The organism is Chitinophagales bacterium, from assembly GCA_019694975.1.
Lineage (GTDB): Bacteria > Bacteroidota > Bacteroidia > Chitinophagales > UBA10324 > JACCZZ01.
Genome location: JAIBAY010000006.1, coordinates 57,672 through 173,014, shown reverse-complemented (window position 1 = coordinate 173,014; position 115,343 = coordinate 57,672). Strand labels below are relative to the sequence as shown.

91 protein-coding genes (1 of these 91 only partly in view) are annotated in these 115,343 nt (G+C 46.4%); 39 read left to right on the top strand and 52 right to left on the bottom strand.

Translation table 11 applies throughout. The annotated features are described in order from the left end of the window. The 3 genes from K1X61_12315 to K1X61_12305 form a co-directional block, all read left to right on the top strand. Window positions 1-1,067 carry the 3' portion of a T9SS type A sorting domain-containing protein gene (locus K1X61_12315; GenBank protein ID MBX7109425.1) on the top strand. 2,053 nt of this gene lie to the left of the window's left edge, so only the last 1,067 of its 3,120 coding nucleotides appear in the window; its start codon lies beyond the left edge, outside the window; it ends in the stop codon at window positions 1,065-1,067. Between the two features lie 284 nt (window positions 1,068-1,351). After that, window positions 1,352-2,413, top strand: coding sequence for a glycosyltransferase (locus tag K1X61_12310; protein ID MBX7109424.1), 1,062 nt, complete (start codon window positions 1,352-1,354; stop codon window positions 2,411-2,413). 141 nt (window positions 2,414-2,554) lie between these two features. After that, window positions 2,555-3,739: a hypothetical protein gene (locus K1X61_12305; protein MBX7109423.1), complete on the top strand. Its 1,185-nt coding sequence runs from the start codon at window positions 2,555-2,557 to the stop codon at window positions 3,737-3,739. Window positions 3,740-3,752: 13 nt separating this feature from the next. On the opposite strand, the gene K1X61_12300 is transcribed toward K1X61_12305, so the two are convergent. Both K1X61_12300 and K1X61_12295 read right to left on the bottom strand, forming a co-directional pair. Next, window positions 3,753-4,487, bottom strand: coding sequence for a class I SAM-dependent methyltransferase (locus K1X61_12300; GenBank protein MBX7109422.1), 735 nt, complete (start codon window positions 4,485-4,487; stop codon window positions 3,753-3,755). 6 nt (window positions 4,488-4,493) lie between these two features. Further along, window positions 4,494-5,411, bottom strand: a complete 918-nt coding sequence (locus K1X61_12295; GenBank protein ID MBX7109421.1) for a flavin reductase family protein — start codon at window positions 5,409-5,411, stop codon at window positions 4,494-4,496. A 126-nt stretch (window positions 5,412-5,537) separates the two neighbouring features. Here K1X61_12295 and K1X61_12290 point away from each other — a divergent pair, with 126 nt between their 5' ends. After that, complete coding sequence (locus K1X61_12290) at window positions 5,538-7,049, top strand: B12-binding domain-containing radical SAM protein (protein MBX7109420.1); 1,512 nt, start codon at window positions 5,538-5,540, stop codon at window positions 7,047-7,049. A gap of 225 nt (window positions 7,050-7,274) precedes the next feature. On the opposite strand, the gene K1X61_12285 is transcribed toward K1X61_12290, so the two are convergent. Next, window positions 7,275-9,350 (bottom strand): hypothetical protein, encoded by a 2,076-nt coding sequence (locus K1X61_12285; protein ID MBX7109419.1) that lies wholly within the window; start codon window positions 9,348-9,350, stop codon window positions 7,275-7,277. A gap of 189 nt (window positions 9,351-9,539) precedes the next feature. Here K1X61_12285 and K1X61_12280 point away from each other — a divergent pair, with 189 nt between their 5' ends. The 5 genes from K1X61_12280 (at window position 9,540) to K1X61_12260 (ending at window position 17,840) form a co-directional block, all read left to right on the top strand. After that, a complete protein-coding gene (locus K1X61_12280; GenBank protein ID MBX7109418.1) occupies window positions 9,540-10,217 on the top strand; it encodes a methyltransferase in 678 nt (225 codons plus the stop codon). A 224-nt stretch (window positions 10,218-10,441) separates the two neighbouring features. After that, window positions 10,442-11,392 (top strand): hypothetical protein, encoded by a 951-nt coding sequence (locus K1X61_12275; GenBank protein MBX7109417.1) that lies wholly within the window; start codon window positions 10,442-10,444, stop codon window positions 11,390-11,392. Continuing rightward, the gene (locus K1X61_12270) at window positions 11,392-12,849 is read left to right on the top strand and encodes a B12-binding domain-containing radical SAM protein (protein ID MBX7109416.1); all 1,458 of its coding nucleotides are present in this window, start codon (window positions 11,392-11,394) and stop codon (window positions 12,847-12,849) included. Before K1X61_12275 ends, K1X61_12270 begins: the two co-directional genes overlap by 1 nt. Window positions 12,850-13,083: 234 nt before the next feature. Next, window positions 13,084-15,642, top strand: coding sequence for a T9SS type A sorting domain-containing protein (locus tag K1X61_12265; GenBank protein ID MBX7109415.1), 2,559 nt, complete (start codon window positions 13,084-13,086; stop codon window positions 15,640-15,642). 206 nt (window positions 15,643-15,848) lie between these two features. Beyond that, complete coding sequence (locus K1X61_12260; GenBank protein MBX7109414.1) at window positions 15,849-17,840, top strand: dehydrogenase E1 component subunit alpha/beta; 1,992 nt, start codon at window positions 15,849-15,851, stop codon at window positions 17,838-17,840. A gap of 175 nt (window positions 17,841-18,015) precedes the next feature. Here the strand turns inward: K1X61_12260 and K1X61_12255 are convergent, their stop codons facing one another. From K1X61_12255 to K1X61_12245, 3 genes are read right to left on the bottom strand one after another with little or no spacing between them, the layout of a single operon-like run. Then, a complete protein-coding gene (locus tag K1X61_12255; protein ID MBX7109413.1) occupies window positions 18,016-19,587 on the bottom strand; it encodes a hypothetical protein in 1,572 nt (523 codons plus the stop codon). After that, window positions 19,584-20,150 carry a sigma-70 family RNA polymerase sigma factor gene (locus tag K1X61_12250; protein ID MBX7109412.1) on the bottom strand — a complete coding sequence of 189 codons (567 nt, stop codon included), beginning with the start codon at window positions 20,148-20,150 and terminating at the stop codon, window positions 19,584-19,586. The genes K1X61_12255 and K1X61_12250 overlap by 4 nt, the downstream gene beginning before the upstream one ends. A 56-nt stretch (window positions 20,151-20,206) precedes the next feature. Continuing rightward, complete coding sequence (locus tag K1X61_12245) at window positions 20,207-21,817, bottom strand: PKD domain-containing protein (GenBank protein MBX7109411.1); 1,611 nt, start codon at window positions 21,815-21,817, stop codon at window positions 20,207-20,209. Between the two features lie 238 nt (window positions 21,818-22,055). On the opposite strand from K1X61_12245, the gene K1X61_12240 reads away from it, so the two are divergent. The 4 genes from K1X61_12240 (at window position 22,056) to K1X61_12225 (ending at window position 27,079) form a co-directional block, all read left to right on the top strand. Further along, window positions 22,056-23,699, top strand: coding sequence for an aryl-sulfate sulfotransferase (locus K1X61_12240; GenBank protein ID MBX7109410.1), 1,644 nt, complete (start codon window positions 22,056-22,058; stop codon window positions 23,697-23,699). 62 nt (window positions 23,700-23,761) lie between these two features. Then, window positions 23,762-25,411, top strand: coding sequence for an aryl-sulfate sulfotransferase (locus K1X61_12235; protein ID MBX7109409.1), 1,650 nt, complete (start codon window positions 23,762-23,764; stop codon window positions 25,409-25,411). Window positions 25,412-25,524: 113 nt separating this feature from the next. Then, window positions 25,525-26,868, top strand: a complete 1,344-nt coding sequence (locus K1X61_12230; protein MBX7109408.1) for a tetratricopeptide repeat protein — start codon at window positions 25,525-25,527, stop codon at window positions 26,866-26,868. Between the two features lie 13 nt (window positions 26,869-26,881). Beyond that, complete coding sequence (locus K1X61_12225; GenBank protein MBX7109407.1) at window positions 26,882-27,079, top strand: hypothetical protein; 198 nt, start codon at window positions 26,882-26,884, stop codon at window positions 27,077-27,079. Window positions 27,080-27,107: 28 nt separating this feature from the next. Here K1X61_12225 and K1X61_12220 read toward each other — a convergent pair whose 3' ends face one another. Next, window positions 27,108-27,977: a WG repeat-containing protein gene (locus K1X61_12220; protein ID MBX7109406.1), complete on the bottom strand. Its 870-nt coding sequence runs from the start codon at window positions 27,975-27,977 to the stop codon at window positions 27,108-27,110. Window positions 27,978-28,128: 151 nt separating this feature from the next. On the opposite strand from K1X61_12220, the gene guaB reads away from it, so the two are divergent. Then, window positions 28,129-29,598 (top strand): IMP dehydrogenase, encoded by a 1,470-nt coding sequence (gene guaB / locus K1X61_12215; protein MBX7109405.1) that lies wholly within the window; start codon window positions 28,129-28,131, stop codon window positions 29,596-29,598. A gap of 64 nt (window positions 29,599-29,662) precedes the next feature. On the opposite strand, the gene K1X61_12210 is transcribed toward guaB, so the two are convergent. After that, window positions 29,663-31,141 carry a hypothetical protein gene (locus K1X61_12210; GenBank protein MBX7109404.1) on the bottom strand — a complete coding sequence of 493 codons (1,479 nt, stop codon included), beginning with the start codon at window positions 31,139-31,141 and terminating at the stop codon, window positions 29,663-29,665. A 677-nt stretch (window positions 31,142-31,818) separates the two neighbouring features. On the opposite strand from K1X61_12210, the gene K1X61_12205 reads away from it, so the two are divergent. The 4 genes from K1X61_12205 to K1X61_12190 all read left to right on the top strand — a co-directional run bounded on the left by K1X61_12205 (window position 31,819) and on the right by K1X61_12190 (window position 37,993). After that, on the top strand, window positions 31,819-32,817 hold the full coding sequence (locus K1X61_12205) for an NAD-dependent epimerase/dehydratase family protein (GenBank protein ID MBX7109403.1): 999 nt from the start codon (window positions 31,819-31,821) through the stop codon (window positions 32,815-32,817). A gap of 246 nt (window positions 32,818-33,063) precedes the next feature. Next, window positions 33,064-34,506, top strand: a complete 1,443-nt coding sequence (locus K1X61_12200; GenBank protein MBX7109402.1) for an aminotransferase class V-fold PLP-dependent enzyme — start codon at window positions 33,064-33,066, stop codon at window positions 34,504-34,506. A 160-nt stretch (window positions 34,507-34,666) separates the two neighbouring features. Next, complete coding sequence (locus K1X61_12195; protein ID MBX7109401.1) at window positions 34,667-35,578, top strand: PCMD domain-containing protein; 912 nt, start codon at window positions 34,667-34,669, stop codon at window positions 35,576-35,578. Between the two features lie 6 nt (window positions 35,579-35,584). Then, the gene (locus tag K1X61_12190; protein MBX7109400.1) at window positions 35,585-37,993 is read left to right on the top strand and encodes a TonB-dependent receptor; all 2,409 of its coding nucleotides are present in this window, start codon (window positions 35,585-35,587) and stop codon (window positions 37,991-37,993) included. A 3-nt stretch (window positions 37,994-37,996) separates the two neighbouring features. On the opposite strand, the gene K1X61_12185 is transcribed toward K1X61_12190, so the two are convergent. Further along, window positions 37,997-38,710 carry a TetR/AcrR family transcriptional regulator gene (locus tag K1X61_12185; protein ID MBX7109399.1) on the bottom strand — a complete coding sequence of 238 codons (714 nt, stop codon included), beginning with the start codon at window positions 38,708-38,710 and terminating at the stop codon, window positions 37,997-37,999. Between the two features lie 200 nt (window positions 38,711-38,910). On the opposite strand from K1X61_12185, the gene K1X61_12180 reads away from it, so the two are divergent. The 5 genes from K1X61_12180 to K1X61_12160 all read left to right on the top strand — a co-directional run bounded on the left by K1X61_12180 (window position 38,911) and on the right by K1X61_12160 (window position 44,740). Next, on the top strand, window positions 38,911-39,171 hold the full coding sequence (locus K1X61_12180) for a zf-TFIIB domain-containing protein (protein MBX7109398.1): 261 nt from the start codon (window positions 38,911-38,913) through the stop codon (window positions 39,169-39,171). Window positions 39,172-39,187: 16 nt separating this feature from the next. After that, a complete protein-coding gene (locus K1X61_12175; GenBank protein MBX7109397.1) occupies window positions 39,188-39,841 on the top strand; it encodes a VTT domain-containing protein in 654 nt (217 codons plus the stop codon). A 1-nt stretch (window position 39,842) separates the two neighbouring features. After that, window positions 39,843-40,796 carry a TerC family protein gene (locus K1X61_12170; GenBank protein ID MBX7109396.1) on the top strand — a complete coding sequence of 318 codons (954 nt, stop codon included), beginning with the start codon at window positions 39,843-39,845 and terminating at the stop codon, window positions 40,794-40,796. A 6-nt stretch (window positions 40,797-40,802) separates the two neighbouring features. Beyond that, window positions 40,803-41,924, top strand: a complete 1,122-nt coding sequence (locus tag K1X61_12165) for a site-2 protease family protein (GenBank protein MBX7109395.1) — start codon at window positions 40,803-40,805, stop codon at window positions 41,922-41,924. Window positions 41,925-42,181: 257 nt separating this feature from the next. Continuing rightward, complete coding sequence (locus K1X61_12160; GenBank protein MBX7109394.1) at window positions 42,182-44,740, top strand: carbohydrate binding family 9 domain-containing protein; 2,559 nt, start codon at window positions 42,182-42,184, stop codon at window positions 44,738-44,740. Window positions 44,741-44,760: 20 nt separating this feature from the next. Here the strand turns inward: K1X61_12160 and K1X61_12155 are convergent, their stop codons facing one another. Next, on the bottom strand, window positions 44,761-46,104 hold the full coding sequence (locus K1X61_12155) for a phenylacetate--CoA ligase (protein MBX7109393.1): 1,344 nt from the start codon (window positions 46,102-46,104) through the stop codon (window positions 44,761-44,763). Between the two features lie 295 nt (window positions 46,105-46,399). On the opposite strand from K1X61_12155, the gene K1X61_12150 reads away from it, so the two are divergent. Beyond that, a complete protein-coding gene (locus K1X61_12150) occupies window positions 46,400-48,079 on the top strand; it encodes a S8 family serine peptidase (protein ID MBX7109392.1) in 1,680 nt (559 codons plus the stop codon). Between the two features lie 21 nt (window positions 48,080-48,100). On the opposite strand, the gene K1X61_12145 is transcribed toward K1X61_12150, so the two are convergent. Further along, window positions 48,101-49,486, bottom strand: coding sequence for a 3'-5' exoribonuclease (locus K1X61_12145; protein MBX7109391.1), 1,386 nt, complete (start codon window positions 49,484-49,486; stop codon window positions 48,101-48,103). Window positions 49,487-49,665: 179 nt separating this feature from the next. Between K1X61_12145 and K1X61_12140 the strand changes: the two genes are divergently transcribed. Beyond that, window positions 49,666-50,298: a LysE family translocator gene (locus K1X61_12140; protein ID MBX7109390.1), complete on the top strand. Its 633-nt coding sequence runs from the start codon at window positions 49,666-49,668 to the stop codon at window positions 50,296-50,298. Window positions 50,299-50,358: 60 nt separating this feature from the next. On the opposite strand, the gene K1X61_12135 is transcribed toward K1X61_12140, so the two are convergent. Both K1X61_12135 and K1X61_12130 read right to left on the bottom strand, forming a co-directional pair. Further along, a complete protein-coding gene (locus K1X61_12135; protein ID MBX7109389.1) occupies window positions 50,359-51,819 on the bottom strand; it encodes a hypothetical protein in 1,461 nt (486 codons plus the stop codon). A 303-nt stretch (window positions 51,820-52,122) separates the two neighbouring features. Next, complete coding sequence (locus tag K1X61_12130; protein ID MBX7109388.1) at window positions 52,123-52,968, bottom strand: OmpA family protein; 846 nt, start codon at window positions 52,966-52,968, stop codon at window positions 52,123-52,125. Between the two features lie 497 nt (window positions 52,969-53,465). Here K1X61_12130 and ygiD point away from each other — a divergent pair, with 497 nt between their 5' ends. Both ygiD and K1X61_12120 read left to right on the top strand, forming a co-directional pair. Further along, window positions 53,466-54,299: a 4,5-DOPA dioxygenase extradiol gene (gene ygiD / locus K1X61_12125; protein ID MBX7109387.1), complete on the top strand. Its 834-nt coding sequence runs from the start codon at window positions 53,466-53,468 to the stop codon at window positions 54,297-54,299. 87 nt (window positions 54,300-54,386) lie between these two features. Next, entirely contained in the window at window positions 54,387-55,337 is a 951-nt protein-coding gene (locus tag K1X61_12120; GenBank protein ID MBX7109386.1) for a carbohydrate kinase, read from the top strand. 229 nt (window positions 55,338-55,566) lie between these two features. Here K1X61_12120 and K1X61_12115 read toward each other — a convergent pair whose 3' ends face one another. The 9 genes from K1X61_12115 to K1X61_12075 form a co-directional block, all read right to left on the bottom strand. Then, window positions 55,567-56,007 (bottom strand): hypothetical protein, encoded by a 441-nt coding sequence (locus tag K1X61_12115; protein ID MBX7109385.1) that lies wholly within the window; start codon window positions 56,005-56,007, stop codon window positions 55,567-55,569. A gap of 760 nt (window positions 56,008-56,767) precedes the next feature. Then, the gene (locus tag K1X61_12110; protein ID MBX7109384.1) at window positions 56,768-56,866 is read right to left on the bottom strand and encodes a DUF3024 domain-containing protein; all 99 of its coding nucleotides are present in this window, start codon (window positions 56,864-56,866) and stop codon (window positions 56,768-56,770) included. A gap of 6 nt (window positions 56,867-56,872) precedes the next feature. After that, window positions 56,873-57,115 (bottom strand): DUF3024 domain-containing protein, encoded by a 243-nt coding sequence (locus K1X61_12105; GenBank protein MBX7109383.1) that lies wholly within the window; start codon window positions 57,113-57,115, stop codon window positions 56,873-56,875. Further along, the gene (locus K1X61_12100) at window positions 57,115-58,365 is read right to left on the bottom strand and encodes a hypothetical protein (protein ID MBX7109382.1); all 1,251 of its coding nucleotides are present in this window, start codon (window positions 58,363-58,365) and stop codon (window positions 57,115-57,117) included. Before K1X61_12100 ends, K1X61_12105 begins: the two co-directional genes overlap by 1 nt. Next, window positions 58,362-58,811 carry a hypothetical protein gene (locus K1X61_12095; protein MBX7109381.1) on the bottom strand — a complete coding sequence of 150 codons (450 nt, stop codon included), beginning with the start codon at window positions 58,809-58,811 and terminating at the stop codon, window positions 58,362-58,364. Before K1X61_12095 ends, K1X61_12100 begins: the two co-directional genes overlap by 4 nt. After that, a complete protein-coding gene (locus tag K1X61_12090) occupies window positions 58,808-62,341 on the bottom strand; it encodes a hypothetical protein (GenBank protein ID MBX7109380.1) in 3,534 nt (1,177 codons plus the stop codon). Before K1X61_12090 ends, K1X61_12095 begins: the two co-directional genes overlap by 4 nt. A 299-nt stretch (window positions 62,342-62,640) precedes the next feature. Then, window positions 62,641-63,294: a TMEM175 family protein gene (locus K1X61_12085; protein ID MBX7109379.1), complete on the bottom strand. Its 654-nt coding sequence runs from the start codon at window positions 63,292-63,294 to the stop codon at window positions 62,641-62,643. A gap of 52 nt (window positions 63,295-63,346) precedes the next feature. Then, window positions 63,347-63,769 (bottom strand): DUF1801 domain-containing protein, encoded by a 423-nt coding sequence (locus K1X61_12080; GenBank protein MBX7109378.1) that lies wholly within the window; start codon window positions 63,767-63,769, stop codon window positions 63,347-63,349. Between the two features lie 141 nt (window positions 63,770-63,910). Next, entirely contained in the window at window positions 63,911-64,402 is a 492-nt protein-coding gene (locus K1X61_12075; GenBank protein ID MBX7109377.1) for an isoprenylcysteine carboxylmethyltransferase family protein, read from the bottom strand. A gap of 232 nt (window positions 64,403-64,634) precedes the next feature. Here K1X61_12075 and K1X61_12070 point away from each other — a divergent pair, with 232 nt between their 5' ends. Together K1X61_12070 and K1X61_12065 are read left to right on the top strand one after the other, a co-directional pair. Next, window positions 64,635-65,177 (top strand): DUF421 domain-containing protein, encoded by a 543-nt coding sequence (locus tag K1X61_12070; GenBank protein MBX7109376.1) that lies wholly within the window; start codon window positions 64,635-64,637, stop codon window positions 65,175-65,177. 116 nt (window positions 65,178-65,293) lie between these two features. Beyond that, a complete protein-coding gene (locus K1X61_12065) occupies window positions 65,294-66,982 on the top strand; it encodes a L,D-transpeptidase family protein (protein MBX7109375.1) in 1,689 nt (562 codons plus the stop codon). Between the two features lie 15 nt (window positions 66,983-66,997). On the opposite strand, the gene mqnC is transcribed toward K1X61_12065, so the two are convergent. Next, window positions 66,998-68,122, bottom strand: a complete 1,125-nt coding sequence (mqnC, locus tag K1X61_12060) for a dehypoxanthine futalosine cyclase (protein ID MBX7109374.1) — start codon at window positions 68,120-68,122, stop codon at window positions 66,998-67,000. A gap of 193 nt (window positions 68,123-68,315) precedes the next feature. On the opposite strand from mqnC, the gene K1X61_12055 reads away from it, so the two are divergent. Continuing rightward, window positions 68,316-69,554, top strand: a complete 1,239-nt coding sequence (locus tag K1X61_12055) for an insulinase family protein (GenBank protein ID MBX7109373.1) — start codon at window positions 68,316-68,318, stop codon at window positions 69,552-69,554. Between the two features lie 109 nt (window positions 69,555-69,663). After that, on the top strand, window positions 69,664-71,475 hold the full coding sequence (locus tag K1X61_12050; GenBank protein MBX7109372.1) for an agmatine deiminase family protein: 1,812 nt from the start codon (window positions 69,664-69,666) through the stop codon (window positions 71,473-71,475). Between the two features lie 27 nt (window positions 71,476-71,502). Here the strand turns inward: K1X61_12050 and K1X61_12045 are convergent, their stop codons facing one another. After that, on the bottom strand, window positions 71,503-72,168 hold the full coding sequence (locus tag K1X61_12045; protein ID MBX7109371.1) for a hypothetical protein: 666 nt from the start codon (window positions 72,166-72,168) through the stop codon (window positions 71,503-71,505). Between the two features lie 264 nt (window positions 72,169-72,432). Here K1X61_12045 and K1X61_12040 point away from each other — a divergent pair, with 264 nt between their 5' ends. Both K1X61_12040 and K1X61_12035 read left to right on the top strand, forming a co-directional pair. Beyond that, the gene (locus K1X61_12040; GenBank protein ID MBX7109370.1) at window positions 72,433-73,755 is read left to right on the top strand and encodes an insulinase family protein; all 1,323 of its coding nucleotides are present in this window, start codon (window positions 72,433-72,435) and stop codon (window positions 73,753-73,755) included. A gap of 45 nt (window positions 73,756-73,800) precedes the next feature. Continuing rightward, on the top strand, window positions 73,801-75,570 hold the full coding sequence (locus K1X61_12035; protein ID MBX7109369.1) for a gliding motility-associated C-terminal domain-containing protein: 1,770 nt from the start codon (window positions 73,801-73,803) through the stop codon (window positions 75,568-75,570). Window positions 75,571-75,660: 90 nt separating this feature from the next. On the opposite strand, the gene obgE is transcribed toward K1X61_12035, so the two are convergent. From obgE to rbfA, 5 genes are all read right to left on the bottom strand, one after another. Then, the gene (gene obgE, locus K1X61_12030) at window positions 75,661-76,653 is read right to left on the bottom strand and encodes a GTPase ObgE (GenBank protein MBX7109368.1); all 993 of its coding nucleotides are present in this window, start codon (window positions 76,651-76,653) and stop codon (window positions 75,661-75,663) included. 72 nt (window positions 76,654-76,725) lie between these two features. Then, on the bottom strand, window positions 76,726-77,319 hold the full coding sequence (locus K1X61_12025; GenBank protein MBX7109367.1) for an adenylate kinase: 594 nt from the start codon (window positions 77,317-77,319) through the stop codon (window positions 76,726-76,728). A 175-nt stretch (window positions 77,320-77,494) separates the two neighbouring features. Beyond that, window positions 77,495-78,028, bottom strand: a complete 534-nt coding sequence (hpt, locus tag K1X61_12020) for a hypoxanthine phosphoribosyltransferase (GenBank protein ID MBX7109366.1) — start codon at window positions 78,026-78,028, stop codon at window positions 77,495-77,497. A gap of 308 nt (window positions 78,029-78,336) precedes the next feature. Next, on the bottom strand, window positions 78,337-79,563 hold the full coding sequence (locus tag K1X61_12015) for an FtsX-like permease family protein (protein ID MBX7109365.1): 1,227 nt from the start codon (window positions 79,561-79,563) through the stop codon (window positions 78,337-78,339). Window positions 79,564-79,641: 78 nt separating this feature from the next. Next, window positions 79,642-80,013, bottom strand: coding sequence for a 30S ribosome-binding factor RbfA (gene rbfA / locus K1X61_12010; protein MBX7109364.1), 372 nt, complete (start codon window positions 80,011-80,013; stop codon window positions 79,642-79,644). Between the two features lie 373 nt (window positions 80,014-80,386). Here rbfA and K1X61_12005 point away from each other — a divergent pair, with 373 nt between their 5' ends. Further along, entirely contained in the window at window positions 80,387-82,213 is a 1,827-nt protein-coding gene (locus K1X61_12005; GenBank protein ID MBX7109363.1) for an ABC transporter ATP-binding protein/permease, read from the top strand. A 223-nt stretch (window positions 82,214-82,436) separates the two neighbouring features. Here K1X61_12005 and K1X61_12000 read toward each other — a convergent pair whose 3' ends face one another. The 4 genes from K1X61_12000 to K1X61_11985 all read right to left on the bottom strand — a co-directional run bounded on the left by K1X61_12000 (window position 82,437) and on the right by K1X61_11985 (window position 85,203). After that, window positions 82,437-82,889 carry a GNAT family N-acetyltransferase gene (locus K1X61_12000; GenBank protein MBX7109362.1) on the bottom strand — a complete coding sequence of 151 codons (453 nt, stop codon included), beginning with the start codon at window positions 82,887-82,889 and terminating at the stop codon, window positions 82,437-82,439. Next, window positions 82,886-83,395, bottom strand: coding sequence for a DUF4199 domain-containing protein (locus tag K1X61_11995; protein MBX7109361.1), 510 nt, complete (start codon window positions 83,393-83,395; stop codon window positions 82,886-82,888). Before K1X61_11995 ends, K1X61_12000 begins: the two co-directional genes overlap by 4 nt. Before the next feature lie 62 nt (window positions 83,396-83,457). Further along, window positions 83,458-84,198, bottom strand: coding sequence for an SDR family oxidoreductase (locus K1X61_11990; protein MBX7109360.1), 741 nt, complete (start codon window positions 84,196-84,198; stop codon window positions 83,458-83,460). Between the two features lie 114 nt (window positions 84,199-84,312). Further along, a complete protein-coding gene (locus tag K1X61_11985) occupies window positions 84,313-85,203 on the bottom strand; it encodes a DNA-3-methyladenine glycosylase (protein ID MBX7109359.1) in 891 nt (296 codons plus the stop codon). Window positions 85,204-85,496: 293 nt separating this feature from the next. On the opposite strand from K1X61_11985, the gene K1X61_11980 reads away from it, so the two are divergent. Next, complete coding sequence (locus K1X61_11980; GenBank protein ID MBX7109358.1) at window positions 85,497-86,417, top strand: rhodanese-related sulfurtransferase; 921 nt, start codon at window positions 85,497-85,499, stop codon at window positions 86,415-86,417. Between the two features lie 131 nt (window positions 86,418-86,548). Beyond that, window positions 86,549-89,374: a 2-oxoglutarate dehydrogenase E1 component gene (locus K1X61_11975; GenBank protein ID MBX7109357.1), complete on the top strand. Its 2,826-nt coding sequence runs from the start codon at window positions 86,549-86,551 to the stop codon at window positions 89,372-89,374. A gap of 8 nt (window positions 89,375-89,382) precedes the next feature. Here K1X61_11975 and K1X61_11970 read toward each other — a convergent pair whose 3' ends face one another. From K1X61_11970 to recR, 4 genes are all read right to left on the bottom strand, one after another. Continuing rightward, window positions 89,383-90,330: an FAD-binding oxidoreductase gene (locus K1X61_11970; protein ID MBX7109356.1), complete on the bottom strand. Its 948-nt coding sequence runs from the start codon at window positions 90,328-90,330 to the stop codon at window positions 89,383-89,385. Window positions 90,331-90,389: 59 nt separating this feature from the next. Then, window positions 90,390-91,877, bottom strand: a complete 1,488-nt coding sequence (locus K1X61_11965) for an amino acid decarboxylase (GenBank protein ID MBX7109355.1) — start codon at window positions 91,875-91,877, stop codon at window positions 90,390-90,392. 105 nt (window positions 91,878-91,982) lie between these two features. Then, window positions 91,983-93,983: a glycosyltransferase gene (locus K1X61_11960; GenBank protein ID MBX7109354.1), complete on the bottom strand. Its 2,001-nt coding sequence runs from the start codon at window positions 93,981-93,983 to the stop codon at window positions 91,983-91,985. A gap of 311 nt (window positions 93,984-94,294) precedes the next feature. Further along, window positions 94,295-94,921, bottom strand: coding sequence for a recombination mediator RecR (gene recR / locus K1X61_11955; GenBank protein MBX7109353.1), 627 nt, complete (start codon window positions 94,919-94,921; stop codon window positions 94,295-94,297). A gap of 128 nt (window positions 94,922-95,049) precedes the next feature. Here recR and K1X61_11950 point away from each other — a divergent pair, with 128 nt between their 5' ends. Continuing rightward, window positions 95,050-96,405, top strand: a complete 1,356-nt coding sequence (locus tag K1X61_11950; protein MBX7109352.1) for a T9SS type A sorting domain-containing protein — start codon at window positions 95,050-95,052, stop codon at window positions 96,403-96,405. Between the two features lie 88 nt (window positions 96,406-96,493). On the opposite strand, the gene nuoL is transcribed toward K1X61_11950, so the two are convergent. The 13 genes from nuoL to K1X61_11885 form a co-directional block, all read right to left on the bottom strand. Continuing rightward, window positions 96,494-98,452, bottom strand: coding sequence for an NADH-quinone oxidoreductase subunit L (nuoL, locus tag K1X61_11945; GenBank protein MBX7109351.1), 1,959 nt, complete (start codon window positions 98,450-98,452; stop codon window positions 96,494-96,496). Window positions 98,453-98,525: 73 nt separating this feature from the next. Continuing rightward, complete coding sequence (gene nuoK, locus K1X61_11940; GenBank protein ID MBX7109350.1) at window positions 98,526-98,840, bottom strand: NADH-quinone oxidoreductase subunit NuoK; 315 nt, start codon at window positions 98,838-98,840, stop codon at window positions 98,526-98,528. Window positions 98,841-98,897: 57 nt separating this feature from the next. Beyond that, window positions 98,898-99,431, bottom strand: a complete 534-nt coding sequence (locus K1X61_11935; protein MBX7109349.1) for an NADH-quinone oxidoreductase subunit J — start codon at window positions 99,429-99,431, stop codon at window positions 98,898-98,900. 5 nt (window positions 99,432-99,436) lie between these two features. Then, window positions 99,437-99,850, bottom strand: coding sequence for a 4Fe-4S binding protein (locus tag K1X61_11930; GenBank protein MBX7109348.1), 414 nt, complete (start codon window positions 99,848-99,850; stop codon window positions 99,437-99,439). A 201-nt stretch (window positions 99,851-100,051) separates the two neighbouring features. Beyond that, the gene (gene nuoH, locus K1X61_11925; GenBank protein ID MBX7109347.1) at window positions 100,052-101,128 is read right to left on the bottom strand and encodes an NADH-quinone oxidoreductase subunit NuoH; all 1,077 of its coding nucleotides are present in this window, start codon (window positions 101,126-101,128) and stop codon (window positions 100,052-100,054) included. 85 nt (window positions 101,129-101,213) lie between these two features. Next, entirely contained in the window at window positions 101,214-102,329 is a 1,116-nt protein-coding gene (locus K1X61_11920) for an NADH-quinone oxidoreductase subunit D (protein ID MBX7109346.1), read from the bottom strand. A 66-nt stretch (window positions 102,330-102,395) separates the two neighbouring features. Then, the gene (locus K1X61_11915) at window positions 102,396-102,851 is read right to left on the bottom strand and encodes an NADH-quinone oxidoreductase subunit C (GenBank protein MBX7109345.1); all 456 of its coding nucleotides are present in this window, start codon (window positions 102,849-102,851) and stop codon (window positions 102,396-102,398) included. Between the two features lie 53 nt (window positions 102,852-102,904). Continuing rightward, the gene (locus K1X61_11910; protein ID MBX7109344.1) at window positions 102,905-103,471 is read right to left on the bottom strand and encodes an NADH-quinone oxidoreductase subunit B; all 567 of its coding nucleotides are present in this window, start codon (window positions 103,469-103,471) and stop codon (window positions 102,905-102,907) included. Between the two features lie 62 nt (window positions 103,472-103,533). After that, window positions 103,534-103,884 (bottom strand): NADH-quinone oxidoreductase subunit A, encoded by a 351-nt coding sequence (locus K1X61_11905; GenBank protein ID MBX7109343.1) that lies wholly within the window; start codon window positions 103,882-103,884, stop codon window positions 103,534-103,536. A 115-nt stretch (window positions 103,885-103,999) separates the two neighbouring features. Next, the gene (crcB, locus tag K1X61_11900) at window positions 104,000-104,380 is read right to left on the bottom strand and encodes a fluoride efflux transporter CrcB (protein MBX7109342.1); all 381 of its coding nucleotides are present in this window, start codon (window positions 104,378-104,380) and stop codon (window positions 104,000-104,002) included. 130 nt (window positions 104,381-104,510) lie between these two features. After that, window positions 104,511-105,278, bottom strand: coding sequence for a 2-phosphosulfolactate phosphatase (locus K1X61_11895; protein MBX7109341.1), 768 nt, complete (start codon window positions 105,276-105,278; stop codon window positions 104,511-104,513). A gap of 360 nt (window positions 105,279-105,638) precedes the next feature. Then, a complete protein-coding gene (gene gcvT, locus K1X61_11890) occupies window positions 105,639-106,721 on the bottom strand; it encodes a glycine cleavage system aminomethyltransferase GcvT (GenBank protein MBX7109340.1) in 1,083 nt (360 codons plus the stop codon). A gap of 198 nt (window positions 106,722-106,919) precedes the next feature. Beyond that, the gene (locus K1X61_11885; GenBank protein MBX7109339.1) at window positions 106,920-107,780 is read right to left on the bottom strand and encodes a 3-hydroxybutyryl-CoA dehydrogenase; all 861 of its coding nucleotides are present in this window, start codon (window positions 107,778-107,780) and stop codon (window positions 106,920-106,922) included. Between the two features lie 344 nt (window positions 107,781-108,124). Between K1X61_11885 and K1X61_11880 the strand changes: the two genes are divergently transcribed. Then, complete coding sequence (locus K1X61_11880; GenBank protein MBX7109338.1) at window positions 108,125-109,537, top strand: hypothetical protein; 1,413 nt, start codon at window positions 108,125-108,127, stop codon at window positions 109,535-109,537. Window positions 109,538-109,563: 26 nt separating this feature from the next. On the opposite strand, the gene pheS is transcribed toward K1X61_11880, so the two are convergent. Together pheS and K1X61_11870 are read right to left on the bottom strand one after the other, a co-directional pair. After that, complete coding sequence (gene pheS, locus K1X61_11875) at window positions 109,564-110,568, bottom strand: phenylalanine--tRNA ligase subunit alpha (protein MBX7109337.1); 1,005 nt, start codon at window positions 110,566-110,568, stop codon at window positions 109,564-109,566. A gap of 279 nt (window positions 110,569-110,847) precedes the next feature. Beyond that, window positions 110,848-114,192, bottom strand: coding sequence for a T9SS type A sorting domain-containing protein (locus K1X61_11870; protein MBX7109336.1), 3,345 nt, complete (start codon window positions 114,190-114,192; stop codon window positions 110,848-110,850). 442 nt (window positions 114,193-114,634) lie between these two features. On the opposite strand from K1X61_11870, the gene K1X61_11865 reads away from it, so the two are divergent. After that, window positions 114,635-115,129, top strand: a complete 495-nt coding sequence (locus tag K1X61_11865) for a hypothetical protein (protein ID MBX7109335.1) — start codon at window positions 114,635-114,637, stop codon at window positions 115,127-115,129. Window positions 115,130-115,343 lie beyond the last annotated feature (214 nt).

Genomic DNA, 115,343 nt, shown 5'->3' with positions numbered 1-115,343 from the left:
CAGAATCCGTGCCTCCCGCCTGCGGCACTTACGATTATGGTGAAACAGAAGATTATGCCATCAACATCGTCAATGAACCGCCCTGTATTAATCCACCAACTCCCGGCACCGCAACGGCTTCTGTCTTGTCGTTCTGCACCGTGGATGTGCCGGCTGACGTTACCCTGAGTCTTACGGGTAATTCAATCGGACTTGGACAAACTTATCAATGGCAATCTTCACCTGACAATAGCCTGTATACTGACATTCCGGGTGCTACCAATACTTCAGCCGATGTAACCGTTACCACCACTACTTATTACCGTTGTAAGGTGACCTGTTCAGGCAACAGCGCCTATTCTGCCGAAGCAACAGTGACGGTAAAACCCGTCCCTTTAGGCAATACACAAAGCAATCCGATTATCATCAGCAGTTTTCCTTATACACATACCGGTGATAATTTTTCTGACAATTGCTGGACGAGCGACTACACCAATAGCCTGCCGCAGGTATCACCTGATATTTTTTATGCTATCTCGCTGATCGACACTTCCGGAACACTGCAAATTTCCACCTGCGAGACCACCGGATTTAATACTTACCTCCACCTGGTAGATGATCAGGGTAATCACCTGAGCAGCAATAACAACAATGGCCCTTATTGCTCAGGGCAGGCAGCTTCCATTGAGTTTTATGAGGGAACAGTACCGGTCAACCTATTCATCATTGTGGAAGGACAAGGCAATGATGAAGGCAACTACCAACTGGATGTGAATTTCATTCCTGATTCCGCCACGGCTGTTGCACAAGCGCCATCGATGGCAACGGGCAGCGTTAGCGTTTACCCCAATCCAGGAAATGGCAACGTGACTGTACAAATCCAGCTGAACGATTATTCTGCAAAAGCCGCTGACCTGAATATCTTTAATACCATCGGACAGTTGGTGCAGACGGAAAAGATCACACTTGAAATGGGCAGCTATTCCGGAGATCTTCACCTCAATGCTGCCTTGCCGGCAGGCATTTACAATCTGCAGCTGAATGATGGCAATTCGGTATTGTCGAAGCCAATTGTTATTCAACGCTGATCATCGACAGTATCACCTGCCATCAAAAGCATGCAGGGGAATACCGCCATAGCAGCGATGGAACTGCGGGCAATTACCGGTGAAGAATAAACAGGTTCTGTTTTAAAGGCAGGAAAATCCGGTACAATCACGCACCCGTTAAATGCCTGCAACAAAAATTCTTAACCCCCTCCTTCGGGCTCAATATTGCACCCAACTATTTTCCTTCACTTCGTAATACCAACCGGAAAACTTTTGGGCACCAACCATAGTTTCCCTTACATTTTTATTGCTCCGGTTATAGCATGACGGTCCCGTTTCAAATCATATTGCTGACGCCGGGTTTCGCAGCAGACGAAAACGATACAAGCTGCCTGCCGGCTTTGCAGGATTTTGTTTTGGGCTGGAAACGATGCTGTCCCGGCATCTCTCTATCAGTCATTTCGTTTCAATACCCTCATCGGCCGAAATCATATACATGGCATTCGATTCCTGTTTATGCAGCCGGCGGCCACGATAAAAACGGCCTGATGCGGCTGTATACCTGGCTGAAGGTTTTTTTTCACCTCGTACTGATGAAGAAAAAAAAGCGCACCGTGCTGCTTTCTTATTTTCTGACAGAAGCCACTTTTATCGCACAACAATTCACCAAAATTTTTGCGACAGATCATATTGCCATTGCCGCAGGACAAGATGTAAGAACAACTAATGCCTACCTGCAAAAACTGCATCCTGATAAGCTGACTGTAGTGGTATTCAATCAGCAGATGAATGCTGAGTTGCTTCAGGCAACAGGCAGAAAGGCAGCTGCGGTTATTCCCATGGGTTTACTGCAGCAGGTAACAGCCGATGGCACGGCAGACAACAGAATCATAGACATGCTGATCGTCAGTTCACTCATTCCTCTTAAACAGGTTGATAAAGCCATCCGGATTATTTCCCTGCTCAAGCATGAATTACCAGACATCAGGGCGCAGATTATCGGCAAAGGCTCCGGTTATGATACATTGATTGAGCTGGTAACAACACTTGGGCTAAATGAACAGGTCACCTTCACAGGCGCTGTAAGCCGTGAAGCGGTGAGAGAAAAAATGCAAGCGGCAAAAATATTACTCCACACTTCCGCATCGGAAGGGCAGTCGACAGTAATTTCTGAAGCACTGTCAGCAGGCATGTACGTGGTTTGCCATGATGTGGGAAGAATCATGGATCATCCCAAAATAGCCATCTGCACCGATGAAGCTGCGATGTTGTTGGCAATGAAAAGCATCCTGCATTTGCCGCAGCCTGATTTTTCACCGGTGGAAATATTGCCGGTAGAAGAAACCATTAAAGCATACACACGGCTCATCGAATCACTGCACTGATGAAACTACTGATGCTGCGTTAAAAGCGTGTTACCATCATGCATGCTGATAAAAGTAGCTTCATGCACTGCATTCAGCCATCTGTTTAAGGGGAAAAAATCTTATGTTTATTGCTGCTGCAAACCGGTTTTTTCTGTATTCATGATTGCCCTCCCATTTAAAAAATTCCGGCAACGCCTGATGCTCTTCGGGATGAGTGCGGCATACAACCTGGTACCAATGCTGTTCAATGTAGCGATTGCAGCTATCGTAATCCGATTGCTTGCTGATTCGCTGTGGGGCGAAATGGTGCAGTTACTTTTGTGGACAGGCCTTGCAGGTAACATCATGGCCTGGGGAAACAAAGATTATCTCGTGCGCAGCTTCAGCATTGATCCTTCTTCCATCGGCGCTTCCTGGCAGCATAGCTTTGGCAGCCGCAGCCTGTTGCTGCCCGCGATGCTGGTATTGCTGTTGTTTATACCAATGCCATTGCCGGTGATGGCATGGACCGGCCTGTTGCTGACAGCAAAGTTTATTTACATGTCGTATGATGCGCTGATTGTATTCAGAAGAAAATTCGCTGTCACGCTGTTGCTGGAATCAGCAGGATTCATTTTCATTGGTGCCGGCATCTTTTATCTGCAGCCGGCAGACCTTTCTGTATTGCTCAGCTGTTTTGCCATTGCTGAGATGTTAAAGAGTATTGCTGTCGTTTTGCTTTTCAGGAATGCAGTACTGCCGTTGCCCTTCCGCGACTACGACAGCAATTATTTCAAATCGGCTTTTTCCTTTTTCCTGCTCTATTTCACCGGCATGCTGGCGAGCAGGGTGGATCTCATCTGTATCACCACATTTTTCGATAAAGCAGCTGTTGCACGTTACCAGGTACTGATGAGTTTTTTGCAGGCCATCCAGCTCTTTATTCCTATCCTGCTCATTCCTTACCTCTCTTTCATCTACCGTTTGCCCGTTGCTTCCATCCGTAAGATGGCACTCCGGTTGTTTATTGTAGGCATGTTAATTGCCGCCATTGCGGTTTTTTCATCCTCGGTGTTGCTGCCGGTGATCTACCGGTTTCAATATGATCCGGTCGTTTTTCTGTTGGGATGGCTGATGGTGATTCCCGGATTTTACTATGCGCCGCTGATCTACCGTTTGTTTAAAAATAACCGTCAGCACATTGTAGTGTTGATCTCCCTCCTCTTCATTGTCCTCACTGTCGCTTTGATTTTCATATTGATAAAAATACTGCCGCAACCGTTTACGGCCATCTTCATCGCCCTGGCTATGGCACAATGGATAATCGGTGTTATCTACTATTTTGCCGGCAAGCAACTTACCTGAACCGCGTACAGCATCACCGTATTCGCCGGTAGAGATAGTTCGGATTTTTCAGCACGACCTCATAGTCTTTCCGTTGTTTCATCTCTTTCATGAAATCGTGCATGCCGGATCTGATATGCGCGGCAGAATCATCAAAGAAGATAAAACCACCCTGCACGAGGCAGCGGTGAACATTTTCAAAATCACGCTTCACAAATGCATACTGATGATTGCCATCGAGGTAAGCGAAGCTGACAGCACCGCCGGTATCTTCCGATGTTCCCCAAATATTTTTCACCTTCCGGCGATGATGCCAGCATTCAAAAAATTCATCGGAAAACATTTCAAAGGTATGCGGCAACCACTCACCGCTGAAGTGCCGCACATTACGGATAAAAGATTCACGGATGTACTGTTTCATTTCCGCGGGCGGCACTTTCAAAACACGCGCGTAATAATTTTTCTCCTTCTCCTCAAACTCCCATTTATCCACCGTGATCAGTTTATTTTCACGGTTGTGCAGCGAAAGAAAGTGACTCAGCATGCATGTTGACATGCCGGTGAATGAACCTATCTCCAGCACAGGATCATCCGTTGGCAGGTGCGCTATGGCATAGTGGATACAATAAATATTCTCGGGCACGAAGAGCGGTGCTCCATTGATAGTTACATACAAGGCATCATAATATTCATCGGCCATCAAACGGTAAGGAAACAACATGGTGCGTATACGATGAAAGGTGTTGCCTTTTATTATTTTTTTGATCATGACTGATTATTTAAAAACCGCAGAGCTTTCCCTGAAATAATGACGGTTAAACCAGGGCGTATGTCCCAGCACCGGAGCTTTGCTCCATGCATAATGATGTGCGACACGAAAAACAAATTGCGTATGCACACCTTTGCTAAAACTATGTTCCAGCAGCAACTCCTGCACCTGAACGGCAAATGCCGGCACCGGAATTCTATACACTTGCGACAAGACCGTTGGCACCGCATCGGCTTCCGGAACGATACTGGCCTGATGATAATGACCAAGCCGGTAAGCAGCCTGTCGCTGATCAAACGGCACCGTTGCAGCGCAGATTCTTTTTACTGATTTGATCATCGGTATCACCGCACTGCTCGAACGAATGCTATAGATACAATGTGTTTCATCGATAGAGCCGGCAATGTCAACCGGGAAGATGTCATAACCATGGTCGTGCTGCACCGAAACAAGGTAAACCGGACGTGGCTTGAGACTGAATACAAAAAGTTTCAGCAATTCATCGGGCGGCACCATGAAATTTTGTGATTTTTTATTCGTGCTGTTCTTCAAAGACAGCAGCAAGATATTCCAGGTGTACTCCGGCCAGTGAAATGGTTGATGCGTCAGCGTTGCTTCGAAGAGGAGCAACTGCAATCCGCCTGTTGCTTCTTTACCGGTTGCTGTCAGCCGTAGCGCTCCCAATACTTTTTCATTCTTTATTATCTGCAACGTAACTTCTTCCGCATGTATGTCAGGCACAGCAGCAGCATTCACCGCGATGGCAAATGGCTTAAGCGATAGGAGGGCATGCGCATTTTGTACGTCATATTGCTGCCTGCCACTGCTGATGACTACCCTCGCCGTATCGTCTTCACTGATTGCCACGGCATGAAGCTTCCGTGTATTCAGGTAGCGTGATATTTTTCTTTTGATGTTGTTCATGAAAAGCCGGCTGCGGTTCAAGTTAATGACTATTCGTGATCATACCGATGCTGAAATAAATTCGGCATGACCTCATTGTTTTGAGATGGCTTGTATTAATTTCAAACCATGATGGCTGCCTCTTCCATGCAAAAGATATTATTGTTTAACCCGCGGGCAACCGACTATAAAGCACGCATTCCCAATTCAATTTTACAGGTGGCCGCCGGCATTGAAGGCATCTTTGACTACACCATCGTTGACGGCAACCTCGAAAAAGATCCATGGCAAAGGATAGAAGCTTGCCTGCAAAGCGGCACTTATCAATGTTTCGCGCTGACGGTAATGCCCGGGCCTCAACTGAAACAAGCCATCCCTTTCTCTAAGCGAGTGAAAGCATCTTTCCCCGGCATTGTCATTATCTGGGGAGGTTATTTTGCTTCCAATCAATCCACTGTTGTGCTGCAATCCGGATATGTTGACTATGTAGTGTATGGCCCCGGCGATAAAACCTTTCCGCAATTGCTGCAACTGCTGCGCCGGCAACACTCGAAAGAAGAAACAAAACAAGTGAATAACTTAATCTTCAGAGAAGGCGAAGCCATTGTTAAAACCGCAAAAGATGAACTCTATGATCAGGATGAACTTCCGCCGCTTCCTTATGAACAGCTCAACCGTTTCTATCCTCTTCAAAAATATCTTGGCAAAACATTTCTGGGTCAGCGCACCATCGCATATCACTCCAGCATAGGTTGTCCCTTCAAATGCGCCTTCTGTGGTATCGTTCCTATCTACAATGCACGCTGGAAAGGAAAATCCGCCATCAACATTTACAACGACATCAAATTCCTGAAAGACCGTTTCGGCGGTGATGCCATCGAGTTCCACGACAATAATTTTTTTGTGTCTGAAAAGCGCACCGTGGAATTTTCTCAGCTTATCAGGAAAGAAAATATGGTATGGTGGGGTGAAGGCCGGATTGATACCGTTGATAAATATGACGATGCTTCTATAGCTGCGATGCGGGAAGCCGGCTGCCGGATGATATTTTTTGGTGCTGAAACCGGTAATGATGCCATCCTGAAAAAGATGGACAAGGGTGGCACCCAAACCGGAGAACAGATCAGGACATTTGCCGCGCGCATGGCAAAGTTTGACATCATTCCTGAATATTCCTTTGTGCTGGGCACACCGGGCGATAGTGAAGACGAAGTGAACCGGCAGATAGAAGAAGACATCGCCTTTATCCGGCAAATAAAAGCCGTTAACCCAAAAACAGAAATTATTATTTACGTCTATTCACCGGTGCCAACGGAAGGTTCCGCATTGTTTCAGCGTGTTAAGGAACAGGGATTTCATTTTCCCGTAACGCTGGAAGACTGGATTTCACCACACTGGGAAAACTTCGATCTGCGTAAAAATCCGCTCACGCCCTGGCTCAAACCGTATATGATCGACAGGATAAAAAATTTTGAGACAGTACTGAACGGATACTATCCAACGGTGAGTGACAGGAAACTTACCACCTTCCACAAGCAAGTCATCAGCGGTCTTTCCGCATTGCGCTATCATCTCCAATGGTATCATTTTCCATACGAGATAAAAGCGCTGCAGAAATTCTGGCTGAAGTACCGGCAACCCGAAGTGGAAGGATTCTGAGATGCTGATGCCATGCTGAAACTTTTCTCCGGTCGCCGGTCGAAAGCAAAAAACGAAACATATTCACCTTTCTGAAGCGAACGTATCCTAGAAAATGCAAAAAAATTCGCGCTGCACTCTGGTGCTCATGGCATTGCCTGATAAATCATGGCAGACTCGCTTTGAGATACAGCAGTGTATTGATCCGCTAACGTTGAGAAATTAATTCATTCTACACAGTAGCACTCACTGTCTTACCTTGTTATAATAATATTTTGCCTGATCAAAATGACCAAGCGCGGTGAGGCAATCGCCTATCAGCCTGTTATACATAGTACCGGATGGGTTCTTCTTATAAACCACTTGCAGGAATTTCAGCGCTTCTGCGTAGTTGCCCATGGCATAATAGTTATACGCCGTGAGTTCATAAATATAATCCTGCTCCGGAAAAAGCTGATTGTAATCCTTCAGCAGCCGCAGTGATGTTGCATAATCGTCCTGCAGGTACAGGAGACATGCCTTCCAGTACCAAGCTGTCGTATTCGTGGTGTTAGACCGGTAAATCTTTTCAATGAGGCCGGCAGCATACGCGAGGCTGTCGGCGCGCATCATCCGGAAAACGGTGAGGTCATCCCGGCTTTCGCGCTTCACCACAAATGACAACGGCACACCGAATCGTTCAACCGTATGCAGCGTGCCATAGGGTGGAAACATGGCATCAATCGCTTTCTGATTCAGAAACACGGTGGACACCACGGCATAATCCCAGTCAACGGCCCACATGTCTTTGATCGCCACATACTCAAATTTCACCTTCGTTGAGTCATATGCGTACTGGAGTGCATTGGCATTGTTGCTTAAGACGGTAACCTTTTTATCAGCCACAGGTTCATGCTGCAGAAGCCATTGCATGCCCTCATACGTGGTCAGCTGCTGATAGTCGGTATCATAATGTTTGTATATGCCGGGCAATCCGCCGCTGAGGTGATTGTAGTAAACATAGTTGAAGGGAAAAGCGCGTAACTGCCACACCAGCAGATCCAGCATTGCTGCTAAAAGCAAAGCGGCAAGTGCATAGCGGAATGCTGATTTTGCGGTCAGCGAAAATAATTCGGTGATACCCACCGATGTGATCACGATCACGAAAGGATAAGCGAACATGATATGACGCCAGCCATTGTAAACCGGTGAATGCATCAGCATTACCCAGGCAACGGGAAAGATGGCAGCATAGAACAGCATCCATGAATATGACTTTTGAAACCGGTTGGCAAAACGAATTAATATACCGGCAGAAAGTACAAAACCCAGCATCACTGCTTCAGGCACTGTCATATAGAGGTATCGCCACAGGTATCCGACCGTATCAATCTTTTGCGAAGTGATGATTTTATCGGCATAGAGCATAGAGATGCTATGCTGAAACTTTTTAGTGGCTGCCAGTCCTCCGGTAATATGTGCAAGGCCTTCGCGCCAGAAGTTTGGATAGGTGAGTAAGGCCAGTGCTGAACTCAGCGCAATGACAGCCATAAATGGCACCAGCCATTTGCGGAACATCACATGCTTGTCATTCTTGCTGACGGAGAAAAGATACCAGCCTGTTGCAAAAAATGCGAGATAGGCTGGCAGCAGAATACCGCTGATACGAATAGCCACTGCGGCCACAACAGCGAAAGCTACGCCGGCAAAAGCGAAACGGCGGATGGCCGGTGCTGTTTGGAGGAGCTGCACGAGAAAATAAAAACCTGCTGCAAAGGCTACCGCGAATGGAATATCTTTTGAGTTGAAAAAAGCATTGCCGGTGACCGTTGGTGTAAGAAAAAGAAGCCATAGGGCAAGCAACCCTGCAGTCCATCCTTTCAGTTGTTTCGCTATCAGGCTGGTGAACAGCAGCAACAAAATGCCGGCCAGTGCGCATAAGATATGATGCGTGATAAATGGATTGGCGGGCTTCAAAACAGCATTGATGGCAGGCGCTATCATCTCAAAAGCAGCCCCATAATATTTCTGATCCGGAAAGCTGATCTTATTTACCTGCAGGGCAGCGAATGACGTGTCTGTACCAAATGAGCTGAAATAGCGGAGGCACGCTTCACCATAACTATAATCAATGGGAGCATCAGCCGGCACACCCATGCGTGCAGCACCCAGCAATAAAAACAAAGCCATTGCCGCAACACTGCACCAGCATACAGGCTTTGCACGGAAACGAAATTTACCGAAAGCAAGATCATCCTGCACCATTGCTGCAGGCAATACCTTAGCTGCAGGCTGTGGCTCCTGTAACCGCTGTTGCTTAAGTTTTCTTTTTCCCGATGCCACCACTGAATACGTTGATCAGCTAAGATTCCTTTTATTAAACCGTACCAAAGATTTTTGGAAGCGTGAATCTATAAAGAATCAATTGCGGATGCTAAACAAATTTTGCAAATACAACATGCATTAGCAATACATGCCGTTTTCAAAACGCATGCTTCCTTTGCATCCATTACCTTGCAGATCAAAGCAGGCATGAAACCGATACCCGGATACTTTGCGCATTACCTTTACCGGCCATGGCTGACACGATACCTGTCAAAGGAGCGATCGTACCGGTATGAGCATATTACGGTCAGGGTTTTGCCCGGTGTTTTTCACCCGGGATTTTTTTTCAGCACCCATTATTTACTGCAATACCTGCTCAAGGCTGATCTGCTCGGTCATTCGCTATTGGAACCCGGGGCCGGAAGCGGACTTATTTCCTTCGTCGCCGAACAACATGGCGCCGCCGTCACCGCATCAGATCTCAGCATGACTGCTGTGCAAAACCTGCTGCTGAATAAAGCCTTGCTGCATTCGCAGGCGGAAGTGATACACAGCGATTTGTTCGATCAATTGCCTGCGCGCCGCTTCGACTTCATCGTTATCAATCCGCCATATTATCCGAAAGCAGCAACTACGGATGCCGCGTTGCCCTGGTACTGCGGTGCGGACTTCGAATACTATCACAAATTATTTTCCGCACTTCCTTCCTTCATGCATGCCGGCACTAAAACATGGATGGTGCTTTCCGAAGAATGCAACATTGGCCGGATTCAGCAAATTGCCGCTGAAAATAAATGCAGGTGCAGCGAAGTGAGCAGGAAAAAATGCTGGTGGGAATGGAATTACATTTTCGAAGTAACAGTCGCCGGGGACGGTGATGTATGATGCTGCATCATGCCAAAGTTTTTTCTGCATGTGTTAACATGTTCACTTTTACCATACATCTCTATCGCCAATTGATTAATTTTCCATCGTGCATATCTGTTGTAAGTGCCACATTGATGATCAGCAACATTTTTAAAATCCACGCCGTCATCCTGAACTTGTTTCAGGATCTTCATTTTCACTGTAACCACATGCCACAATAATCCCTGTAAATCACAACCTGCTTGCCTGCTGCTGTCAATATCGCCGGAAGTCCTGCTGTAAACGATAAGTTTACTATATCGGCACTGAAGGTATTGTTGTACTACGACCTGTTCCGTTACCCTTTAACTGCGGCGGAGATACTTTATCACTGCCGGGAACAAGGTTGCAGCGAGCAACAGCTAAGCAGTAGCCTTCAATTCTTACAGTCACATCAATACATCTGTCACATCGATGGCTTCTACCTGCTGAAAAATGATCCGCAGCTTGTGCAGCGAAGAAAGCTGGGTAATGAGCTGGCTCAGCGCATGCTGCGTAAAGCCGCTGACAGATCATCGCTGATTGCCCGCTTTCCTTATGTGCGTGGCGTATGTGTGTCGGGTTCCTTATCGAAAGATTATTTTGATGAAACCACCGACATCGATTTTTTTATCATCACCGCACCCGGTCGCCTGTGGGTATGCCGTTCGCTTCTGATCCTTTTCAAAAAGCTGCTATTGCTGAATTCAAAAAAATATTTTTGCGTGAACTACTTCATCGGCAGCGACAGCCTTGAGATTCCTGACAAGAATATTTTCACAGCCACAGAACTGATCACGCTGCTGCCTTTCTATAATCACACGCTGTACAGGAATTTTTTTTCGGCCAATGAGTGGGTGAAAGACTATTACCCTAATGCCGCACCGCGTGAAGGTTTTGTTTTGAAAGAAAAAGAAAGCAGGGTGAAGCATGCAATGGAGCAATTGCTGAACGGCTCATTGGGCGAGTGGCTCGACCGCTATTTTTACAAAGCAACCGTCAATCACTGGAAGAAAAAATTCCCGGACCTTGCTGCCGCTGAATTTGAGGTGAACATGCGTTCCCGCAAAGATGTATCAAAGCATCACCCGCAGGGCTTTCAGTTCAGGGTACTCAAACACTACCGTGAAAACTGTGAAGCCTTTGAAGCAAAGCATGGTATATCTTTACGGTAATGGCTACCGTACTGCTTGCCAATACTTACTTTCTTTCTTTCGACCAAAAACAGCAACGGCTCATGCAGCCCTATCCGCCGCTGGCGACACTCTATGCAGCAGCCGTGCTGAGACAGGAAGGATATGAGGTGGCATTGCATGACGCCATCCTGTCACAGTCAGTGAATGAAATCATTCCCGTCTTTGAAAAAGAAATGCCGGCATTCTTTGTTATCTATGATGACGGCTTCAATTATCTCACAAAGATGTGCCTCAGCAACATGCGCGAGGCGGCTTTTCAGATGATTGCAATCGCCAGGCAATATGGCTGCACGATTATCATATCCAGTTCCGATGCAACCGATCATGCTGAGGCCTACCTGCGAAAGGGAGCAGACTATGTGATCAAAGGCGAAGCAGAAATTACCCTGCGCGAATTGCTCCATTCGCTGACCACCGGCAACAATGTATTGCCGGTTGCCGGCCTGGCCTTCTTATCAGGAAATGAAGTCATCAGCACACCAAAACGCAGCGTGCTGCAACAGCTGGATGACATTCCTTTTCCCGCATGGGACCTTGTTGATATGCTTAACTATCAAAAGAAATGGCGGCAGAAGAATGGATACTTCTCGCTGAATCTCACCACCACGCGCGGCTGTCCGTTTAAATGCAACTGGTGTGCGAAGCCGATCTATGGCAACCGCTACAATTCGCGTTCACCACAAAATGTAGTGGAAGAAATCAAGCTGCTGCTGCGAAATTATCAGCCCGATCACTTCTGGTTTTGCGACGACATCTTCGGGCTCAAACCCGGATGGATCAAAACATTCAGCGAGCTGGTTCAGCAGGAACAACTGCATTTCAGGTTTAAGATACAGTGCCGGGTTGACCTGCTGCTGGAAGAGAATAACATTGAATCGCTGGCGAGAGCTGGCTGCGAAACGATATGGGTAGGCGCGGAAAGCGGCTCTCAGAAAATACTTGATGCCATGGATAAAGGCACTACGGTGGAACAGATCTATGCCGCCACAAAACTTTTAAATAAGCACCATATCAGGCCGGCTTTCTTTTTACAGTTTGGCTATCCCGGCGAAACGAAAGAAGACATTGCCGCCACAAAAAAAATGCTGCTCGAGCTTATGCCCGATGATCTTGGCATTTCTGTCTCTTATCCGCTGCCCGGCACTAAGTTTTATGAAACAGTGAAAGATCAGCTTAAGGAAAAAGCCAACTGGACAGACTCTGATGACCTGGACATGATGTATCGTGGAACATATTCCCCGCAATACTATCGCCAACTGCACCGGTACATCCATAAGTTATACAGAAGACAGCAGGGTTGGGAGCGTATCAAACAAATGGTGAAAACAGGATGGCCGGCAGCTGGTCAGTCATGGCGCAGCATCGTGTTACTTCCTTATTTCACGATCATGAGCTGGTGGAATTATTGCAGGCTGAACTATTTAATCCGGAACTGAAAAAGGTCAACATTGAAGCCATCTAAAACAGGCAATCAATGCCGTCATGCCGGATTTATTTCGGCATCTGTCAATGAATGGAAGAGATCCAGATCGCGATCAATCGGGACAGGATGACTTCAAATATTTTGAGATAGCTTCTGCATGAATCCTGTACCTTTAAGCATCTTCCTTTAATAATCGTTACGCAACACCTGATTGTAGATTCATTTTCTTCCCTATAAAAACCACCGGATGAAAGCCATTCATTTCAGCATAGTTTCATTTGCGTTGATCGTCCTTGCCTGCTGGCAATGGAAAGCAATGGTGCTGCCTGCCGCCAAAGATGCATCAACCGAAATTGCAGAATCGGAAAACAGCGATTACTTTTTCATACAACACAGCTTTCCTTACGGGAAAATTGATTACACGGCGCACCGTGCGGCAGCACTGCAGTTTAAACAGTTGCAACAGGCAGCGGCAGCACTTAAAACAAATGACCTGGCGCAATGGCAGTTTGCGGGCCCTGTTAATTCCGGTGGAAGAATCGTGGACATAGCTTTTGATCCTTCCAATACTGAAATTGCCTACCTCGCCGCCGCTTCCGGAGGTGTCTTTAAAACAAAAGACGGTGGCAGCACCTGGCAACCGGTGTTTGATAATGAAACCACGCTTTCCATTGGTGACATCGCTGTTGCTCCTTCCAATCCTTCAGTCATTTATGTCGGCACAGGTGAAGCAAATGGCGGCAGCGGCTCACTCACGTACGATGCGAATGGCATCTACAAATCCATCAACGGCGGATTGACCTGGACCAATGTCGGCCTGGAAAATACACGCATGACCGGCCGCGTGGCCATTCATCCTACCGACCCTGACATCGCCTTTGCCGCTACCATGGGTGATCTTTACGGACCAACACCTGACCGCGGATTATATAAAACAACCGACGGAGGACTGACCTGGACGAACGTATTATTTGTGAATGACTCTACCGGAGTTATTGATGTGGTGATCAACCCTCAGAATCCTGATATTGTTTTTGCAGCCACCTGGATGCGGACCAGGCATGCAAACACAAAAGATTATGCAGGCACGGAAAGCGGCATCTGGAAATCAACGGATGGCGGAGATACATTCACCCAACTCGGCAGCGCCAACGGATTGCCACCGCAGGGAGTGGAGTACAGCCGCATCGGTATTGACCTGTGCGACGCTTCACCCAATGTGGTGTATTGCGTTTATCTTGACGAACAATATTCATTTGGCGGTTTGTACAAGTCGGTGAACAATGGTATCAGCTGGTCGGAAACCAATGATCAGTCGCTGCAGAACAGTATGGCAAACGGGCAAGGCTACTGGTACGGCAGGGTGAAATGTGATCCGGTTGATCCCAACATCGTATTCCTGATCGGTTTCGATATGTATAAAACCGTGAATGGCGGAAGTTCCTGGAGCAACACTTTCAATGGTGTGCATGTGGATCAGCATGCAGTGGCGATTCACCCGCTGAACCACAATTTTGTGATGCTCGGCAATGATGGTGGTTTGCATATCTCCAATAATGGTGGCACCAACTGGACCTATAATGCCACCTTGCCAATCTCGCAGGTTTACCGTGCCGAAATTGATCACTCGCTGCCGGCAAGCATTTATGTCGGACTACAGGACAATGGCACCAACCGCACCCTTTCCGGTCTGCCTGATGACTACCAGTTTATTTTTGGTGGCGACGGTTTTCAATCATTGGTGAATCAGAACGACAGCTATACCATTTTAGCCGGTTATCAATATGGCAATATCTGGAAGTCAGCTGACGGAGGCTACAACTGGTATCCGTCTTATTCCTATGGCATCTTTGGCACCGGCAACTGGAATTATCCACTGACCATCGACCCGCTTAATCCCGATGTGATCTATACAGGCACGCAAAATGTTTTCCGGTCAATAGATTTCGGCGACACGTGGTCAGCCATCAGTCCGGCGCTCACACAACTCGATTACACCGGCACACTCATTTTCGGCACCATCAGTTACATTGATGCTTCACCCATTGATGAAGACATAATTTATGCAGGCACCGATGACGGAAAAGTGTGGAATACGCTGAACGGTGGGAACACCTGGCAGGAGGTTGACAATGGATTACCGGAACGCTGGGTAACCTGCGTGAAAGCCGACCCGTTTGACAAGCATACGGCGTACGTCACACTTTCCGGTTACCGTTTTCATGATAATGCAAGCCATGTTTATAAAACCACTGATGATGCACAGAGCTGGACAGACATCGGCACCGGTCTTCCCGATGTGCCGGTGAATGGCATCATTCCGGATCCATTGTATGAGTCATATCTTTATCTCGCCACCGATGTCGGCGTCTATTATACTGTCAACGGCGGAGCAAGCTGGCAACCGGCAGGCAGCGGAATGCCTGTTGTCGCCTGCGTCGATTTAAAATTGCATCAGCCCACACGCACCCTCGTGGTTGGCACTTATGGACGAAGCGTTTACAAGCTCAGCCTCGATGATCTGGTAGGAGATGTCAACGTGCAAACTGCCGCAACTTCATTCGCTGTTTTTCCAAACCCGGTAACAGCCGGCAATGCATTGATCAGCTATTCCGTTCCAACGGCATCACGGGTTCGGTTTACGTTGCAGGGCTACGATGGAAAAATCATCCTGGAGCAAAATGTATCTGCAACAGCAGGAAAAAACACGTTTGCCATGGATTGTAAGCACACAGCCGCAGGAGTTTATTTGCTGTCGATGCAATACGGAGGACGTGTTGTTGTGCAGAAAGTGATTGTGCAGTGAAAGAACGGAAGACAGTAACTGTGAAGGGAAGGAGAATGGTTAGGAGACTATTTTCATTTCGTTTGCCTCTTTGTGTATCATGCTGAAGAAATGACAAAATTTTGTTCATGATGCACCGCAAATAACAAGTATAGCAGAAAACATTTCGTCCTATATTTTATCGTTCCCGCATGGATTACGATCTTTGCAGCTTATTACCATATCCGATGATCACGTACAACCGCCGCGATTACGACAACGATACATTGATTGCGCTTTACAAAGCACTGGTGAAACCCAGGGTGATCGAAGAGAAGATGCTTAACCTGCTGCGGCAGGGAAAGATCTCCAAATGGTTTTCCGGCATCGGGCAGGAAGCAATTGCCGTGGGAGCTACCATGGCACTGGATGCTGATGAATATATCATGCCCTTACATCGTAACCTCGGCGTTTTCACGGCACGCAACATGCCATTTGTCAAACTGTTCAGTCAGTGGCAGGGCCATGCAAACGGTTTCTCCAAAGGCCGTGAACGTTCTTTTCACTTCGGCTCCAATGAGCATCATATAGTGGGCATGATCTCCCACCTTGGTCCACAGCTTACCATTGCCAATGGTATCGCCCTCGCCAATCAGCTGCGCAAAGAAAATAAAGTGTCGCTCGCCTTCACCGGCGAAGGCGGCACCAGTGAAGGAGATTTTCATGAAGCACTGAATGTGGCCAGCGTCTGGAATCTTCCCGTCATTTTTCTGATTGAAAACAACGGCTACGGATTGTCCACGCCATCGAAAGATCAGTTCCGCTGTGAGAAACTGGCGGATCGCGCCATCGGTTACGGCATGGAAGGCATCACCATTGACGGAAACAATATACTGGAAGTGTACGATACCATCAAAGGCGTGCGTGAATATTGTATCACCAATCAACGGCCTTATCTGGTGGAATGCATGACCTTTCGCATGCGTGGCCATGAAGAAGCAAGCGGTGTTAAATATGTTCCGAAAGAACTGATTGAGTCATGGAGTAAAAAAGATCCGGTGATCAATTACGAAAATTACCTGCTCGCGAATGGCATTATCAGTGAAGGGCTGAAAGAAGAAGTGCGGAGCGCAGTGAAGTTTGAAATAGAAGACGGCCTGCAGATCGCCTTTGCGGAAGGCGAAATAACGCCGGATACAGAAAAAGAATTACAGGATGTGTATGCGCCGCATGTGCCGGTCATTACTGCACCGGGCACTGCCGCTTCCGAAAAACGTTTAATTGATGCCATCGCACAGGGAATGAAACAGGCGATGGAGAAACATCCGGACCTCGTGCTGATGGGACAAGACATCGCCGATTATGGCGGTGTTTTCAAAATTACGGAAGGCCTGCTCTCCATCTTCGGCAGCGACCGCGTACGTAACACTCCATTGTGCGAATCGGCGATAGTAGGCGCGGCGCTTGGCCTTTCCGTGAAAGGTTTTAAGTCAATGGTTGAAATGCAATTCGGCGATTTTGTGACCTGCGGATTCAACCAGATCATCAATAACCTCGCGAAGATCCATTACCGCTGGGGACAAAATGCCGATGTGGTGGTGCGCATGCCGACAGGTGCCGGCGTGGGTGCAGGGCCTTTTCATTCACAGAGCAATGAAGCATGGTTCACGCATACACCCGGGCTGAAAGTGGTTTATCCTGCCACGCCATACGATGCAAAAGGTTTATTGCTTGCAGCATTTGAAGATCCGAATCCGGTATTGTACTTCGAACACAAGGCATTATATCGCAGCATTGCCGGCATGGTGCCCGATGATTACTATACCATCGAAATCGGCAAAGCCAATCTTGTGCAGCAAGGTGAGGATGTATCCATCATCACCTACGGTGCCGGCGTACATTGGGCTGCAGAAGCAGTGGCCACACTGCAATCAACGGATGCAGCATTCTCCGCCGACATTCTTGACCTGCGCACCCTGCTGCCTTTCGACAAGGAAGCAATAGCAGCCACAGTAAAGAAAACAGGCAAAGCGATCATCCTGCATGAAGACTGCCTGACCGGCGGGATTGGCGGCGAAATAGCTGCTTATGTCTCGGAAAATCATTTTGAAGATCTTGATGCACCCGTGATGCGCTGCGGATCATTGGATACACCTGTTCCGTTTGCCATTCCGCTGGAAAATAATTTTCTGCCGAAGGAACGGTTTAAAGTGGCGCTCGATAAATTGATCCGGTACTGATAATCGCAACGGTCTTTATTGCTTTCACCGCATTTTTTTCAATCTGAATTTACCGTGTGCAATCACATGGTATGATGAAAGGGCTCCCTCTTCCGCTGAAAGAAATGATCCAGTAGCACCTTGCAGTACTGTGCCATAATTCAGCTAAAAATTATTTCGCAATGCAATCGTGCAGTTAAAACCGATACAGCACTCCTGCCCCGAATGAATAAAGCAGGTAATTTTCTTCCGGCACATCTTTCTTCAGGCCAATCACATACCGTGCACCGGTATATGCCTGCAGCAATATTTTTGGGTGAACAGGATATTGCACCGTCAGCCTTCCGGTAAGGCTCAGCACGGCACCGGGCTTATAGCTGATCAATTGACCTTCGCTGTTGATACCATAACGTAAACCGCCGCTATACCAGCCGTATGCTGCGCCGCCACTTACCTGAAGCCTGCAGTTGCCAAGCGGAAAGCGATACCCGATGATAAAAGGAATTTCAAGATACCGCCCGCTTGAACTCAGTGTCTTCGTTTGCGTGATGGTATCATACATGGTAACCTGCTGATAGGATGTATCTGTATGCAATTGAAACGTCGTATCATACATCAGCACCAGCATGGAGTCAATGATTACGAAGAAAGAGTCAACGAGCATAGTGGAATCAACGGTGATGACCGGTTGCAGGTAGGAGTCTTCTTCAACAGAATCTTCCGTTAACGAAAAATGATCCTTCACCGAAAACTGTCCCACACCCGCACCAGCCAGCCAATTGTTGACACGATAATGCAATAATGCATTCCATTCAAATCCTGTAGCGCTGCTCTTTGTAGACGGCACTGTAATAATCGTTAAACCACCGGTTGCCGAAAGTTCAAATGAACTCACCTTGCTCCAGTGGTTGCGTTTCATAAATGCTGTGCCATCATACGCTGTTCCCGCAATTGTTGACGGCGGCTGACGGTCAGCAGATAAATTATAAGGAGGAACAGCAAGCAATGACAGGAACGGATGAATGGTGCCTTCACCGAACTTTCCATATTGATGTTTGCTGATGGTAATATGCTGATCGGGAACATCTGCCTGATGCGTATTACCTTCATTACCTGTATTCTTTTGTGACTCCCATTCAGCAGTGCTCATCGCATCCTTTGCTGATGCTTCACCACTTGCATTAGCAAGGCCGGATGCTGATGCATTCACATTTGATGATTCATCCTTCAAATCTTCACCTTCCGGTTTATTATTGATCAGCGTTTGCTGTTGCTGCTGCTTTGTACCGGATTCGTCCGTTGCTGCTTCCTGCTGCTTCGGGGAGTTCGCTGCAGATGATGGCTGATAAGCGGATACTGCTTTACTTTCTGAATGCGTTCCTTCCTCTTCAGCATGCTGTTCCGTTGTTACCATGTATTCTTTCACCACTTGTTCAGTTGCTGCTGATGCATCCGTATTCATCGCAGCGGATGTTGTGCTGATGTTGCCGGTTGTCGTTTGCACACCTTGTTCAACAACAACAGGCGCTGCATCTTCTGTTTCCTTCACGCGCAAATTGTTTGTTCCGATATAAAAACCGATAGCAGCGCCCGCAATCACCACGGCACCGACAAGTGACCATAGCTTCCACTGCGAGCCCTTCAAAGCCGTTCCCTTATGCCTGTTCAGCAGTTGCGTAGCTTCCTGCCAGTAAGCCTCATCAAATTCAGGTTTGCGTTCCTCCAGCTGTTTCCTGAACAGCTCATCAATGGGATGCTGTTCGCTCATTGGGTTTTTGATTTTACGGTGAACCGGTTTTCTTCTTTCAACATGATGCTGAGCTTTTTCCTAGCTTCCGCCACATGCCATTTGGATGTGCCTTCAGCAATTCCCAGCAGCTTCGCCACCTCAAAATGTGAATAGCCATCAATGGCAAACATGTTGAACACTCTTCCTGTAACAGGTGGCAGCCTCCGCACCATCGCCAGCAGCGCTTCCGCATCATAGCTGTCACGCAGCGACACATCCTGACCGCTCACGACCTGAAGATGTGAATGTTCCGCATGCACCACATTTTCATTGTATTGCTTTTCCTTTCTGAAATGATCGATTATGGTATTGATCATTATCCTGCGAATCCAGAAATTGAATGGCACTTCGGGTGAATACTTCCCGAGATTCAGCACGATTTTCAGGAATCCTTCATTCAGTATTGCACGGCTGTCCAGCTCGTTTTGATGATACCTGCTGCATATACTCATCAGCATCGGGTAACAGGCGCGGTACAATTCGTACTGCGCTTTCCGGTCATTCTCCCGGCATCCTTTTAATATTGCTTCCGTGACCTCCATGAAAGGCAAAGGCAAAGGAGTTGCCGCTGCGGTTTAACTCCTTTGCCTCTATTCGCTTACTGCCTGATAAAACTGCCCGTAAAAATTTTGTTTCCGTTCTGCATCTGCATTAGGTACATGCCGGTTTTCAGGGAGCTGACATCTATTGACTGCATGCTTTCATGCGCAGCTGCTGATTGCTGACCCACCTGTTGTCCCATGGCATTAAAAATCCGGATTGCAACAGCACCTGCCGCTGATGCAGGCAGGCTGAAGTGTATAACATCCGTTGCGGGATTGGGATAGATGCTGACAACCTGATCAACAGCAGGTTCCTCCACGGCAGATACCGTTTGCGCCTTCACGTTCAGCACAAATCCGGAGCGTGTATCATCAAATCCGCCGTTGGTAAGCGAATCCATAATACCAATCCATTCGCAGTGAAAAGAAGTGTTGTTGCTGTCGCAGATGATCGTAAGGCAAACTTCATACATGCCGTTGTCGCTGTAGGTATGCGATGGATATTGCACCGATGAGGTGGAACCATCGCCGAAATCCCAGAGGTAGGTGTTGGCGCCGGTAGACAAATCGGTGAGCCATATCGTTTCACTGGCCGTGTCTATCAGGGATACTTCAAAGTCTGCCTGACAGGTATTGCCATTATTGAAGATAGAATCCGGTGCATAGTAGATCGACTGGCAAGTGGTAGCCGTACAAAAACTATCCGCTACAGTCAGGCAAATGACATAGATGCCTTCAGCAGCATAGTTGTGCGACACATAAGGACCATAGGCAGCAGTACCATCTCCGAAACTCCAGGTATACTGCTTGGAAAAATCATAGTTAAAAGAAGAAAAATACACGGTTGAATAGGATTGCCAGGCCACAAAGTCAGCATAACAGCTGTCGCCGGCTGCTACATCAAAGGAATCACAATGCGAAGCTGTACAATTGTTATCCGTGTATTGAAGGCACACATTGTAAAACCCTGCAGCGTCATAGCTGTGTGCAGGATTGATTTCATTGGATGTCTGCCCGTCGCCAAAGTCCCAGGTATATGTTCCGTTTCCGCTGCTGCCGGTGCTGCTGAAAAACTGCACAGTGCTGCCGTTGGCTATATGGGTAAAGTTTACCCAGCAGGCGGAGTCAGCGACAGTAACATAGACGCAATAGCTGTCGTAACAGCCTAAAAAGGAACTGATCTGCAGGCAGACAAGATAGACTCCGTTTTCCGCATATGCGTGCACCGGTGATGATTCTACTGAAGTGCTGCCGTCTCCGAAGTCCCAGTTATAGCTTAAACCGCCGGAACCGGAAGAAGTGTTGGTGAATGAAATTACCGATCCGGTTTGCTGAACCGTGAAAGAAGCAACACAGGTGCCGGTATTGGTAGAGTCAATAAACAGGCTGTCGCAATAAGAGTCCGTACAGCCGGCTGCATTCTGCATGTACAGGCAAACCAGCTGCATCCCCATGTTATTGTAATAATGCGACGGACTAAATTCAGTAGAGGAAGTGCCGTCACCAAAACTCCACACAAACAGCGTGGTGCTGTCATATGGTGTTGACTGATTGTTGAAATGAACGCTGCTGCCATTCTGCTCAATGGAAAAGTATGCCGTGCAGTTCTGGGATTTTGCACTGCCTAACAGCAGTAATAGCAATGGAAGTAAGATGAGTTTTTTCATGATTGGATGTAATTTGAGAGCTAACACGTCAAAAAAGGCGGTAAGGTTGGGTGATGGTGAAAATAAATCACGTGCAAGTTCAATAAATCTTATGTTATCAGTGAAACAAAATGACCTGCGTAAATATTTGCTGATGCTGCAAGGGTTTCAGAAATTGCAGTGACAAAGTACTGACGCCTGGCCCCCGCTATGCAGTTTGCCCGCTAATTGTACATTTGATCTACTAAAAAAATAATTCATGACCAGATTGCTACTGCTCTCCCTCTGCCTGTTTGCAATAACTGCCGAAGCACAAACCGTTGGCTGGTTTTACAGTAATCCCGGCGCGGCAGACGGGTACATCCTGTTTGCGCCACAGAGCAGCACAAAAAGTTTTTTGCTGGATAAGTGCGGTAAAAAGGTACATGAATGGCAAAGCTACTATCAGCCGGGACTGGCAGTTTACCTGCAGGAAGACGGCACCTTGCTGCGTTGCGGCAATACCAATAATAATCAGTTTATGGGTGGCGGGCAAGGAGGCATTGTTGAACGGTTTGACTGGAACAGCAACCTGCTGTGGTCGTACAAGATTTCCAACGATACACAATGCCAGCATCATGATGCTATGCTGTTGCCTAACGGAAATGTACTGGCCATTGCATGGGAGTATCACACCAAAACAGATGCACAGGCAAACGGACGCATATCGCTCGGCAATAAAATGTGGTCGGATAAAATTGTTGAGATACAACCGGTCGGTACCGACTCCGGAATAATTGTATGGCAATGGCGGGCATGGGATCACCTGGTGCAGGATGCTGACATGAATAAACCAAACTATGGCACCGTAGCCGACCACCCTGAACTGATCGACATCAACCTGGGAACATTAAATTCGCAGCAGGCCGACTGGCTGCACTTCAATGGCTTGTCCTACAATGAAGAGCTTGATCAGCTGATCGTGAGCTGCCATAACCTCAATGAGATTTATATTATTGATCACAGCACCACAAAGGAAGAAGCCGCCGGCCACGAAGGAGGCGTATCAGGCCGTGGCGGAGATATCTTATACCGCTGGGGCAATCCGGAAAACTACGACCGTGGCACTTCCAGCGATAGAAAACTCTTTCAGCAACATAATGCCGTGTGGTTGTCTAATAACAGGATATTGCTCTTCAACAATGGTGTTGGCCGTCCCGGCACCGACTACTCCACCGCTGAATCCTTTACGCTGCCGGCGATGGTCAGCAACAATTATCCGCTGGCAGCTGATTCTGCCTACCTGCCTGTTGCACAAGACTGGATTTACGCGGCCAACCCTGTTTCTTCCCTCTTTTCTTTGGTGATGGGCAGCGCGCAACGATTACCCAACGGCAACACCATCATTTGCAATGCGACGGCAGGTACCTTTCTCGAGATTGACAGCGATGGCAATAACCTTTGGAAATATGTAAATCCTATTGATCAGAATGGTAACACGCCACAAGGCGATCAGCCATTCATGAATTCCTGTTTCCGGGTCACCTACCTCGCGGAAGATTATCCCGGTTTTGTCGGACAGGTGCTTACACCCGGAGAACCGCTGGAACTGAACCCTGATAACTATATCTGTCCTTCCATTGCCACACCCGTTTTGGCCGTTGCTTCACCAAATGAAAACCCGTCGGTGTTTCCTAACCCCTTCAGCAATGGTTTTATGGTACAATTGCCTGCCGCTTTGAAAGAGGCAACATTGCAGGTGCATGATGTTACCGGCCGGTTGTTATATGAAGAAGATAATATTTCCGCAGCAGGACTTTCGGCTTATCACGTGTCACTTTCCTCGCCACCGGGAATGGTGATCATTTCCATAAATGACCCTGCACAAAATTACAGCTGGAATACAAGAGCTATTGCAGAATAAGTGGCCGCTGAAACATTGTGAACTGCATCGGCAGTTAAAACGGAATCTGAAAAGAATTACCCATGAATAAGTTGTTGTCATTGCTTTTTTGCATGGCTTGCCTGCAGGCGCAGGCGCAAACCGTCGGCTTGTTTTACAATCTCCCCGGCGCCGAGAGTGGATATGTATTGTTTGCACCCGGGCAAAGCGACACCACTTACCTGATTGATAAATGCGGAAAAAAAATTCATCAGTGGGCAAGCTCGCTCCATCCCGGGCTCACAGTAAACCTCGAGGAAGATGGCACCTTGCTGCGATGCAATAATGTGAACAACGGTCAGTTTCCTGCAGGCGGTTCAGGCGGCAACATCGAAAAGCTCGGCTGGGACAGTGAAGTGCTTTGGTCGTATGATATTGCCGACATCAATCAATGCCAGCATCATGATGCTATTCAACTGCCGAATGGAAATATCATGGCTATTGTATGGGAAAGCCACACCAAAACAGATGCGCAGGCTAATGGCCGTGTGACGATGGGCAGCAAAATGTGGTCAGAAAAAATCATCGAGATTCAGCCTGTCGGAACCGATTCGGGTGTCATCGTTTGGCAATGGCGCGCATGGGATCACCTCGTGCAGGATGCAGACTCCCTGAAGCCAAACTATGGTGTCGTGGCTGACCATCCTGAATTGCTGAATATCAATATGGGTGAACTGAATGTGAGCACGGCCGACTGGCTGCATTTTAACAGCCTCGACTACAATGCAGCGCTTGACCAGGTGATGGTAAGCAGTCATGAAGTGTGTGAAGTCTATATCATCGATCACAGCACCACTATGGAAGAAGCCGCCTCCCACTCCGGTGGTAATTCCGGCAGAGGCGGCGATCTCCTGTACCGATGGGGCAATCCGCAGAACTACGGAAGAGGAACAGCAGCTGATCAGAAATTTTTCGAACAACACAACCTCCGCTGGATCTCTGCAGACGGACAGGTAATGGTATTTAACAACGGTGTCGGCAGGCCGGGCAATGATTATTCAACCGTCGAAACATTCACCTTGCCGGCGATGATAGATAATAATTATCCCATTGAACCGGATTCCGCCTTCAAGCCAACGGCGCAGGACTGGATATACACTGCAAATCCGCCGTTGTCATTATTCTCCATTGTGCAGGGCGGAGCGCAACGTTTGCCCAATGGCAATACGCTCATCTGCAGTGGCACCGAAGGAGAGTTTACAGAGATCGATGCAGCCGGCACGCTCCTATGGAAATATGTAAACCCCGTTGATAAAACACATATACTTTCACAGGGCGAAACACCTTTTCTCAACGATTGCTTCCGCGCCATGTATTATCCATCCTATTATCCCGGACTGGCCGGAAAAATTCTGACTCCCGGCGCTCCAATAGAAGTAAATCCTGATACTTATGACTGTGATAATTTTCCGACTGCAGTGGTAACCGCTGAAGTGATGCAGGATGAAATAAGCGTTTATCCGGATCCTTTCATCAATACTTTCAGCATTCACCTGCCTGCAACGCTGCAGGATGGTTCACTGCAGGTGCATGATATCATGGGCAGGCCTTTATACGAAGCAAAGAATATCAGCTTTACGGCGCATACAGATCCTGTGATCACTTTAACGGGTCAGCATAAAGGCATGCTGATCGTTACCGTCCGTGATAAGGAAGGCAGTTGCTTTTTTCAAACGACAGTTATTGCACAGTAGCTTTTAACAGCCTGTTGCCGGGAACCGTATGGCCGCAGCACCTGGCCTGCTCCTTGGTAATGACCATGAGAAATCATTATCTTTCCTATATCAACTGATTCTTGCCATTTTTTATGGAGCGTACCCGGAATACTGTACCCAATATTTTTCTCTCCTACAGCTGGCAAAACCGCACCACTGCCGACATCATAGATCAGGACTTCAGCAATATCGGCATCATCTTCCTGCGCGATCAGCGTGATGCTGCCTACCGCAGCAGCCTGAAAGAATACATGCAACGTATCGGTAAGAGTGACTTCGTAGTCATACTTATCAGCGATGAGTTTCTTAAGAGCGAATACTGCATGTATGAAATGACGGAATTGCTCAACACCCATGAATTCGAAAAAAGAATCCTGCCGGTTGCATTGGAAAATGCGGGTGCCGTTTTCCATCCTAAAACAAGAACGGTTTATTATGACTACTGGAAAGAAGAGCTGGCCACAGCTGAAAAACTGCTCCACGATTATCTGAATACGGATTATATGCTGCAGAAGAAAAAGATCGAAACGATCTGCCTCCAACTCGATGATTTTTTTTCAAAGCTGACAGACTTACGCATTCTCCGTTTTGAAGAACTGCGGCAGCAGCATTACAAACCCTTACTGGATATTATCGGTTTTGATAAAGAGCTGCTGATTGACGAACTCATCGCAATCAATCTTATCAATGAGGAAGAAGAACAGGATATAGCACTCGATAATTTCCTTGAAAAACATCCGAAAAATGAAAATGCCTTGTTCATCAAAGCTGTGCTGGCAACAAAAATGAAGTGGTATCACAAAGCGAAGTCGCTTTATGAAAAAGTGATAGCGGTTAATCCTGAAATGCCTAACGTGTACAATAACTTGGCTTTGCTGTATCATCATTACCTGCCGGAGGAAGGTAACAGCCAATCGTTTGCTACGGCCCGCAGGCTTTACGAAACGGAAATTGCTCATCGTCCGTTGTACGATGCGGCGCATTATAACCTCGCTGTGCTGCTTGAAAAAAAAACGGGCGATGCGGAAGGAGCAAAAAGAGAATACCTGCAGGCGATTGCCATAAATCCGCAGTATGTGAAGGCGCACTTTAATCTCGCCAACCTGCTGTCATTACCGCCGTTCAGTGATTATGATGGAGCAAAGGCACACTATGAAAAAGCGATCGCGGCAGATCCGCTGCATGCAGGTGCCCATCATAACCTTGCGCTATTATTGAAAACGCATTTTAAACAATACGGGCAGGCGCGCATTCATTTCGAAAAAGCAATTGAAGCCAACCCTGCTCTTGCTGTGGCACATTATCAACTGGCCGGGTTATACCTGTTTAACAATTTGCAGTTAACGGAAGCCAAAGCGCATTACCTGCGTGCAACACAACTTGATGCTTCGCTGATCAGGAAGGAAATGGATACCCTTTTTGAAATAAGCAGATGAATAAAACGGATGCTTGCCGGTCTCCGTTCGATCAGTCACCCCTGTTGTCTGGATTGGATTACTGTCAAGGATGCTCCGCATGATCTTCACGGAAGTCATCTGTGTATACAAAGTACTGACTGCCACGATCAACCTAAGCGAGGAACATTGCCTGACTGACATGCAGGCTGCCACGATCATTCATACATTCTTCCATGCCATACCGGCATGATTCATAACTGCAACGGAAAGGACACAACTCATTTGGCACAGGGCACACCATCATGCTCTACACATCTGCCTCTCGTATCAATATAAAATTGCCTGCCATCCATTTCCACCATGGAATATCCTCCCATGAAACTTCCCAACTTATCATAGATGAGCGGGATGACGATATTACCCTGCAGATCAATATAACCGCCTTTGCCTGCAATCATCACGCCTGCCAGGCCTTCTGAATAAGCAAATGCGTAATCATACTCAGGTTTGATAACTTCGGTTCCCTGCCGGTTAATAAATCCCCACTTGTTATCCTTGTTTACCGCTGCCAGGCCCTGTGTAAAATCGTCGATCTCCATGTATTTCAGGGGCACCACAAAATTGCCATGCAGGTCGATAAGGCCGGTATAGCCTTCTTTCTCCACCACGGCCAGTCCCTGTGAAAATGAAATGCCGGAGTCATAGATCAGGGGAATCACCACTTTGCCTGTTTTATCTATAGCACCATAGTTTCCCTGTTTGGCAACAAAAGCAACGCCTTCCACAAACTGATTCGCTTCATCATATTCAAAAGGCAATACGGTTTTGCCGGTCTTATCAATGTAACCCCAGGCTGTTCCGTTGGAAACACTTGCCAGTCCTTCTGAAAACGAAGTGGCTTCCGTGTACTGCAGCGGAATTACCTCTTTGCCTGTTTTATCTATAAAACCATACAATTCTTCGAGGCTGACGATAGCAAGGCCTTCGGAGAAAACATAGATCTCATCATATTTTGGTGCCATGATTACCCTGCCGGTGCCCGATTCTTTCATGCCGTACTTGCCGTTTTCTTCGAATGTTTCCAATTGCTGGGCAAAACCAAGGCCGCTGAGACAAAGCAACAGGGAAACAATTATTATTTTCTTCATACGATTCAATTTTTCAGGGCGCTAATATCTTTATAGTTTCGTTAATTCCCATCATCACCTGCATATTAAGCTCAAAACACGTAGCGCCTGTTGCAACATCATGTTGTATCCGAAGTAGTATCTTTGCCCAACTTTATTAAAACGTAATGATATGGCGGCAAACGCTTCCAAAATTCTGTTAGAAGGGTTAACCTATGATGATGTGCTGCTGCTGCCGGCTTTTTCATCGGTCCTGCCGCGCGAAGTTGATACGGCCACACAACTTACCAGGAACATCCGGATCAATGTGCCGGTATTATCCGCAGCCATGGATACGGTAACCGATTGGGAAATGGCTATCGCCATGGCCAGCCAGGGCGGCATCGGCATACTGCATAAGAACATGAGTATTGAACGGCAGGCCGAAGCAGTGCGCCGCGTGAAAAGAAGTGAGAGCGGGCTGATTATTGATCCCATTACACTCGAAGCGGATCAGACCATCGGCCAGGCGATGCATATCATGAAGGAGCATAAGATCGGTGGTATTCCTATCGTGAACAAAGAAGGATTCCTGGTAGGCATCCTTACCAACCGTGATTTACGTTTCGAGAAAAACACGAAACGGAAAATTTCGGAAGTGATGACAAAAGACAGGCTGGTAACCGCGCCGGAAGGGATGGATCTGAAGAAAGCCGAAGGCATCCTGCAGGATTATAAAGTGGAGAAACTGCCCGTCGTTGACCGGAAAGGAAAACTCAAAGGCCTCATTACTTATCGCGACATACTGAAACTGAAGAGCCATCCCAATGCCTGCAAAGATAAATATGGCCGGTTGCTGGCAGGAGCAGCAGTGGGTGTTACGGCAGATATGCTCGACCGTATCGCCGCACTGATTCATACCGGCGTGGATGTGGTTTGTATCGATACCGCTCACGGCCATTCAAGGGGAGTGCTCGAATCGGTTAAAAAAGTGAAGAAGCAGTTTAAAAATTTGGAGGTGATTGCAGGTAATGTGGCTACCAAAGAAGGAGCTCAGGCATTGGCGGAAGCCGGCGCAGATGCAGTAAAGGTTGGCGTTGGTCCCGGCTCTATCTGCACCACACGTATTGTAACCGGAGCCGGTGTGCCGCAATTATCCGCCATCATGGAAGCCGCCAAAGGGCTGAAAAAATATGGCGTACCGATAATTGCAGACGGAGGCATCCGTTATACCGGCGATATCGTGAAGGCAATTGCTGCGGGCGCCGACAGTGTAATGGCCGGTTCTTTGTTTGCAGGCGTTGAAGAATCGCCGGGCGAAACAATCATTTTTGAAGGCCGCAAATTCAAATCCTATCGCGGAATGGGTTCTGTGGAAGCGATGCAGGAAGGTTCAAAAGACCGCTATTTCCAGGATGCGGAAGATGATATTAAAAAGCTTGTTCCGGAAGGCATCGTCGGACGGGTACCGTTTAAAGGCACGCTCGCAGAAGTAATGGTTCAATGTGTCGGAGGATTGCGGGCCGGCATGGGCTATACCGGAGCGCCTGATATCCGCGCCTTGCAGCAGGCAGCGTTTGTACGTATTTCCACGGCTGGCATCCGTGAAAGCCATGTGCACGACGTGGTGATTACGAATGAAGCACCCAACTATAGCCGGTAATTGCAACGCAACAATAGCGGGCAAATGGAATAACAAGGAACCATTCGATTAAAGCGCGGCAGGTTCAATTAACCGATACACTCTTTTTCCTGCCCCTGATTCTATATACGCGCGATTGCGTTGACTGCCTCTTTAAAAGCAATGATAAAGGCTTCCCGGATATTTTACTCTCTATCCATGCTGAAACATAAAAGTATTTCGCCGGCAACGATTCTGCCGGTGTTGCAAATTGTGCCTGCATAGCAGCACGCGCCTTTTTCCATTGCGCTGCCTGTTCCTCAACATTATGGATTTTCAGCATTTTCTTTAACAGTGAAAGCAGGAACATTTCAAATGCATAGGATTTTCTTTTTGACCGAAGGAATTTCTCCGCCGCGGCAATTTTTGACTGTACCACACGGTGATTGCCTGATTCAAAATGTATCAGGATATCATCAATCTTGATTCCACTCATCAAATCATCATTGAAAGCGGAAGGTGTGGTATTGATGGCCTTATTGATCCACACCATGGCATCTTCAAACCGGCATTCCATAAAATATCCCTGTGCAATACGCTGCAGTGTCTGCACTTCAAACGTCTTCAGCATATTTCTTCCATACTGCCTGTATTCTTCCTCAAAGGCAGGTACCCTGCTCAGCAAGGTCTGAAACTGACCGGTAAGCAGGTAAATCAGGAACTCCTGGTGATAGCCATATTGAAAGATCAATGCGCGGTATTTTTCATGCACCGCTTTCATGTTCCGCATCTGTTCCAGTGCCGACATGGAAAGATCGAACCGGCCAAGTTTTCCCGCCACCACGGATTTGCGCTGCAGTGTTTTAATCCGGGCGGAGACGCTTTCTTCAAACAATACCGGGTATTCCGCAAAGAGAGCATCTATCTGCTGCAATGCTTCGTAGGCAACGTCATAGCGGTGTGCATATTTGTGCACGATGGCATGCAATGTGTAAAAATGAAATTTTGCCGATCCGGATAATGGCATGTCAGCGGTTGCAAGCAACGGATGTTTTAAAAACTGCTCATACCTTTTAACCTGCTCAGGGCTTCTTGCATAACCTGTCTCGGCACGAAGAACATTGAGGTCAATCCGTAAACGATGATAGGCATACAGGTTGTCAATCTTTTTCCTGAGCTCGTCAAAATCGCTGTTCAGCATCGTGCGTTCTGCCAGTAATTTTTCCGGGTTCTCCTCATCCGCCAGGAATTCATATCGCAGGCTGGTTAAATGAAGCAGGTAAGAAAACTTTTCCTTCTTGCCCGCAAATTCCATGGCCTTGTCAAGCAATTTGCGCCCCTGTTCTTTTAGCCCTTTTTTATGCAGGATCTCCACTTTACAGATCATTTTATTGATCTCCACATTGCTGCTTTGATAATACTGATCAAGCGCTTCCAGCAACTGGTGATAGAGGTAATGCTTTAAAAAAGGTAATTGCGAAGCTATTTTTCCGGGTAACTTTTTTTTCAGTATCCGCTCATTATACTCAGGCATCCTGTCTATGGCATCAAACAGCAACGCATAGCTGTTTTGATTTCCCTTCATATGAAAGGAACTCACCTTTTTAAAATATCCTTTCTCGGATTTGGAAAGGGACCTGATTAACTCATATAACTGATCGCGCGTCTCCATCAAAATCAAATAAAATCACATCACAAAACATTGATTTTCAAATCTTTAATTCTCATCTGCATTTGCTGCAATGCAAAGAATGCTCCCTTAAAGTTATGCATAAAAGTAACCACTGTTTCAGTTTAAGCCAATAAATTGCGCTGACAATCAACGGGATTTTTGTGATTGAGACCAATTTCAGCATGCAGTACTTTTAGTTCAGCTTACCAAACCCAAACCAACAATGAATCATCATTACACTTTTGATTACATTGCATGTTCCAAACCAAAAATGAAGTAAAGATGGCCACTAACTGTTTCTGATCATCACAGGAATCAAAGCCTGTCAATAAACACCAGATCATTGAAAGATGATAAGAAACACAGATGAATTAAATGGTGCTTTATTTCAAAGCCGCTTCTTGCAAGGAGGCGGCTTTTTAATTTTATGCTGACGTGACGGCCTGCATTGAAGTTATATTTTCCGTTGCATCCATCTATTTTCATTGCCGCAAAAATAAAAGGCATTCAGCTACTGCCGGCTGTGGGCGACTTAGTTTTAATGATTGAACAACCAGCATTGAATAATATTTTCCTATTTTTCAAAGTATATGCAGACTAAAAAATACTTCGTAACAGGTGCTACCGGTTTTGTAGGCGGGAAAATGGTTCGTTTGCTGCGTGCCAAAAATCATGATGTTGTCGCTCTTGTCCGCAACCCCGCCAAAGCAACTGATTTAAGCGATATCGGTATTACTGTGGCGGAAGGTGATGTGACCGAAAAGGAAAGCATGCGTGAACCCATGAAGGATTGCGATGGTGTATTTCATATTGCAGGCTGGTACAAGGTAGGTGTACGCGATAAAACGCCGGGGCAGCAGATTAATGTTAAAGGCACGCGCAACGTGCTGGAACTGATGCAGGAACTGCAAATTCCAAAAGGTGTTTATACCAGTACGCTCGCTGTCAATTCCGATTCGCACGGAGAACTGCGCGATGAATCATTTCATTTTACCGGCAGGCATCTCAGTGAATACGACCGCACAAAAGCCATGGCACATGCTATTGCAGATGAATTTATCCGGAACGGTTTACCATTAGTTATTGTCATGCCGGGGCTGATATACGGGCCCGGTGATACCAGCATGAGTGGAAATTCAATGCGCAGCTACCTGCGTAAAAAATTACCGATGCTTCCGAAACAAACTGCTTATTCCTGGGCGCATGTGGATGATATCGTGAACGCACACTGGCTGGCAATGGACAGAGGAAGGACAGGCGAAACCTATATCATCTGCGGGCCACCACACACGCTGGAAGCGGCATACCATCTTGCAGAAAAAATTACCGGCATCAAGACACCGTTGTTTGTTTCTCCCAAACTGTTATCGGTATCATCGGCTATGGCTGCCGTAGCTGAAAAATTAATAGCATTGCCTGAATTATATTCCGCTGAAACATTGCGGGTGGCCGCAGGACATACATACCTCGGTAATAATTCAAAAGCCATACAGGAGTTAGGTTATGCACCTCGTCCGCTGGAAACCGGGTTGAAAGAAACCCTGCTGTATGAAATGAAAGAGATGGGATTAAAACCAAAAGATGCATGATGCGCGCAGGTGCACATTTGATGATATAAGAAGCTATCTCAAAATACCCGGAGTCATCCTCAACTTGTTGCAGGATCTCTTCAATTCATTGACAGATGTCGAAATAAATTCGGCATGACCGCATTGATTGCCTATTTTGAGATAGCTTCTCAATTCAATGATGGAATGATTTTTTTGCGAATGACCGGTGAAACATAAAATCACCATAAAGTTTAAAACCAATACAAGCAGCCCTATCCTTTCAGCATGATCCGTAATCAACTTGAGGCACTTGAAAAAATTTCGCGTCAGCTGGAGCCTGTTGCAGGCAAACGTGAAGCAGTGCGGAAAAAAGTGATAGACTATACGGAGGGTTTTATCAATCATATTGAATCCATCAAAGCATTTGAGCTGCAGGATGATACCGTAACAAACTTATTCTCCTTTCCTGTTGCCGAAGATCCGGTTGATATCGAAGCCGTCATTTCATTGCTGAAAAATCATGTGGATCACACCGGCCTCAATCCTGCTTCCGGTGGTCACCTCGGATATATTCCGGGTGGCGGCATTTACTACGCCGCACTCGGCGACTACCTCGCTGATGTTTTTAACCGGTATGCCGGTGTTTACTTCGCAGGCCCGGGTGCTGTGCAGATGGAAAACATGCTCATTCAATGGATGGCAGACCTCGTTGGCTATCCGAGGGAAGCCGCCGGTAACCTCACCTCCGGTGGCAGCATCGCCAACCTGATGGGCATTGTTTGTGCCCGTGATGCATCACAAATCAAGGCACGTGATTTTGAGAAGGCGGTGATTTACCTCACAGCGCAGGTGCACCATTCAGTGGAGAAAGCCATTCGAATCGCAGGGCTCCGAGAATGTATCATCCGCATTGTGCCGGTAGATGAAAATTACCGGATGAAAGCGGATGATCTCGAACGGATGATTGTGCTGGATAAAACAAGCAGGTTGCTCCCTTTCCTGGTGGTCGCTTCCGCAGGCACTACAGATACCGGTGCCATCGACCCGCTCGATGCCACAGGCTACATCGCTAAAAAACATGAGCTGTGGTTTCATGTTGATGCTGCCTATGGCGGATTCTTCAAACTCACCGCAGAGGGAAATGAAAAACTGAAAGGCATTGAACAAGCCGATACCCTGGTGATCGATCCGCATAAATCATTATTTCTTCCTTACGGCACCGGCGTTATGCTGGCAAAAAACCGCAGTCAGCTGCAGGCTTCCCATCATTATTTTGCCAACTACATGCAGGATGCTTTGCAGGCAACGGCAGAAATTTCGCCGGCTGATATTTCGCCTGAACTCACCAAACATTTCAGGGGCCTTCGCATGTGGCTGCCGCTGAAATTGCTGGGCGTGAAACCATTTCGTGCATGCCTGGAAGAAAAATTATTGCTGGCGAAATATTTCTACGAAGCAGTGCAGCAGCTTGGATTTGAAGTGGGTCCGCCGCCACAGCTGTCTGTTGTCACTTATCGTTACATACCCAAAAACGGCGATGCGAATACGTATAACAAAGAATTGCTCGAAGCAGTGCAGCAAGACGGACGCGTCTTTATCTCATCCACCATTTTAGATGGCAGGTTTACGCTGCGCGCTGCCATTGTTTCTTTCAGAACACATCTGTCAACCATTGATCTCCTGTTGTCAGTGCTGCAGGAAAATGTAAAACGGCTCAATGCCAGGTGAAGTGCATTGCATGACAGTACAGCTGCCGGTGGTAACAGCGGCGGTAACTGTAATCTGATTACAAATTTTTCAGCAGCCGGTATCTTAATCATCGCGGTTTGCACTGCGCTCATGATCCTATATACTTTTTCTTAGATTTGCTATGACCAATCACTATCCAATGATCAAACAATTACTTTGCCTGCTTTGCAGCACGGCTGTATTTTTTATGATACTGAGTACACCAGTTGCTGTCAACGCACAAAATCCAACGCCCAATGCCGGCTTCGAAGACTGGACGCTCACCAATTTATTCAACACCAGTTTTTATGTACCCAACAGCTGGGATAATCTTGATTCCGCCTCCGCCTTCATCGGCTTTCTCACCTGCCTGCAGACAACTGACAAGCACAGCGGAAATTTTGCTGTTAAATTGGTGACCACTGCTGTAACAAGCATCAATGATACGGTAAATGGCATCGTAACAACCGGCCAGCTTATCATCACACCGCCGTATGGCATACAGGGCGGCATTCCCTACCATGAACGCCCCGACAGTATTGCCGGCTGGATGAAATACACTCCTGTTGGCGGAGATTCAACGCAGATTCAGTTCGACCTGCTGGCCAATAATGGCGATACCATTGGCACTGCACTGGCAAAAATCGGTGCAACAATAACGAGCTACACACGGTTTACCGCGCCGGTGAAATATAAATCCGCTGCAACGCCCGATGTATCACGGTGGATGATCTCTTCCAGCAACGGTTACAAAGCGATGCCCGGAAGCACTTTGCTCATTGATGATCTTTCCCTGCTTTTCACTACGGGCATTCACACGATAGAAAGCAGCTCTGGCATGCAGCTCATCAATTCGCTGGTAACCAATGAAATCATCCTTTCCAATCCTAAACATCTCGAAGGCCAGCTGTTGCTTTATAATGCCATGGGTGCATTGGTTGCAACATTTCCTGTTAAGCAGTCATCCGAACAAATCCGGCTCCTGCATTTAGAAAATGGAATCTACTTCTGCCAGGTCAAGAGCCACGAATGCGCCAGCCTGCTCCGCAGGAAAATCATCGTGCAACAATAATTCCGCATGAAACAAATAAGTGTATTGCAATACTTATCTATTGTGAAAATTGCGGCTGCCTGCTGTCTCTTCATCCCTGCTGTGGCTTTCAGCCAGGCAACAGCAACGTTAAAAGGCCTGGTGCTCGACGGGCAATCGCATGAAGCGGTGATTGGCGCCAACCTCTTCCTGCTTTCCTCCAAAGCAATCGGTACATCAACTGACCAGGAAGGAAAATTCACATTGTTGCTGCCACCCGGAAATCAGACACTGGTCTGTTCTTACCTTGGCTACGTCAGTGATACGTTCACCGTTGTGCTGGAAGAAGGAAAGACCAGTAGCTACAACGTGCTGCTAACGCTGGAATCGAAACTGCTCGACAATATTGTTGTTTCCGCCGGTAAGTATGAACAACGGCTGGAAGATATCACCGTATCCATGGAATTGCTGAAGCCGAAGATCATCGAAGCGCGCAATACCACCAATGTGACGCAGGTGCTGGAACAGGTGCCCGGACTTAACATACTGGATGATGAACCGCAAATCCGCGGTGGCAGCGGCTTCGCATTTGGTGTTGGCACACGCGTGTTATCCATGATCGACGGCATTCCCATCATTACCGGCGATGCCGGCAAGACCAACTGGAGTTTCATTCCCATAGAAAATCTTAACCAGGTGGAAGTGATTAAAGGCGCTGCTTCCGTGCTGTATGGCTCCTCTGCACTCAGCGGCACCATCAATTTTCTCACTGCTTATCCAACAGCGCCGCATGAAACAAAGATCCGTTTGTACTCAGGATTTTACAGTGCTCCTTCCAATGCTGCTGCCAAATGGTGGAATGGTGCCGCGAATTATTCAGGCCTTAACATGAGTCATGCCATCAAGACAAAGCTCTTTGATGTAATGCTTGGCGGCCAGCTTTTATATGATCATAATTATATCGGCCCGCCGGTGGTTGATCCTTCACTTCCCTTTTCACAGGACAGCCTCAGCAACAGTGATATCGGCGACCGTTCCGGCAGGTTCAATTTTAATTTCCGTTACCGGCCCGCCAACGTGGATGGATTATCAATGGGGCTGAACGGCAATGTGATGCTCGAACATTCCAACTTCTCGCTCGTGTGGGGCGACGACAGCGCAAAAATTTACCGTGCTTTTCCTTCCACACTCACTATCTCCGATTCATGGCAGTTCTATCTCGATCCCTTTATCACTTACTACAAGCCATCCGGCCTGCGGCACCAGGCGAAGGCACGTATCTATTTTACCAACAGTGATAATTCCAATTCGCAATCCACGAGTTCTGAAAATTATTATGCCGAATACAATGTCTCCAAAGCACTCGCTGATATTGGTGCGATGCATTTTACGGCCGGATTTGTTACCAATCAGTCTTATGTGCATGCCGAATTGTATTCCAGCAGCGGTCTGCCCGACAATCACCTGCAGAACTACGCACTGTTTGTGCAGCTTGATAAAAAATTCTGGGACGTGCTGAATATCTCGGCCGGTTTCCGTGGTGAATATTTCCAGATAAATGCCACGGAAAATACGGTGAAGCCCATCGTGCGTGCCGGGCTCAACCTGCAGCTGGCCAAGAAATCATTTCTCCGCTTTTCCTATGGACAAGGTTACCGTTATCCCACCATCACCGAAAAATATATTAGTACGTCAGTGGGTGGCATTACCATCTTTCCCAATCCTGACCTGCAACCCGAGACAAGCTGGAATGCCGAATTGGGTATCAAGCAGGGATTCCGCATCGCACAGTTCATGGGCTTCGTAGACCTGGCTACCTTTTGGCAGGAATATTTTAACACCATTGAATACAACTATGCTTTATGGGAACCACAGCTGGCAGGTTTTAAATTCGTAAATACCGGTCATACGAGAGTGCGTGGCATTGAGTTATCGCTGAGCGGCGATGGACAACTTTCACAGGCCGTAGGACTCACGGTGATGGCCGGTTATACTTACACGCTGCCACAGGCTGTGGAACCACATTTTGAGTATGCCTATGATAATCCGTCGGAAGGCTTCATACCAAAGCCACTGAGCTATGTTTCCACCAGTTCCGACACCACCAATTATATTCTGAAGTACCGCTTCCAGCACATCTTTAAAGTAGATGCGGAAGTATCCTGGAAATCATTTGCACTGGGCGCCAGCGAACGTTACTACAGCTTCATGCAAAATATTGATCAGACTTTCTTCGACCTTGATCGTCCAGGATTGTTGCCAACCGGTATCACTAACTACCGTGAAGTGCATAACGGCGGAACCTGGGTGATGGATATGCGCCTCGGCTATATCATTAAGAAAAACTACCGCATAGCGATTGTAGCCAGTAATATTTTCAACAAAGAATATTCATTGCGCCCGGTGAAAATTGAATCCATGCGGACTATCGCATTGCAACTGAGAGCAGATATCTGAAAATTACAGCCTGGGCTTTTTCGCCTTTAGCTGAATCGCCGGCTCCTTTTTCAGGCAACTCATCACCATGCTTTCCAGGAAACCAACTACCTGTTTCGCATCCGGTTTTTCCCCGAAATCGGTGAGGGCAGGAAGATGCAGCATAAAAAATTTCTGAAAATGTGCCATCTCCAGCAAAGTACTGGATAATGACCTTGGATAACGGTATTTGGGATTGATTTCTTTGAAGATATCCGCTATCCGGGCGCATAAATCCTTGTAGGGTTGAAAAAGCTTTGCCTTGTTGTCATCGTACACCTTTTTCGTCAGGTAGGATTTCACACCTTCCACATTCACGATCTCATATAACTTTTTCCTGTCGATGAAATCGTTGCTGAAGTCCTTTGCTTCTTCGCTCACGAGTAACTGAATAATGCGTTTCAGTTTCAGTTCCGGATCCGGGATATTATTCGTGGAAACCATTAACTGGTATTCCAGCCAGCTCCAGTACCAGCTCACCAGGTACATCAGCAGCCGGTGTTTATTATTAAAGTAGCGGTAGATGCCGGCTTCCGTGGTGCCAATTTCATCAGCGAGCTTTCGAAAAGTGAATGCTTCAAAACCCACGTTATGAATAAGGTCTACGCTGTAACGGAGAATTTTCTTTCCCAGCTCCGACTCGTTGGGATCTCTCAGGAAAAGCTTATCGTTTACCCGGATGACAACCTGTAATTCCATACAAATTTTATTTAACAGCGCAAATTAGTGAAACTTTTTTAAAAGATAGTTGTATAACTATAAATAATAGCTTTACTATCATTCTAAATAGTTTTATTACCTTTGACAAAAATGAACCACCTCATGATCCATTGCCTGATAGGCCATTGCGTTTCCGTACGCCGCGAAAAACAGCATCATTCACCTCAAAATCCATTCATATGAACTGTCCGTCCTGCAACACCACCCTTGTAATGTCACAGCGCCAGCAAGTTGAAATAGATTATTGCCCCAAGTGCCGCGGAGTCTGGCTCGATCGCGGCGAACTCGATAAAATCATCAGCAGAAGCTTTCACCAGGATGATCAGGAATCTGATGGTGGCAGCCGTTATGATAGAAGAGCTGATGAAGACAGGCGCAGCGTACCGAAGCACTACGGGAAGAAAAGAGAATCCTTCCTGAGCGATCTTTTTGATTTTTAAAAAAAGACAGCATCGAATGGAAAGCCTTCATGATTTTTTTGAATTGATACTGAATTCTAAAAAGCTCATTCACTATGGCGGACTCAGCCTGATAGTATTGATTGTGTTTATCGAAACAGGCCTGTTCTTCGGGTTCTTTCTGCCCGGCGATTATCTGCTTTTTACCGCAGGATTGCTTTGCGGCACACAGGATCTGGAGGTGGGGATTTTTACCCTGCTCACTTCGGTTACGGTTGCAGCCATTGCCGGCGATTATGCAGGTTATGCTTCCGGAAAACTGGCGGGTGACAAACTATTCCAGCGCGATGACTCTTTACTTTTTAAGCGGTCGCACCTCGAGAAGACAAAAATCTTCCTGAAAAAGTACGGTCCGCAATCGTTGATAGCCGGCAGGTTCTTGCCGGTTATCAGAACCTTTGCGCCGATTCTCGCAGGGGCCGCACAGGTTGATCTGAAAAAATTCACACTTTATAATATTTCCGGGGCCATTCTTTGGGTCTGGTCGTTGATTCCATTAGGTTATTTTCTCGGCTCCAGGTATCCCGGCATAATCGATTATATCGAATACATCATTATTGCTTTAATCCTGCTCACGACTTCAGCTTTGGTTCGTGAAGTATACAAGTCAAAGCGAATGAAATTAACTCCTGCAAACAACACGGTCCGATAACATGAGTACTGAAACCTGGTCATTTATAATTTTTAATGTCTTTGTGCTGCTGTTGCTGGCGCTTGATCTTGGTGTTTTTCACCGCAAGGCACATGTGGTAACAATGAAAGAAGCCCTGATCTGGAGTGGTGTGTGGATTATGCTGGCGTTTATCTTCAATGCGGGAATATATTTCTGGAAGGGTACAGAGCCGGCCTTGCAGTTTCTCACTGGTTATGTGATTGAAAAGTCGTTGAGTATTGATAATATTTTTGTGTTTGTACTCATTTTCACCTACCTCGCCGTGCCTGCTTTGTATCAGCACCGGGTATTGTTCTGGGGTATTATCGGTGCATTGATCATGCGTGCCATTTTTATCGCGGCAGGTATTACCCTGATTGAAAAGTTTCACTGGATCATTTACCTGTTCGGTGCATTCCTGATTTATACCGGATGGAAGATTGCCCTCAACAAAGGGACTAAAATTGATATCGAAAATAATCTGCTGATCCGTCTCCTGAGAAAATTTTTCCCTGTATCAAATGAATATCATGGGAGCAAATTCTGGATCCGTGTATCCGGAAGATGGACAGCTACCCCGCTGCTGATTGCCTTGCTCTTGGTTGAATTCACCGATCTGATATTTGCCGTAGACTCTATTCCGGCCATTCTCGCTATTACCAACGATCCGTTTATCGTTTACACTTCCAATGTATTTGCCATCCTGGGTTTGCGTTCCTTATACTTTGCGCTGGCCGGACTCATTCATCGTTTCACGTACCTGCATTATGGCCTTGCTGCCATTCTTGTTTTTGTGGGATTGAAAATGCTTGCAGCCGATTTCTACAAGGTTCCGGTGTTACTTTCCTTACTGATCATTATAGGTATCCTGGCTGTTTCCATCATTGCTTCACTTATCCGTACAAAAAACAATGCCCCAACGGCAGCATCCTCCATCCATCATTCCTCACCATAATTTACCATGAAAAAATCACCGTTTGCGATTGCAGGTATTCCTGTTCAGATTCACTGGACTTTCTGGCTGCTGGCCATATGGATTGTTTACAGCAACCTGCAGGATGGATTTGATGTCTTCCGCACAGCGTGGTCGCTGCTCTTCACAGCGCTGGTGTTTGTTTGTGTGCTGTTACATGAACTGGGGCATTCCCTCACTGCGCGTCAATTCGGCATTCAAACAAAAAGCATCCTGCTGCTGCCCATCGGTGGCCTTGCTCATCTTCAAACGATGCCAAAATCGCCCAAACAGGAATTTTGGATTACCATCATGGGGCCTGCTGTAAACCTGGTTATTGCATTGATGCTGCTTCCGACCGTACATTTCGATTTCAACAATCCTGCGCGCGTTGACCAGGTAACATCAGTAAACGGTACCAATATATTCTACAATTTATTTGTTGCAAACGTGATCATGTTTCTGTTTAACCTTCTCCCGGCATTCCCAATGGATGGCGGAAGAATATTACGGGCTGCTATTGCCTGGTTTAGCGGCCAGGAAAAAGCCACTAAGATTGCAACGTGGGTCGGAAATCTGTTTGCATTTCTTTTCATCGTTGCAGGAATCTATTTAATGAGTTTTATGCTGGTCATCATCGGCATTTTTGTTTTACTGGCGGCACGCAGCGAACTTAGTTTTGTAAAAAACAATTCAATCCTCAGCAGGTTCAGGGTGAAGGACATTATCATCACCGATTATCATACTTTATCGCCTTCCGACCCTGTTCAGAAAGCCGCCGATTTGCTGCTGCGTACGCAGAACAAGTCATTTGTGGTGATGAAGTACGGTGAAGTGGAAGGTGTACTCAGGCAAATGGAAATCATCAAAGCGCTTTCGGCAGAAGGCCCCAATGCGCCTGTTGCAAAGTATATGAATCCGCACGTAATTAAAGTTGATGAAGATGAGTTGCTTGCCGATGTTCAGGAGAACTTTGCAGCGGGAGGGCACGACGTATTGCTGGTCACCAGCAATGGCTCTTTTCTCGGATTAATAGACAGCGATAACATTGAAGAACTGATTGCACTGTATCAGCGAGGCGACAACAGCTACTTTCCATCACGCGGCTTTGAATGGTCTAAAAGCTACTAAGAGAATAAGTTGTTTGACTGTCATGCAATGAAAACACTGCTGTCTTTTGGTTTAATCCATCACTATACTTTTACCCCTGATGTCGCGTTATACGGGCCGGCCACCCTTCCTGAAACGAACAAGACCGGCAACCTTTCTATCCATCCCTGATTTTTGGTCGAAAGAAAATAAGCTTTGATCAACAACCATCATCAGTATGTAGAAGAGTGGAAATCCGTGGCTTTGATTTGTTGTATTTTAACCATTCCTTTTAACTGATGGCTGTACGCTTCCTGCTGATACTCCTGTTCTTTTTTTGCTTTGCCACCGTTTCGGCACAGGACACTCCTGCAAAAATTTCCAAATCGGTGCAGGCTTTGCGGATCGATCAGCCTGTTCAGATTGACGGCGAATTGAATGATGCACCCTGGGCGAATGCGCCGGTGGCTGATGAATTTATTCAACTTGAACCCGTACCCGGAAAACCGGCGCAACAAAAAACGGAAGTAAAAATTCTCTACGATGATGTGGCGATTTATATCGGGGCTGTAATGTATGACAGCTCAGGTGCAGCCATCAATACAGAACTTTCTGCACGCGACAACATTAACGTGGCCGACTGGTTTGGTGTATTTTTAGATTGCTACCGTGATGGCCTGAACGGCGTGGGCATGATCATTACCGCATCAGGCGTGGAGAATGACGCCAAATATTCTGTGTTCGGGGAAGATTTCAGCTGGGATGCCGTATGGAACTGCAAAGTAAAAGTTACCAATCAGCAATGGACAGCGGAATTCCGCATTCCCTATTCCGCGTTGCGTTTTCCGGGTGATGCCGAACAATCCTGGCGCATCAACTTCGGACGGTTCATCAACCACAACAGGGAAAAATCATTCTGGAGCGAGATTGATCCGGAGGTGAATGGTTTCCTGAACCAGGCGGGCTTGCTGAACGGCATAAAAAACATCAAGCCGCCGGTCAGGCTGGCTTTGTATCCTTATGTGGCGGCATACTTTGAAAATTACAACGACAGGAGCAACCCATCCGAAAACAGCTATGGCTTCAATGGTGGTCTTGACCTGAAGTACGGCATCAATGATGCATTCACCCTGGATATGACACTGGTTCCCTATTTCGGCCAGGTACAATCCGATGCGCAGGTGCTCAACCTTTCCCCGTTTGAAGTTCGCTTTGATGAGAAACGGCAGTTCTTTACGGAAGGAACCGAACTCTTCAACAAGGGCGGATTGTTTTATTCACGCCGTGTTGGCGGCACGCCGATAGGATACTATGATGCCTACGATTCCACCGGCGATCATGAGGTGGTAAAAGAAAATCCGGCGGAATCGCAGTTGATCAATGCTACTAAAATTTCAGGGCGCACCGGTAAGAACCTGGGCATTGGCTATTTCAATGCCATTTCAACTGCTACGCATGCAGTGATCAGCAATACAGAAAGTGGAGCAGAAAGGAAACTGCTCACCAATCCGCTGACCAATTATAACGTGCTGGTCTTTGACCAGGGCTTAAAAAATAATTCATACGTCACGCTCATCAATACCAATGTGATGCGGGAAGGATCATACTACGATGCCAATGTAACGGGAGGCGAATTTCAGTTGAACAATAAAAAGCAATCGTATGGCATCTATGCCAACGGCGCAGTCAGCCAGAAATATTTTGACGGGTTGAAAAATCCCGAAACAGGTTTCAATACCGGCCTGAATCTCCGGAAGATCAGCGGAAAATTCACAGGAACCATCTGGCAGTACATTCAAAGTGATACCTATGATCCGAATGATCTTGGCTATTTAAGCAACAATAATACGTGGGGAGAAGGAGTGGAAACTGCCTATAACATCTACGACCCTTTCGGACCTTTCCTGAGCATGTCCTTTAACCTGAACACTTCTTATGTCCGCATCTATGATCCCAATGAGTTTCACAACTTTTCCGTAGGCGGAGAATGGTGGACGAAGCTGCGGAACTACCTTGCCGGCGGAATCTTTTTCTATACAGAGCCGGTGATCACATACGACTGGTGGGAACCAAGAACACCGGGAAGATTCTATACGTACCCTGTCAATCATAACATTGGAGGATGGTTTGAAACAGACTACACCAAAAAATTCGCCTTTAGCTTTAATACCAATTACAGGAAATTTATCGAAGACGGACGCTACCGGTTCAACTTCTATCTCTCGCCAAGGGCAAGGTTGAACGATCACCTCTCCTTCTCGGTGAATTATGCCTATAACCGATGGATCAATGATGTAGGATATGTGGATGAGGAAGAGGATAAAATATTATTCGGCATCAGGAACAACATCACGAATGAAGTGTCGATGAACGGAAGTTACGTCTTCAACAATGAGATGGGCATCAGCATGAATGTGCGGCACTACTGGTCCTTTGCCGACTACAGCACCGTAAAAGAACTGGATGCGGAAGGCATGCTGGTCAATACGGCATGGTCGCAGCAGTTTCAGCCGGCCGATTATAATATCAACTACAATGCTTTCACCATTGATATGGTTTACCGCTGGCGATTTGCGCCGGGCAGTGAAATAGATATCGTCTGGAAGAATGCCATAAATCAGTTTGCACAGGGTAAGAGCGCGCTGGTAGAGAATTATGCAGAGAATTTCCAGGCAACCTTTGATGCGCCGGCCACCAACAACTTGTCCGTGAAGCTGATTTATTATATTGATTATCTGATGGTGAAGAGCTGGTTCCGGAAAGGTTCAACCAGTGCTTTCCTGCAGGACCTGCAGCATGATTCCGGCTGGCCTGATCATTCCATGCGTGCCAACAACTCCATGCGCAGCAGGATGTAAATGCAGTGCGATTTGACCAACTATGGATGATGCATTTTTCGAAGGTCATTGATATGATTCAATTTGCCCCCTTCGCTTCTTGGCACGGTATGATAGGGCTGAATACGCACCTTCATGGTCAGCCCGGTGTTGTCCTTGATTTTTTTGGAAAGAAAATTTTCCAGTGAATTGATCCTTTCCTGCCCGGCTGATGCACTGCCCGGCTGAAAGTTCCACGCATGATATAATGGCTCCTGCAATTCTACCAGTACTTCTACCATATCCAATGCTCCTGCCCGGGTAACGAGCAATTGATAGTGCGGCGCGAATTCCGGAATGTCCCGGATAATGGCTTCAATCTGTGTGTGAAACAAATTCACCCCGCGTATAATCAACATATCATCGGCGCGGCCGCGGACCGGTCCCATTTTCACATGTGTCCGCTTCCCTCCCCTGTGATAATACAGGCAGGTTATGTCATTGGTCCAGTAACGGATGAGTGGCATCGCTTCTTTGGTAAGCGTGGTGAATACGAGCACGCCATAGGCTCCTTCATCCATCGGTTCACCGGTTTCAGGATGCACTATTTCCGGAAAAAAATGATCTTCCCACACATAACTTCCGCTCCCGCGTTCTTCAACATCTTCCTGCGCCACTCCCGGGCCGATCACTTCACTGAGTCCGTAAATATTGGTGGCTGCAACTTTCATGGAATGCTGTACTTCATCGCGAATGGTTTCCGTCCATGGTTCGGCGCCTAATAGCATAAACTGCAGGTTCATCGTCGCCGGATCAATGTTACGTTTTCGAATCTCTTCAGCCAGCAGGAGCGCATACGACGGCGTGCAACTCATCACCTCTGCTTTCAGATCAAGCAGCAACATGATCTGCCGGTCGGTCATGCCACCTGAAACCGGAATCACTGTCATGCCAAGCCGCTCTGCTCCATAGTGCAGGCCGAGGCCACCCGTAAACAAACCATACCCGTAAGCATTCTGAAGTTTCATACCGGCTTGTGCGCCTGCTGCCATCAGTGAGCGGGCATTCACTTCAGCGAATATTTCCAGATCCCTTTTTGTATATCCAACGATCGTCGGCTTGCCTGTTGTGCCCGTGGAAGCATGTATGCGGAGTACTTTTTCCGGCGCCACGGCAAACATCCCGAAAGGATAATAATCACGCAGGGCAGCCTTTCTGGTAAATGGCAGCTTGTGAAGGTCATCGGTTGACCTGATCGCAGTGATGTCAATGCCCGCCTCGTCCCACTGCTGACGGTAAAAAGAAATATTTTCTTTTACATAATGCAGTAACGTACGCAGCCGCTGATTTTGCAAAGCACGCAACTGTGGCAACGGCATTGTTTCATGATAGGGATCGAAGAGCATAGGAAATCATCAGTCGTTAAAGTTAGCGAATACGGAAAAAATCCGGGCCTCAATGCGGAAGCATCACCGTCACTTCCCGGATAAAACGAACGCTCTGAAAGCGATAATAAATTGCACCATATACCGGTGAATGTTATCCCTTTCACAGCATGACTGTCGTCATATCGTATGTCGATGGCACCACTCCCTTGGTCGAAAATCATGTTGAAAAAACAGGATAATACCAGCTATATAGTAATTTCGACTGCTTAAAATCAACTACGGATTCCGTAACATTTACAATGCTATCTGCACCGTGCATCTCCGTAAAACCGGTAAAAAGGTTACAGGATGCTGGCGCGTAACTTATCTTTCAACGATTTTTGAATCACCAACCGATATGAATAGCAGCTTCCTGATCAGGATCATGTGTCTTTCGTTTCTCTTTTTGATTGTTACCGTGAACAGCGATGCGCAGTCACCACCAAAAGACTGGTACCTGCTTGACCCTGCTGCCAGTGGTTTTTATGGTGTAAGTTGTAACAAGGCTTATGATGAACTGCTGAAAGGCAGAACGGCACAACCGGTGATAGTGGCTGTAATTGACCTTGGCGCCGATGTCAGTCATGAAGATCTGAAAGCAAACCTCTGGACCAATGCCAAAGAAGTTCCCGGCAATGGCATAGATGATGACGGGAACGGCTATGCTGATGACCTGCACGGCTGGAATTTTATTGGCGGCAAAAATGGAAATGTTCAATACGACACTTTTGAGATCACCCGCCTGTATAAAATGCTCAGTGACAAATACGGCAACAAGTCGTTGGAAGACATTCCTGCCGCGGAACGTGATGAGTACAACCGATACCTTGACATTCAAAAAAATTATAACCGGCTGGCACGCGAACCAAGATACAACTATGAATTTTACAATGGCCTCCGGCGATCAATCGCCTCCATGCTGCAGGTGATGGGCATGGAAAACCCGACCCTTGAACAGGTGGAAGCCTATCAGCCTGCGGGCGACAGTTTGCTGATAGTGCAACAGGTGCTGATCGGAATTTTAAAGGAAGGCGGTTCCGTGGAGGATGTAATGAATAACCTGAAAGATGAAGTCAATGACCTGGCCACCGATGCGCTTTATCATTACAATCCTGATTTTAACCCGCGCAGCATCGTAGGCGATAACTACGAAGATGCGATGGAACGTTATTACGGTAATCCTGATGTTGCCTGCCTGAACACGCTGCACGGAACACATGTGGCCGGCATTATCGGCGCCGACCGTACGAATGGCACCGGTATAAATGGTATTGCAGATGCGGCAAAGCTGATGATACTGCGTGCAGTGCCCGATGGTGATGAACGCGACAAAGATGTGGCCAACAGCATACGTTATGCAGCCGACAACGGCGCCAAAGTGATAAACATGAGCTTTGGTAAAGCATACAGTTATGATAAGAAGGCAGTTGATGATGCCGTGAAATATGCAATCTCCAAAGATGTACTGTTGATTCATGCCGCAGGTAATGACGCCGTGAACAATGATAAGGTGCCGCATTATCCGAGCAACCAGTTTCTGGATGGCACTTCTTCCTCCAGCTGGATTGAAGTAGGCGCTTCTTCGTATGACAACAATGTAGCTTCCTTCAGCAATTATGGAAGAAAGGTCGTAGATCTTTTTGCACCCGGCGTGGCCATCTACTCAACTGCTCCGGGAAACAAATACCGCAACCTGCAGGGAACAAGCATGGCAGCACCGGTGGCAGCCGGCGTTGCCACACTGCTCCGTTCCTACTTCCCGGAGCTGACTGCGCCGCAGGTCAAGGCGATCATGATGAAATCGGTGGTGAAGATGCCCGAAAAGGTTGAGCTTCCTGCAAAAGCAGAAAAAACAAAAATGATAAAGCTCAAAAAGTTATGTGTCAGCGGTGGTGTGGTGAATGCCTATTATGCGGTGCAGCTGGCGCTGAAAGAAACCGCGAAGCAGCCATAACCCGATCAGGATCAGTATGTATCATAAGGCCATTGCGTGAGCGCTGATCATCTCAAAATCTTTATGCTGCTGTAAATAACTTTGTATGATGCCCTGCACTTCACGGTTATCCTTATAGTGTTCAATAACATTTTTTGCCGTATCCATATCACACGGCGCATGGCGCCTGTCGGTGAAACCAAAGCCAAGATATTTGCCATCTTCCATCACAATCACGCTGCATTCATCCGCTGTTCGGCCGTTGCCGATGAGTGCATAACTTCTGCTGCCTGATTGCGCAGCGGTCAATACTTCCTTCACCCGTTCATTGTAAGTTGCAGCGTTCACCTTGCCGCAACAGGCTCCATCGCATGTTCCCGCTTCATGATCATAACAGGCGCCGCGTGATTGTTGCAATCCGCAAAGTTTAGGACACAGCTTATATGCACGCTGCTGCTGCACGAGGAATGCACGGGCCGTTTCCAGCGTTGCAAACGATACCGCCGGCCGGTCGAGCGGCTTCAGCTTCCTGATGCCAAAGCGGTGATAGCCTTTACCATCTTCATAACAATACAAACCGTAATTGCCATCAGCAATTTTTTGTGCGGTATTAAATGGCGGAAAATACTTTTTGATCTCGGCAGACTCCAGCAACATAGCCACCAGCTCATTGCCGCACAGCTGATGGCGGATACGGTGAATCTGGTTCATCAGCCGGGTGCTCGATCGCGTAGGCGAAGTGCCCGAAAAATGGCCAAGCACTCTCTGCTTCAGGTTTTTTGCCTTTCCAACATACAACACCTTGCCCTGTGCATCCAGGAAATAATATACACCGGCTGCAGCCGGTAAGGATGTAACAGCATCTTTAGGCAGATGAGGAGGAAAGTTGGCTTCCGTGGTTTTCTTTTTCAGAAATCCTTCTATCACGCCTTCCTTGTCTGACCACTGCAGGTAATTGAATAATGCAAGCGCGGCAACAGCATCGCTTTCCGCCCGATGCACTGGCCGCTGGGCAATCTGCAGCGTGCGGCAGAGGTTGTCGAGTGCATAGGATTTCAGTCCCGGGATAATCTTCCTGCTGAGCCGCAGTGTACACAGCAACCTGCGCTGAAAAATTATTCCTTCGCGATGGAAGGCATGCTTAAGAAATGTATAATCAAAGTGGGCGTTGTGCGCAACCACGATACGGTTTCGCAGAAAAAAATCCAGCTCAGTTGCAATAGCAGAAAAGTGAGGCGCGTTTTCCACCATCTCATTGGTAATACCTGTCAGCTGCGTGATGAAGGAAGGAATATACGAATCGGGCCTGACCAGTGTGGTGTAGCGGTCGGTGATTTCCTTTCCGTCGAAATGGAGAATTGCGATCTCTGTGATATGATGCCGCTCCGCATGGTTACCGGTGGTTTCAATATCGAGGATGGCATACATAGACGGAAGATGATGGTTAAGCTGTCATCACGGTGGTGATTCAGCCTGCAGGAATGACGGATCTTCAAATTTAAGAAGAGCGGTCATATTTCCTCAACTTTTAAATCTTGCATACAATGCAGTGTGTAATTTTATCTATCTTCCTCAAATAAGAACAGCGAACCTCTCCGGCAGCCTTCATGCATACCATATTTGAACTGATTTACAAGGGTGTTTTATTGGGCGTAATAACAGCCTTTTCATTCGGCCCCATTTTCTTTACCATCATTGAAACGAGTATTACCCGCGGTCATCGCCTGGCCATCAGTATCGCCATAGGTGTATTATTGAGTGATATACTCATCATCTGTGCTTCCTTCTTCAGCGTTGGCACTTTGATGCAGCATGAAACGGTATCTAATGTGGTTGGGGCATCAGGCGGAGCGCTGTTGCTGATTTTCGGCCTGTATCATTTGTGGAAACCCGTTGCCACGCCAAAAACGATTGACATCACAAGGCCATCTCATTTCAGTCACCTGTTGTTTATCATCAAAGGTTTGGTGATCAATACGCTTAATCCATTTGTTTTTATCTACTGGCTCAGCGCGGTAAGCATCGTTTCCATTGACAAGGAATACAATGAAGCGGAGAAGATCCTTTTTTTTGGTGCGGCCGTTATCTGCAATTTTTTCTTCGACCTGCTGAAAACCTTTCTTGCCAACAGGGTGAAGCACCTGCTGACACAACGCACCATGAATATCATCTCCAAGGCCGTTGGCTGCGGCATAATTTATTTTGGCGCCCGCCTGTTGTATAAAACCATCATTACCTGAATTACAGTGTTCATCCTGTCATCCGTCACCAACATGAATTGTTATGGCGCTGTTTGCCGATTAGCGACTGCCTTCCATAGCATATAAGGCCCAGCCTCCGGGATAACTTTGCAGGATACGGAGCCGTAAATGATCCTGTAAATAGGCCCAGTTCAGCATTGGATTCTTCTGCTGATAGTGTTCCGAAAAATAATCATAGTTGAAAAGCAGCAATGCATTCTCCTGCGGCGGCGAAACACGGTTGAAGTACAGATCGATCACCGGGTTTTTTACGTTGTAAGTGGAAAGCGCTCCGGTAATGTCGCACGTGTAAACAGTTTGCCCTTCATACGATTTCAGTGAGGCGGCGATCTCTCTTTCCGTGCAATTGATCGTATAGATTTTCTGAAATGAAAAGCAGAACAGCGTGAGTTGTATAATGACGACCAGTAAAAACGTTATCCATCCGGCCGTTTTGCTGGTAATAAACCTGGTCTTCATTCTCCGGAAGGCAGGATAAAAAATCAGTAGTACGGGCGGAAAACTTTGCAGCAGGTAACGGTTATTCTGGTAATGTAATCCCGCGATATACAAGCCGTAAAGAATTACCATGGCAGCCAGCATCCTCATTTCCGGCATCGAAAAATCTTCCCGCCTGAGGAAGAACAGCAGGAAGATACCGGCAAACAGGAAAGCAGGATGCATGATATTGAATGTTGCCGCCACGATGTTCCACACAGCATAGTGCTGTTGACCATCAGGATTCTGAAATTCATTCCGGAAAAAATGCTGCGGCGACCAGGCGTATGCATTCGAAGCATAGTCGATGATGAAACCCGCCCCTTCCCATTGCAAAAAAAGAATCCGGCCGCGGATGAACCAGTCTGGAAGCAATGCACAACAGAACAACAGCATCATCAGGATGACAGCCCTGTAATCGCTGCTGCGTATGATGGATAGCAGTATATAAACAGCCGGAATCAGCAGGAGGATCAATACCGCATATCTCGCCGACACGGCACAGCCCGCAAAAAGTGAGAATAGGGCTGCATCCTTCAGCGAATGCATTTTAACATAACGCAGGCAATGGAAAAGCGCGGCCATCACAAAGAACAAGCAGAGCATGTCGGACATGCTGAGCAATCCGAAACGAAATACATAAGGCGATAAGAAGAAACAGGCAATGAGATAGGCAACGGATTCATTTTTCTCACGAAACAGCAAGCCGGTCAATTCTTTCATGTATGCAAATGCAGCGGTCAGTGCAAGCATTGATACAAGTTGCGATGCCATGATATCGCTGAAACCCGCAAGGGATAATAGCCACGTAACAAGCGGATAAGTAATGGGAAAATAGGAATGCGTAACGGGTGTTCCATCGTTCATATAAGCCTGCAATGAACGGGTAAGCCGGAGATATTCATGCGCATCCTGCCCATACAAGCCATTGAATGGCAGTAATACCGATACCGGCAGCAGGCAAAGCAGCAGCAGCACAGGCATCAAATAATCTGCTGCAGAAGGAGGAGTGGTTATCTTCATAATGACTGCCGGCGGTACACAGTATCTCAAAGATATTCAGGAGCAGCGACAATGCCGCCTTGTAACGTGCCGCAGCAAGCACTGTTTAATAACTTGTGACAGCAGGTCACTGCAAAAAAAACAGGCAGTGATGCAGTCACTGCCTGTTGCATAAATGCGAGAAGTTATCTCCAAATCGGTAATCAATGCGGTCATGCCGGATTTATTTCGGCATCTGTGCATGAATGGAAGAGAACCTGATCCGGATCAATCGGGACAGGATGACTCCGGGTATTTTGAGATAGCTTCTATTTATCTGCGTTTTTACTTCTGTGTTTCCAGCAATTTAAAGAACTGATCGAGCTGCGGAAGAATCACGATGCGTGTGCGGCGGTTAGCGGCACGGCCCTCATCGGTATCATTCGCTGCAACAGAAATATATTCACTTCTGCCGGCGGCAATCATGCGCTTGGGATCAACGGCATAGTCTTTTTGCAGAATGCGGGTAACCGCTGTTGCCCGTAAAACACTGAGGTCCCAGTTATCTTTGATAAAGCTCGTCTTGATCGGTTTATTGTCGGTATGACCTTCCACCATAAACTGAATATCCGGTTGTCCGTTCACCACGGCGGCAACTTTACCCAAAACGGCTTTTGCAGCGGGCGTAACTTCATAGCTTCCGCTCTTGAACAGCATTTTGTCGGAAATGGAAATGAATACCGCGCTGCCTTCCACCTTGATCTCCACATCTTTGTCATTTACATCCTTCAGGGCTCCTTTCAGGTTCATCACCAACGCCATATTGAGGGAATCCTTTTTCGCCATGGAAACCTGCAGGTCCTTGATATAAGCATCTTTCAGATTCAGGTTGTCGAGCGACTTCTTGATACTCTCAGCCTGCGTTGCAGATATTACTGACAGGTTTTGCAGCTGATTAACCGCTGTAGTATAGTTTTCTTTGTAAAAAGCATTTTCCTTTTCCAGGTCAGCCACCTTCTTGTCATTTACTTCCTTTTGCGTCAGGCAGGTCTTTAACTGATCTTCCACCTTTGCATAATCCGTCTTCAACGAATCGTATTTAGCCACCTGGCTGTTAAATTTTTTTGTGCTCACACATGCTGTCATCACCATTGATAGAGCGATGAACAACGTTAAATTTCTCAGGTTCATAGTTTTTTTAGATTTAGCACAAAAGTAAGCTATGAATTGCAATTGTTTGTATGCTGAAAGCGCTCTTTTCCATGATATTTGTCATTATGCAATTTACAATGCCGCATTTTATGGTGAACAGTTCCTCTTGCATGCAGGGCGGGCACTTTCCGTTACAAACAAAGAAACTGAAGTAAGTCAGACAGGTTGACTTTCAATACTAACGACTCTTCAAAATCAAAAGAGCATCGCTACCGTAAGCTGCCATCCATACGGGACTGTGCAATGCAGTATCTTTGCCAAGAGCATGATACACCTTACCGGCATTTGCAGGACAACTTATTAAAAGTTCGATCAGTCATCCTTTATTCCAGCTGTGCATCCGGTGGCATGCTTGTGTGCGATGCAGTACAATTTATTAATCAGACAACATAACCTTCCGCATTTTAAAGATGGACAGGATGCAGTTTCTAAAATCTCTCGTTCCGCTTGCCGCGGCACCATTAGCAGCCAACGCCATGAAAATTACTGAACTGAATAAAATGACAGCTCCTTTTGGGAACACGGAAAAGATGCCTGTGCTGTTTCTCGGACATGGAAGCCCGATGAATGCCATTGAAGAAAATGAGTTTGTGGCAGGTTTCAGAAACACCGGCAAAACCATTCCCAGGCCAAACGCCATTCTTTGTGTGTCGGCTCACTGGGAAACGAAAGGCACCTTTGTAACAGCGATGGAAAAACCCGCTACCATTCACGACTTTGGCGGATTTCCGCAGGCCCTATTCGATGTGCAATATCCGGCACCGGGCAGTCCTGCGCTGGCGAATGAAACAAAATCAATTATCAGGAAAACAACGGTTGGCCTGGATGATCAGTGGGGACTTGACCACGGCGCATGGAGCGTAATCAAGCATCTCTATCCGGATGCGGATGTACCGGTTATTCAGATGAGCCTCGATTATTCTCAGGGGCCGCAATATCATTATGAGCTGGCACAAGAGCTGGCAGTGCTGCGCAGTAAAGGTGTGCTGATTATCGGCAGCGGAAATATGGTGCACAATCTCCGTATGGTTGCCTGGGACAAGCTGAATGCTCCTGAATATGGATACGACTGGGCACTGGAAGCAAGGTCGGAGATGAAGCAATTTATTTTGGATGGCGACCATCCGTCACTCATACGCTATAAATCGCAAGGCAAAGCATTTGAGTTAGCCATTCCTTCGCCCGAACATTACCTGCCATTGCTTTATGTACTGGCACTACAGGCAAAAGGTGAAAAAATTACGCTTTTCAACGATAAAGCCATTGGCGGTTCACTGACCATGACATCGGTCAGAATTGATCAGGCATAATCTTATTTTCTTACCGGTAAACGGACGTCTTTTCATTTCTGTTTTTTTCTCTGATCTTCGTTACAAAGGTCATTCATAATCCATTCCATGAAAATTCTCTGCATCGGTGAGGCGCTGATTGATATGTTTTGCCTGGAGCGATGTACCAATCTATCCGCCGCAGAGCACTTCATCAAAAAACCGGGTGGTGCTCCCACCAATGTCGCCGCAGCCATCGCTTCACTGGGCGGCACAGTGGATCTTGCAGCAAAAGTAGGTGCAGATCCCTTTGGCAGGCAGCTGATACAGGTGATGAAAGAATTCGGTGTTTCTACGAAATGGATGTTGCAGGATAAGGAGCACTTCACCACCATGGCCTATGTTTCCCTGGATGAGCGGGGCGAGCGGGATTTCGTTTTTCACAGGGGTGCTGACCGGGAACTTACACCTGCAGAGGCGGATGCGATCAAGCCGGAGGATTATGGTATTGTACACTTCGGCAGCGCAACGGCCTTCCTGGGAGGACCGCTGCAGGAAACTTATTTATTGCTGCTGAAACGCTCCTTGCAAAAGGGTGTGTTTGTGAGTTTCGATCCCAACTACCGTGAAGCTCTTTTCGGCAACAATCTATCTTCATTTACCGATCAGTCGTGGCATTACATACAACATGCCGGCTTCTTCAAAGTTAGTGATGAAGAGGCATTGCTGCTTACCGGCAACACAACACCGGAAGAGGCGGGACGTGCCTTCCGGAAAAAATCCAATGCTGTTTTCGCCATTACCATGGGCGCTGCAGGCACCTTGCTCGGATACCGGGAAGAGATGATTACGGTACCGAGCATCTCCATCGAATGTGTTGACACAACCGGAGCCGGTGATGCATTTACAGGCGCTGTACTGTATCAGCTGAGTGAGATTACGCAGGTGCCGTTGCATGAACTGCCCCTGGAAGCCTGGCTGGATATTGTTGCAAAAGCGAATATGGCAGGCGCACGAACCTGCGAATCGATGGGCGCCATGGAAGCATTTAAAAAACTAAAAAGTGATTTGCTGAAATAGTCAAATCAAGCGGAATCCATACGTCACTTTATTGCCGCTGCGCGGAAAACAAAAATAACAGAACACACCATTCTTCCCGCAGTGACTTGAAGCTATTCTGAACGTTTCTGAACAGGGCAAATACATTATTGCCGGCTGCTATCGCAACAATACTAACACAAAGCCTTCCTGCCTCCTGCGAAAAAGCAGGTTGCAGGAAGGCTATTAAGCTATAAAGTGGTGATGCTGACTATGCTGCTGCAGCTTTGTTACCGCCTCTTGCCATCACCCATCCGATAATGGCACCGATCACCGCGCTAAATGCGGCATTCACCAGAACATCCACGATGACAAGCGTCCCGTCGTACATATTCATGGTGGAATACATAAACAAGTCGAAGGACAGTTGCAGGAGAAAGCCAAGGGTACCTCCAATGACGGCTCCTTTCATAATGCCTGTCATGGCAGACCAGGAACACACCAATGCAATGGCCAGTGACCAGCAAAAGTTGGCAATGAATATCAGCACAAGCATGGAACCGGCAGGTTGTTCCATATCTTTCATCAACCCTTCATACTGAATCGTATGAGCAGAATAGAATGGCATTAAAAGGTTACCGAAGAGCAGCCATCCGAGGAAAAAAGCTGCCACCGCGCCGGCAAGTGCAGCAAGCAAGGTTTTTGTGTTCATAAGTGCTGAATTTTGAGGGTTAAAAAACTCATTGAAGATAATGTATATTTAATATTTTTTCTGTATTTGTGAAGGTAACTTATGCACATGTGAAGAGCGGGGAACCCTGGGTTAGTTACTGATAACAGGCAAGCACCGTGTAATCAATGAATATCCGATCTGACCAGCATTGGCGGCAAAACTTTAACCGATGATCAAATCTTTCTGCGATGAGGAACTCTCTGTCAGCGAGAAGACCGTTTCAGGAAGCCAACATACAAATTACTTTACAACCAGGTAAATGGAATTTGGTAAGTGGTTTTGGTTCGTTTGTGCATTCAAATACTTCATTTTCACAGGTTGTTGATCTATTCCTCATGAAGGCCGGTGCTACGACCAACAACAACGAAAAAGGGATTAGAAGCACCACAGTTCGTTAACGCACCACTGCCTGTTAGAAGCACTACTGTTTGATTAGCGAACAAAGCCCTTTTTTTATAATTTCTTTTAATCTTACGCTAGCTGCATGTGGTGCTGCCTGTCCGAAGCGCTACTGTTTCATTTCACAACAAAGATAGTTAAATGCGATTTACATTAAATGCGATGTCATGTCAAGTTAGCAGTAACCAGTGCGGCTGGGAAAAATAAATTTCTTTTTTAAAAAAGGGTCGGCAAAAATTATTATTGGGTGGGAGAAAAACCAATCTCTTAAAAACTTTGGTTTAGCGTTGGCTTGAAATGGTTTTTAAGAGGGTGTTTTTGTGAGTGGTGGCTTCTTTCTTCATCCGAAAAACCAATGTTGTTTATCCTCTTCCACAAGTTTGCAAAATTCATTCACTCTCTTCACTGTTGGCTTGTGTTCGTAGCTGTGCCAATTCAAATCTGCTCACATCCAAAAAACTTTCCAGTGATTTTTCGTTTTCACAAATGTTGCTTTAGCAACTGGGTGCTCTGTCTTTTCTTCGGGCTTGTCAAACTGTGGTCTGATTTCAAACACAAAAATATTTTGGTCTTCAATCTTATAACCTAAGTCAAGTTTCTCTCTGATATGTTCAGGCGGTCTTTTTCTTGCAATGAAATTTTCCATTGCTTCAATCACATCTAAAGTTTGTAAAGTATCTATTTCCATTAAAGCTCTGTCATGATAAAATCGTAAATGAATCTTGCACTTGTGTAAGCCGCATATTTCTGATACTTGTCATTCTTCTTTCCATCTCCATAATCGCAAACAGATTTTATTGAGATTGCCTTTGTTGCTGGTTCTGGACTGTGTTCGGCTGCATAGTAAACTCCATAGGTTTCCATTTCTACACCCAACAATTTTCTTTGATGCTCTTTTATTTCAGATAAAGTTGATTCGCTTGAAATAACATAAGAGCCGCTTGCAACTGGTCCCAAATGAAGTTTTAGTTTAGTGCTTGGTGCATCACCTGGCCACTCGTTTTGAATTCTGTCAAGTAACTCAGATTTTGTTAGTTTAAAATCTGAAACTTTTGCTTTTAAATCTGCACTCAACTGAATGTCTCTTGTGTCAGGCTGAAATGAAATGTCTGTGATTTCAGTATCGTTTGTTACTTTCTCAACAATTTTTCCGCTTCCATAATCCCAAGATTGTTCTGCAACTAAAATATCACCAAAGCCAAGTTCCCTATCTCGGATTCCTGCGGTGATTCCACCCATTATCAAATATCGCGGCTTGAAATACAAAATCATTTTAGTTGCCAAGTGGCTTGCAGCAGTCATTCCCATTTGATCTGATGATGCTGCGATGATTGTTCTTTCTTTTTTGCCGTCTGTAAATGTTGTTTTGAAATATTTGATGAAATCATCTTCAACAACAACCGATTCCCACTTTCCTTTGTTTAAGCGTAGGATTGCTTCAAACTCAGGTGCAGGAAGTGCTGTGATAATTGCAACATCATAAAGATGTTTCTTCACTGTTGTTTGAATAAATCTTTGTCTTGTTTTAACCAAGTGAAAAATTATTGTTTTCAGTTGGTCTTGCCAACCAGTTGAATCAGCATGATAATCTATCAAGTTCCAAAGTTTTTTACTGAACTGGTCATGATACTTAGCCACAAGTTCTCCGAATTGAGAAAGCCCGACAATATGAATTGGTGGTTTCAACATTGGACTTGAATGAATGTCTTCAAGAAATTGAACCCCATGTTTTGCATCTGCATCCATTCCAGTTTCAATAGGCAATACCAAATCTAAAATCATCAAATCATAATAGTTGTCGTAAAGAAGTTTTCTCGCTTCCTTAACGCTACTGACAATTTGCAAATCATCTTCTTTGATGTTTGTGATGTCTCGGATAATCTGCCGAATGTTTTCTTGTTTGTGAGGATTATCCTCAACAACCAATATCTGAATCATTTGTGTAGTTGTTTGATAAGTTTTTCAAGTTGTTCTTTCCATTCTGTGCTGACTGCTGTAAAGTAAACATGTCCAACGTAATTATCGCTGAACTCAGTTTTCAATTTTGTATCAAGCTCTGAAAGTTTTGTTCCGTCTTCAAAACTGCCGTGCATTGTAACTACGATTGCTTTTGTAGGAATCTCACGCAAATACATTTCCTTCAAGATTAGCTTTCCTGCTAATGGCAAAAAATCTCCACCGTTCTCCTCAGGAGAAATGTCATAGTTTGGCATACTAATGTCAAGGAGAAGGAAATCATATTTTTTGCTGTGGAGTATTAATTCCTTTAAACCGCTGTTGTATGAACCTCTTGTCTCAACTTCTGCATCGGGAAATGCTTCAGAAAGAAAGTTCATTACTTGTCCTAACTTATATGGATGGTCTTCTATGAATAATATTTTCATGTTGTTATTTCTGATAAACTGATTTTAGCACCAACAGTAAAAACAACTTCTGATTCGTCTAATGCTGTGAATAGTGAATTGGTGTCGTTCTTAAAATCAGATTTGACAATTTTGTTCGCTTTGTGAAACCCTGATTTCCCTTCACTTAATAGTTTTGAAACATTCATTGTCTCTGCACCCCAAACATTTTTTAATGCTTCAATGCTGGCTGCATTGGTTACATTGTTTTCAATTGTTATCGTCAAATAGTTGTCTATTGAGCTGGTTGTAATTTTTGAATTAATAATTAGAACTTTATCGTCAGCATGTTTTAAAATGTTTTCAAAGAAGATGCGAAGCAAATCTGCAAAGTGTGTATAGAATTCTCCTTTAATTGTGCAGTTGAAATCCATTTGCCTGTCAAGGTTAATTCGCTTGTTCTGGTGTGTTTTGTTTGAGTGTTCCATTACAATGTCCACCAAATTGTTTAATTGGAAGTCAGATGTCTGTGTTCCACTTCTCTTAAACCAACTACTAACTCTCCGAATTACAGTTTGGGTTTCAGTTGAACATGCTTTTATTTCTGTAACTATACTTTGTGCAGTGTTTGCCCCCAACAATTCAACCATGTCTTTTTCAAGGCAGTCAAATAATTCATTGAATTGTTTAGCAATGTCATTCTGAATTTTTTCACGTATCAGGTTGAGATTTTGGTCTGTCTTTTCCCAAAGTATTTCAAACACATCCTTTGCAAATTGGTTGAAGTCCTTCGTCTTAATTGCTCTGATTGAAAACCAATACAAGTCCTCATCCTCAAAATCATAATCAAACCAAGCATCAGGATTCTTTTCTTTGTCTAAAACTTGCAGATACTTTTTAATCAGATCAAAAATTAAACCGTCAATGCTGTAAGAAAAATCTTTCAGCAGAGTTTGAATCTTTCCTTTACTGAGGTTAGATTCATACGGATACATATTTTCCCAGTGTTGATTTTTTTTGTATGTAGATGTTTCCCCTTCTTTCTGTGTTATTAGTTTATGCTTCTCAAATATTGGTCTGATTTCACCCAGCAATACTCCATGTCTTATTCGTGTGCTCAAATAAGCGACAATTCCAAACTTGCTGTGAAGAAATTTTTCTTTTATCTCATCAAACAGTTCTTTGTAAATGTCATAAACAGGATTGCTGGAATACTCCACCTTCTCTGATAATGTGGACTCCTCTGTATAAGTTAGGGTTGTTAATCTTCCTCTTTTATCAAGCAACCAAATCTTACTTTTGTCTGCAATCTTAGCAATGTTTTTAAAGCGACTATAAATTGCTTCGCATTCTTTTAACTCATTTGAAATTATTCCTTGCTCATTCACATAAATTTTACTCTCATCAAGTTCAAGCAAGCCTTTTTGAATAATCAGAATGTTGGTGATAGATTTAATTTCATCATCATAGAAAGTTTTATCCTCAGCATCCTTGTCTATTAGAAATTTACAAATCGCTAATCTCTCTTCAAGCCGCTCTTTTGATCCGTTGATGTGAATGGAGTGCTTTAATATTTCTGCTCCACAAGTATGCTTTAAATAGAAAATTATTTTATGGCTTTCTAACTTATCAAAACTTGGAATTAATTCAGAAGGCTTGCAAACTCCGAAACTAAAATTGAATCTTTCAAATGCGGTGTGAGTTTCGTTCTCGTCTGCCGAAACTATCGTGTAGAAAATGGGAAGTTCAATATTGGGGCTTACAACTTTGAAACGATTTTCTTTAATCTTTTTCAGCAACGACTGGACTTCAATCTTGTCAATGATAAAGTTGTTGTGAAAAAAACTATCAACGAAAAGTTTTACGCAATCATCAAATCGCTTCAATTCTTCATAGCAGATGTAAAGATTTTTTATTGCGGTTTCTAAAACAGGAACTGTTTCCTGATACTTTTCAATTAGGTATTCCCATATTCTTGCTGCTCCTTCAAAGTCATTCTTTCTTTGAAGTGCTTTTGCAAGTTCAGTTTTGTATTTTACATCAGGTAGTTTCTTTTCAAAGAAAGAAATATTGTCAATGTTCTGAATCTTATTTAAAAAGAAATCAATCGTGATTGAAGTTGGAAATTTCGTTTTGAGAAATTCAAGATAGTTCAATTGTGATTCTGTGTCAGTGTAGATTTCATTGATGGCAGGATTGGCCGCATTGAAACATAGCCTCGCTAAAAGTTTTCTTTCTTCTTTCCCCTTTGTCTGATGAAAAACAAAATCTGCAATACCATAACTCAATACACAACTTGTAATGTTGTTTGCTATTCGCAAAAGATTTATTCCTGCTTCTGTCGGATTCATACTAACAGAAACAATACGATACATTTCATGTAGAATCTGGTTTTGAATGCTTTTGGAATTGCCAACTGTTGCAAATGGCTTCTTCTGATAGATGAGTGATTTTACATACAAGTCGTAAAGGTCAAATTGAGTTGGCTTCTTCAAAAGAAGTTCCCTCAATTCTTCCTCTGCTTCTTGATAAAAACCCGTTGTGTATTTGTCAATAATTGAAACCTCTGCTTTGCTTTCCGCTTCGTCAAATGCAGGAAATAACTTTTCACTTGCGAAAAGTTTTAGTTTAAACAAAGTAGGGTCGTTGATTTTTCGGATTAGATAGTTTATGCGATTTAGAACATACGCTTTGATTGTTTTTCCATCTTCAACTTTCTCCACCATTTGATTAGCAGTAGTCAGAAGATTTATTAAAACTTTTCTTAAATTCAAATATCTGTCAATAACACTATGCTGAAAATCGTAAGCGATAATCTCTACATAGTTTGTAAACTTCAAATGATTTAAAAAGGATAACTTGAAAAGGTAGTAGTCAATGTGCTCTTGCTTCTTGTCTCCTTGAATTTTGCTTAACGCTAATTCTAAGTCGGCATTGAAACGGTTTACTGACAATGTCCGCTCTGCTCTCAAACTTAAATAATGAGCTAATGACTTTGTATAAGCATCTGATTGGTTTTCCTCATTGAACTGACTTAAGAAATCCTTGCTGTCTGCACTTGAACCATTGTATTCCTTAATAAGAAATCTGTTCTCTAAAGTCCAGAGAGAAAAACAAATCTCTTGCTCAATTTTATCAAGATACTTTTCTGCTTCTTCATAATCACCTAATAGAAGATTGGTCTCATAAAGTTCTTTGTATACTAAGAACAAATTTATTTGATAGGCATATTTGCGAATTGAAATTAAAGTCCAGTTTATTTCGTTGATGAAATGTTCTGTTGTGTATGAAAAGTCGCATTTGCCTAACTCTTTGTAACTCTTTGGCAAGGCATTTCCAAACATGAGTTCTCTGAAGTTTTCAGGAATATTTCTGTCAACAAAATCAGCAGCAGCACAAAGGGCAGGATATTCAAGAGTGTTTTTTAAACGGTAGTAAGCTCTCCGCCTGTCCTTCTTTGCGCCAACGATAAAGCTGAATTGCGATCTAGCAATCCTTTTACCTAAAGCAATTTCATCTGCCTTATGAGATACAACCTTATGTTTTGTTTCTATCACCTTTTTTGTTTTCAAAGATAAGTTTTAATGTTTCTGAATTTCAAAAAGCGTTGGCGAAAACACTCTTTCATTTTTTTTCGGGGTGGGTTTGAGGGTGAGCAAAAAAATGAAAGTGTGTTTTGTGCGGCTACCATAGAAATTCAAATTATTTTTTTGTGCGTTGACGTTTTTTTAATTATTTATTTTGAAGCGTCTGCTGTCAATGAGTAGCGGTGTCAAGTCGTCTGGTTTGTCTTAAACTGCCCGTTTGATGTCTGCACGGTCGCCAATAGAGTTACCGATAACAGTAATATAGTCGCAACCAGATCACCCTTTCACGCTTTGCTGCTGCTGCTTCGTGCCGGTAACCTTTCCGCAAACTCCTTCGGATAGGCAAAAACCACAAACAGCAGGCAGTAACAGATGATGGCAACAGGAACAGAAACAAAGCAGATAAAAAATATGATCAGTGTATAAACGATCGCACAGCCGTAAAGCAGGGTTAAGCGATAGAATAAACCGCGGCTGCTGTCTGCGATCAGTTTTTTATAGTAAACATAGGCGCACAGGCTGTAGGCCGCTACTGACATCATAAAATAGTTGAACCCGAAAAAGGCAAGGGCATAGTTCGTCTCCCGCTCAAAGTATCCGGCAAGAATGGCGGTTGGAAATGGAGTGAATGTCACCACCAGCAATACAAAACCATTCACCCACATCAGGTGGCTGTCCGTTTTGCTGATATAGCAGAAGGCCAGGTGATGATTGATCCAACAGATGAGTATCGTGATAAATCCGAGCATGAATGCCAGTAACGACTCCCAGTGACCAAGCAGCAACGCCTGTAATCCTTCCGCTCCCTTTACATGAATGATCTGAATCAGTTCTAAAATCAGCAGCGTGATGGCTATGGCAAAAACACCATCGCTGAAGGCTTCTATGCGCGCGGTCGCTTTCGGCCCGTTTTCCGTCAATTCTTTATTGCTGTGCATGTTTATATACTGATGAAGCGGTAAACAATTGCATGATCAATAACAGCGGAATTTATTTGGACGGATAAAGTTGCTGAATATGCCGTATATGAGCGGCAATCATTTTTTGCAAAATCACGGTATTGATATCTTCCAGCTTCCTGATGTAGATGCATCCCTTTTCTGTTTTGTGCTTACCCAGCTGCGCCAGCAATTCATCCCGCTTGTCAAAATTTCCGGAAAGGTATATGGTGATGGCAGCTGCCCTGGGAGAAAATGCTATCAGCGGGCTATCTCCCTCCCGTCCGCTTTCATAACGGTAATGATAGCTGCCAAAACCGATGATAGACGGACCCCATAACCGTGGTTCCATGCCGGTTATTTTTTTGAAAAGCCCGAGCAGCGCGAAACTGTCTTTACGTTTGGTTTCATCTTTTACGGCATTGATATAGCCTTTTACACTTGCCGTGGTTACCGTGGTTTTATTTTTTGCCATGTGCAGGTTTTATGACTGGTTGCTGTGTACTAATCTACAATTATTCATGTAATAAAATCCAATTATTCAATGCTGTTCAAGGATTGTTAAATTGAATGCAGCGATACGGCGCATACCGGCTTTGCCGGCCGGCTCAATGCATCAGAACCATCTGCCGGTGCTGTTCAGATAGGCTTCATATTCCTGCCCGAAAGTTTTCCGCAGGCGCGGCTCTTCGTATAAAATGATAAATGCATTAAAAGCTGCAAAGGCAATGATTGAATAAAACCAGAGGCAGTTTGACTTGAAAAAAATGGCTTCACCGCATAACATCATCATGACGCCGACATACATTGGATTGCGGGTATAACGATACAGCCCTGAAACCACCAGCCGTGTAGCCGGATCAACGGGAGAAAGCGTGCCACGGCCTTTAACCGCAAAACGGATGATACAGTGCAACAGGATGATCAGGCCTGTTATAAAAAACGCTGTTCCTGTATAGTGCACCCATGTGAATGAAACGTCGAATGATTTATGCAGTTCATCTTTTACAATCAGTACAGGTATCAATCCTGCGACAATGCCGGGCTGTAGCATTGTAAAAAACAGGTTCGACAGCAACAGGGAGAAGAGGGTCCGGTTATCTTTCATGACTTGCCGCCTGCTGTATGATTATGCCTCATCATACCTCAGTGCACCTGTAATATGAGATTTTATGCTGAACCCGTTGTAATCTGCGGTAAACAAAAATGCAACATCAAGTCCGGATACGCTCCGTATTGGATAGCATAAAAGCTGACTGACCTGCCAGCATGCGGCAGCGCCGACGGACTACTGCAAAATAAATCCGAACTTGGGAGCAACATCTAAACCTTATCCGTTGATGAATATACTCTCATCCGCTGCCACTCATCCGAATTACCTGATTGTGGTACTGGCTACTGCAAGTGTGTACCTGTTCCTGGTGTTTGCCATAATTGCATTCGGCAAGCGCGAGATTGGCCAGTTATCCATCACCGATCTTGTATTCCTGTTGCTGATCAGCAATGCTGTTCAGAATGCTATGGTTAATGGTGACTGGGACAGCCTGTTGGCAGGCATTGCCTCTGCCGTAACCCTTTTCTTATTAAACTTTCTTTTCAAACGGCTCATGTATAAAAACAGGGAATTCAGCAAGCTGATTGAAGGTGATCCTGTCCTGCTGATCTATCACGGTAAAGCGGTATCGGCCAATATCCGCAAGGAACAGATCACGGAAAATGAACTGGAAGGTGCCATCCGGGAAAACGGTTTCGAAAGCATCAGCGATGTGAGTATCGCCAAACTGGAGACGAACGGCAATATCAGCGTGGTTGGATTCAGGGATGAAAAAAGATTTCCGTTCAGGAAGAAGGACCGGAAGATGCCGCCGAAAATAAAACAATGAATGGTGCCGGTATCAGCTTTTGCTGCGTCATAATGCAATATCTTGCCGCCATAGTATCTCACTGTAAAACACATCTTTCAATTCCTCTGTAATTTTAGCCTTCATTCATTTATCCAATGATATCACACGTCCGGCCGGCTTTGTCATTCCTTTTTGCTGCATTAATAATGTTATATGGATGCGGAGCGGAAACAGGTAAGCGTTCCGTCACGGGTGATGAGCATCAGTCCGACAGCGCCTGGATTCAACCGGCCAGTGTGAATAATCTGTTCCTCGACAGTGCTGCCCTCGCCCAATTCCTGGACACGCATCCTGAATTTAAAGCGCAGCATGATCAGTTGTGGAAGTTTTATCAACCGCGTAACTATCAGTTTGCCTGGTTCAATAATGATGGCATGGCTGAACAGGCAGCCAATTTCATGAACATGCTGATGAACTACCGCGAAGAAGGCATTACCGATACAACGGTCTTTCATCCCCGCCTTAAATTGCTCTATGATTCACTGTCAGGCGGCGCTTATGTCATGCAAGGCGTTGACCCTGTGATCACAGAAACAGAGTTGCTGCTATCCGCTTCCTTCTTTAAGTATGCACAGGAGATATGGGGCGGCATCGGTGATCAGGAACTGAAGGATTTCGATTGGTTCATTAAACGCAAGCGGTTGCCTTATGTAGCCATCCTTGATTCGATGCTGTCGAATCCTGCGTATTTCGCGCAGCAAAAAACGGTGTACCGTCAGTACGATCTGCTAAAGACACAACTCAAAAAATATTACGCGCTCGAACAGCGGCACGATTGGGAAACCATTGTGGCTGATAAGAAATCCTATAAACCGGGCGATTCCTCGCAAGTGATCCGTACGATCCGCAAACGGCTTTATCTGCTGGAAGATTTGACAACCGCTGATACACTGAGCCCGCATTATGATGATCAGCTGGAAGCGGCGGTGAAGAATTTCCAGGACCGCCACGGCCTTGCAGTGGACGGTGTAATCGGCAATGCGATGATAGAAGCATTGAACATTCCTGTCAGCCTGCGCATACAGCAGATCATTGTGAACATGGAGCGCAGCCGCTGGGTGCCGGCGAAACTGGAAGGAGATTACCTGGCGGTGAACATCCCGGAATTCAGGCTGCATGTGTATGAACATGATTCCATGATGTGGGAATGTAATGTGGTGGTAGGTTCTGTTACCAATCAGACCGTGATTTTCAACGACAATATGCGGTATATCGTCTTCAGCCCTTACTGGAATATTCCCGCCAGTATTATTGCAAAGGAAATATTACCGGCGGCGAAACGAAATGCAAACTATATCTCAAGCCATAACATGGAAGTGGTGGGAGGCGGAAAAGTAATCAGTCCTTCCGCTGTGAACTGGAGCAACTATTCCGGATACAATTTCCCTTATGCCATCCGTCAAAAACCGGGGCCGAATAATTCCCTGGGCCGTGTCAAGTTTCTTTTCCCCAACAACTATTCGATTTATCTGCATGATACGCCCTCGAAGAGCCTGTTCAATGAACCGGCGCGGGCCTTCAGCCATGGCTGCATCAGGGTTGGTGAACCGGTAAGGCTGGCGGAGTACCTGCTGCGTAATGATTCATTATGGACACCGGAGAAAATCGCTGTTGCGATGAACAGCAATAAGGAGACTACCGTTTCGCTGAAGACACCTGTTCCGGTTTTTATTGCCTATTTCACAGCGTGGGTTGACCGAAAAGGGCGGTTAAATTTCCGAAAGGATATTTACGGACATGATACACGGCTGGCGAAAGTGTTGTTTAATAATCCCGCCATATAAAATCTTCCCGTTGCTTCAGTAATTAATCACCTGTTGTTCTATAGCAGCAGGCAGTTCGCGGTATGCATACTGTTGATTCCGCAGTCGCGGCTCATAGCCCGCTTCGCGAATGGCTTGCTGAATACCATCGGCGGTAAAACGATGTGGCGCCCCTGCGGCACTCACTACATTTTCTTCAATCATGATAGATCCGAAATCGTTGGCCCCTGCATGCAGGCAGATTTGGGCGATATCTTTGCCAACAGTAAGCCAGGAGGCCTGGATATTTTTTATGTTCGGCAGCATGATGCGGCTCATGGCAATCATTCGTATGTATTCGTCACCATTCACGCTGTTCCTTACGCCGCGCACCTTTCTCAGCAATGTGCCTTCATCCTGGAACGGCCATGGAATAAAGGCGATGAATCCTTTTGCGTCAGCAGGTTTTTCTTCCTGCACCTGCCGAAGCCATACCAGATGCTCAAACCGTTCATAGAGTGTTTCCACATGTCCAAACATCATGGTGGCGGAAGTGGTCAGCCGCAGCTGATGAGCGGCACGCATCACGTTCAGCCATTCCTGTCCGCTGCACTTACCTTTGGATATAAGGCGCCGCACACGGTCGTTCAGAATTTCTGCACCTGCACCCGGCAATGAATCGAGGCCGGCTTCCATCAGGGCTTTCAGCACCTCGGTATGCGTTGACTTTTCAAGTTTGGTGATGTGCGCGATTTCGGGAGGGCCGAGTGAGTGAAGCTTCAGCCCGGGATATAAAGATTTCAGTTCCCTGAAAAGATCCACATAAAAACGCAGCCCGAGATCAGGATGGTGGCCTCCCTGTAACAATAACTGTTCGCCGCCCAAGCGATAGGTTTCGTCAATTTTTTGTTTGTATTGCTCAATGGTAGTGATGTATGCATCCGGTGCGCCGGGCTTGCGGAAAAAGTTGCAGAACTTACAGTTGGCGATGCATACATTGGTAGTGTTTACGTTCCTGTCGATGATCCACGTAACCACTTTTTCCGGCTTCTGCTGCATGCGCAATGAATGCCCCACGGCCATCAGTTCTGCAGTGGGCACCTGTTCAAATAAATGCATTCCTTCCTCGATGGAAAGAAACTGCATGTCCAATGCGCGTTGTAAAAGTTTACCGGTATGCATGACAGAAGAACAAAGATAGGCGGTAAATGTTGAAATGTTGCATGCCTTCATGGCTTGCTGTTTTTGAGCTTCACCTGAATACGGAATGAGTGTGCGTACTTTCCATTTAACCGGCATGTGATGCCTCAGCGCTGAAAGAGTAGCCGTTGGACATTATTCCCTATTGTTTACTTTTGACACTCAACCAACGAGCATGATCGGATATCAAAAGCACATACTGGAAAACGGACTGAAGGTGATTGTACATGAGGATAACGCCACGCCGCTTGCCGCTGTCAACCTGTTGTATGATGTAGGTTCGAGGGATGAGACACCGGAACAGACCGGCTTCGCACACTTGTTTGAACACCTCATGTTTGGCGGATCGCGCAACATCCCGGTATTTGATGAGCCATTGCAAAAGGCAAGCGGTGAAAATAATGCCTTCACCTCCACCGATATTACCAACTATTATGAAACGCTGCCGGCACCAAACCTGGAAACCGCCTTGTGGCTGGAGTCGGATCGCATGAATGAACTTGCCTTCAGCGAACATTCACTGGATGTGCAGCGAAAAGTGGTTTGTGAAGAATTTAAAGAACACTATATCAATCAGCCGTATGGAGATGTCTGGCATCAACTCCGCGCACTCTCTTACAGTACACATCCATATCAGTGGCCTACCATCGGTAAAAAACTATCACACATTGAAGAAGCAACACTCGGTGATGTGAAATCATTTTTTTACCGGCATTATCGTCCCGACAATGCAATACTGGTGGTGGCAGGTTGCGTGAAGGCCGATGATATTTTCCGGCTGGCAGAAAAATGGTTCGGTGATATTCCTGCTGGTCACAAGCCTCCCAGGAATATTCCGCAGGAACCTGCACAACACGGATTAAAGAGCCTGACGATAAAAGCAGATGTTCCGTTAGACGCGATCTATAAAACCTGGCACATGCCGGCGAGGATGGATCCGCGCTACTATGCCGCCGACCTTATCACCGATGTATTATCAGGCGGCAAATCCGGCAGGCTTTACCAGGCTCTCGTGAAAGAGAAGAAATTGTTTTCCGAAATCAATGCTTATCAGACCGGCTCTATTGATCCGGGGCTGATTGTGGTGGAAGGGAAACTGGTGAAAGGAGTGAAAATGGAACAGGCAGGAAAGGCGATTGATGAAGAGATCAGCAGGATTACCGGTGAACGCATTGACGAAACAGAGTTGGTGAAGGTGAAAAACCGCGTGGAAGCACAGATCATTTTTTCTGAGACAGAATTACTGAATAAAGCAATGAACCTGGCTTATTACGAATTGCTTGGTGATGCGAACCTCGTGAATGAAGAAGCGAATCATTACCTGGATACCACTGCCGACGACATCTTACAACAGGCACAGGCTATTTTTACGGAGGATAACTGCTCCGTCCTGTATTATCATTCAAAAAACTGAGAAACATTACCACTATGCCGCTGCCCACCGCCATTACGGTCAGCAGTAATATTTATTCCTTAATTTAGATGCGCTGTTCAAAGCCGTTTTCAATTAAAAAAATTACGCCATGAAAAAAATATTTACCATTCTTTCGCTATCCCTGCTTTTCATTACCGGAAACACAAATAGCCAGAATCTGCCACACTGGATAACTGAAGAAGAACGTGCCCTCCTTCCCACATATCTCATCAATACCGAAGGCATCCGTGACGTAAATCCACCTGCATTCACACCAAGAACTGCGGCTGAATGGGAAGAGATACAGGGATTGGTGATAACCTGGACGAGCTACACTTCTATACTGAAACCAATTGTGGCGGCGGCGCAGCAGGAATGCAAGGTATATATCGTATGTACTGATTCCAATAGCGTAAAAAATACGCTTACTTCCGCCGGCATCCCTTTAACGAACATCAAGTTTGTGATTAAAACATTTGACTCTGTCTGGTGCCGCGACTATGGCCCCTGGAATATTTATAAGGACGATGTAACGCAGCTCTCACTCATTGACTGGATCTACAACCGCCCGCGGCCTAAAGATGATGTAGTGCCCGGAGCACTGGCTACTTTCATTGGTTTACCCATTTATCAGACAACCGTGGCACCGTATGACCTCGTGCATACAGGAGGCAATTTTATGGTGGATGGCCACAATACCGGCTTCTCTTCCAAGCTGATCCTTACTGACAACGGGCCGGGCAATGATTTCAATGCATCGGTTAAATCGGTTGCTGATATTGATACTATCCTGAAGAAATACATGGGCATCAACCGCTATGTGCTGATGGAAACACTTCCCTATGATGAGATCCATCACATTGACATGCACATGAAGCTGCTGGATGAAGAAACACTGCTGGTAGGAGAATTTCCGGCAGGCGTGGCAGACGGACCGCAGATTGAAGCCAACATTCAATACATACAGGATAACTACCTGAGTTGCTTTGGAAGGCCGTATAAAATTGTTCGCATTCCCATGCCACCGAGCACTACCGGTAAATATGTTCCCCAGACTTATTACCGCACCTACACCAATTCGGTGATTGTGAATAAAACCGTGATCTTGCCAACCTACCGGCAGGAGTATGACACAACAGCCATCCGTATCTATAAAGAAAACATGCCCGGCTATAAAATTGTGACGATTGACTGCGATGATGGCAATTCACCTATCATTTCCGCATTAGGTGCCGTGCATTGTATCACCAAAGAAATTTCCGCCGGTGATCCGCTGTGGATTTCGCATGCACCATTGCAGGAAAAGGCAGTATCTGCAAGCCCTATACTGGTGGAAGCGAAAATCAAAACACCTTCAGGGGTAAGTGATGCTTCGGTGTTCTGGTCGGTGGATACTGCCGCCGGCTATACGGAAGTGCCGATGACTGCCGCAGCCAATGATACCTTTTATGCTTACCTGCCTGCACAGCAAACGCCAACGAAAGTTTTCTACTACATCCATGCTGCATCCAACAGCGGCAGAAGCATCAGCAAACCGATGACTGCACCGGATGGTTACTGGGAGTTTGCCGTTACAAAAAAACGCAATTACAGCAATGCCACTATCTTCCCCATGCCTGTTTATTTCAATCAGCTTAAGTCTGATGAATCCGTTGCTGAGTTGCCGGTCTTGTACGATCCTTATCCGAATCCTGCTTCCGGCAGGGTAACGATTGGTGTCACGCTGCCGGAGGATATGCCATGCAAGGTGATCATCAGGGATGTGGTTGGAAAAAATGTGGCGGTGCTGGCGGAGGGCAATCTAAGTGCGGGCAACCATCGCTTTGATTTTATACCGGGCAATGAAACGGCCGGTATCTACTTCGTGGAAATGACGGCAGCAAATCAATTCTTCACCAAAAAATTCATCCTGTACCGCTGATAAGTGCATTGCCGCCTGCAGTAACTGTTAGTGGTGATCACTGTACCACTTGTTATATTGCTGTACAATGTTGAGAATGTCTGTGGCACGATAACTCTTCATCTCCTGAGCGATGCGGCCGGCAAGCACTTCATCGTCAGCCAGCAGCCTGCTCATATCCGCCGCGAAATGTTCACTGTCCGGCACACGGAAGGGAAGTTCATCCCCTGTCTGGAGATAAAAAACCTGCTCATGAAATTTTTCATCATTGGCGGTAACAAGCCGTTTCTTATTCCCTTCCTGCATCATTCCATTTATCGGAATAGCATACCATGCATATAAGTTAATCCGGCCCGATTCCATCCTTCTGAAAAACATAGGCTCTGCATTTTTGGTGGCCTCCGTCAGCAGCGACTGATACACACGATCCTTCACGCGAAAGCCCTTTGCCGCTGCCGGCACTATGGTTTTTACCGGAGATACAGGCGGATTTTCCGTGGCATATTTCAGTTGTAACTGATTGTCCACCTGGTTAGACAAGTAGATGAAGCCGGGAACAGTATCGCCCTGCAGTGAAATGTACCAGCCCGCATACCATTTCTGAATGCCCGGATTGGCAAAACGTATTTGTTCGCCTTCCGCAATTTGCGCATGCGCTGCCGGAATGTAGTGTAAGCACAGAGCAAGAAGAACAAGAAAAATTGACTTTAACATCATTACTGATTTTGATGCAGGCAGTTGAAAAAAATGCCTTAGCTAATCTCGCAATATACTGATATTGGCAGCTTCCGGATGAATGCCTTCAACGGTGTATAGTTAATTAATTGCTGAAAAATCTGCCGGAATCCTGTTGTTCACCGCCACCTCATTTTTCAATTGGCATCGTTATCCATGCTGTCACAAGAGCCGGTAGGACAATTGCAAAGCAGATGAGCAACTACTCACCGCTCAATGTCTTTTTTGTATTTTTACCAGCCTATGAACCAAACCGAAAGGGCCCAGGCTCCGCCGCTGCGAGATATTGAATCTATTACACTTCCGCCCATCAACCGGCTGCAACTCAGCAATGGCATTCCGGTGGTAAGTATCAATGCAGGAAGCCAGGAAGTTACTAAAGTGGAGCTGATCTTTAATGCCGGCCGCTGGCAGGAACCACGGCGCGCTGTTGCTGCCACCACCAGCAAACTGCTGATGGAAGGCACAAAACATAAATCAGCGCAGGAAGTGGCGGAATCGGTTGAATTTTATGGTGCCAGCCTTACCGCAGATGCGACCATTGATTATGCGCAGGTTTCACTCTTCACACTCAACAAGCACCTGGACCGGTTGTTTCCGCTGTTGCAGGAAGTGATCTATGAGGCAGCTTTTCCTGAAAAGGAATTAACCACATATATACAAAACAGCAAACAGCGGCTGCTGGTAAACCTTCAAAAGGTGGATTTCCTGGCGCATAAAACGTTTAATGAACAATTGTATAGCAGTAATTATCCGTCGGGGTACACCACATCACCCGAAGATTATGATAAGATAGACGCATCGTTGCTGCGGTCATTTCATGCATCGCAATACCGCAGCGGATCATGTAAAATTATCATTGCCGGAAAAATAACGGATCACCTGCTCGGCCTGCTCGAATCTTATTTTGGCAAAACATCCATTGCCGAAAATATCACGGCACCTTACAGTCATTCAATCGCGAAAAGCAGCATCGGTAAATTGTTCACCGCCAAAAAGGACGCCGTGCAATCAGGCATCCGGATCGGCAAGATGCTGGTGAACAAACTCCATCCGGATTATCCTGCGCTCAGGGTGCTCAACACCATTTTTGGCGGATACTTCGGAAGCCGGCTGATGCAGAACCTGCGCGAAGACAAAGGTTATTGTTATGGTGTACATTCTTCCATCTCATCTTACCTGCATGATGCGCACTGGTATGTGACAACGGAAGTGGGAGGAGAAGTAACCTGGAATGCGGTGCAGGAAATTTATCATGAAATGGAGCGTTTAAGGCTGGAACCCGTGCCCGATGAGGAACTGCAGCTGGTGAAGAATTACCTGCTGGGCGTTTTTCTTTCTGATGTTGATGGCGCTTTTAATGTAGCGGAAGTGATGCGTGGTCTTGAAGTGTATGGCTTGAAGGAAGATTTCTTCTATAACCTGATTCAAACCATCCGTACGATCACGCCGGCCGATGTGCAGCGACTGGCTAATCAATATCTCGGGCAGGAAGGTATACTGGAAGTAGTAGCCGGGAATCCGGATCTTGTTCCGGCAGACAGCCCTTCTATTATTTCCGCATAGTAAACCCGATACGCAGCTGTTCAACAACGTCACCTGTCAGCAACCATGAAAAAGCATCGCGGCATTTGGCCATTACTCCTCTCCTGCTGCCTCCTGGCTGCTTCGCCGCTCCGTGCACAGTTTATCATGGCACCGGAGCTCGACTGTGTCACCAATGTTTCCATCAATGGCAATATTTTCGTGCGCCTCATCTGGACGCCGCCGGTTAATAGCTGCGGGCCTTTTAATGCCTATTACATTTACAGGAGCACGGCATTGAACGGACCTTATACGCTGATCTATTCTGAAACCAATCAGGCTGCCACCTCTTATGATGATAATGTGGGCAATAGCAGCATCGTGTACTATTACTATATGGAGAGCGACTTCAACTGCCCGGGATTTACCGTGTTGCAATCCGATACCCTCGACAGCAGCGACCCTGAACCGCCCGTCATCACGTATGTATCCGTGCTGAATAATGCCGCTGAAATCAAGTGGGAGCCGGGCAATTCGCCGGAAACATATGGTTATATTATTTACAGGGTGACGAACAGCCTCTTTATACCTATCGATACCGTGTATGGGAAAAATAATACAAGCTATACCGACCTCACTGCTGCCGTCAATGTTGATTCAGCCAGCTATACGCTTGCATCCATAGACAGCTGTTTTAATACCGGGCCAATCAACTCACTTCCGCAGCATACTATTTTTCTGCAACAGGAAGTGGACCGCTGCAGCAATACCGTCACGCTTAACTGGTATGCTTACAATCACTGGCAGCCTGATGTGCTGCAATATGATGTCATGGTTTCGGTAAACGGCGGACCCTACAACATCATACAGACATTACCGCCGAATATCCTTACGTGCCAGGTTACCAGCTTAAATGACGGTGATGTGATCTGCTTCCGCGTGGTTGCTACGCAAACTGCAACGCTCATCACTTCCACCTCCAATGATCTTTGCGCGAAACTGAATGTGGTGCAACCTTCCGGCGATTTATTTATCCGTAATGTTTCCGTTGTTGCGCCCGGAAAAGTGAATGTTTACTATTCCGTGGATCCGATCGCCGATCTATTCAGCCTCAAGATTCAGCGCAGCCTCGACAGTACCGGGTTTACGCAGATCGCTTCCATTCTTCCGCCGGCAAATCTTTCTGTCATCAATGTCTACACGGATTCCACAGCGCTTACCGGCCAGCTGAGTTACTATTACCGCATCATTGCCAGTGACAGCTGTGGTAACCTCGACACCTCGTCCATCGGCAAGAGTGTACTGCTGAGCGGTTATGCATTCAGCGACCTGAGTTTTTTAGTGCGATGGGATGAATCGTATCTTCAGTATGGATCGGTAACGGGGTATAACCTGTTCCGCGATGACGGCATTGGCTTTAACAGCGTAGCACTATTTGATGAAGCCACGAATGAATACAATGAAGGCAATATTCCTGTACCAACACCATGCTATTATGTGGAAGCAATTGATTCCATGATATTCCCTAATGGCATCATTGATACGGTTCACAGCCGCTCCAACACGTTATGTCTCAATCAGCCCAGTCAGATCTATATGCCCAATGCTTTTGCGCCGGAAGGAAACAATAACATCTTTAAACCCATCCTGAATATGGAAACCGTTTCCTCTTTCACCTTTTCTGTTTTCAACCGTTGGGGGAAAGAAATTTTCACATCATCCGATCCTGATGAGGGTTGGGACGGGCGCGAAAATGGCGTGATCGTTCAACAGGGAGCCTATGCTTACCAGGTAGTAGTGGTTGACGGCAATAAGAAACACATAGAAGCAAAAGGAACGGTGCTTGTTGTCCGGTAATATTTTTGATTGCTGCAGGTGCTGAAACTGACTGCACAGCCATCCGCAACAGCATACGGCTGTTAAACGATAAACCTGCCGCTACAGCACTCACTCATTCAAAGTCTTCCAGATCTTATCTTTCAGCTTGTCTATATTTTTTCCGGTTAAGGAAGAAATGAAAATATGCGGCAGTGTGCGGGGCAATTCCTTTTTCAGCATTTTTTCAAGCTCTTCATCAATCAGATCACTCTTTGTGATGGCAAGCAACCGCGGCTTGATGAGCAGGTCGGGATTATATTGTTTGAGTTCATTGTACAATATTTTATACTCCTTTTTAATGTCATCACTGTCGGCTGACACCATAAACAACAACATGCTATTGCGTTCTATATGCCGTAAAAACCGTTGCCCAAGCCCTCGGCCTTCATGAGCACCTTCAATAATGCCAGGAAGGTCGGCCATCACAAATGACTGGTTGTTATGATAGGATACAATGCCAAGGTTGGGAACCAGTGTTGTAAACGGATAATTGCCAATCTCCGGCCTGGCAGCGCTCACGGTGGAGAGCAGCGTAGATTTTCCTGCATTGGGAAATCCTACCAGCCCAACATCTGCCAACAGTTTCAGCTCCAGGATTTTCCATCCTTCATCGCCTGATTCCCCATCCTGCGCATATAACGGAACCTGGTTGGTGGAGCTCCTGAAATGCCAGTTGCCTTGTCCGCCGCGACCACCCTTCACCAGGATTTCTTCCTGCCCGTCACCGGTAATTTCAAAAAGCACATTTCCCGTTTCTGCATCTTTCGCTACCGTGCCAAGCGGCACTTCCAGGAGCATGTCTTTGCCATTTGCTCCGGTACGCCGTGCATCACCGCCTGGCGTTCCGTTTTTGGCATGTATATGTTTGCGGTACTTAAGGTGCAGCAGTGTCCACAGTTGTTTGTTGCCACGCAGCATGACATGTCCGCCTCTTCCGCCGTCACCACCGTCAGGGCCGCCTTTGGCAGTAAGTTTATCATGCCTGAAGTGTACGCTTCCGGCGCCGCCATGACCGCTCCGGCAGAATATTTTTACGTAATCAACAAAGTTAGAACCTTCCACTATGTGTATGAATAATATGCGGCAGTAACCAATCCGGTTATGTGTAAAATGAAGGTAAGCAATGACAGGTGGTTAAGGCTTGCCTGTGCGCAGGCGGTCCACTTCCATGCAAAGCAATTCAAACACTTCCTCCACGGAACCTTCACCCTTCAGTTCAATAAATTTATGCTGATCGCTGTAGTAAGCAGCCAATGGCAGTGTCTGATCTCGATAAACCTGCATGCGCTTACGGATCACCACTTCATTGTTATCGTCTGTGCGGCCTGACGTTTGTCCGCGCAGCAACAGCCGCTGCACCACCTCTTCTTCCTGTACCAGCAGCGATAAAACGATGGTGATGTCTGCATTCCGGTCCAGGAAAAACCGATCGAGCGCGGCAGCCTGCGGAATGGTTCTCGGAAACCCATCGAAAATGATACCCTCACTTTTCATGAGTTGTTTGCCATCAATGTAATCGGCGAGCACGCGAAAAGTAAGTTCATCAGGAACCAGTTGCCCGTGATCCATGTATGACTTCAATTCGGTTCCCAGTGCCGAAGGCGTGGTGATTACTGCCCTGAAAATATCGCCGGTAGAAATATGTGCGAGGCCATATTTTTCTTTCAGCTTCACAGCTTGTGTTCCTTTGCCGCTGCCCGGTGGTCCGAAGAGGATGATGTTTAACATGGGTCTGTAAAATTTATTTTTTGCTGTTGATAGAAGGTTGTTGTGAATATCGATTGATGGAATGGCCGGTTAGTTGTTTTGTTACAGGACCTGCTGCAGGAAAAGCTGATAACCGGTTGAAACATGCACTACGAATAGCTCCTGAAACAACTTGTAAAGCATAGCATTCTTTCCGTCATACCTTCACATAAATATCTTTCAGGTTTCTGCCCAGCCCGTCATAATCCAGTCCAAAGCCAACCAGAAATTCATTAGGCACTTTGAAGCCGATATAATCAATTTCCATATCAGACTCCAGGGCATCCGGTTTAAACAACAAAGCCGCCACACGCACACTTTCAGGTTCGAGTGTATGAAGATATTTCAGAAACTCGCTTACCGTTCTGCCGGTATCCACGATGTCTTCCAGCACCACCACATTCCGGCCTTTCACGCCGGTGTTCAGTCCAATAAGTGTTTTCACTTCGCCGGAGGATGATGTACCCTGATAGGAAGCAAGTTTCACGAAAGTAATTTCACACTCGATCTGCAGTTGCTGTATCAGTTCGCCGGCAAACATGAAAACACCATTGAGAATACCAATGAAAAGCGGCTTCTCATGGCGCAGGTCGTGGTTCATTTCGGCGCCCAGCTCACTGACTCTCTTGCGAATGGTTTCAGCAGCAATATAAGTGCGGAACTTCAGATCGTGCAGTCGTACAACATCCATCAGGCAAAAATAGCAGATTAGTTAAGAAGTGTGTGATAAGCAGCATGAAGGCAAACGTTTGAGGCCTTCATCCGGAATCACAACAATCATCGATAAGATCAGGCAGCCTTAATACGAGAAAATGAAAATCTCCACTGATCATTAAGGTTTGGTTTGAAAATGCCATTCGATTATTGTGACTGGCAATTGCCACAATACATTTTTACCTGATACTGAAACTTAAAAGCAATGGGTAAATGGATGGGTTATTGATGCATTTCCTATAGTAGCTTGCAGGTTCATCATTGTCCGCAGACAGCCGGTCAGTACTATTCTTCCATCAGCCTGTATTCATTTTTTGCAGCGCGCCAGGAAGGGAACCATGATGCCAGCAATCCGATAGAGAGGACGGTTACGAAGACAAGTAAAAAATCCAACGGCTTCATCTCTACCGGATAGGCATCGATGACAAAGGAGCCTCCTCCTATTTTCAATAGCTGAAACTGCTGCTGTACAATGATGATAATGAGTGCCAGCAAAAAACCGGCGCCGCAGCCGGCTAACGACAGCAGTGATCCTTCGAATAAAAAAATCTTCCTGATAAGGCCTTCATCTGCACCCATCGCTTTCAGGATGGCGATGTCTTTCTTTTTTTCAATCACCAGCATGCTGAGCGAACCCACGATATTAAAGGCCGCAATGATCATGATGAAGGTGAGAATAGCATACACCGCCCATTTTTCCGTGCGCATTACTTTGTAGAGTACTGCATTCTGCTGCAACCGGTTTCTTACCTCGAATGCCGGTCCCATCAGCTGCTCAATCTGTTGCTGCAGCCGCACTTCATCGCTGCCTCGGTTGGTGGCGACTTCCAGGTATGACACCTGCTTATCATATTCGGTCAGCCATCTTGCAAAGCTGATCGGCACAAAAACATATTTGCTGTCGAACTCCGACTGTATGGCAAAACTGCCGACAGGTTTGATGGCTGCACGGTTGAATGCATCTTCCGGATTGATGGCTGTTGTTTTGTCTTTTCGCGGAATGTACACCGTTAAAAATCCAAACGGATTATCGTAGTTGATACCTAACGCCTGTTCTATTCCCAATCCCACTATCGCAAGATCTTCCTCACCGTTTTTAATTTTAAAATCACCATAATACATGGAACCATCTATTCCGCTGATTGATCCGTAACCGGGCTCCACTCCTTTTACCGTTGCAATATATTGCCGGTCGGCATAAGTAAGCAAGGCATTTTCTTCCACCACCTGCGTGAGCGCTCTGACACCTTCCAGCTTTTTTAGCTGTAAGAGCTGCATTGAATCAGGTGTAAAGGATTTGCCTTCCCTGGCAGTGATGGTGAAGTCGGGATTGAAGGAATTGTAAAGTGATATCACGAGTCCTTCAAATCCGTTGAAGACTGAAAGCACCAGTATCAACCCTAATGAACCAACCAGCATGCCCAGTACAGAAACCCAGGAAATGATGTTGACGGCATTACTGGACTTCTTGCTGAACAGGTAACGGTAAGCGAATGACAGCGGAAGATTCAAACAAAAATATTTTGTGATTGCGGAATTTACGGACAGAAGCGGAGACATTGCAGGCCTTCCGCGGGAAGATATCCTGTATCATGAACCAGCGTTCTTCTTTTCTTCTTCCTTAATTTTTTTAAAGATCTCTTCCATCCTGAATACCTCGGTTAATGAATCATCAACCAAAAAGTGCAGTTCCGGAATTCTGCGCACCTGGTTCCTGATGGCATTACCCAGCTTATGACGCATTTCCCTTTCTTGCTCTGTCAGCGATGCTAGCACTGCTTCCTGGTCTTTCACCTGGAAAAAACTGAGGTACACCTTTGCAGCTACCAGATCGCCTGAAACGGTAACATGCGATATGGTGATCATTCCACCGTGCGTCATCGACAGGCCGTCGCGCTGAAAGATTTCACTCAACACTTCTTTGATCAGTTTGGCAATCTTCTTCTGTTTAATGGTTTCCATATGAAGTCAGCATGAAAATGAATATTAAATAAGGCAAAATACCCTGCTTTGCCACGGGCCGTCAGGGATATTGCCGGCTGTGAAACTGTTTTGCAGGATTAACAACAGTCATCCATGGGAACGAATTTATGGGAATAAAGTGCAACCGCTAAAAATATTTTTGACGGATAATCGTATGCCGGTATGATCAAGCGAAACATCGCTGAGCAGATTATGCTGCCGAAGTGCACAATTCGATGCCGCAAAGTTTGAAATATCCGTGAACACGATGATCTTTGATTGATTAAATCGCAGTTGTACTGTTTTATCACATTAAAACCCCGGCGCCAAACCCTTTCCACCAGTCAGGCAATATGCGCCACCAACCAACCATTTGAAAACTTATCTCCGGCTGCTGACCTTTTCCAGGCCGTATTCGGGCTACATGCCTGAATATGTTGTGCTCGCTTTTCTCAGCGTTATTTTCGGGGCACTGAATTTTTCGCTGATTGTACCTTTGCTGAACGTTTTATTCGGCACGGTGCAGTTGCAGCAGGATGCGGTGAAACCCGAATTCACCTTTTCCGCTGCGTATTTCATCAATACGTTCAACTATTTCTTTCAGCATATTCTTGCAGAACGCGGAAAAGTTGGCGCTTTATGGTATGTGTGCATGGTGATCATGTGCAGCATTACGCTGGCCAATGTGTTCCGTTACTGGTCGCTGCGCGTCCTTGCACGTATGCGCACTAACCTGATCCGCAACATCCGTTCCGCCCTGCACAATCAGTTCCTCGACATACAGGCCGGTTATTTTCAGCGGCAGAAGAAAGGTGACTTGCTGTCCGTCATCTCGAATGATGTACAGGAAATCGAAAGCTCTGTGGTCACTTCCATACAGGTCTTCTTCCGTGATCCGGCTACCATCATCGCCTACTTCACGCTGTTATTTGTGATATCGGCGAAGCTCACCCTGTTCACCTTGGTTTTTCTTCCCATATCGGGCATAATCATCAGTGTGATTTCACGCCGGCTGAAAAAAGAATCCATCAACAGCCAGAGCCTCCTTGGTGCCATCATGGCGATCTCTGAAGAAACGATCAGCGGCAGTAAAATCATCCGCGCCTTCAATGCCGAACCCATGCTGCGCGCCAAATTCACCAGAGAAAACAACCGTTTCCGGCAGTCTACCAAAGCGATCCTAAACACGCGTGAGCTGGCTGCACCGGTTACCGAAACATTCTCCATTGCCGTAGTGGTGGGCATCATGATCTATGGCGGCACAATGGTTTTATCGCAGCAGTCGGGGCTGTCGGCCAGCGAGTTTATTGCATTCATCGCTTTGTATTCACAGATTCTGCCACCGGCAAAAAATATTTCATCGGCAGTCACAAGCATACAGCGCGGGCTGGCATCCGGTGAGCGCGTGCTGAAAATTATTGATGAACCGGTGATGATAAAAGAAAGGCCTGATGCAATAGCTATTCAATCGTTCAACGGACAAATTGAATTCAGGAGTGTTTCTTTTGGGTACGAGGACAAACGATATGCACTGAACAACATCAGCGTTGTTATTCCAAAAGGAAAAGTGATTGCCCTCGTGGGGCCTTCGGGTTCAGGAAAAACAACGTTCGCTGATTTATTGCCGCGATTCTATGATCCTACCGACGGAGCTATCCTGATCGACGGCACCGACATCAGGAATTACAGGATCAAGGATCTGCGCGGGTTGATCGGTATGGTATCGCAGGAACCGGTGCTGTTCAATGATACGGTGCATAACAATCTTGCCTTCGGCATGGAAAACGTAACCGAAGCGGCCGTGATCAATGCCGCAAAAGTTGCGAATGCACATGATTTTATTTCACGCCTTGAAAATGGATACCAGACCATCATCGGCGATCGTGGCGGCAAATTAAGCGGCGGCGAAAAGCAAAGGCTGACGATTGCACGGGCGGTGCTTAAAAATCCGCCCATATTGATTCTTGATGAAGCGACTTCATCGCTCGACACGGAATCTGAACGGCTCGTGCAGACTGCCCTGTACAAGCTGATGGAAAACCGCACCAGCATCGTGATCGCACATCGCCTTTCCACCATACAAAATGCTGATGAAATATTTGTGTTGCGCAAAGGCAGGCTTGAAGAACGCGGCACACACAAGGAGCTTTTGGCAAAAGACGGGGTTTACAAACACCTCGTTGACCTGCAGATGCTGTGAGATATTGCGGGCTAATACCGGAAGCTGTTGCAAAATACCTGGAGTCATCCTGTCCTGATTGATCATGATCAGGATCTATCCAATTCACTGACAGTTGCCGAAATACATCCTGCATGACAGCCTTGATTGCCTGTTTTGCGATAGCATCTGATATGATTGAATTGCATGCCATGTTTGCCCGGTGCTATGCAGCAGTCATATACGTAAACCGGCAAGAACATGTTTATTGCAATGTATTTTCCCAGTAGTAATAGTTGTGCTCACGGTCCAGTTCAAACCCAACATCAGGATACAGCCGGTTGCCGATATGATTGGTGATCTCTGTTTCCAGTGAAAGGCCGGCAGCATGCGTTTCTATGGCCAGTGCTTTGCACCGCCCGATGAGCAATTTGGAAACTCCCTTGCCGCGGAAATCCGGATGCACAAACAAATCATTGAGCAGCCACCAGCGTTTCATGTGCGTGGAAGAAAATAACGGATAGAGTTGGGTGAAGCCCGCAACAGTGCCATGTGCATCGGTGGCAATGAAGATGACAGATTCTCCCTTTGCCATGCGTTCCTGCAGGAACTGCCGTGCACCCGCTATATCAGGCTGCTTTCTGTAAAACATCCTGTATGCGTCAAATAGAAGCGCCAGCTCTTCCAGGTGCTCAGCGGTAGCCATTTGAATTTTCATGCATTTGATTTTGTGCGATAGACGAATGCAGCTATCAGTGAGATGAACACACCGAAGAGCGTGGAAAACAAAAAGAGCAATACATAGGATTGCATTGAGCCATTATAAGACATATCCACTTCATGCATGGCTTCTTTGATTGCTTTGGGCGTGGCATGAGAAGCGATCAGCTGATTCAGTGTAAATTCCCGGTAGGTAGCATAAAAAGCAGGGTTGATCAATTTCACATACAGCAATATGACGATGACAAACGCGAGGCTGAACAGTATGGAATACATTGCTCCTAACATGAAACCATGCATAAAGCTGAGCTGATGCCCCTGATTTTTTTTCGTTTCGCGCAGCGCGAGAAAGATGGTGACCCAGAAAAAAATCATGGTGGCATTGCGCGTGTACTGGCCAATTTCATGGCGCGCGGTATTAAAGCCAAGCACATGTTCAATGAGTATCCATACAACGGCGAAACCGATGGCCATGATAAGGTATTTCAAAACAATGCGGTTCATGATCCTGTATTTACTATCAAGAAAATAAATTAAGCGGAATTTCTAATAAAAATTATCCGGCGTTAATCAGCCGGCAAACCCTGTACCGGCATACATCGGTCTTTCGGATTCGTGGCCCAAACGGTTGCCTCTGTGATGAATGCCCGATCATCCATTTCCAGCATGCTGACGATGGTGTGTGCGATATCCGGCGACTGGAGCTTAGTGGCATTAAACTGCTTCGGCGGACGGCCGGCATTCGGGCCGAAGTTCGTTTGCACCTCACTTGGATTCACCTGCATAACCCTGATGTTGTGTTGACGAAGCTCCGCCCGCCAGCACTCCGTCATCGCGCTTACTGCAAATTTTGTAGCTGCATAAGCGGTACCGCCGGAAAACCCTGTCCTTCCTGCCGTGGAAGAAATATTGATAATATGCCCGTATTGATTTTCAATGAAATGGCGGGCTGATTCACGTGCCACCATCATGGCACCGAGCACATTGGTCTCGTAGAGTCTGCGCATCTTCTCCGTATCCATATTCACCAGTAATTCAAAATGGCCGAACGCTGCATTGTTGATGAGCACATTGAAACCGCCGAAAGTCTTGATGGTGGTTTCAATCATCCGCAACACATCTTCTTCCCTGCTTACATCGCCGGCAACGGCATCCGCACCGAGTGCCTTCGCCGCAGCATCAAGACTGGATTTGTTTCTGCCGTTGATGATCACCCTGGCACCTTTTGCAATCAATTGCCGGGCGGTTTCATATCCGAGGCCGGAACTGCCTCCTGTAATAAGCACCTTTGCATGGTTCAGATTCATGGTAATGAATTTTATGATGGATGAAGAAAAACTGGCCTTGCTTAAAAATCAATGTCAGTACAGCCTTGCACTCATTACGGTGCCTGCACTTTCTCTGAGGCTGCGGGCAAAACGCTAATCATCCGACAGGCTTCTCCACAAATATAAAGTAGCGTATGCTTCCCATCCCATGTACTTTTTAAACTGTTCTTCAATCTGCAGGAGTGTCGGTTTCTTTTGCAGGTTGAGCTGTTTCGCAATAGCCTGATGAAGCCCTGCATCCTGCAATGGAAAGGCATTGGGAAAATGAAATGTTTTCATAAGAGCGTAGTTGGCAGTCCAGTTACCAATCCCTTTCAGCGACATCAATGCTTCTTTTGCCGCTTGAAAGGAAAGTATGGAAAGCCGGTTTTTTGCAATGGTACCTGCAACAAATGCTTCAGCAACATTGATCACATATTGCGCCTTCTGACGGGAAAATTGCAGCTGTAACAAGTCATCCGGATCAAGGGAGGCAATGGCTTCAGGCAATGGAAAATGAAAATATGTATTACCTTTCCGGCTAAATTTTCTTCCAAAAGCCATCACAAAACTCCGTTTCAGTTTATAGGCAAAGGAGAGATTGATCTGCTGACCAATGATGGCCCAACACAACGATTCGAAAAGATCAGGAATACCAATAATGCGATAGCCGGCATATTTAATCACCAATGTACGCAGCAGCCGGTCTTTCATCGCCATGGCATAGAATGGCTGCAGGTCGGTTTTCAAATCAAACCAGTCTTCCATGTATTGGATCAGCACCTCCTTCATGGCAGCACTAATCCGCTGATTCAATACAGACACCTGCAGTTGCTTTCCATTTGCGGTTACTGCCATCAGCACCGGCTTTTCATCAATGTAAATCACCTTTTCTATCCGTTCGTGCTGTATGAAATGCAACACTTCCTGTGGTGATCTTTTCAGAAAATGCAGTGCCTGCTGATAACTGAATTCATGCGGCGTATCAATGGTCAGGGTATCCATCTCTTTGCGAAGTTATTCCGATTTGCTGTGCAGCAACTATGCAGTCATGTTCAACTTACCGTTAATATTCTCCGCCTTCATCGGCAGCATCAATGGTTTTTGTTATGAATACCTTCAATGGCCGTAACATCATTATCAATCATAACATCATTATCCTTTGAAACAACAACTACGGCGCGGCATCATGCGGCACAGCGCCATAGATGTTGCAGTCCACCGGTTTGCGACTGTACAACATTGTTTATTTTTGCAGTTCATTACCAATTAATCCGGTTTACACCCGGTTTACTGCCATGAAACCATACAGCTCGCTGCTCTTCTACAAGTATGTCCGCATACAGGACGCTGAAAAATTCGCACACGATCACCTGCAATTCTGCAAATCCATCGACATCAAGGGAAGAATTCTGGTTGCCGATGAAGGTCTGAACGGAACCGCTTCCGGCACCGTGGAGCAATGCCGTCAATACATGGATCACCTGCATCAGGATCCGCGCTTTGCTGATATGGCTTTCAAGATCGATGAAGAAGATGCACCCTCGCTGGCAAAAATATTTGTCAGGTATAAAAAGGAGATCGTCAACTTCAACAGGCCGGAAGTAAATGTGTGGGAGCATGCCGGCAAATACCTTGAGCCCGCTGTTTTTCAGCAGGCAAAAGATGATCCTGACACGGTGGTGCTGGATGTGCGCAACAAGATAGAATGGGAAGTGGGCAGATTCAAAAATGCCGTGGCATTGCCGATCAATCATTTCCGCGACCTGCCGCAATTTTTACCGGAACTGGAAAAGTTCAAAGACAAAAAGATCCTCGCTTACTGCACCGGCGGAATACGTTGCGAAAAGGCAACAGCATTCCTGCTGGAAAACGGCTTCAGGGATGTATATCATCTGCATGGAGGCATCATTGAATACGGGAAACAAACAGGAGGTAAAGATTTCGACGGCAAATGCTATGTGTTTGATGAACGGATCACGGTGGACGTGAATGAGGTAAATCCAAACATCATTTCCCATTGTCTCCGCTGCGGCACATTATCTGCCAGGATGGTGAACTGTGCCAATCCGGAATGCAACAATCATTTTGCCATGTGCGAAGCATGCGGATGGAAATATGAAGGCACCTGCAGCGATGCCTGCCGTGAGCATCCCAGAAAAAGAGTGTATGACGGTACCGGTTACTACGTGAAGGGTAAGGCGGCTCAGCACGCTTAGTCTTTTGCCATTTAACTGCAGCAAGGATGGCTGCCGCAGTATCCTTCCACCCATTTTAAATACACGCCCTTTAAACGCTGTACTGAAGTATTTCCTGGGCGAAACATTAACTTCACCGACTGATGAAAACCATGAATACCTTCTCTTACATATCCAACGCTGATCCCGCTTATATTGAATCTCTCTATCAGCAATTCAAAAATGATCCGGCCGCCATTGAATCCGAATGGAAAAAATTTTTTGAAGGATTTGATTTTGCGGTAAGCAATCTGTCTTCCAACGGAAACGATGTTGCCGTTGTAACTACAGAAGCAGGTGAGGAAAAAACAACGCTTGCACCTGTTGCTGCCCCTTCAAAGGAAGATCATTCCGCCATTGCAGCGCACTCCACAACAACGCAGACTGATCTTGCCCGTGAAGCAGGCGTTTACCAGCTGATCTGCGCCTACCGGGAAAAAGCACACCTGCTCAGCAATACCAATCCGATCCGCAAACGAAAAGATCGCCATGCGAATCTCGACCTGTCATTTTTCGGACTATCGGATGCAGACCTGCAAAAGGAATTTTTTGCAGGCACCGTTCTCGGGCTGGGAAAGGCCACGCTACAGCAAATACTTGACCGGTTACAGAAAATCTACTGCCGTTCCATTGGCATCGAATACACTTACATCGTAGAACCCGGGGAGTTAGCATGGCTGCAAGAACGGTTTGAGCAGGGTTATGCCAATATGGAGTTTTCACTCGATCAGAAAAAAAGAATCCTCTCGAAGCTGAATGATGCCGTGGTGTTTGAAAAATTCCTAGGTACGAAATACATCGGGCAGAAACGTTTTTCGCTGGAAGGCGGCGAAACCACCATTGCCGCGCTCGATGCTATCATCAATAAAGCCGCTGTATCCGGTGTGAAGGAAATCACCATGGGTATGGCGCACCGCGGAAGGCTGAATGTGCTGGCCAACATCATGGGCAAAACGTATGAAAATATCTTTAATGAGTTTGAAGGCAATGTAAATCCGGATACCACGATGGGGGACGGTGATGTAAAATATCACCTCGGTTATTCATCGGAGCTGGAGACTGCCGCTTCCGGTAAAATTTATTTAAAGCTTTCTCCCAATCCTTCACACCTCGAAGCCGTGAACCCTGTGGTCAGCGGTTTTACAAGGGCAAAAGCCGATACGCTATATGGCGGTGAGTATGATTTTATCATGCCTGTCATCATTCACGGCGACGCGGCCGTGGCAGGACAAGGCGTGGTATATGAATGCCTGCAGATGTCGCAGCTCAATGGTTATGCTACGGGCGGATCTCTTCATTTTGTCATCAATAACCAGATCGGCTTCACCACTGATTTTGATGATGCACGCACCTCCAACTACTGCACAAGCTATGCTGCCACGGTGCTGGCACCGGTCATGCACGTGAACGGTGATGATCCCGAGGCAGTGGTTTTTGCCGTGGAACTTGCCGTGGAATACCGGCAACGCTTCAACAAGGATGTGTTTGTTGATATGGTTTGTTACCGCCGTTACGGACACAATGAAGGTGATGATCCGAAGTTCACACAACCAAGGTTGTATGATGCCATCTCCAAACATCCGAATCCGCGGGAGGTGTATACACGAATCCTGATGGAGCGTGGTGATATTGACGCGGAGCTGGCAAAGGAAATGGATAAGAGTTTCTGGAAACAACTGCAGGACCGGCTCGATTTCGTTAAACAAAATCCGTTGCCATATACTTACCAGGAACCTGAGCTGGCCTGGAAGAAATTACGCAAATCGAACCCCGGAGACTTTGATGCATCGCCGGAAACTTCCGTGCCGATGGAAACGCTGTCGCATATTGCACAGCGCATCACCGCTATTCCGGAAGGTTTTACCCCGTTAAAAAAAATTGAACAGATCCTTCAGCGTGGCAAAGATTTTTTTGAGAAGGAAAAAAAGGTGGACTGGGCATGGAGTGAGCTGATGGCCTACGGTTCCCTGCTGATGGAAGGACATGATGTGCGGCTGAGCGGGCAGGATGCCATCAGGGGCACGTTTTCTCACCGGCATGCTGTTATTTATGATGAGTCAAACAACAAAGGACACAACAGGCTGAGTGCCTTGACCGACAAGCAGGGAAAATTCATGATTTATAATTCCCTGCTTTCTGAATTTGCCGTGCTGGGTTTTGAATTCGGTTATGCATTAGCCAATCCGCAGACGCTTACCATCTGGGAAGCACAGTTCGGCGATTTCAGCAATGGCGCACAAACCATCATCGATCAGTTTATCATTGCATCAGAAAGCAAATGGCAGCGCATGAGCGGGCTCACTTTGCTGTTGCCGCACGGGTATGAAGGACAAGGCCCTGAACATTCGAGTGCTCGGCTGGAAAGATTTTTACAGCAATCAGCCGAATACAACATGTCGGTGGTCAATATCACATCGCCGGCCAACTTCTTTCATGCATTAAGAAGACAATTGGTTCGGCCATTCCGCAAGCCACTGATTGTAATGAGTCCGAAAAGCCTGTTGCGTCATCCGAAATGTGTGAGTGCCGTGGAGGAAATGACGCAAGGCGGATTTCGCGAGGTAATTGACGATGCATCCGTTCATGATGCCGCTAAAGTGCGCCGTGTTTTACTTTGCTCGGGCAAAATTTATTACGACTTGCTGGAAAGGCAGGAAAAAGAAAACCGGGAAGATCTTGCCATTGTACGTATTGAACAGCTGGCGCCTTTCCCGCAAAAACAACTGGATGCCGTTGCTGCCCGTTATAAAGCTGCGCGGTTCATCTGGGTACAGGAAGAACCAAACAACATGGGCGCTTATGCTTTTCTGAAAATGAACTGGAAAAACGGTGAACTGTTTAACATCACCCGTAAGGCAAGCGCTTCACCTGCCACCGGATTTTCAAAACTGCATGCGAAGGAACAACTGGAAATTATTGATAAGGCATTTGAACAATGATGCTTTAGTTATTGCTGCATTCTTTCTATCAAACCCACCACCTCTTCAGCGCAACCCCAGGAAACGGTAAACCCCGAACCGCCGTGTCCGTAATTATGAATGAGCGCTTTCCCTGTTTCCTGTTCCACCCTGATGTCTGCGCGGTAGGGTCGCAGCCCGGCCCAGCTGTCAATTACCGCAGCATCTTTTAAGGAAGGATCGAGATCAACGCACCTTTGCCGGATTTTTTGCAGTGTATCAGGTTCGGTCAGCATTTCTTCGCACTGCATCTCATAGGTGCCGCCGCAAACACAGCCATCGGTGCGGTACACGATGTATGTGGGAGCAAGGTCTTCCAGCACAATGCGGTGCCTGTTTTCAGCTTTCAGCAAAACAATTTGTCCGCGTACAGGAATTACTTCTTTGTCATCCGCAAGTTCGCGTGCCGCAAGTCCGGTACAATTAACCACGATCGTTGTATCCGATAACAACTCATCGAGCGATTGAATGGTTTGTACGGTTATCTTCCCGCCGGCAGCAACAAATGCATTGAATAAATACGGAAGATAAACTGGTGTTTCAATCAGCGGTACCATGATATGCCATCCGCTGTCGAATCCACCCATTAATTCATCCTTGCGCAATGGGCGAAATCTTTCGGCTCGCAATGTAGCCCTGATACGTTGCTCAATTTCATTGATCTCGTTGCCGAGCTTGATCACGGGCACCAGGTGAACGCCGCTGCCGGCAATGGATGCAAGCGCTTCAAATTTTTGATAGGACAGCATGCTCCAGTCAAGGATTTTGGCACTGTCGCGCACATGATATGGAAACCAGAAGGCCGCCGCCTTATTGGACGTTGTATGTTTTGGAAAATCGCGTGTAACCAGCGCCACTTCATATCCTTCTTCCAGCAGGCGAAGTCCGGTGCTGAGTCCGATAACGCCGCAACCCGCAATGGTGATTTTCTTTTTCATGGTATGATCCGTGAGTTACTCCGCACATGCTGCAGCGGCATCTCTTTTCCTTCAACCGGTTATTGCAGTGGCTTGCTGTATTCATCTGCCAGCGCATCACCGAGTTCAATCACTTTACTGATCAGCAGATCGAAATCCGCTCTTCTTGTCCGGTGGTTGGTATTGGCTACACGCAATGCATATCTTCCCTGTAAAACGGTGTAAGAAGGAACTGCCACGCCGCTTTCATGCATCCGCAGCAACAGTTCCTTATTAAGTTTATTGAGCTGCTCCGGGCCAAGTGATGGCACCACATACCGGAAACAGAGAATATTCACGGGCGCCGGTGCCAGCAGTTCCAGTTTACTGTTATCGGCTATTAATGATTTAAGGTATTGCACCTGTTCCACATTTTGTGCCACGAGCCGGCCCAGTTTCTTCACACCATGTTCTTTCATGCTCATCCAGATCTTCAGTGCTTTGAATCCGCGCGACAGTTCTACACCATAGTCGCTGAACCAGATATCACCGGCCGCCACGCCCCTGTCTTCATGTGCAAGATAATCGGCATGCATGGAAAATGCCTGGTAGTGCTGCAACCCCTTTCTCACCAGGGTGCAGCCGGCTTCATAAGGAATATACATCCATTTGTGCAGGTCAAAGGCAATGGAATCGGCACGCTCCATGCCTTTGATCAGGTGCCTGTATTTTTCAGACAATGCAAGCATGGCGCCAATGGCACCATCCACATGAAACCATAAATTTTCCTTTTCGCAGAGATCCGCAATCGCCTGCAAATCATCTACTGCTCCTGTGTTCACGGTTACAGCATTCCCAACAATGCAGAACGGTTGCCTTCCTTCTTCGCGGTCTTTGCTGATTTGCAAGGCAAGTGCAGTAAGATCCATTTGATACTGATCATTCACCGCTATCAGCCGCAGCGAATCGCTTCCCAATCCCAGCAATTCAACCGCCTTGTTTGAACAGTTGTGCACCTCTGAGGATGCATACACCATCATTCTTTTCTTCGCGCCATAGACGCCTTCCTTCCTCAAATCATAACCGGCTTTCGCATACCGTGCCACAGTGAGGCCGATCAGGTTGGCCATGGAACCGCCACTGACTACCAGCCCGCTGGCTTCGTCCGGAAAACTGAAAAGTTTTTTGAACCAGTTGATCACCTGTGCTTCCACCCAGCCGCCTATCTGATTACCGCCGCCCTGGTTGAGGTTAATGGCTGAGGCCAGCATATCGGCCAGCATAGCCGACGACGAACCATTGCCCATCACCCAACCCCAAAAGCGCGGATGAATATTGCCCGTAGGATAAGGAAGAATATATTTTTTGAATTCGGCGTATACTTTTTCAAGTGCCATGCCTTCTAATGGCACTTCAGCTTTGAAGTGTGCTTTTGCCTGTGGTGATGGTGGTTGCCAGGCGGCGCGGCTGCGTACATTTTGCAGAAACTGCATCATGTCAGCAACCATCTCTCCGCCCAGTTGCCGGTCAGCCGTCCAGTCATCCGGATCGAGTGTCTCTTCCCTTTGCAAAAAGTCATTTTGTTGCATGATTAAAATTTTGTGCCGCGTAAAAATATTCATAAAACATTGCACCGGCGGCCTGGCTGCTGCCTGCAGCTAAACGCTGTGCTCTATCACGATTTTCATACAGTATTAATGCGAAGTATCCTGTGCTGCTGCCGGCGCACTCACCGAACCCAGCGAACGGTAGCATTTAATAAACAACTCGGCATCATGCGATGTGGAATAATCCTTTGCATACAAAAGGTTAATACGGGAAATGGCGGCATCATTCAGCTGCAGATTTTTCAATTCATCCAGCGGTGTGAGTACCGCTTCGCGCAAGGGCGGAAGCTGGTATTGCTGCTCTATGCCACCGGCATAGCCAACCCAGCTTTTTCTTCCGGCAAAAACCCTGAAAATATTGGCCGCCAATCCGGCAGGGTTGCTTACAATAAGAATATTCACCGGCAAGGTCAGCAGCAGGAAGAGTGCGGCAGCCAGGTCAAACAGCCGCTTGCTTCTTTTGTTAAACGACGTTGCTATAGCGAGTTTGATTTCAATGGTATATAATTCGCCCGGTGCATCTTTCGAATTGCTGCCAATGATGCTGAGTGAATCTTCCGGAACAATTTTGTATTCCAGGTCGGTTCCCAGCCTGCTCATCCATTCAATAATCCTTTGCGCAGAAATATCTTTGGAACAAAAGATCACTTCATCAATTTTATAGATGCGGGCGATTTCCGACAGTTGATCCACTTCACCCAGGTGATGGGCACTGTATTGGGTTTCCTTCCTCGTGGAAACGTAACCGATATAATCGTTTTTTACTTTGGCCTGGTTAAGGAGCATCTCCACGCGTGATGATTCTTCTCTGTTGCCGACGATGACCAGCTTCTTTTCCATGGTCTCATCCAGCCTCAAATTTTTATACCTGGCAAAATGAAGGAGCAGCCGGATACCGATCATGGAAAACAGGCCGAAAATAAATCCGAGTATGATCATGGCGCGGGAAAAGCGCATGGTGTCGGGCAGGAAACCATAAATGGCTGCAATCACCACTGTTCCGAAAAAAAGGCCACGTATAATGCGGGCCGGCCTGGCATTTTTTTCATAGCCGCCGCTGAAAAAAACGGAGAGCAGCCAGATCAAAATGTAACCGGGAATAATAAAGTAGATATATTCTTCAGGGTAGGTAAGACCTTCGGCCACCTTTACATTGTATTGCCAGTAATTCTTGAGCAGTAACATGCCACCGTACATCGTGAGTGCATCCACAACGGGTAAACTCCAGCGATGCATGACGGAATAAATGACAGACAGCAGGGCGCGCAGATAAATTGCCGCTTTCAGCATGAGTATGTAAATGCCGGCACCGCTGCTGCTGAAATGCTTCTGCGCAAAAATGATCATAGCCTGGTAAAACATGCGCACATAATTCATCGTGCCTTTCCGGGTGCTTTCGCCCTTATAGTGAATGATGCGCGTGTCGGCGAAGTAGTAATTTTTGTAACCGGCTTTCACAATGCGGTAAGAAAGATCAATGTCTTCACCATACATGAAGAAGGCTTCATCGAGCCAGCCGGCTTTATCCAATGCGGTTTTCCGGATGAACATGAAAGCGCCTGCCAGCACATCCACTTCATGTGTTTCATTTTCTGAAAGATAACCGAGGTGGTAGCTGCCGAAAGTTTTTGATTTAGGAAAAAGCCTGGATAAACCGAACGCTTTATAAAATCCTACGGAAGGAGTGGGAAATCCGCGCTTCGATTCCGGCAGAAAATTTCCTTTACCATCGAGCATCTTCACGCCGAGTGCACCCGCATCAGGATGCGCTTCCATGAACTGAATACATTTTTCAAAAGTGTCTTCCTCTACAATTGTATCAGGATTGAGCAATAAAACATACTTGCCTTTGGCGATGCCGATGCCCTGATTGTTGGCTTTTGCAAAGCCTATGTTCTCTTTATTTTCCAGGTATATCACATCCGGAAATTTTTCCCGCATCATATCGCCGGTACCATCTACCGAATTATTATCCACGACAATAATTTCTGCTGATAAATGCCGCACTGCCTTCTTCACAGATAATAATGCCTGTTCCAGGAAGAACCGGACATTGTAATTGACAATGATGACTGAAAGCTGAAGCATTGGCGAAAGTTAGCAGTAAACTTTTCCATACGCAAAGGTGATGAATGGTGGAATGGCTGCTGCCTGACAAATTTGTTTCCCCTCAACGATGAAGGCAGGCATATCACGTGTACGTCTGCAGGTGATTATAAATCATTTTCTCCATAAGTCCGGATGGTAGTAACTCAGGACTCACGGAAGCAGCATGCATATCCCTGTCAGCACTATCCACAAGGTTTGCCGCTTAAGCAGCATGGTCAGAAGCACGAGTTACGATTGCCAACTGATTGCCGCAATGCCACGGCAGCCTTCCAAAAACTAATAACGACTCACTACTCCCCACTCCTCACCAAATAATTCTCATACGGCATCCGCGTGGCAATCGACCTCGCCAGCGTTATATCATCTACATATTCCAGTTCGCCGCCGAAGGAAATACCACGGGCAATACTGGTAATCTTAACAGGAAGGGATTGCAGTTTTTTCGAGAGATAGAAAATAGTGGTGTCGCCTTCAATAGTGGGATTCAATGCCATGATCACTTCTTTTACTTCACCGTGCCTGCAGCGCTCACCCAATGAATCAATATTTAACTCTTCCGGGCCAATGCCTTCCAGCGGACTGATAACGCCGCCCAGCACATGATACAAACCGTTGTACTGATTGGTAGATTCTATGGCAATCACATCGCGGATGTTTTCCACGACGCATACAAGTGATTGATTGCGCTTGGGGTTTTCGCAGATGCTGCACAGCTCATGGTCTGCAATGTTGTGGCAGTTTTTACAGAAGCGGATCTCCCTGCGCATGCGCATGATGGCCTCGCCAAAATGCTCCGCCGTGGCCACATCCTGCTTGAGCAGGTGCAACACCAACCGGAGTGCGGTTTTTTTTCCGATGCCGGGCAGTTTTTCAAACTCATTAACCGCCTGTTCAATTAATCTGGAAGGAAAATTCATGACTGGCAAAAATAGGACTTCTCGGCATTAGAGAAACGACAATTACATGGCAGCGTACCAACAATCTTCGGTCAGGCATACTTCATTTGAGAGATATCAGTTAGATTTGACTAACTAAATCCAGAACCATGAAAAAAACCTTACTCGCTTTATGTATGTCTTCTTTTCTTGCGGCACCGGTGTTTGCCCAATGGATAGAAGAGGCCACCGGCTTCTCTACAGCAAGCCGTGGCGTTAACCAGGTTGTAATCACCAGCCATGACAATGCCTGGGTTACCGCCTATAACGGGTCCGGAAGCGGCAGTGCCAATGTCCGCGACTACTCGAGAACTACCGATGGTGGAAATACCTGGACAGCAGGAACCGTTTCAGCAGCTCCTACCAATTTCAGCTGGTCGTGCCTCGCCGCTATCGATGAAAACACAGCCTGGGCGATGTTTTTCAAAAATACGTCTGCTGCCACCGGTGGCATTTTCAAAACCACGGATGGCGGAGCAACATGGACGCAACAAGGCACCGGCGTTATCTTCGCAACAGCCAGCACCTCCTTTCCTGATGTGCTTTATTTCTGGGATGCCAATACCGGTCTCGCTGTGGGTGATCCGGTAAACAATGAGTTTGAGATCTATACCACTGCCGATGGTGGCACAACGTGGTCGGCAGTAGCCGGCGCCAATATTCCTGATCCGCTTTCAGGCGAATATGGTTATACGCGTGTTTTTGCCGTGTCGGACGATATCTTCTGGTTTGGTACCAATAAGGGTAGAATTTATAAAACTACTGATCATGGCGCTACCTGGTCGGTTGTGCAGGTGACCGGGCTTACTGATTTACAACAGATAGATTACAAAGATGAAAACCTGGGCTGGGCTAAATATATTGATGCAAGTTCCAACGTCACTTTTATGCGTACTACGGACGGCGGCGCCAGCTGGACAGCGGTGATTCCTTCCGGAATGATGTATAAAGGTTCATTCTGTTATGTACCCAAAACAGATATGACACTGGTTTCCACCGGTGTTGATTATACAATACCTGATATCGGATCATCCTATAGCCTGGATGGCGGTGATACCTGGGAGACTATTGATGACGGTATTCAATATACCACAGTAAAATTTTATGATAACATCACCGGCTGGGCAGGCGGATTTAATTTAGATGCCACAACGGGCGGTGTCTTCAAATACGATGGCGGATTCGTTGCCACAGGCATCGCACCGTCTACATCAGCTTACCAGTCAAAAATTTATCCCAATCCTTCCAATGGCTTATTCTACCTGTCTTTTGACGCGGAGAACAATTTGCCCGTTAACCTGCAGGTGACCGATGCGATGGGCAGGCTGGTGATGAAAGAGAGCTACAAGGACAAATCGCAACTTTGGTTGAAAGCAATAGACATGAGCAGTTTTGGTACCGGCGTATATTTTCTGAAGCTGGAAAACAACGGATATGAAACCATACAGAAACTGATCGTTCAATAGCTTAGACTTTCAGGAAAGAAAAGGGCGCAATGCATCGTGAATCATTGCGCCCTTTTTATGTTTGGGAAATGCTTGTTCCAGGATCATTTCAATTCCACCAGTAAATAAAAATCAGCATCAGCATCACGATGCCGCCGAAGAAATATATGGCATATCCCTGCACTTTCCCCGATTGCAAACCTTTGATGGAAGCAGAAAACTGTCCGGTCGTCCACGCAATGCCATTCATGGTGCCATCCACAATGTTGCGGTCAAACCATGCAGCAGGCCTTCCGATCAAATTGAAAACGATCTTTTTTGTAATAAACAGATAGACTTCATCAATATAAAATTTTGCAAGCGCCGCTTTATAGAAACCTCCGAGCCCCGCTGCAATCCTTTCGGCCCGTTGATTTTGCTTTTGATACAGCAAAAAGGCAATCGCTATTCCTGATAAGGCAAAGCATACGGGCAGTATTGAAAAAACCAGGTTGAAATGTGTTTGAAACGGAACACCATCGGATGTAACAAATGCTGAAAAGGGTACAAAGCCGGTTATCAGGGTGCAGCAGGCCAGCACGAGTAGCGGAATCTTCATGGACCATGTTCCTTCTCCATGCTCCGCTGCATGATCGTGAACTTCATGTGCAGATATGGCTGTATTGAAAGCTGTTTTGTTCCAGAATATGGAAAAGTACAACCGGAACATATAGAATGCTGTGATGCCTGAAGTGATGAGTGCGATATAATAAACAGGCAAGTTTGAACTATGCGCAGCATGCAGAATTTCTTCCTTACTGAAGAATCCAGCAAAAGGCGGTACACCCGAAATGGCCAGACAGGCAATCAGAAACGTGATGTGCGCGACAGGCATTTTTTTTCTCAGTCCGCCCATATCCTTCATTTCATTACTGTGTACTAAATGTATAACGGCTCCGGCACCCAGAAACAGCAATGACTTGAAGAATGCATGCGTAAACAAGTGAAACATCGAAGCCGTGTAACCCAATCCATGTTCACCGCCATAACCTGCCACACCCAATGCAAACATCATATACCCGATCTGCGACATAGTGGAATAAGCCAATACCCTTTTAATATCCGTTTGCGTACAGGCAATCACTGCCGCGAGCATTGCTGAGAAAACGCCAACGGCAGCCACCACCTGCAATGCCACAGGATCAGACATAGCGAAAACCGGAAATAACCTGGCCACTAAAAAAACACCTGCCACTACCATGGTGGCGGCATGAATCAAAGCAGATACAGGCGTTGGACCTTCCATGGCATCCGGCAACCAGATATGCAATGGAAACATGGCTGACTTACCGGCGCCGCCAATAAACACCAGTACCAGTCCCCAACTCAGGGCGGAGACACCCATAAAGGATGCTGAAATGATGGATGCCAGTTGTGGTGTAGGCGTAGTAAGACGTTGCAGGAGTAATGCGAAGTCCAGCGTTTCGGCATAGAATGCAAGAATGAGAATACCGATAAGGAATCCGAAATCAGCGAAGCGTGTAACGATGAATGCTTTCTTGGCGGCAGCAACAGCAGACGGACGGTCGTAATAATATCCGATGAGCAGGTAAGATGATACACCTACCAGCTCCCAGAAAACATAGATCTGAAAAATATTGCTTGCCATCACCAGTCCGAGCATGGAAAAGGTAAAAAGCTGCAGAAATGAAAAATAAGTACTGAACCGTTCTTCACCTTGCATGTAGCCGGTGGAATAGATATGCACCATCAGCGAAACGAAGGTGACGACTACAAGCATCATCACTCCAATAGGATCCAGCGTTATACCCATCCTGATACTGAGTGTATCAGAAAACTTCAGCCACATTACATCAAGCGGCATAATGGTCTGATAAATGCCGTTTGTCTTTCCGTTTACAAAAAAATAAGTATAAGCGGTCAGCAGAGACAAGGCTGCTGAAATTAAGAGCAGCATCGTGGCGATGGCACCGGAAGATTTCCCAATGTATTTTCTTCCAAACAAACCCAGCAGAAGAAAACCTGCCAACGGTAACAGCGGAATAAGAGCGGTGTATTGATAGTTCATTGGTTGCGGTATTTCAGCTCCGGGTGTGCCATTGCAACAGCGGTCGCCCGGTGCCTGACTGACTTTTAAAGGGTTAAAACTTCATCTCCGATGCGTCTTCCACGTCAATGGATTGATGAGTCCTGTAAAGATTGATGATGATGGCTATAGCAACAGCCGCTTCAGCAGCCGCAATGGCAATGATGAATACGGTGAAGAAAATGCCATCCATCCGTTCCGGGTAGAGGTATTTATTGAAGGTGACGAAATTGATGTTCACACTGTTTAATATCAGCTCTACCGACATCAGCATGGTAATCATGTTGCGGCGGGTGAGAAAACCATAAACACCGATGAAGAACAGCGCCGTGCTCACAAACAGTATATGATTCATTGGTACATCACTCATGTTACTGCAGGTTAATGATACTCTGTTGAAAAAAAGAAACTGCAATCAGCACGTCCTTCATGTCACTGATTCCTGACTGACGGGTTTGCGTTTGCTTTTTATTGCAATCACAATACAACCCACCATGGCAGCAAGCAACAGTATACTCACCACTTCAAATGGTAATGCGAAACCATTGCTGCCTGTATCCAGCATCTGTGTGCCGATCATTCCCATATTCCAGCCGAAACTTTTACCGGAGCTGGTGAACCCGTGCTGCACAATAAGCAGGTAGGTTAATGCAAAACCCGACAATGCAGCACACGCTGCGGCAACCGATCTTGTAAGGGTTGGCTTACTCATTTCTGTGCCGGCATGCTGTGTCAGAAAAATTGAAAAAATAATCAGCACAACAATGCCGCCGACATACACGATGATCTGAACCGCTGCAATAAACTCCACCTCCATCCAGAAATAGAGCGCCGCTATACCAATCAAAGAAAAAAGCAACCAGATGGCAGCTCGAAAAACTTTACGCGTGGTGACGGCCAGTAATCCGGTACCCAGCATAAAAGCAGCGATCAGGTAAAAGATGATTTGTGATGCAGTCATATTGCTTACTCGATGCCGGCTCTTATTTTTGATCCGGGCCGGTTAAGTTTCCTTATTAATTTATTCCTGTCGAAAACACTGTGCTCGAAGGTCTGCGCCATTTTTATAGCGTCGGTCGGGCAAGCCACAATGCACAAATTACACATCGTACATAACTCAAGGTGATAGACGAACGTGTCGAGCGCCTTCTTCTTTTTGCCATCGGCGCCTGTTTCAAATTTAGTGATGATCTTAATGGTTCCGTTGGGACAGGCGAGTTCGCAGGCTGTGCATCCGGTGCAGGCATGTTCGTTGTTGCCATCATGCAGCATGACCACTTCGCCTTTAAACCGTTCCGGTAACTGCGGCGGTGTTTCCGGGTAAAGCTGCGTAATGACTTCTTTCCTTGGGTGAAAAAAATAGTAACCTGTCATCCGCATGCCTGTGAGCAGCGACTTTACCGTCCGGTAAACTTCTTTAATGTATTGCGCCAGAAACACAGAGCAAGTTTAGTGAAACTTGTCCGGTTATTTCAGCCCAATAAATTTTCCGGGCAGCGGCAGTGAAACAAAAAGCCGGATGAGCCTGTCAGATACTTCGGCCTGCATCATCAAACCGGCTCTTCACTGCTATAACCTGTTTCAGAAATACCATCCCATAATGGCGATGAAAGTCATCAGCAACAGATTAAACATGGAGATAGGCAGGAGATATTTCCATTCAAGATTCAACAACTGATCAATGCGCAGCCGCGGGAAAGTCCAGCGGAACCACATGATGAGGAAAATGAGAAAGAATGTTTTCCCAAAGAACCAGAGTGAGGAGGGAATGTAATCCATGATGCGGTTAAAGGCATCCCAGTGGCCGATATGAAAGGGCATCCATCCTCCGAAAAAAAGTGTTGCGCCGATACCGCATACGATGAAAATATTGACATATTCCGCCAGGAAAAACAAAGCGAACTTCATGCCTGAGTATTCTGTGTGAAAACCGGCGGTAAGTTCGGACTCGGCCTCTGCCAGGTCGAAAGGAGCCCGGTTGGTTTCTGCCGTAACGGCAATCATGAAAATCACGAAGGAGATGACGGCGGGAATGTGTCCTTTAAAAATCCACCATCCGTTTTGCTGCGATGCAATGATGTCGGATATACTCAGGCTTCCAGTAAGGATAACGATGGACAATACGGCCAACCCTGCCGACAGCTCATAGCTGACAATCTGTGCACCGCTCCGCATGGCACCGAGCAAAGAATATTTGTTGTTGCTTGCCCAGCCTGCCATCAGTATGCCAATAACTGAAATGGAGGAAACGGCAGATATGTAGAGCACGCCGATATTGATATCCCACATCTGAAATCCCTTTGCGAAGGCCATCGGCGCAAGAATCAGCATGGCAACTATCATCACGACGTATGGCGCGAGATTAAACAAAAATTTGTCGGCGCCTGCAGGCGTGAGACCTTCTTTCATCACAAGCTTTAACGTGTCGGCCAGTGTCTGAAAAATTCCCTGCGGCCCAACCCTGTTGGGGCCTAAGCGGATCTGCATGAAAGCAGAAACTTTTCTTTCCATGTAAACAAGCACCAATCCCAGGATGGCAAACAACAGGATGGCCATCAAGCCTACCAGCACAAACTGAATCAATAATGCGACAACCGGATGAAAGGTCGCATTCAGCCAGTTATTCACCCAATTGGTTATGCCTTCAAAACTCCACATTGTTAATTGTCATTGTTAACCGTTCAGTTATGCATAACATTAAACCCTGAATATTTTCCGTTCATCCTGCAGTTCTTGAGTAGCATCATCTGTCAATATCAGGTATTACCAGGTCCAGTGTTCCCATCGTAGCCACAAGGTCTCCGATCTTGCTGCCTTTCACCATGTGATTGAGCGCGGAAAGATTGGAGAAGCCCGGTGAACGGAATTTGATCCGGTAAGGCGTTGTGCCGCCTTCGCTCACTATGTATACACCGAGTTCGCCGCGAGCAGTTTCCACTCTTGTATAGAATTCTCCTTTCGGCAATTTTAAAACTGCTTTTGTTTTGGCCTGAAAGTCTCCTTCGGGAATATTGTCAATCAGTTGTTCGACGATGCTGATGGACTGATTCATCTCGCGCAGTCTAACGAGATATCTTGAAAAAGAATCGCCACCCTGTTCCAGCACCTCTTCAAACTGCAGCTTATCATACACTTCATACGGATAAAGCTTCCGGATGTCGCAACTGACACCGCTGCCCCGTGCCACCGGGCCGGTACAACCATAGGAGATGGCATCTTCCTTACTCAGTATGCCTACCTGCTTCATCCTGTTTTGAAAAATAATATTGCCAGTGATCAGGTCATCATATTCGCCGATTTTCAGTTTGTAGAGTTGCAGAAAATCCTTTACCCGTTTTTGGAAGTTGGGATGAAGGTCGTACATCACGCCGCCGGGCACCATATAATTCATGGTCAACCGGGCACCACAGGTTTCTTCCATGATATCGTTAATGGTTTCGCGTTCGCGGAAAGCATGAAAGAAGGGAGTGAAGGCGCCAAGGTCCATTGACATTGCTCCCCACCACAGCTCATGCGATGCGATACGGGTCAGTTCATCCATCAGTACGCGTATCACCTGTGCCCGCGGCGGAATCTCTATCTGCATGCCCTTCTCCACGCATAAGGCACAACCGTGATTATTGATGTGAGCGGAGAGGTAATCCATCCTGCTTGTCACATAGATGAACTGCCGGTAGGTCAGCGACTCGCACATTTTTTCTATGGAACGGTGGATATAACCAAGGTGAGGTTCTACTTTCAGGATGGTTTCGCCTCTCAGCGTTACCACAAGATGCAGCACACCATGCGTGGAAGGATGCTGCGGCCCGATGTTGATGATCAGGTCGCCTTCTTGCGTGGTGCCTACTTCTTCTGTCATAATTGTTTTTTTACAGCGGATGGTTGCTGCTGAAATGATGCCGCTCCTGCCATCCTGTTCTTTGGGTTACAGTTTTATCATATTCACCGGATCTTCAAAATCTTTTCTCAACGGAAATCCTTCAAAATCATCGGGCAGAATCAATCGCCGCAGATCAGGATGATGCAGAAATGTGACACCGAATAATTCAAATACTTCCCGCTCATGAAATTCCGCCGTGCGCCAGATGTCACTGACGGTTTCTATCTCCGGATTGCCGCGATCGAGTTTTGCCTTCACCACTACATGGTGACGGTAAGCAGTGGAAGTAAGATGATAGATGACTGACAGGTGTGATTTCCAGTCGACACAGGTGAGGCAGAACAAGTAGTCGAACTTCAATAAATCATCATTGCGCAGTTGCGTTGCAAGATTCTTCCAGTTCAACGGATCGGCCAGCACGGTCAGCCATTCGGTGGCTTCCTCAAACGCGGCTCCCGGCGAAAGGAGGGTGATTTTTGTCTTTAATTCTTCGTTGGTCATTTTTCTTCCGGCATTTTTATGCCTTACAGGTCATTCGATCTTGCCGGTTGATGTTACGGCATATCCTGCGCTCCGCTTTTAATCTGTTCCCGTGTGGCACCACTTCTTATTTTTTCCTGCAGGGTGATGAGCGCGTTGAGCAGTGCCTCGGGGCGCGGCGGACATCCGGCAACGTAAACATCTACCGGAATCACATGGTCGGCGCCCTTCACCACGGAATAGGTGTTGTAGAAAAAAGGGCCGCCGCTGATGGCGCAGGCACCCATGGCAATCACGTACTTCGGTTCTGCCATCTGATCATACAATCGCTTCAGCACCGGCGCCATCTTGTTCACGATGGTACCTGCGATAATAATCACATCGGCCTGCCGCGGTGTGGCGCGCGCCACTTCAAATCCAAACCTGGAAAAATCGTATTTCGCGCCGGCCACCGACATCATTTCTATGCCACAGCAACTCGTTGCAAAGGTGAGCGGCCATAATGAATTGGATCGTGCCCAGTTGATCACTTCATCCAGCTTACTCAGCACAACGCCTCCGCCCGGCAATTCATGAACCTGCCCCGGAAATGATTGCTTCTCTGTTATCGGATCAGCTGCTTCCAATCGTCGTATTTTAATTTGAAAATTAAATCGTTTGTATCAAAACTGATTACTGTAACCGGAATAACCAGGTTCAGTCATCACATCCATTTCAATGCTCCCTTTTTATGAGCATACAGAAAACCCAGGAACAGGATGAAGAGAAAAATCACGATCTCCACCAGGGCGGGCCATCCGACCTGCTTCACCACTACGGCCCACGGGTACATAAAAATCAGTTCAACATCAAAAATCAAAAAGATGAGTGCAAACAGATAATAGCCCACATTAAACTGATCCCATGGCGTGCCTTTGGAAGGAATGCCACATTCATAGGCTTGTCCTTTAGCCGGATTGGTGCTGCCTTTTACCAGCAATTTAGCCACAGCCATGCCGCCGGCGGAAAATGCCACGGCAGCACATATCAGCACAATCAGCGATGAAGCACCCATGATATTAAATTAGTGATGGACGAATATAGTGTGTTCGAACAATATACTGTTAAGAGAAGAACGACAATTAATAAATCGTGCAGCTGGAAATCTTTTTAGGTGCCTGCCCTAACTTTCAGCCAACGGATTTTGTCAGCCATATTCCGAGATACGTGGCGGCGATGCCTGCCGCTACGCTGACTGCTGCATATATTCCCAGGTATAAATAATCCTTGTTGTCCATCATCTGCACGCCTTCATAGGTAAATGCGGAAAACGTGGTGAAGCCGCCGCAGAATCCTGTTGTAAGAAACAGCCGCCATTCCGGTGAAAGCAGATTGTTTTTTTCTGCCATTGCATAAAATACGCCGATCAGGAAGCAACCAGTGAGGTTTACAGCAAGCGTGCCGTATGGAAAAACCACCGGATAGAGTTTATAAACGAGTTGCTGCGAGAGAAAACGGGCAACCGTACCTAAGAAACCACCTACACCGACAATGAGCACCAGTTTGTTCAATGTTGAAAAATCAGTTTATTCCTTGCGTATATAACCGGCACTATCATGATCGAAAAAAGCCGATCACCATTCATTAAAAACTTTCATAACTGAACAGGAAGGCAGATTGCTCCAGTCTGCAACATGCAGGTTAATCCAGATCATTCAGTGAGAAAAATTCTCCTTCCATATCCTTGCGGTAGTCGGCCCGCACGAGCTCCCCGTTTTTCAGTACCGGCACCACGTCGGTTAAGTCGGGGCGAAGGCAGTACTTGATATCGTTGATGACACCAAGATGTGCCAGCCGGCGGTAATGAGACGATTGCTTCATGAAATGAAACATGTTACGCCTCGAGTTAAGGTAGAGCTTTTCCGCGGCAAATGCGGAATCGGAATCCACCAGGAAAAACTCTTTGATATGATGAATCAGTGCGCCTGCAAACACGGTGTCTTCGAGGTTAAATTTATCGCGCCAGCCCGAACAAAGCAATAAAGTGTCTTTCCCCTCGCTGATCAGCCATTTCGCCAAAGCGGAAAAATTGAGAAAGCCGCCAATCACCACCTGGTGAGAAGACTCGGTCATCTTGATGGCACGTGTGCCGTTAGTAGTGGTGAGCACGAGTATTTTACCTTTCACTACGCCATTCATAAACTCAAAGGGTGAATTGCCAAAATGAAACCCCTCCACTTTTCTGCCATTGCGTTCACCGGCTAAAATATAGCCCTCCCGCCCTTTGTAGCTCAGGCATTCATCAATCGTTTCAACAGGAATAACCTTTTCGGCACCCTGATCCAATGCCACACACATGGTTGTGGTTGCCCGCAAGACATCTATCACTACCACCACTTTTCCATTGATCGGATACAGCGGTAATAAGCCCGGTGTAAGGCAAACTTCCAGGGTTGATTTATCAGGCAAATGCGATTCTTTTAGTGGTGGAAAGGTAGCCAGAATTTTTAATGTTATCTTTTTCCGGCACAACCATTATTCATAAAACGGCGCGTATTATGGAATGATCCGGTTACTTTTTTGACGCCTAAGCTGAATTGATTCCGGGTAATCAATTCTTCAACACAAACATCAGGCGGGTGAACGAAAATATTTTCCATCATGACAAGAGTGACCCGTGAGAAAATTCCTGCTCAACGCTGTAACCATGAATTGTTAAGGATGAAATCAACCGCATTCCTACAGGCTGTTTATTATCCTTCACCTGAACACGATTGCTTACCAGGAAGCGGAGCGTGCATAGAAGCGATCCGCTTCATGCCAACAACTTTACTTTTTCAAAAACGGCATCTTAACCACCCTGGCCTTCAATTGCCTGTCGCGAATGGATATATAAAGGGTACTGCCTTCGGCGGAAAGCTCCACCGGCACATATCCCATACCAATCGCCTTTTGCAGCGTGAGTGATTGCGTTCCACTCGTTACGGTGCCGATCGTCTTGCCATCTGCATCCACAATATTATGGCCGTGACGGGCAATCCCTTTATCAATCATTTCAAATCCTACCAGTTTACGTGCAACACCATTCTTTTTTTGTGCTTCAATGATATCCCTGGCAACAAAATCCTTGGTGAATTTGGTGATCCAGCCAAGCCCTGCTTCAATCGGTGATGTGGTATCATCTATATCATTACCATACAGGCAAAAACCCATTTCCAGCCGTAATGTATCTCTTGCCCCGAGGCCGATTGGCTGTATGCCGAATTCTTTGCCCGCTTCAAAAATCTTATACCACAGATCTCCCGCATCAGCCGTATCAAAATAAATTTCAAACCCGCCGGCGCCGGTGTAACCGGTGTTTGACATCAGCACATTTTTTACCCCGCCAAAAACGCCGCGCGCAAATTTGTAATAAGGAATCTGCGACAGGTCGGTAGTGGTCAGCTTCTGCAACACTTTAATGGCATTCGGTCCCTGAACAGCCAGCAATCCCGCACGGTCACTGATATTATTCATCTCCGCCCCAAACGTGTTATGCTGCATGATCCAGTTCCAGTCCTTTTCAATATTGGAAGCATTCACCACCAGCATATAAGAATTATCCTGCAGGTGATACACCAGCAAATCATCAACAATACCGCCTTTATCATTGGGCAGGCAGCTATACTGTACATCGCCGATCTTCAGCTTTGATGCATCATTGGAAGTAACGAGCTGAATCAGCTCAAGCGCGCGTGAACCCTTGATCACAAATTCACCCATGTGAGAAACATCAAACACGCCTACATTTTCACGCACACATTGGTGCTCGGCATTGATGCCGGCATAGGAGATCGGCATATTGAAACCTGCAAACTCAGCCATCTTTGCGCCGAGTTTTATATGTGTGTCTGTTAAGAGTGTTGTTTTCATAGCAAGCAGTACGGGTGCATAATGTTTGCGCAAAGATAGATTTTATACTATCATTTTGCTGTATGCGCAGCCGCCGCTGAAACCTGATTTTGAGAACATGCCGCCGCTGCTGCAATCGCATCAGCACAATCACCGTGCACCGTTTTCAACGAGGTTCAGCTATGCATGCAGGTGTCATCTTATTTCCGGGTGAAGCAATCAATAGCGGTAAAATCCGCGCCCGGTCTTTTTCCCCAGGCATCCTGCATCCACCATCTGCTGCTGAATGTCACTGGGCCTGAAACGCGGCTCATGCTGCATCAATTCATACAATGATTTTGTTACGTTCAGGTTGGCATCTACGCCGATGAGGTCTATCAGCCTGAAAGGCCCCATCCTGAATCCGCGTGATTCGAGCAACTGATCAATAGCTGCAACGGGAGCGACTTTTTCCTCCAGCAGGCGGAGCGATTCGGTATGATACATCTTGCCGATACGGTTCACGATAAAGCCCGGCTTGTCTTTCGCCATCACCGGCTGTTTACCCATTTTGACGGCAAGCGCAAAAACCGTTTTGGCGCAGGCTTCCGCCGTCCGTTCTCCTGACACTACTTCCACCAGCTTCATGAGATAAGCAGGATTAAAAAAATGCATGCCCGCAACACGTTCCGGGTAAGGAATTGCTGCTGACAGCATTGTAATAGGTATGGAAGAAGTGTTGGAACAAAAAATGGATTCATCCGCTTCTGTTAATTGCGCCAATTGCCGGAAGAGATTTGTTTTAATTTCCAGTCGCTCCACGATCGCTTCAATCACAACGTCTGCCGCCAGGTCGCTGAAATTACCGGAAGGATGAATGCGCGACAATATCCTTTGCTGCTCTGCAGCATCAATTTTTCCTTTTTCAACAGCAATAGTCAGGTTATCCGTGATAGCGTCGATTCCATGACGGAGAGCCTTATCTTCCACATCATATAAAATGGTATTGTAACCGGCCTGCGCGGCGAGCTGCGCTATGCCTGCGCCCATTGTGCCTGCACCAACAACTGCAATGGAATGGATTTGTTCTATCGTTTTCATGGTTGCGCTACTGAAGATCATCAGCGCCGGAACTGCAAGTTACAGTGTAATAAGATCACTTGAACGATTCATCTTCCATTCGCCCGGCAGGAGCAGTGCATGCGCTTCAAATTAACCCGCCTTCCAAATCAGGTAATGGCGAATATATGATGCGGATTTTCCTGACAAACACCGAAGCAAACGAATGACAGACTGATGCGCTTAAACTGAGTGATAATATACATACGCGCAGACATTAACTTCCTGTCATCTTGCTATCTTTACCAGTTAAACTCTCTTTGAGAAAACCTGCGTTAAACATTCATCACCCGTGTTACTCCTGCTTCCTGTAGCAGCCGCCGACCATGGATAAGGCATTACGTCATTCCGCAACTTCACTGTTTGCTTCCTTACTGAAAAAAGTAAGGGATAAAGAGCTGCGTGAATTTATGGAGACTTACGCCGCGCAAAACAAATCTTTTGAAACAGCGTTCCTGCTGAAGTTTGCAGACCGGCTTAAAATTTCAGGCAAAGACAAATTCCAATTACTCATTCAGCAGATTATCGCTGATGATGAAGCGAACGGCGGCTATATAACAACTGTTGCAGCGCGGCTCGATACATTACTGTTGCAGGCGGCAGATCAATTAGCATCAAAAAACTACCTCGACCCGTTTCACCTGGCAGTGGTGCTGATTGAATTCGTTCATCCGCTCCTTGGACGCCATGATGATCCCGAACTGCTCCTGCAACAAAAAGTCATCGCGGCTTTTTCATTGCTCGATGATATCATGCATGCCGATGCCGGCCCTCAGTTGAAAGAACTCATCTTTGAAACGGCTTTGCAGCAGGCGCTCAAAGACGAATACCGGCACTCCGGCGTGGCAGATGACTGGATCAACCTGCTCTTAGACGGTGCGGCAAACGAAGAACAGCAATACCGTATCCTGTCATTGCTTGAACAGCTGATTACAGCATCTGGTAAACTGCAGAAAAGCGCAGTTAATGAGCGGTATGAAGAATTTTTTCTTCGGAAAAAGATACAACTGCTGGAAAAGATGGGCAGAGTAGAGGAAGCGCACCTGGTGATGGAAGGCAACCTGCGGATCAAGGCATTCAGGCGGCAGCTGATTGATGAATATATAATGAAGAAAGATTTTGCTGCGGCTAAAGAACTGCTGAAGGAAAGCAAACGCAGCGAGATGCAGAAGGGACGGTTGTATAGCAGTTCGGAATGGGATATACTGATTTTAAAAATCGCCCTGCTGGAAAACGACCAGCGTACTATACGGCAGACAGGCTTGCGGCTGTTTTATGACCGTTTCAACATCGAATACTATCGTCACGTGAAATCTACTTACGAATCTGAAAAGTGGGCGGCGGAGGTCGAAAAAATAATCAGTTCGCTGAAAGCGGAAACACATTTCGGGTTACCGGGCTTCCGGGCATTGGCAGCTATTTATACCGAAGAAAAATACTGGCCGCGCCTGCTGGCACTCGTCCAAAAAAATGCATCGCTGGAATTTGTGGAAACGTACTATGATCTGCTGAAAGACCGGTTTCCGCAAGAACTGGCAGACATTTACCGGGTGGCCCTTCGGCGGTATGCCGAACAAAATATGGGACGTGAACACTACGAATACATGGTAAAAATGCTGCGCAAGATTCAATCATTGCCGACCGGTATCAGCATTGCAAAATCACTCACCAACGAATTTAAAGTGAAATACAGCAACCGCAGAAATATGGTGAAGGCGTTGAACAAATTAGTTTTCTGAACATCCGATTTTGCCTGATAACTTTCTTACCTCGCTGCTTCAAACTGCTCCAGGAACCGCACATCATTTTCAAACAGCATGCGGATATCAGGGATATCATATTTGAGCAATACTAATCTTTCAATACCCATTCCCCAGGCATAGCCGGTATACACTTCCGGATCAATCTTACAATTCTCCAGCACCTTCGGATGAACCATACCGCAGCCCAGTATCTCCATCCATTTTACAGTTCCCTTCCGCCTGATGTCCAGTTCCGCGGATACCTCCGTAAAAGGAAAATAGGAAGGCCGGAAACGCCATTCGAAATCATCCCCGAAAAATTCTTTGAAGAAATAATACATCGTCTGTTTAAGATCGGCGAAGGAGACATTTTTATCAACGTACAGTCCTTCCAGCTGATGAAAAATAACATGGTGTTTGTACGTGATGGTTTCGTTGCGGTAAACACGTCCGGGCGCTATGATGCGGATGGGAGGTTTTTGTGTTTCCATCACCCTTATCTGCACATTGCTGGTTTGCGAACGGAGAATGATACCCGGATTTTCTATATAGAATGAATCCGTCATGTCACGCGCCGGATGATCTTCCGGAATGTTCAACGCCGTGAAGTTGTGCCATTCATCTTCAATCTCCGGACCTTCCGCCACCTGGAAACCGATGCGTCCGAATATATCAATCACCTTTTTACGGATCACTGCCACCGGATGTCTTGAACCCAGTGCCATCGGATTGCCCGGCATGGAGAGATCAATTGTTTCAGATTTGGATGAAGTGGTTGTGGATGAAAGCTGATCTTTTAAAAGTTGAAATTTCTCTTCTGCCTTTTGCTTCAGCGCATTCACCACCTGCCCGAACTCCTTCTTGCGCTCATTGGGCACCTGCTTCATTTCAGCAAACACATCCTTGATCACGTTTTTGCTGCCGAGATACCGTATCCGGAATTGCTCCAGTGCTGCCGCATTTGAAATCACCTCCGCTTCCATTTCCTGCAGCATGGTAGCTACCTTCTCGAATAGTTCGTTTGCCATCATGTTAATTATGAAGCACAAAGAACGTGAAGAAAAATCAAATTCACAGGCAATGTGTGCCATGAATTTGCCGGTGGCGTTCCGTACTACCGAGCAATTGTAATTTTGCCTGAGGTCATCATCCTCGACAATTATTTATGAATGTAAATTTGACGAGTGCATTCGTCAGCCCTGTACAAAATATCTTCCTTCCCAATAAAAAACCCTGACGGGTTTCCTCATCAGGGTTTATGACTTCGCTACTGCATAAATTCCCCGCTACGCATAACCAATAACTGATTACCGCTTCACCACCTTCTTCACAACCGTTTGCTCAGCGGTAGCAATTTTTATAAAATATACACCTGCCGCAAGACTGGACATATCGATCGTGCTTTCATTTTTCAGCAACGCCAATCTTTCACCGGTTATGTTCGCCAGTTCCACTTCAAAATCGGTTGTGGTCGCAAGCGTTATATTCAGCCGGTCAGTTACGGGATTGGGGAAAATGGCAACCGGCGTATCAGCCTGCATATCTTCATCCATCTTGCAGGGCACCGTTACGGCTACTACATCTGAAAGTTTTGTACATCCATTCGCATTCGTTACTTCCACCTTATAATTTCCCTGTTCCGTTGCCGTATAAGCCGATTCCGTGGCCCCGGAAATATAATTGCTCCCTTTCCTCCATTTGTAAGTGAGGCCGGCACCTGTATTGGCCTGCAGCACTACACTGCCACCTGCACAGAAAGTGGTAGGACCCTGTGGCGTTATGATGGCCAGGGGATCTTCATACTCAGTAACTTTCACAGTTGCAGATGTATTGGTACAGCCGGTTGTAGTATTCGTGACTACTACTTTGTATTTCCCTTTCGAGTCAATCGTATACGAAATGCCTGTTGCACCGGCCACCGGTTCATCTTTGTTCAGCCACTGGTATGACCTGTTCGATCCTCCGGATGCAGTGAGCACGACATCTGTGCCCTTGCAAATCGTAAGGGGTCCGGCAGGAGTTACATTTGCTTCCGGCTGGGCTTTCACCTCCAGTACCAGTTCATTGGAATAATCTGTTCCACCGCCGGGGCAAATTGCCTTTAACACATAGTAGAACGTACCTTTATTCAACTTGTCGGTCGTATAAGAAGTAGTAGTTGCTCCGCTTCCACCACTCACATTCGAATAGGGCCCGCCGGGTGTTCCTGACACCATCCATTGGTAAGTGCCGGACGGATCCTCCGTAACACCGTTGGCCGTCATCACCAAAATATCCTTTGCACACAGCGTCGCCGATGTAGGAGTAACTACTCCGCCATTGGCCACACAACCGCTGGTAAAATCGTCGTATCCGATATCATGCGGAGCTGTTCTTACCTGGCAATCAATGTCGGTAGTGTCATAAGCGGGAGGTGTAGTTCCTGTTCCATCCAGGGAAGCAGACAAGTAAGTGCCGTGCAAATCATTAGCCTGATTAACAAATTTGGGATCGGCGACCTGCGTGTTGGCATCAGTGCCCGGGTTTAATGTCATGGCGGCCTGCCAGTCAGCAAGTGTCGCGTAATTTATCGTCAGGGCCCTGCCTATATAACCATTCGTATTATCGGCCAAAAAGTAATTATTGTAATCGGCCAGCGATCCTGCATTGCCATAAAAATTTGAAGATTGCGTGTAGATGCAACCATGATTAGCAACACCTGTTTGCCCGATGGTAAAATTTGCAAAAACATTATTTTTTATCTGAAAAGTTTTAGTGGTGCTGAGAATGGATAAGCATACTGATGATACATTGGGGAATGTGCTTCCATTCAGACTTATGCTGTTGTTGAATATGTCTGATGTGATAGTACCCGCACCCGTGTCTGGAAAATAAATGCCAATAACAGCAGTCTGCGCAGTTGGAACGCCAGTATATGATGTCAAAAGATTACTGATGCTGTTATTATAAATCCTGAAATTTACTACCTGGTTATCCCATTCAATTCTTATGCCTGTAAGATAATAGACGGAACTTTGACCGGTATTATTTCGCTTTAATGTGCGGATAATATTGTTGCTTATTTCATTGGTGCCCCATGAATTCACAATCTGAAGACCATTAATATGACCTCCCGAGCCCGTGCTGGAAATATTTTCAACGATACAGTTGCGAACTACAAAATTTTTCTGCCCGCTAATATTTATTCCATATACTCCACTTGTGCTAATGATGTCGTCCGGTACAGCCGGATCACCAATGTAGTTAAAGGTGCTGCAGGATGAAGTAATGATTTGGTTGCCTTCATCAGCGGGGCCGGTTGCATTATTTGGTGCACTAATACTTATACCGAAGTTGCAGTCTTTTATGCTTATATCGCGATAGGTATTATTTGAGTTGGTGCCCGGAAAACCGCCCGGAGACGTGGTGCTAAACGAAGATATTCCATACACATCTCCATGTGCGCGATTCAGGTCAATCGAAATCTTATCGAACAGGTTATTCTGTGCGCCTTTCGCTCCTGATATTTCAAAAAGAGCCAGTCCTATTTCAACGGTCTGCGGAGCGCCATGGGTAATGAGGTTGAGGTTACTGATAGTCGTATAAGATGCGCACACACCAAGCAGCGGTTCTTCATTATGGCTTAAGGCTGTCGTACTCACCCCTGTTCCGAAACCTCCTCCCGATGCGGCGACGCTGGAACCCCTGTATGCCAAAGTTGCCGGAATACCTGTTTTGGAAATTGTAAGGACATTGGTAATGCTCGCATTGGGGGTTGCCACAAAAATGGGAAATATATTATCCCCGTTGGCCGTAGTAGTATCATATTGTGCATCGGTCAGATTTAAAGTGACAGCACCTGTAATGCCGCGGTGATTTACATCTGCAACCGCTTCTGTTATGCTGTTGTAAGTTTGACCAACACCCACATTGTAAGTCCCGGCAGCAAGAACAGCCGGTGCGCCAGGCGTAAAACGGAAGTTGTAGGAAGGCCATCCGCTTAAAGGACTTAACATGCGGTGACTAACTATGGAAGAACCCGTGACTGCATCAATAAAATTGTTATTGCCCCCTGCACCCCATTCAATACCTATCATGGCGCCACCACTGGTGGTTTGCGCTCCAATAACATTTAATGATCCGTATCGGAATTCAATAACATTGGTAGATTCATAGAGTATCACCTGGCAGTTCATCCTCACATTACTACCTGTTGTGCCGGTATACGTTGGATAGTTGGAATATTGAATGGTAAACGTTCTGCTGCCCGGCGCACCTTGTGTCTGATACAGAATATCTGATGACGCATCATCAGTCAAATTATTAAACCATGGAGCAAGACTCTGGTTAGGGCCTGTCGTGGTTACCATATTCGAATTCCCTGCAGAAGTTGAAGGTGCAACGGCATCAAACCAGACTACGCCGTTGGTGCTTAAACCGAGGGTGGTATAGGTTATGCCATTATAAACAAAATCAAAACCGACAGGAATACCGGTTTCATTTGCATTGTCGCCCGTAGCCACAGAGGAGGTTGCCCCACCGCCAATCGTAATGGCAGTGTATGCTTCATTAAAGGTAGTCCTGGTAAAGAGTGGCTGAGCGCTCAGCCGTAGGCTCATGAATGCGAATACGGCAATGATGCAGGTTGCCATCCGGAGTAACTGCTGTTTCATGTGATGCGGGGTTTTTAAAGGGTTCATGTGATCAGGATTTCGGGAACAAAAAATTTTGACACAAACATGCATTCCGAGGTGAATGGATCCTATCACCAATTATGGTGAATCTCCGGAGCGTTGCGTTAGTACTTTATGGATAGGAAAAAGGGACGGTTCCCGGCAATTTGAATTTTTCAACATTGATTTCCAGTCGTAATCTGAAAAATATATCGACCGGTAAATCCAAGAAGCTATCTCAAAACAGGCAAGCAATGCAGTCATGCCTGATATATTCAAGTATCTGTCAATGAATTGATGAGATGCTGATCCCGATCAATCGCATAGGCGTCAAGCTAAAACAGGACACTTTTAAAAAAAGGAGTGGAGAAATGGGAATGTTTGTATAGGAGGAATCAAAAAAAGTAGGTGCTATTTAGGTGAAACCAAATTACGACATCTAATGACACCCAAAAGCACCTGCTCAAAACAGGCAAAAAGTTTCAACAGTATAATACAAAAAGTAAAAAATATTACGTGCAACCGCTTTGCCCGCCAAAGTGGATTTAAGCTTAGAATAGCGAAAAAGGTAACGGGCAAGTCAATGATACTTGGATTTTTTATGCTGGCACTGCAAAACAAGAATACGCTGCAGGGATGCGCAGAACAGATTTGCCGTGTGAGTCGTAAAATGGTATCTAAACAAGCGATCTGGTCGCGGATCAGCGACGGGTTGATCCGGTTTTTGATGTTGGCATTGAAATTCGAGACCAGCCACCAGGTATCAATCAATGCTAAGCAAGTCAAGATGCATCCGGTTTTAAAACGCTTTAAAAGGATATTGCTTCAAGACAGCACCACCCTTGCACAGCAGGCCAATTGCCGGCGAAGAAAAGCAAGGGAAGACAGAGATTATCGACTCCAGCATAGTAAGGAGTATTATGAACTGTTAGGTTAACAGCTATTGATCACCTCGGAAGATGCCACCATCTTTAAATGCCGGAAAAGTCAATTTAATCTTCAAAGACTCATTGATAAAAGCATATCGTTCACCCAACAAAGAGTACAAGCCATCATTTATCTGATGCTTCTGTTCATTGTGCTGTTTCAGGTAACGGTATATAACTATGTTCAATCAAAAGCATCGCAGATCAAAAATAAAGGTATCAGTA

Coding starts and splice junctions, on each gene's coding strand:
- K1X61_12310 (MBX7109424.1), top strand. CDS start 1,352: ATGACGGTCCCGTTTCAAATCATATTGCTGACGCCGGGTTTCGCAGCA.
- K1X61_12305 (MBX7109423.1), top strand. CDS start 2,555: ATGATTGCCCTCCCATTTAAAAAATTCCGGCAACGCCTGATGCTCTTC.
- K1X61_12300 (MBX7109422.1), bottom strand. CDS start 4,487: ATGATCAAAAAAATAATAAAAGGCAACACCTTTCATCGTATACGCACC.
- K1X61_12295 (MBX7109421.1), bottom strand. CDS start 5,411: ATGAACAACATCAAAAGAAAAATATCACGCTACCTGAATACACGGAAG.
- K1X61_12290 (MBX7109420.1), top strand. CDS start 5,538: ATGCAAAAGATATTATTGTTTAACCCGCGGGCAACCGACTATAAAGCA.
- K1X61_12280 (MBX7109418.1), top strand. CDS start 9,540: ATGAAACCGATACCCGGATACTTTGCGCATTACCTTTACCGGCCATGG.
- K1X61_12270 (MBX7109416.1), top strand. CDS start 11,392: ATGGCTACCGTACTGCTTGCCAATACTTACTTTCTTTCTTTCGACCAA.
- K1X61_12265 (MBX7109415.1), top strand. CDS start 13,084: ATGAAAGCCATTCATTTCAGCATAGTTTCATTTGCGTTGATCGTCCTT.
- K1X61_12260 (MBX7109414.1), top strand. CDS start 15,849: ATGATCACGTACAACCGCCGCGATTACGACAACGATACATTGATTGCG.
- K1X61_12255 (MBX7109413.1), bottom strand. CDS start 19,587: ATGAGCGAACAGCATCCCATTGATGAGCTGTTCAGGAAACAGCTGGAG.
- K1X61_12250 (MBX7109412.1), bottom strand. CDS start 20,150: ATGGAGGTCACGGAAGCAATATTAAAAGGATGCCGGGAGAATGACCGG.
- K1X61_12245 (MBX7109411.1), bottom strand. CDS start 21,817: ATGAAAAAACTCATCTTACTTCCATTGCTATTACTGCTGTTAGGCAGT.
- K1X61_12240 (MBX7109410.1), top strand. CDS start 22,056: ATGACCAGATTGCTACTGCTCTCCCTCTGCCTGTTTGCAATAACTGCC.
- K1X61_12235 (MBX7109409.1), top strand. CDS start 23,762: ATGAATAAGTTGTTGTCATTGCTTTTTTGCATGGCTTGCCTGCAGGCG.
- K1X61_12230 (MBX7109408.1), top strand. CDS start 25,525: ATGGAGCGTACCCGGAATACTGTACCCAATATTTTTCTCTCCTACAGC.
- K1X61_12220 (MBX7109406.1), bottom strand. CDS start 27,977: ATGAAGAAAATAATAATTGTTTCCCTGTTGCTTTGTCTCAGCGGCCTT.
- guaB (MBX7109405.1), top strand. CDS start 28,129: ATGGCGGCAAACGCTTCCAAAATTCTGTTAGAAGGGTTAACCTATGAT.
- K1X61_12210 (MBX7109404.1), bottom strand. CDS start 31,141: ATGAAGGGAAATCAAAACAGCTATGCGTTGCTGTTTGATGCCATAGAC.
- K1X61_12205 (MBX7109403.1), top strand. CDS start 31,819: ATGCAGACTAAAAAATACTTCGTAACAGGTGCTACCGGTTTTGTAGGC.
- K1X61_12200 (MBX7109402.1), top strand. CDS start 33,064: ATGATCCGTAATCAACTTGAGGCACTTGAAAAAATTTCGCGTCAGCTG.
- K1X61_12195 (MBX7109401.1), top strand. CDS start 34,667: ATGATCAAACAATTACTTTGCCTGCTTTGCAGCACGGCTGTATTTTTT.
- K1X61_12190 (MBX7109400.1), top strand. CDS start 35,585: ATGAAACAAATAAGTGTATTGCAATACTTATCTATTGTGAAAATTGCG.
- K1X61_12185 (MBX7109399.1), bottom strand. CDS start 38,710: ATGGAATTACAGGTTGTCATCCGGGTAAACGATAAGCTTTTCCTGAGA.
- K1X61_12180 (MBX7109398.1), top strand. CDS start 38,911: ATGAACTGTCCGTCCTGCAACACCACCCTTGTAATGTCACAGCGCCAG.
- K1X61_12175 (MBX7109397.1), top strand. CDS start 39,188: ATGGAAAGCCTTCATGATTTTTTTGAATTGATACTGAATTCTAAAAAG.
- K1X61_12170 (MBX7109396.1), top strand. CDS start 39,843: ATGAGTACTGAAACCTGGTCATTTATAATTTTTAATGTCTTTGTGCTG.
- K1X61_12165 (MBX7109395.1), top strand. CDS start 40,803: ATGAAAAAATCACCGTTTGCGATTGCAGGTATTCCTGTTCAGATTCAC.
- K1X61_12160 (MBX7109394.1), top strand. CDS start 42,182: ATGGCTGTACGCTTCCTGCTGATACTCCTGTTCTTTTTTTGCTTTGCC.
- K1X61_12155 (MBX7109393.1), bottom strand. CDS start 46,104: ATGCTCTTCGATCCCTATCATGAAACAATGCCGTTGCCACAGTTGCGT.
- K1X61_12145 (MBX7109391.1), bottom strand. CDS start 49,486: ATGTATGCCATCCTCGATATTGAAACCACCGGTAACCATGCGGAGCGG.
- K1X61_12140 (MBX7109390.1), top strand. CDS start 49,666: ATGCATACCATATTTGAACTGATTTACAAGGGTGTTTTATTGGGCGTA.
- K1X61_12135 (MBX7109389.1), bottom strand. CDS start 51,819: ATGAAGATAACCACTCCTCCTTCTGCAGCAGATTATTTGATGCCTGTG.
- K1X61_12130 (MBX7109388.1), bottom strand. CDS start 52,968: ATGAACCTGAGAAATTTAACGTTGTTCATCGCTCTATCAATGGTGATG.
- ygiD (MBX7109387.1), top strand. CDS start 53,466: ATGAAAATTACTGAACTGAATAAAATGACAGCTCCTTTTGGGAACACG.
- K1X61_12120 (MBX7109386.1), top strand. CDS start 54,387: ATGAAAATTCTCTGCATCGGTGAGGCGCTGATTGATATGTTTTGCCTG.
- K1X61_12115 (MBX7109385.1), bottom strand. CDS start 56,007: ATGAACACAAAAACCTTGCTTGCTGCACTTGCCGGCGCGGTGGCAGCT.
- K1X61_12105 (MBX7109383.1), bottom strand. CDS start 57,115: ATGGAAATAGATACTTTACAAACTTTAGATGTGATTGAAGCAATGGAA.
- K1X61_12100 (MBX7109382.1), bottom strand. CDS start 58,365: ATGATTCAGATATTGGTTGTTGAGGATAATCCTCACAAACAAGAAAAC.
- K1X61_12095 (MBX7109381.1), bottom strand. CDS start 58,811: ATGAAAATATTATTCATAGAAGACCATCCATATAAGTTAGGACAAGTA.
- K1X61_12085 (MBX7109379.1), bottom strand. CDS start 63,294: ATGCACAGCAATAAAGAATTGACGGAAAACGGGCCGAAAGCGACCGCG.
- K1X61_12080 (MBX7109378.1), bottom strand. CDS start 63,769: ATGGCAAAAAATAAAACCACGGTAACCACGGCAAGTGTAAAAGGCTAT.
- K1X61_12075 (MBX7109377.1), bottom strand. CDS start 64,402: ATGAAAGATAACCGGACCCTCTTCTCCCTGTTGCTGTCGAACCTGTTT.
- K1X61_12070 (MBX7109376.1), top strand. CDS start 64,635: ATGAATATACTCTCATCCGCTGCCACTCATCCGAATTACCTGATTGTG.
- K1X61_12065 (MBX7109375.1), top strand. CDS start 65,294: ATGATATCACACGTCCGGCCGGCTTTGTCATTCCTTTTTGCTGCATTA.
- mqnC (MBX7109374.1), bottom strand. CDS start 68,122: ATGCATACCGGTAAACTTTTACAACGCGCATTGGACATGCAGTTTCTT.
- K1X61_12055 (MBX7109373.1), top strand. CDS start 68,316: ATGATCGGATATCAAAAGCACATACTGGAAAACGGACTGAAGGTGATT.
- K1X61_12050 (MBX7109372.1), top strand. CDS start 69,664: ATGAAAAAAATATTTACCATTCTTTCGCTATCCCTGCTTTTCATTACC.
- K1X61_12045 (MBX7109371.1), bottom strand. CDS start 72,168: ATGTTAAAGTCAATTTTTCTTGTTCTTCTTGCTCTGTGCTTACACTAC.
- K1X61_12040 (MBX7109370.1), top strand. CDS start 72,433: ATGAACCAAACCGAAAGGGCCCAGGCTCCGCCGCTGCGAGATATTGAA.
- K1X61_12035 (MBX7109369.1), top strand. CDS start 73,801: ATGAAAAAGCATCGCGGCATTTGGCCATTACTCCTCTCCTGCTGCCTC.
- K1X61_12025 (MBX7109367.1), bottom strand. CDS start 77,319: ATGTTAAACATCATCCTCTTCGGACCACCGGGCAGCGGCAAAGGAACA.
- hpt (MBX7109366.1), bottom strand. CDS start 78,028: ATGGATGTTGTACGACTGCACGATCTGAAGTTCCGCACTTATATTGCT.
- rbfA (MBX7109364.1), bottom strand. CDS start 80,013: ATGGAAACCATTAAACAGAAGAAGATTGCCAAACTGATCAAAGAAGTG.
- K1X61_12000 (MBX7109362.1), bottom strand. CDS start 82,889: ATGAAAATTCAAATGGCTACCGCTGAGCACCTGGAAGAGCTGGCGCTT.
- K1X61_11995 (MBX7109361.1), bottom strand. CDS start 83,395: ATGAACCGCATTGTTTTGAAATACCTTATCATGGCCATCGGTTTCGCC.
- K1X61_11990 (MBX7109360.1), bottom strand. CDS start 84,198: ATGAATCTGAACCATGCAAAGGTGCTTATTACAGGAGGCAGTTCCGGC.
- K1X61_11985 (MBX7109359.1), bottom strand. CDS start 85,203: ATGGATACCCTGACCATTGATACGCCGCATGAATTCAGTTATCAGCAG.
- K1X61_11980 (MBX7109358.1), top strand. CDS start 85,497: ATGAAACCATACAGCTCGCTGCTCTTCTACAAGTATGTCCGCATACAG.
- K1X61_11975 (MBX7109357.1), top strand. CDS start 86,549: ATGAATACCTTCTCTTACATATCCAACGCTGATCCCGCTTATATTGAA.
- K1X61_11970 (MBX7109356.1), bottom strand. CDS start 90,330: ATGAAAAAGAAAATCACCATTGCGGGTTGCGGCGTTATCGGACTCAGC.
- K1X61_11965 (MBX7109355.1), bottom strand. CDS start 91,877: ATGCAACAAAATGACTTTTTGCAAAGGGAAGAGACACTCGATCCGGAT.
- K1X61_11960 (MBX7109354.1), bottom strand. CDS start 93,983: ATGCTTCAGCTTTCAGTCATCATTGTCAATTACAATGTCCGGTTCTTC.
- recR (MBX7109353.1), bottom strand. CDS start 94,921: ATGAATTTTCCTTCCAGATTAATTGAACAGGCGGTTAATGAGTTTGAA.
- K1X61_11950 (MBX7109352.1), top strand. CDS start 95,050: ATGAAAAAAACCTTACTCGCTTTATGTATGTCTTCTTTTCTTGCGGCA.
- nuoL (MBX7109351.1), bottom strand. CDS start 98,452: ATGAACTATCAATACACCGCTCTTATTCCGCTGTTACCGTTGGCAGGT.
- nuoK (MBX7109350.1), bottom strand. CDS start 98,840: ATGAGTGATGTACCAATGAATCATATACTGTTTGTGAGCACGGCGCTG.
- K1X61_11935 (MBX7109349.1), bottom strand. CDS start 99,431: ATGACTGCATCACAAATCATCTTTTACCTGATCGCTGCTTTTATGCTG.
- K1X61_11930 (MBX7109348.1), bottom strand. CDS start 99,850: ATGCGGATGACAGGTTACTATTTTTTTCACCCAAGGAAAGAAGTCATT.
- nuoH (MBX7109347.1), bottom strand. CDS start 101,128: ATGTGGAGTTTTGAAGGCATAACCAATTGGGTGAATAACTGGCTGAAT.
- K1X61_11920 (MBX7109346.1), bottom strand. CDS start 102,329: ATGACAGAAGAAGTAGGCACCACGCAAGAAGGCGACCTGATCATCAAC.
- K1X61_11915 (MBX7109345.1), bottom strand. CDS start 102,851: ATGACCAACGAAGAATTAAAGACAAAAATCACCCTCCTTTCGCCGGGA.
- K1X61_11905 (MBX7109343.1), bottom strand. CDS start 103,884: ATGGGTGCTTCATCGCTGATTGTGCTGATATGTGCTGCCGTGGCATTT.
- gcvT (MBX7109340.1), bottom strand. CDS start 106,721: ATGAAAACAACACTCTTAACAGACACACATATAAAACTCGGCGCAAAG.
- K1X61_11885 (MBX7109339.1), bottom strand. CDS start 107,780: ATGAAAACGATAGAACAAATCCATTCCATTGCAGTTGTTGGTGCAGGC.
- K1X61_11880 (MBX7109338.1), top strand. CDS start 108,125: ATGGATAAGGCATTACGTCATTCCGCAACTTCACTGTTTGCTTCCTTA.
- pheS (MBX7109337.1), bottom strand. CDS start 110,568: ATGGCAAACGAACTATTCGAGAAGGTAGCTACCATGCTGCAGGAAATG.
- K1X61_11870 (MBX7109336.1), bottom strand. CDS start 114,192: ATGAAACAGCAGTTACTCCGGATGGCAACCTGCATCATTGCCGTATTC.
- K1X61_11865 (MBX7109335.1), top strand. CDS start 114,635: ATGACACCCAAAAGCACCTGCTCAAAACAGGCAAAAAGTTTCAACAGT.